Below are 112,863 nucleotides of genomic sequence, written 5' to 3' on the forward strand. Positions count from 1 at the left end.
CCGGGCCCTGTTCGACGATGCGGCCGTGATCCATAAAGATAACCCGATCGGCCACGTCGCGAGCGAAGCTCATCTCATGGGTGACGATCACCATGGTGCGTTTCTCTTCCGCCAGTGAGCGCATGGTATTGAGCACTTCCCCCACCAGCTCGGGATCGAGCGCCGACGTCGGCTCGTCGAACAAAATCACCTCCGGCTGCATCGCCAGCGCGCGCGCGATAGCCACCCGCTGCTGCTGCCCGCCGGACAGCCGACGCGGATAAGCCGCCTCTTTGCCGCTCAGGCCCACTTTGGCCAGCAACGCGCGAGCACGCTGTTCGGCACTGGCTTTCGCCTCGCCTTTAACGATAACCGGCCCTTCAATGATGTTTTCCAGCACCGAACGGTGCGGAAACAGGTTGAAGTTCTGGAACACGAAACCGACCTGCTGACGCAGCGCGCGCACCTGATTTTTCTGTTTGCTCAGCGGCTTGCTGCCGTCGATCCGGATATCGCCGACGCGGATGGTGCCGGAATCCGGCTCTTCCAGCAGGTTGATGCAGCGCAACAAGGTGGTTTTCCCGGAACCGCTCGGCCCGATGATCGCCACCACTTCGCCGGCGTCCACCGCCAGATCGATCCCATGCAGCACCGTCTGACCCTTGAACTGCTTGGTCAATTGCTTAACTTCAATGGCACTCATGCACTACTCCTGATCCTGGCGATTAACGTGGGCTTCCAGACGGTTTTGCAGTGCGGAAAGCAGGGTCGCCATCACCCAGTAAATCAGCGATGCCGCCAGGTACATGGTGAACACTTCCAGCGTGCGCGAGGTGATCAGCTGCGCCTGGCGGAACAGTTCCGGCACCTGAATGGTGGCGGCCAGCGAAGTGTCTTTCACCAGGCCGATAAAACTGTTGCCCAGCGGCGGCAAGGCGGTGCGCGCCGCCTGCGGCAAGATCACCCGGCGCAGGGTTTGCCAACGGGTCATGCCGATGCTGGCGGCGGCTTCCCACTGCCCTTTATCGATCGACGAAATCGCCGCGCGCAGCGTTTCTGAGGTGTAAGCGGCGGTATTGAGCGACAGGCCAATCAGCGCCGCCGGGAAAGGATCGAATTCAACGCCGAACTGCGGCAGACCGTAATAGATCATAAACAGCTGGGCGATCAGCGGCGTGCCGCGGAACAGCGATACGTAAATGCGCGACAGCCACGACAGCGGCCAAAGCGGCGAAAGGCGCATCAGCGCCAGCAGAAAACCAAGCAACAGGCCGAACGCCATGCCGCCCAGGCTAAGCTGGAGCGTCAGTATGGCGCCCTTCAATAAAAATGGCGCTGAATCCAGCGCCAGTTGAATACTTTCGTGCATTATTTAGTTACGTCCGCGCCAAACCATTTCTCGGAGATCTTCGCCAGCGTGCCGTCTTTTTGCATCTCGGCGATCGCCTGGTCAATCGCGGCCAGCAGCTCTGGGTTATTCTTGCGCAGCGCCACGCCGGACTCCTGGCGGGAGAATGCCGGGCCGGCCACCGCCAGCGTATCGCCGGTTTTCTTCACCAGATCCAGCGCCGCCAGGCGGTCCACCAGAATGGCGTTGATACGGCCGACGCGCAGATCCTGATACTTGGTCGGATCATCGTCGTAAGTGCGCACGTCTACACCCTGCACGTTCGCACGCAGCCATTGCTCATAGTTGGTACCCAGGCCAACGCCGACCTTCTTGCCCTTCAGGTCTTCCGGCTTGGTGATCGTGCCTTCGTTGCCCTTTTTCACCAGCGCCTGAATGCCGGAAACGGTGTAAGGGGTGGAGAAGTCATATTTCTTCTTGCGCTCATCGGAGATTGTCACCTGGTTGATCACCACGTCGATGCGTTTTGACTCCAGCGACGCCAGCATGCCGTCCCACTTGGTCGGGTTCAGCTTGGCTTTCACGCCCAGATGTTGCGCCAGCGCGTTGGCGAAATCCACTTCGAAACCGGTCAATTTGCCGTCTTCACCCTGGAAGCTGAACGGCGGATAGGTGCCTTCCAGCCCAACGATCAGCGTGCCGCGCTGTTTCACCTGCTGCAGCAGGTTATCGGCGGCGTAGGTTTGCGTCGTCACACAGGCGGCCAACGCAATACCCACCACGCCCAACAACCATTGACGACGAACTTTCGCAAACATCATAAACACCCCTGTGTGTTATTTATCTTTTTTGATATCAGCACTTTAACAGTGCGACCGCCCGCATAAAGGAATATAACTTTATAAATATAGTTCAAAATGGAATAACAAGCGGCATTTACACCTGCGGATGGTAGGCGAACAGCGCCGGCGCACCGCCGGTGTGAACGAACAGGATGGGCCCTTCGTCGCGGAAACGCCGCTGGGCGATGCCGTCGATCAAACCGGCCATCGCTTTGCCGGTATATACCGGATCCAGCAATACCCCCTCTTGCTGCGCCAGCAGCTGCACCGCCGCCATGCCTTCTTCATTCGGCATGCCGTACTGCGGCGCGAAGTAATCGTCCCACAGCGCGATCGGCGCCAGTTCGTCGATATTCAGCGAACAGGCCAGGGCTTTCTGGATTTGTTCCACCTTCGGCAACTGATCGATCACGGTGCGCGAGACCGTCACGCCGATCAACTCGGTTTCGGGCAGCAGCTGTTGCAGCCCCACCGCCAGCCCGGCGTGGGTGCCTGCACTGCCGGACGCCACCACCACCGAACTGAACGCCACGTTGCTGCGTTGGCTCTGTTCGGTGATTTCCAATGCGCACTGCACGTATCCCAGCGCGCCCAGCGCATTGGAGCCGCCCACCGGCACCACGTAAGGCCGGAAGCCCTGCGCCTCGAGGCGCGTCGCCAGCTCCGCCAGTTGCTGCTGCGGATCGTGCAGCGCTTCGCACATCACCACTTCGGCGTTGAACAAGCCGAGCAACAGGCGGTTGCCGTTGGTCAGGTAGTTTTCCGCGCGGGTATCGATAGGGTTTTCCAGCAGCGCGACGCAGTGCAGGCCCAGTTTCGCCGCCACCGCCGCCGTCTGGCGCACGTGGTTGGATTGAATGGCGCCGGCGGTAACCAGCGTATCGGCGCCTTGCCTCAGCGCATCGGCAGCCAGAAACTCAAGCTTTCTCAGCTTGTTGCCGCCCATGGCCATAGGGGTGACATCGTCACGTTTAAGGTAGATTTCACGGCCGAGATAATCGGAGAGACGGGACAGTTTTTCCAGCGGCGTGGCGACGCCAACCAGATCCAGACGCGGAAATTGCGCCAGTTGTTGTTGCAGGTTCACTACTTCCCCCCAGGGAATCGAGTATCAACATCTGATAACCGATAGATTTAGCAGATGTGAACTGAATAATCATCCTTTATCACGGGGGGATCCGCAGACCCCGGCCCAGCGGCCGGGGAAAATCTCAGTAGCTGCGCTGCCAGGCGAGATACTGATCGTATTTGCGCAGCGCAATGCGGTAGTTGTTGTGCGCTGCGGTAGGCAGATCGTCGATAATGCGCTGATGGCTGGCGCAGTTGGCGAACTTGTCCGCCGGGTAATTACGCGCCACCAGCATTTCGTCCAGCCGGCGCAGCCGCACCACGTACTCGCGAATGGTGCTGTGGCTCATCTCGGTCTGTTCGAACAGATACTGCTTGAACGCCATGATGTCGAAATAGCTCGGGTGGCTGTTGCAGGAAATCTCGCTGCAAAAGCGGCACAGTGCGGTCAGCTCATGCTGCACGTTTTGCCAGACCGCATCGTCGATCGGCTGATCCATGCGCGCGATGGCTTCTTTATTGATTATCTTGCCGCGAAACACCAGCGCCATGCGGTCCAACAATTTACCGCACTGGGAGCAATGGGTCTGGCTGTGCTTGTAATCTTTCAGGTAACGGCTAAGCGGCCGTTTCTTCAACAGTATTCCTGGCATAAGGGGCAGTCCGATTGTCGCATGAGTCATCGAGTTGAGGGGGCGGCAGCCCGCCGTCAGGTATCGTTCGCCAGCCGCGCACGCAGCCGTTTGATCGCCTGACTGTGCAGTTGACTGACGCGGGATTCCCCGACGTCCAGCACGGCGCCGATCTCTTTGAGATTCAACTCTTCCTGGTAATACAGCGTCAGCACCATTTTTTCGCGCTCCGGCAACGCCTCGATGGCGTCGATCACTCGCTGGCGCAGGCTGCCTTCCAACAGGTGATGCAGCGGGTTGGCCTCTTCATGCCCTTCCAGCATCGGTTCCGCGTTTTCGCCATGCTCCTCGCGCCATTCGTCGTAAGAGAAAAGCTGGCTGTTATTGGTGTCCAACAGAATTTGACGGTACTCATCCAGCGAGATATTCAGCGTCTGCGCCACTTCCGTCTCGCTCGCCGGCCGGCCATAACGCTGTTCCAGTTGCCGCATCACCTGCGCGACCTCGCGCGCGTGGCGCCGCACGCTGCGCGGCACCCAGTCGCGGCTGCGTAGCTCGTCGAGCATCGCGCCGCGAATGCGCTGCACCGCATAGGTGGTAAAGGCGGTTCCCTGTAGGGCGTCATAACGCTCAACGGCGTTCAATAACCCGATTCCCCCGGCCTGCAGCAAGTCGTCAAGCTCCACGCTGGCGGGCAACCTGACCTGCAGGCGCAGCGCCTCGTGGCGCACTAACGGGACGTAGCGCAGCCAGAGAGAATTTTTGTCCATCACGCCTTCGGCGGTATACAGATCGCTCACTATGTCTTAAACCTGCGGATAAGAGAGTCAGCGCTATTATGCGTAGGGGGCGAAATGCCAATCGGCTGAACAGTCGCACAAAACGGGCTTTATTTGCGCCATGTAATAACCGCGCGGTGCGCGAGCATAAAAAAACCCCGCCGAAGCGGGGTTTCTTTGCGACAGTTAATCGGGAGAGACGATTAACGCAGCAGGGACAGAACGTTCTGAGTAGACTGGTTAGCCTGTGCCAGAACAGAGGTGCCAGCCTGTTGCAGGATGTTGGCACGGCTCATGTTGGACACTTCGGTCGCGTAGTCAGCATCCTGAATACGGGACTGAGAAGCGGACAGGTTGTTCACGGTGCTGTTCAGGTTGTTGATAACAGAATCGAAACGGTTCTGTACCGCACCCAGAGAAGAACGCAGGCCGTCAACCTGTGCCAGCGCTTTGTCCAGGGTATCCAGTGGGTTTTTGATGGTAACGTCAGCGCCTTCGGTCACTTTACCGTCATCAGCGATTTTTGCTTCTTTGTAGGTTTTAGCGCCGTCTGCAGCAGTAGTCTGCACGTAGTTTACGGCTTTACCGTCTTTATCTTTACCGGCAACCAGCTCTTTGCCTGCAGTCAGAGTGGATTTAGTTGGATCATAAGTCACGTCCGCGCCGCTGTCTGCTTTAACGACGGTGCCGTTAGTTACTGCTGCGCCAGCAGATGGACCTTTATCGGTCACGTTGAAGGTATCCAGACCCAGTTGCTTGGAGTCGATTTTTTTCAGGTCGATATCGATGGTTTCGCCGTCGTTAGCGCCAACCTGGATAGTCAGTTTCTGATCGCTGCTCAGCACTTTCACGCCGTTGAAATCGGTCTGCTCGGAGATACGGTTGATTTCAGACAGACGCTGAGTGATTTCGTCCTGGATGGATTTCAGGTCGCTGGTGGAGTTAGAACCGTTCTGCGCCTGTACGGTCAGACGACGGATGTTCTGCAGGTTGTCGTTAACTTCGTTCAGTGCGCCTTCAGTGGTCTGCGCCAGAGAGATACCGTCGTTGGCGTTACGGGAAGCCTGAGTCAGGCCTTTGATGTTAGCGGTGAAACGGTTGGAGATCGCCTGACCCGCAGCATCGTCTTTCGCGCTGTTGATACGCAGACCGGAAGACAGACGCTCAATCGCAGTGCCCAGAGAAGACTGAGATTTGTTCAGGTTGTTCTGCGCCATCAGAGACAGGCTGTTAGTGTTGATTACTTGTGCCATTGTTTGCTTTCCTTACGAGTCAGTTGCGTTCTTCGCAACACAGTTAAAAGGTTCGGGCTTGTTTGCCCACGGCGTCAACCACCGTCCCCTCAGGTATCGGCCCTCCCCTAACAACCTTTAGAATTTTTTTAATTTTTTTTGCGTCCGCCGCAATGGCGGAAATAACGCGGTTTTTCCCTCTTCTATTGCGCCATCGGTTTTTTGTTTTTTTCGGTAAACTTTTTCATCACTGGGCCGATAACGCGTAAAGCGAATAAAGTCATAATCAAGGAGAATTACCCATGGCAACGATCAGTTCATTAGGTCTCGGCTCAGGACTCGACCTCAATGGCCTGCTGGACAAGCTGACCAAAGCGGAACAACAGCGCCTGACCCCTTACACCACCAAACAATCCAGCTATAAAGCCCAGTTGACCGGTTACGGCACGCTGAAGGGCGCGTTGGAAAAATTCGACAACCTCAGCAAAGAGATGGCGAAAGAGGACTTCTTCAAGGCCACCACCGCCACCGAACATGACGCCTTCAAGATCACCACCAACGCCAAGGCGGTGCCGGGCAACTATGTGGTGGAAGTGAAGAACCTGGCGCAGGCGCAAACCCTGACCACTCAGGCGAAAGTCAGCGACCAGGGCGAAAAATTAGGTAAAGAAGGCATCACCAACCGCTCTCTGACCATCACCGCCGGCAACCCGCCGAAAGAAACCAAAATCCCGCTCAGCGACGATCAAACCTCGCTGGTTGAGATGCGCGACGCCATCAACGGCGCCAAGGCCGGCGTCACCGCCAGCATCATGCGCGTCGGCGACAACGACTACCAGCTGGCGATCAGCTCTTCCACCACCGGCGAAAACAACAAGATCTCCCTCCAGGTCGACAATGACGACAAACTGGGCGATATCCTGAACTACAACGCCACCCGCGGCACCACCACCGCCATGAAGCAGACGGTCGCGCCGCAGGACGCGGAGCTGATAGTGAACGGCACGGCCATCAAACGCAGCACCAACTCGATCAGCGATGCCCTGCAGGGCGTCACCATCGATCTGAAAACCAAAACCAAAACCGATGAACCGCAACACCTGGTGATCAGCACCAACACCGCCGGCACCACCGACAAGATCAAAGAGTGGGTCGACAGCTATAACTCGCTGCTGGACACCTTCAACTCGCTGTCCAAGTTCACCCCGGTGAAAACCGGCGAAGCGCCAAACCCAACCAACGGCCCGCTGCTGGGCGACAACACCCTGCGCGGCATTCAGTCGTCGATCAAAAGCGCGCTGAGCGCCGCCCAGGACAACCCGGAGTTGAAAGGCCTGGGCAACCTCGGCATTTCCACCAACACCAAAACCGGCAAGTTGGAAATCGACAGCGCCAAGCTGAAGAAAGCGATGGATGAGAAGCCGGATCAGGTCAGCAACTTCTTCGTCGGTAACGGCAAAGACACCGGCATGGCCACCGAGATCCACAACGAGATCCAGAACTACATCAAATCCGGCGGCATCATCGAGAACTCGACCAAAAGCATCAACACTAACCTCGATCGCCTGAACAGCCAGATCACCACGGTCACGGCCAGCATTCAAAACACCATCGATCGTTATAAACAACAGTTCGTTCAGCTGGATACCATGATGTCGAAAATGAACGGCACCAGTAACTATTTGGCTCAACAGTTCAAGTAACCCTTTAACAAGGCAAAGAAAACAGCATGTATAACCGTAGCGGCACTCAGGCCTATGCACAGGTCAGTCTGGAAAGCGGCGCCATGAGCGCCAGCCCGCACCAGTTAATCGTGATGTTGTTCGACGGGGCGCTCAGCGCCCTGCTTCGCGCACGCATCCTGATGAACCAGGGCGATATCGCCGGCAAAGGCATGGCGCTCTCCAAAGCCATCAACATCATCGACAACGGCCTGAAAAGCGGCCTCGATCCTCAGCAGGGCGGCGAGATCGCCGAAAACCTGGCGGCGTTATACGACTATATGAAGCGTCGCCTGATGCAGGCCAATCTGCACAACGACGAAGCGGCGATTGCCGAGGTGGTCAAACTGCTGGAAAACATCGCCGACGCCTGGCGCCAGATCGGCCCCAACTACCAACCTTCGCAGGACGCCGTGTAATGGAACGTCAACAGCAGCTGTTAGCCGCTTATCAACAAATTTACACCCTGAGCAGCCAGATGATCGCGCTGGCGCAAACCGGGCGCTGGGAAGAGCTCGTCGAGCTTGAATTCGCCTACGTGACGGCGGTGGAAAAAACCGCCGCCTTTACCGGGCAAGCCGGCCCGTCCATGGCGTTGCAGGAGATGTTGCGCAATAAGCTGCAACAGATCCTCGACAACGAAACCGAGCTCAAACGTCTGTTGCAGCAACGGATGGATGAGCTGAAAACGCTTATTGAACAGTCAACGCGCCAAAACGTGGTCAACAACACCTACGGCCAGTTTCATGACCGCGCGCTGCTGCTGGGAGAGCCACAGGTCCGATAAGATCGACAATACTGACGAAAATGGATTAAATAGCACTATGCGCTATTACCCTCGGGTTACGTTAGGATATTAATCTATGGCATTTGAATTATTCAGTTTATGGGTAATTGGTAAAATGCGCACTTCGAGCCTGGCTCTCACTTTAATGGATAAACATCATCCCGACACGGACGTTTTCTGTTCATCAGGAAATTGATTTTTGATAGATAAAACTCGCCGCTGTGTTTCACGGCCCATGGAAAAATGTTGCTCCAGCGCGGATCAAAGCGTAAAGATATTCCCAGATAATGGCTGCGAAATGAATATCGATGGAACGTACAATTAATCTCTGTCCTGGAATTGGCGCCTCAGCGCACATCATTCAGTATACTGAATTATTATTCCCTTCAGTCTATTTTGAGCAACCACATCTGTATCTGATACAACAAGGCCATAAGCGCGTACGCTGGCAACAACACGAAGTGGTCGCTCATCCCGGCGAGCTGTTGATTATCGACGGCGGGCAAACGGTGGACATTATTAACGGCCCGTCCGAAGACGGCGTATTCAGTTGCCAACTGCTGACCTGCGATCCCCTGTTGCTCACCGTCCAACCTCCGGCCGAGGAAACGCCGGCGGCGATGCCGTTCGATGCCGTCCTGGCGCTGCGCAATCTGCCCTGCGCCCTAAAGCACAGTTTTGAAACCACCGGCCTGGCGCTGACGCTGCGGCAACGCTTTCCCACCATCATCGTGCGGCACAAAATGCTGGAAATTCTGCTGTGGCTGGCCCAATTCGGCATTCGCTTTATTCACAACGAAGCCAAGGATCTGACGCAGCGGGTGCGTCGCTGCCTGGCGACCGATCCGCACAGCATTTGGACGGCGGCCAAAGTCGCGGAGAGCCTGTCGATGAGTGAAGTGATGTTGCGCCGCAAACTGTCGATGGAAAACACCGCGTTGCGCAACCTGATGATCGACGTCCGGATGAGCAGCGCGCTGGCCCTGCTGCAATCGACCGACTGGCCGATTTCCGCCATCGCGCAGCATGTGGGTTATGAAAGCGCGTCGCGTTTCGCCGAACGTTTTCGCAAACGCTTCGGTTTCGCGCCTACCGCCATTCGCGGCCACCAAAGGATTATGGAACCGGCCATCGAATAGACTTATGGGGCCGGTTAATCAATTATTGTCTCACCCAGATCAACCAGGAGAGGCAGGGGGGAACGGGAGAGTCTGTATAATTCCTTCTCACCGATAAATTCCCCCTCAGCGTCCCGACAGCGACGCGGGCACCTTTCCAGGATGTTCGGTTCCGCCGGAGCCTACTTATTGATGCCCCCAAACCACTGCTCAATTTACCATCACATTATTAAGGAATTTCTTATTTTAACGAGCCCCTAAAATGCGCCTGCTATACTGCCACTTCATACAAATGGGCAACATAAAAGCGAACCTAAAATGCGACGAAAAAGCACCTTCATCGAAAAATTAAAGTCTGTGGCAGAAACATTGATTCTCACAACATGCCTTATGTGGCTTCTTTATGAATCATTACAATGGTCACTTGCTCTTGGCGAACTTTAATTAGAAAATCTAATCAATCACTCATCAGTACTCTTTCTGCGCTCACATCATCAGAACACGCCTCCCTATTTTATGGTCTTTCTGGCGAGCCCCATCGGCCAAAATCATTAGCGAACCTATCCAATCATTCGCAGACTACTTAACATACTCTATAACCCTATGAATATGTTGTTATTAATGATGGATTTTTCCAGCCTGGTGAAGTAAGATATCGCGCGCCTCCCTGCTTTTTATAACTAATTAAATCTTAAGCCAGGTGATGGTACACAGGATAAGTAATTTAGGGAATATAATGTGAACATATTAAGTTTTGTTTGGCTGGCTCTTGCTTTCGCCACTTTTTTCCTACACCACAGAACTATTTTTGCCCTGCTGATACTGGCTTCAATATTTCAATCAAGCGCTATTATCAATACAGGGAATAATAGCCTGCCTGTATTTTATTTCATTGAACTAGTGTTGATTATAAGGTTTATTTTCACCTCCAAGGACAGTGAGTCCGTGTTGAACATCAAGCACAGGGTCTTTATTCAATCCTTGGCGTTGATTATACTATTTTGGTTCACTACTTATGCCTTCACCCATCTATTTGAGGGAATGAGAGTCTACTCCTCTGCTTATAGCTTTGAAGCTAACTATGCAAATAAAGGCTTCTCGCTTATATGGGGGAACAACAATGTTAAACAACTGGCGCTGATTACTCTAAACCTATTGACGTTGTATGTTATTTATGTAAAACGCCATGAAATAACGGCAGAGTATGCACTAAGAGTCATCATTTTCACTACGCTGGTCTTCTCCGCTTACTGCTTAGTCTGGCTTCTGGCCAGACCGGTCGCGCATGCTATACAGGTTATAATGTATAATAGTATGCATAATGCCAATGCTATTTTCGACTCCAGACTGAGCGGCACCTTTGGTGAGCCTTCATTCGCCGGTATTTTCATCGGCGCAACGATAGTCCCTCTCTTGATGGCCAAGGGATTCCGATTGAAACTGCTCTCTATCTTAATGATGCTTTTCCTGATTAAAAATGGCTCTACATCAGGTTATTTCACCCTACTTACATCACTGTGTGGCACATTCATTTTCAGCCCGCGTTTCAATCTGGTAAAGAAAGTTCTATTTTCAATTTCACTCATCATTGTTTCAAAGCTCACTTTTATTTTATTCCTGGATAAAATAACAGCGTATGCAGATAAAAAAGCGCAAACGGTCTCTAACCTCGTCCGTTCTGCCTCCAACTACAATGCTCTTGAAATTATGTACAATACATTTGGGCTGGGAGCTGGCATCGGCAGCGTGCGAATCTCATCTCTCGCGCTTTCTCTCATTGCTAACTTTGGGGTAATAGGGTCGTTCCTATTAGTCGGTTTTATCATATCCAAGATTATTCGCTCCCAAAGAAACATTATCGGCAGCGAGGCCCATTCAGTGCTTAAATTCATGCTTTTCTCGGCATTTTTAGGCTCTTGTGCTGCCAACCCCGACTACTCTTGCGGGTTCATCTGGGTGCTCATATTCTGTTGTTTATTAACGGGGAAAACACAGCCTGCGGCGCTGAGTTCGCCGCACAGCAAATAAATCCAACGTCCGCCTGTCGTTAACGTTTGCCGATACATGCAAATTTCAGGTTATCGAGGTTCGCGTCAGCCTGATCGGCAGCTCAGCCACCAGTTTGTCCACCGCCAGCCGCACCTTGAGCGGCTGGTAAGGCATATAGGGCCACACCACGTTGACCGGGAAACTGAGGTTGGACTCACCGCGCATGATCTCCACCAACGTCCCCGCCATCAGCCGCTCGCGCACCAGCCACTCCGGCAGCCAGGCAATGCCGGCACCGGCGGATATCGCATCGACGATCCCCTGCATATCATCCATCATCATCTTGGCCGGGGGGCTGAATGATTGCAGCTCACCGTTTTCGCCACGCAGCTGCCACGGCAGCACGGCGCCGGCGTGCAGATACCCCACCGCCTGATGCCGGCTTAACGCTTCCACCGTGCTCGGCTCGCCGCAGCGCCGCACGTAGTCGGGCGACGCGCACAGGAGCATGCCATGTTCGCCCAGACGTCGGGCAACCAAACTGCCGCTGTCCGCCAGTTCGCCGATGCGCACCGCCAGATCGAATCCCTCGTCGACGAGATCGATCCTGCGGTCGCTGAATGAGATTTCCAGCGTCAGTAACGGATGCTCATTCGCCAGCGCCGTCAACAAGGGCGCAATGCACAGGTGGCCGAACAGCACCGGCACCGAGACTCTGAGCCGGCCGCTGACCTGCATCTTGCCGCTGTCGAGCTGGTTTTCCGCCGCCTGAACGTTCGCCAATGCCTGGCGACAGTGTTCATAATACAGCGCGCCTTCGTCCGTCAGGCTCAGGCTGCGCGTCGTGCGCATAAACAGCATCACGCCCAGCCTTGCCTCCAGACGCGACACGATTTTGCTGACCGCAGAACGCGTCAGATGCAGTTTCTCTGCGGCGGCGGCGAAACTGCCGCCTTCCGCTACGGCAACAAAGGCCGGCAGCGCACTCAGATCGCTTTTCATCTTAATGTTGCCAATATGGAATCAATTAGGTGAAAACCTATCACCACTGGTGAACCTTAAGCAATGATAACCTGCAGTCATTCCGGAGTCCCCGGTGAAAACCACAGATTACCGTCAGAGGACAGCAGCATGAAAAAAATACTGGCTCTCAAATCCAGCATTATGGGAAATAACTCGCAGACCAATAACCTGATTGACCGCTATCTGGCGGCGCGCAAAGCGAAAGGATACGACGATCGGATCGTCGAACACGATCTGACGGCGCTGGATCTGCCGGTGTTGGACGGCGAGCTGTTCAGCGCGCTGCGCGGCGCGGAAAATGTCAGCCCGCGCGCCAAAGCCACGGTGGCGCTCTCCGATCAACTGATTGCCGAACTGAAAGAGAGCGACCTGTTGCTGATCGGGGCGCCGATGTACAACCTCAACGTGCCGACTCAGCTGAAAAACTGGTTCGATCTGGTGGCCCGCGCCCGGATGACCTTCAACTATACCGCCACCTACCCGGTGGGGCTGGTGGAAGGCGTCAATGCGGTGGTCTTCAGTTCACGCGGCGGCATGCACGCCGGGCATCCGACCGACGCCGTAACGCCCTACCTGCGCTCGGTGCTGGGGCTGATGGGGATCGGCGACGTGCAATTCATCTATGCCGAAGGGCTGGACATGAAACCGCACGGCCGCGACCAGGGGCTGGCAAGCGCCCACCAGCGCATCGTGGCGTTAGCAGGCTGAGGCAAACGCACGGCAGCATTGATTTGTTATAATATAACAAATATGATGTTCGCGTTGACGCACCTCGAACGTGCGTCGGCGCTCCTACATCACATAAATGTTTTATCGCACCTTCAGCCAGCTATTTCGATAGCTGGCTTTTTTTGTCCATCGACTGGCGTCACGGCTTCAGTATTGCCGGGCGGCGCGTTTCATTTCACGCTCGCCGGGCGACTGTGTCTTCACCGACAGCGGCGCGACAAACGCCTTCCACTCTTTGCCGGCATCCTGATGAGGCGCCGTTTTTTGCGCCGATGGATAGTCATCATTCTGGCCGGCGCATCCAGACAACGCCATCATGGCCAGAGCAAGGCACAGCGATTTACACATTATCCTATCCCTCCTATAACCATCGCCATAGGCTAACGGCGCCGAGCCAAATTTCACTGAAAAATGGACGGCACGTTCATCACACCGGCATATTCATGATGTCCTGGTAGGCCGCCACCAGCTTGTTGCGCACCTGGACGCCCAGTTGCAAAGACACCGACGATTTCTGCAGATCGACCATCACATCGTTCAGGCTGATGCCCGGCACGCCCAGCTCAAAGTCCTGCGCCTGTTTGCGCGCCGTCTGCTGGGTGTCGCTGATCTTGCCGAGCGCCGCGGTCAGTTCGCTGGCGAAGCTGACGCCCTGCGGCGCCGCATTTTGCCCCATCTTGCCGGCCTGAACCGCCATGGTCTGCATCTGCTGCAGTACCCCTTCAATGCCCTGAATCGCCATCTGGTCCTCAATCCTCTCGTCTCGCCGGGTGACGTTTTCACCCTGTACTTCTCCAATGATGCACACCCTAGCACAGCGTTTTCGGACCTAAAGCGGTTAATTAACTGCAAAAAACCCGGCTTATCGGGCAATCGGAATTGTCTGATAAGGCGAATAATGGCCTGCCCAGAAATGGGAGCGCCGCTATTTAGAAGATATGTGTATCAGGGAGTCTGTTTTGTCACACAACGCTAACCATACCGTTCATCAGCCTGGCAGGGAGCTGCTCAGCGGCCCGTACGGGATCGTGAGCGCCATTGAAGGACGAGACCTAAAATGAGTGCTTCGATAACCGCCGGCGAAAGCCGCGACAACGGCCTGCAGGCCATCTGGAACCGTCTGCGCGCCAACCCGAAAATTCCGTTGCTGGTCGCCGCTTCCGCCGCGATCGCGATCGTCGTCGCACTGCTGTTGTGGGTGAAAAGCCCCGACTACCGCGTGCTGTACAGCAATCTGAACGACCGCGACGGTGGCGCCATCGTCACCCAGCTGACGCAGATGAATATCCCTTATCGCTTCGCCGAGAATGGCGCAGCGCTGCTGATCCCGGCGGAAAAGGTGCATGAAACCCGTTTGCGCCTCGCGCAGCAGGGGCTGCCGAAAGGCGGCGCCGTCGGCTTCGAACTGTTGGATCAGGAAAAATTCGGCATCAGCCAGTTCAGCGAGCAGATTAACTATCAGCGCGCCCTCGAGGGCGAGCTGTCGCGCACTATCGAGTCGCTGGGGCCGGTGCAAAACGCCCGCGTTCACCTGGCGCTGCCTAAACCTTCGCTGTTCGTGCGCGAACAAAAATCCCCTTCCGCCTCGGTAACGCTGACCCTGCAACCCGGCCGTGCGCTGGACGACGGCCAGATCAACGCCATCGTTTATATGGTGTCGAGCAGCGTCGCCGGTCTGCCGCCGGGCAACGTGACCGTGGTCGATCAGGCCGGCCGCCTGCTGACCCAGTCCGACGGCACCGGGCGCGATCTCAATGCTTCGCAGCTGAAATACGCCAACGAAGTCGAAAACGGCTTCCAGCGCCGCATCGAAGCGATCCTCGCCCCGGTGGTCGGCAGCGCCAACGTGCGTGCGCAGGTCACGGCGCAGATCGACTTCGCCACGCGCGAACAAACCGATGAACAGTACCAACCTAACCAACAGCCGGATAAAGCCGCCATCCGCTCACAGCAAACCAGCCTGAGCGAGCAGATCGGCGGGCCGCAGGTCGGCGGTGTGCCGGGCGCACTGTCCAACCAACCGAGCGCTCCGCCTACGGCGCCGATTGAAACCGCCAAGCCGGCGGCGGGCAATAACGCCAACGCCACCGCGCAAAACGCCGCGACCACCCGCAGCGCGGCGGCCAGCGGCGTGCCGCAAAATACCCGTCGCGACGCGACCACCAACTACGAGCTCGATCGCACTATCCGCCATACCCAGCAAAAAGCCGGCACCGTGCAGCGTCTGTCGGTCGCCGTGGTGGTCAACTACCTCGGCGCGGATAAAGACGGCAAACCGCAGCCGATGAGCAAAGAACAGCTGGCGCAGATCGAAGCGCTGGTGCGTGAAGCGATGGGCTACTCCAGTAGCCGTGGCGATACCCTGAACGTGGTCAACACGCCGTTTACCGACGCTCAGGTGACCGGTGGCGAACTGCCGTTCTGGCAAAGCCAGTCGTTTATCGATCGCCTGATCGACGCGGGCCGCTATCTGCTGGTGCTGCTGGTTGCCTGGCTGCTGTGGCGCAAACTGGTGCGGCCGCAGCTGCAACAGCGCCAGGCGGCGCAACAGGCCGCCATCGCCGCCGCCAACGCGCCTGCCGCCAAAGCGGTCGATAGCAGCAAACCGAGCAACGAGGAGCTGGCGCAGCGTCGTAAATCGCAGCAGCGCGTCAGCGCAGAAGTCCAGAGCCAGCGGATCCGCGATCTGGCTGACAAAGACCCGCGCGTGGTCGCTCTGGTAATCCGCCAATGGATGAGTAACGAGATATGAGCCTGACCGGAACCGACAAAAGCGCCATCTTGCTGATGACGCTGGGTGAAGATCGCGCGGCGGAGGTGTTCAAGCACCTCTCCTCGCGCGAAGTACAGCTGCTGAGCGGCACCATGGCCGGCATGAGCCAGGTGTCGCACAAACAGCTCGGCGAAATACTGACCGAGTTTGAAGACGACGCCGAGCAATACGCGGCGCTGAGCGTCAACGCCAGCGACTATCTGCGTTCGGTGCTGGTCAAGGCGCTGGGCGAAGAGCGCGCCGCCAGCCTGTTGGAAGACATTCTCGAATCGCGCGAGACCACCACCGGCATGGAAACGCTCAACTTTATGGAGCCGCAGAGCGCCGCCGACCTGATCCGCGACGAACACCCGCAGATCATCGCCACCATTCTGGTGCACCTCAAACGCGGCCAGGCGGCGGATATTCTGGCCCTGTTCGACGAACGCCTGCGCAACGACGTGATGCTGCGTATCGCCACCTTCGGCGGCGTGCAGCCGGCGGCGTTGGCGGAGCTGACCGAGGTGCTGAACAACCTGCTCGACGGTCAGAACCTCAAACGCAGCAAAATGGGCGGGGTGCGCACCGCCGCCGAGATCATCAACCTGATGAAAACCCAGCAGGAAGAAGCGGTCATCGACGCGATGCGCGAATACGACGGCGAGCTGGCGCAGAAGATCATCGACGAGATGTTCCTGTTCGAAAACCTGGTGGAAGTCGACGATCGCAGCATCCAGCGCCTGCTGCAAGAAGTGGAAGGCGAGTCGCTGCTGATCGCGCTGAAAGGCGCCGAACAGCCGCTGCGCGAGAAGTTCCTCAAGAACATGTCGCAACGCGCCGCCGACATCCTGCGCGACGATCTGGCCAACCGTGGCCCGGTGCGCATGTCGCAGGTGGAGAACGAGCAGAAAGCCATCCTGTTGGTGGTGAGACGCCTGGCGGAAACCGGCGAAATGATCATCGGCGGCGGCGAGGACACCTATGTCTGATCGCATTAACACCCTGCCCTGGCAGCCCTGGTCGCTCAACGATTTGGGCGAACAGAAACCGGCGTTCGAACTGCCGCCGCTGCCGGATCTCGAACACAGCGATCCGTCGCCGGACGCGCAGGCCGAATTGCAACAGCAGTTGGCGACGCTGCGGCTGCAGGCCGAGCAACAGGGCCAGCAATTGGGCTATGCCGACGGCCAGCAAAAAGGCTATGAGGCCGGCTTTCAGTCCGGTCTGGAAGAAGGCCGTCAGCAAGGGCTGCTGGAAGCGCAGCAGCAGCAACAGCCGCTGACCGCCCACTGGCAGCAGTTGGTCACCGAATTCCAGCACACGTTGGACGCGCTCGACAGCGTGATCGCTTCCCGGTTGATGCAGCTGGCGTTGACCGCCGCCAAACAGGTGCTGGGCCAGCCGCCGGTGTGCGACGGCACCGCCCTGCTCGCGCAAATCCAACAGCTGATCCAGCAGGAGCCGATGTTCAACGGCAAACCGCAGCTGCGGGTCCACCCGGACGACTACCCCCGCGTCGAGCAGCAACTGGGGGTTACCCTCAGCCTGCACGGCTGGCGCCTGCTGGCGGACGGCGAACTGCACCCGGGCGGCTGCAAGGTCAGCGCCGAAGAAGGCGATCTCGACGCCAGCCTGGCGACGCGCTGGCATGAACTGTGTCGCCTGGCGGCACCGGGAGAAGTCTGATGACCGCGCGTCTCGGCCGCTGGCTGAGCTCTCTGGATACGTTGGAAAAACGTATCGCCCGCGCGCCGACGGTGCGCCGCTACGGCCGCCTGACCCGCGCCACCGGGCTGGTGCTGGAGGCCACCGGGCTGCAGCTGCCGCTCGGGGCGACCTGCCTCATCGAACGGCACGACGCCGGTGAAGTGCAGGAAGTGGAAAGCGAAGTGGTCGGCTTCAACGGCCAGCGGCTGTTCCTGATGCCGCTGGAAGAAGTGGAAGGCATCGTGCCGGGCGCGCGGGTTTACGCCCGCATCGCGCCGGAAGGCCAAAGCGCCGGCAAGCAGTTGCCGCTCGGCCCGGCGCTGCTGGGGCGCGTGCTGGACGGCAGCGCCAAACCGCTCGACGGTCTGCCGTCGCCGGAAACCGGTTACCGCGCGCCGCTGATCACCGCGCCGTTCAACCCGTTGCAGCGCACGCCGATCGAGCAGGTGCTGGACGTGGGAGTGCGCACCATCAACGGTCTGCTGACCGTCGGTCGCGGCCAGCGCATGGGCCTGTTCGCCGGTTCCGGCGTCGGCAAGAGCGTGCTGCTCGGCATGATGGCCCGTTATACCCAGGCGGATGTGATCGTCGTTGGCCTGATCGGCGAGCGTGGCCGCGAGGTCAAAGACTTTATCGAGAACATTCTCGGCGCCGAAGGCCGGGCGCGCTCGGTGGTGATCGCCGCGCCGGCGGACGTGTCGCCGCTGCTGCGCATGCAGGGGGCGGCCTACGCCACCCGCATCGCCGAGGATTTCCGCGATCGCGGGCAGCACGTGTTGCTGATCATGGATTCCCTCACCCGCTACGCCATGGCGCAGCGTGAGATAGCCCTGGCTATCGGCGAACCGCCGGCGACCAAAGGTTATCCGCCTTCGGTCTTCGCCAAGCTGCCTGCGCTGGTGGAACGCGCAGGCAACGGCATCAGCGGCGGCGGTTCCATCACCGCCTTCTACACCGTGTTGACCGAGGGGGACGATCAGCAAGACCCGATCGCCGACTCGGCGCGCGCCATCCTCGATGGCCACGTGGTGCTGTCCCGACGCCTGGCGGAGGCCGGCCACTACCCGGCTATCGACATCGAAGCGTCAATCAGCCGCGCCATGACGTCGCTGATCGACGAGGAGCATTATCGCCGGGTTCGCACCTTCAAACAGATGCTGGCCAGCTATCAGCGCAACCGCGATCTGATCAGCGTCGGCGCCTACGCGGCCGGCAGCGATCCGTTGCTGGACAAAGCGATGACGCTGTACCCGCAGATGGAGGCGTACCTGCAACAGGGCATCTTTGAACGCAGCGGCTATGATGAAGCCTGTCAACAGCTGCAGCAGTTGATTGTTTAACGTCACAGAGGCGCAGAGCGATGAAATCACAGTCACCCCTGATTACCCTGCGCGATCTGGCGCAGGACGCGGTGGAACAAGCCGCGCAACAGCTGGGCCAGGTTCGGCAGGCGCAGCAGGCGGCGGAGCAACAGCTGTCAATGCTGCTCAACTATCAGGACGAATACCGCCAGAAGCTGAATCATACGCTCTGCGACGGCATGGACAGCTCACGCTGGCAAAACTACCAGCAGTTTATCGGCACGCTGGAACAGGCCATCGACCAGCACCGCCAGCAGCTGCTGCAGTGGGGGCAGAAAGTGGATCATGCGGTGAAGCAATGGCAAGACAAACAACAGCGGTTGAACGCTTTCGAGACCCTGCATACCCGCGCCTTAAATGCGGAGCAGCAGCAGGAGAATAAACGGGATCAAAAACTGATGGATGAGTTCGCTCAACGCAGTGCACAAAGGAATATCAACCCATGAATCTGAACGCCCTGCCCGGCCTGGCCTTACCCGGCGATGCCGGCGGCCTGGCCGAACTGACGTCGGCGCTGGATGAGAGTCAACTGTCGACGGCATTCGCCCAGCTGCTCGGCGCGCGTTTCGCGCCCGCCGCCGATGGCAAACAGCCGCCGGTCGCGCTGAGCGCGGACGATGAACGCGCCCCGGCCCTGAGCCGCAACCAGCTCAATCAACTGCTGGCCGCCTTCGGCGAGCGCGGCGGCCTGCTGCAGAACCCGGCAATCTCAGCCGATGCGCTTTCATCTGAACGCCCCGAGGCCGATGCGCCCGTCGCCGGCGATAAACCGGCGCAGCCGCCGATCGCCGCGGCCAAAGAGCTGGATGCCGCGATGCTGCAGGCGCTGTACGCCATGCTGCCGGCCGCGATCGTCGCCCAGACTCAACCGGCCGACGGCCAGCGGCCGCTGCCTGTGGAAAACGCTGACGATGCGACTGCGCTGCAGCCCGGCAACGGCCTGCTGAACATCGCGGCGGCCGGTGATAACACCGTCGCGCGCTCGTCGGCGTCAGCCGCCACGACGGTGACAAACGCTAAAACCCCGGCCCCGGACGGCGATAGCGCCACGGCGGCGCTCCCGCAGCCGACCAGCGGCGAGCGCGCCAGTGCCGCTCAACCGCAGCCGGCGAGCGATACGCAGCAGCCGACGACGCTCAATCACGCCGTCGCCCTGGCCGCCGCCAGCCCAACGCAAACGGCCGCCCCGGCCGGCGCGCTGGTGACGGCGCCGCCCGCGCCGCAGTTAAACGCGCAGCTGGGCAGCCCGGAATGGCAGCAGGCGTTGAACCAACAGGTGCTGATGTTCCACCGCAACGGCCAGCAAAGCGCCGAGCTGCGCCTGCACCCGCAGGAGCTGGGCGCCTTGCAGATCACGTTGAAACTGGACGATCAGCAGGCGCAATTGCACATTGCCTCCGCCCACGGTCAGGTGCGCGCTGCGGTGGAAGCGGCGATGCCGCAGCTGCGTCACGCGCTGGCCGAGAGCGGCATCAACCTGGGGCAGAGCAGCGTGGGCGGCGAGTCCACCCCGCAATGGCAACAGGCGCAGCAGCAGGCTTCCAATGGCCAGGGGCGTTCCAGCTATGCTGATCACGCTGGCGGCGAGGCTGCGGCCGCGGACGGCGTCAGCGCGCCGGTGGCGTTGCAGCGCATGGCCAGCGCGGTCAACGGCGTCGATATTTTCGCCTGAGCCGCTGCAAACGCCCAAGCTGGCACCCATTTGCGCGTCTATTCAGGCTATTGCACGCCGCGATAGACGCGATAATACCTTTACATGTCATGCGTGCGGCTTTGCCGCGCGCTATGCCCGCCGCCACGCAGGCCGCGGGTGGAACAACAGGAATTAGATTTGGCTATGTCTCAGAACTCCCTTCCGGCAGCACCGAAACGCCCCCTTCTGGTCATCCTGCTGGTATTGATCAGCGTCGTCGCCTGTGGCGCCGCGGGCTACAGCTGGTGGCTGCTGCAACAGCATAAAAACGGCGCCGAACCGGCCGCCGTCAAACAGCAACCGCCGGCCGCGCCGGTGTTCATGCCGCTCGACACCTTTACCGTCAACCTGGTGACGCCGGACAACAACCCGGATCGCGTGCTGTATATCGGCCTCACGCTGCGCCTGCCGGACGAAAGTACCCGCCGTCAGCTGAACGATTTTCTGCCGGAGGTGCGCAGCCGCTTGCTGATGCTGCTTTCCCGTCAGGAAGCGAGTCAGTTGGCCAATGAACAAGGGAAGCAACAGCTGGTGGCGCAGATTAAGGACGTGCTCAGCCCGCCGCTGGTTAAGGGACAACCGAAGCAGGTGGTCAGCGACGTGCTGTTCACCGCCTTCATACTGCGGTAATCACTATGGGCGATAGCATTCTTTCACAGGCAGAGATCGACGCCTTGCTCAACGGCGACAGCGCGGGTGATGAACCCGAAGCGGTGGTCGGCAAAGAGAGCGAGGTCAAGCCTTACGATCCGAACACCCAGCGCCGCGTGGTGCGCGAGCGACTGCACGCGCTGGAAATCATCAACGAACGTTTTGCCCGGCAGTTCCGCATGGGGTTGTTCAACCTGCTGCGCCGCAGCCCGGACATTACCGTCGGCCCGATCAAAATCCAGCCGTATCACGAGTTCGCCCGCAACCTGCCGGTGCCGACCAACCTGAACCTGGTGCATCTGAATCCGCTGCGCGGCACTGCCCTGTTCGTGTTCGCGCCGAGCCTGGTGTTCATCGCCGTCGATAACCTGTTCGGCGGCGACGGCCGCTTCCCGACCAAGGTCGAAGGCCGCGAGTTCACCCCGACCGAACAGCGGGTGATCAAGCGCATGCTGCGCCTGGCGCTGGACGCCTACGGCGACGCCTGGAGCGCCATCTACAAGATCGACGTGGAGTACGTGCGCGCCGAAATGCAGGTGAAGTTCACCAACATCACCACCTCGCCGAACGACATCGTGGTCACCACGCCGTTCCAGGTGGAGATCGGCGCGCTGACCGGCGAGTTCAACATCTGCATTCCATTCGCGATGATCGAACCGCTGCGCGAACTGTTGACCAACCCGCCGCTGGAAAATTCGCGGCAGGAAGACAGCCACTGGCGCGAAACGCTGGTGAAGCAGGTGCAGCACTCCGAACTGGAGCTGATCGCCAACTTCGTCGATATCCCGATGCGGCTGTCGAAAGTCCTGAAGCTGCAACCGGGCGATGTATTACCGATAGACAAGCCGGAACGCCTGATCGCCCATGTGGACGGCGTACCGGTTCTGACCAGCCAATACGGCACGTTAAACGGGCAATACGCCCTGCGTGTTGAACATTTGATTAACCCTATTTTGAATGCTCTGAGTGAGGAACAGCCCAATGAGTGATCCTAAGCAACCGTCTGGCGAAGGAAAGGAATCCGTAGACGATCTGTGGGCTGATGCGTTTAACGAGCAGCAGTCTTCAGAGAAATCCGGCGCGAGCACCGAAGGGGTGTTCAAGTCGCTGGAAGCTCAGGATGCGCTCGGCAGCCTGCAGGATATCGACCTGATCCTGGATATTCCGGTCAAGCTGACCGTGGAACTGGGGCGCACCAAGATGACCATTAAAGAGCTGCTGCGCCTGTCGCAAGGCTCGGTGGTGGCGCTGGACGGCCTGGCCGGCGAACCGCTGGATATCCTGATCAACGGTTACCTGATCGCGCAAGGTGAAGTGGTGGTGGTGGCCGACAAGTTCGGCGTGCGCATCACCGACATCATCACCCCATCCGAACGCATGCGTCGACTGAGCCGCTGATGACCGCCGCGGCGCCCGTTACCGTCCAAAGCACCCAACCGCCCGCCGCGCCGGCCCTGCCGGCCGGTTCGGTGTTGATGCAGGTCAGCAGCGCGCTCGGCGGCATTCTGCTGCTGATCCTGCTGGCCGGTTGGCTGTTCCGTCGGCTGGGTTTCGCCCCGCAGGCGCGCAACAACAAACTGCTTAACCTGCGCGCCAGTTGCCAGGTCGGGCAGCGCGAGCGCGTGGTGGTGGTGGAAGTCGACGACACCTTGTTGGTATTGGGCGTCACCGCCCAGCAGATCACCCCGCTGCACACCCTGCCCGCTCCGCCGAAAGACGCAGGCGAGGCCGACGCGGCGACACCGGCGGACTTCCGCCAACTGATGCAAAAAGTTCTGAAACGCCCGGAAAAATCGGCATGACCTCGACTCTTCATACCCTCGTCCGCCGCCCGGCGGTTTGGCTCCCTGCCGCCCTGCTGTTCATCAGCCCGGCGGCTTTCGCGCAACTGCCGGGGCTGATCAGCCAGCCGCTGGCCAACGGCGGCCAGAGCTGGTCGCTGCCGGTGCAGACGCTGGTGCTGTTGACCTCGCTGACCTTCCTGCCGGCCATGCTGCTGATGATGACCAGCTTCACCCGCATCATCATCGTGCTCGGCCTGCTGCGCAACGCGCTGGGCACGCCGTCGGCGCCGCCGAACCAGGTGATGCTGGGGCTGGCGCTGTTCCTGACCTTCTTCATCATGTCGCCGGTGTTCGACAAGGTTTATCAGGATGCCTATCTGCCGTTCAGCCAGGACAAAATCGGGCTGGAAGTCGCGCTGGATAAAGGCGCGCAGCCGCTGCGCGAATTCATGCTGCGGCAAACGCGCGAAACCGATCTCGCGCTGTACGCCAGACTGGCCAATCAGCCGCCGCTGGCCGGCCCGGAAGCGGTGCCGATGCGCATCCTGCTGCCCGCCTACGTCACCAGCGAACTGAAAACCGCCTTCCAGATCGGCTTTACGGTGTTCATTCCGTTCCTGATCATCGACCTGGTGGTCGCCAGCGTGCTGATGGCGCTGGGGATGATGATGGTGCCGCCCGCCACCATCTCGCTGCCGTTCAAGCTGATGCTGTTCGTGCTGGTCGATGGCTGGCAGCTGCTGCTCGGCTCGCTGGCGCAGAGCTTCTATTCGTAACCCCTGACCGGAGAAAGCGAGATGACACCTGAATCGGTTATGGCGCTCGGCACCGAGGCGATGAAAGTCGCGCTGGCGCTGGCCGCCCCGCTGCTGCTGGCGGCGCTGATCAGCGGCCTGGTCGTCAGCCTGCTGCAGGCCGCCACCCAGATCAACGAAATGACGCTGTCGTTCATCCCTAAAATTCTGGCGGTGGTGGCCACCATCATCATCGCCGGTCCCTGGATGTTGAATCTGTTGCTGGACTACATGCGCACCCTGTTCAGCAACCTGCCTACCCTGATCGGCTGACCGTGCTCACCTTCGACAGCGCCCAGCTCACCGTCTGGCTCAGCCACTACTTTTGGCCGCTGCTGCGCATTCTGGCGCTGATAAGCACCGCGCCGATATTCAGCGAAAAGCAAATCAGCAAAAAGGTCAAAATCGGCCTTGGCGGGCTGATCGTCATCCTGATTGCGCCGACGCTGCCCGCCAGCAATATTCCCATCTTCTCCGCCGCCGGCCTGTGGCTGGCGATTCAGCAGATTCTGATCGGCGTGGCGCTGGGGTTGACCATGCAGTTCGCCTTCGCGGCGGTGCGCCTGGCGGGGGAAGTGATCGGCATGCAGATGGGACTGTCGTTCGCCACTTTCTTCGATCCCAGCGGCGGCCCGAACATGCCGGTGCTGGCGCGCCTGCTCAACCTGCTGGCGATGTTGTTGTTCCTCAGCTTTGACGGCCATCTGTGGCTGATTTCGCTGCTGGCGGACAGCTTCCATACCCTGCCGATCCAAACGCAGCCGCTGAACGGCAACGGCTTCCTGGTGTTGACTCAGGTCGGCTCGCTGATCTTCATCAACGGCATGATGCTGGCATTGCCGCTGATCTGCCTGCTGTTGACGCTCAACATGGCGCTCGGCCTGCTCAACCGCATGACGCCGCAGCTGTCGGTCTTCGTGATCGGTTTCCCGGTCACCATGACCTTCGGCATCATGACGCTGGGCATGATGATGCCGATGTTGGCGCCGTTCTGTGAGCACCTGTTCGGTGAAATCTTCGATCGACTGGCGGCGGTGATCGGCGGCATGACCTTCTGAGCCCCTGCGGCCCCTTCCTTTCCCCCTCTTCCGCCTGAGACAAAATGGCAATAAAAACGCTTTCTTGGGACAAAAGCCTGAGAAACGTCTTTTATCCGGATTAAGGTCCAAATGTCTCCGGCAGCTTGAATAAATAAAACCCCGACCTAAAATAGACCCGGTAGAAAAAATATCGCCCGCACCCCGTCAGTCGCCCGCGGCGATAATATAAACTTATTGGTTAGAGAAAAATAAAATAACGCAGCCGCGCAGAGTTAAATGCGCGGCAGATAACTTACACCCTGAATAAATGCGTCCGGCAGCCTGCCGGCTGCAGGGCGCAGCATCGACCTTTGCTAACTACAGGAGCGAGATCATGATTAAAGCGAAAAGCAACCGCAAAGCACGCCGGTTATTCGGTATGGCCCACTGGAAAAGCAACAAATTTAAAGTTGCCATCAGCGAAACGGCCGCCGGTGAAAAATGGAAAGTGGTGAAGAAAAAGAAATAGCACCGATATTTATCGTCAGGGAAATAATATCCATCGTGATTTTTCCACCGCTGATTTCAATAATGCCATTGCGCATTAAACAGGGGTGACAATCGTATTATTTCTTCCCTGATGAAAAAAAGGCGCGTCACTCAGTCAGTAGTGGGAGAACGAGCGACGCGCCAAACGAGTGCGCCCGGTTTCAAGAAGCCTCCCTCCCCGCGGGGCGGAGAAGGCGTTTTCTAAGCGCACTAAAGGGAAACCCGTCGCGGTCAGGCAACGGGGTATTGCTCTTAACGATTCATCTGGAACAACGACATGCCCTGCATATCGCTGAAGGTTTTGTACGACGCCTGCAGCGCCGCCTGCTGCATGAAGTAGGACGAGATAGACTCGGCCAGGTCGGCATCCGTCAGCGCGCTCATCTGGATCTGATTGGTCATGTCACGCTCTTTACCGATGCTGTCCAACTGATCCATCTCCTGCAGCTGGCTGCCCAGCTCGGCGCGCACGCTCAGCACGTTGTTGTAGGAGTTGTCCAGACCGCGGTTGGCTTTCGCCAGCGCATCGTTCACCTGCTGCTTGGTGGCCTCGTCGGCGCCCTGCAGCGGGGTTTTCAGCGCGTTCAGCGCAATATCGATGCTCTCGAATACGTTGCTGACCGGCGCGCTGCCGTCCGGCTCGGGCTTCGGATTGCTGGTCAACGACATGAACACCGCGTTGCCGGTATGGCCGATGGTCATGGTGCGGTTGGCGTCCACTTTCTGCTCAACCGTCTTGTCGCCGCCCTGGTAACTGACGGTGCCGCCGTTGTCGACGAACGGCGCCTTGTCGTTCACATACCCGCCGAACATATAGCGGCCGTTGCCGTCGGTGCTGTTGGCCTGGTTCAGCAGCTGATCTTTCAACCCCTGCAGCTGGGTGGCGAGCGACTGGCGATCGTTATCGCTTTCGGTGCCGCCGGCGTTGACGATCAACGCCTTCATGTCCGCGATGGTGGAGGTCGCGCCGGCCAATACCGTTTCTTCCATCGACACGTTCTGACGGGCGAAGGTGCGCGCCAGCGTGTATTGACTGTTTTCCGCCTGCGACTGCGACAGCATCACCGCGCGCGACGCCGCCAACGGATCGTCGGACGGGTTGATCACTCGCTTGCCGGAGGAAAGCTGCTCGGCGGCCTTCATGAACAGCGACTGGTTGCCCGTGATGCCGTTCATGTTTTGTTGGTACATCATGCCGGTACTCATGCGCATGCTGTGGGTTCCTTACTCTGAGCGACCGGCGCCGTTATCGGCGCCGATTAACAATGAAATCAACGAATGTTCAGCAGCGCGTCGAACAGCGAGCTGGCGGTCTGAATCACCTGCGCGTTGGCCATGTAGTACTGCTGGAAACGCAGCAGTTCACCGTACTCTTCGTCAAGGTTGACGCCGGACATCGACTGCTGTTGCGCGCCCAGCTGGGTGACGATTTTGGCCTGCGACGTGGCGATGGCCTTGGCGGCGGCGGTCTGGTTGCCGACGCCGCTGACGATGCCGGCGTAAGCGCCGCTCAGGGTCGCTTTGCCGTCCACCAGGTTTTTGGTTTGCAGATCCAGCAGTTTCTTGGCGTTCTCGTTATCGCCGCGGCCGCTGTCGTCTTTACCGGCGGCGGCGATCTTGGACGAATCGGTGATGGCCACTTTCAGGTTGCCCGCCACGTCGCTGACCGGTTTCACGGTGAAGCTGTCTTTGGCCTGAGCATTGCCGTCGATGCTCACTTCCAACCCGTCGAAGTTCAGCGTCGGTTTACCGTCGGCGCTGGTGCCCGGCGTCGCGTTAACTTTCACGTTGTCCGGCAGGCGGCTGACCTGCCAGTTGCTGCCGTCGAACTCGACGCGATAATCGTTGGCCTTCACCTTGCCGGTATCGGTGTAAGAGACCGACAGCGACGCGTCGCCGGTGTTGCGGGTGTTATCCACCACTCGGCCGCCGCTGAAGCTGAAGAAGTCGCCGCCCGCGTCACCGTTCAGATCGAAGCCGGCGCGATGCTGTTGGTTAAAGCTGTCCGCCATCGCCAGCGCCAACTGGCCCAGCTGATTGCGCACGCCGTCCAGCGTTTCGCTGCGGAATTTCAGCACGCCGCTCAGCGTGCCGCTGGTGATCTGGCCTTCCGGCACTTCGCTGGCGCCGTTGCCGCGGTTATAGCCGATGGTCAGACGGGAAGGATCGCTGCTGGAAGGCACGGCTTCCACCTGATACGTATTGCTGCCCTGCACCAGGGTCAAACCGTTGGCGAAGGAAACGGTATAGGCGTCGCCGTCCTGTTGCGTGACCTGTACGCCCACCAGCTGGTTCAATTCGGTGACCAGCTGATCGCGCTGATCCAGCAACGCATTCGGTTCGCCGCCGGCGCTGCCGCGCAAACGGGTGATCTCGTCGTTCAGCTTGGCGATCTGTTGGCCGTAGCTGTTGATCTGCTGCGCCGTATCGCTGATCTGCTGATTGACGCCGTTGTCCATGTCGCGCAGGAATTTGTCGGTGTTGTTGAACTGGTTCACCAGGCCGTTGGCCTTGCCCAGCACCGTCTGGCGCGCGGCGTCGTCACCGGCGTTGCTCACCAGGTTCTGCAGGTTGGTAAAGAAATCCTGCATGTTGGTCGACAGCGGGTTGGTCTTGCTCGCCAACAGGTTGTCGATCTGCGAAATCTTCTCGTAATAGGCGTTTTGCGCCCCGAACGCGCTTTGCGCGCCGCGCAGCTGGTTGGTGATGAACTGGTTGTACTCGCGGTTAACGCTGGTGACGGTCACGCCGTTGCCGATAAAGCCGCTCATGGTGGCCATGCCGCCGTTCTGCGCCAGGATCGCGGTCTGACGGTTGTAGCCCGCCACGTTGTAGTTGGAGATGTTGTTGCTGACGGTACTGAGCGCCACCTGAGCCGCATTCAGCCCGCTCATCGCGGTATTGATTAAGCTATTGGACATCGGAATTCCTTATGCTGCGGCGCCGGTGGCCCACAGGGTTCTTAATTGAGCTGCTGAGCCTGTTCGCTCAGCCTGTTTCGGTTATCGGCAAAAATGAGAAGAACTTGAGGAAAAAAAGCGGCAATGCGGTCAGCATCCAGCGAGCCTCCATTGCCGCCTACCCCCTAAATAATTGGCGCCGCAGCGGCGTCAAGAATGACGGGGATTTAGAACAAATCTTTCAGATCGTGGGTGTAAGCTTTCACCGCCTGTTCCCCCGCGCTCTTCATCTGCTGAATCACGCTGACCAACTTGCTGGCGTACTGGGGATCGGTGGCGTACCCGGCGCGCTGCAGCGCATGCGCCGCCTGCTCCGGGCTGCGCGCGGCGGCCACGTCGGCGTAGCGCGGGTTGTTGGTCAGCAGTTTGACGTAATCGGCGATCGCTTCGACGTACGACCCGTAAACGCGGAACTTCGCCTTCACCTTCTTCGCCGCGCCCTGTTCGAACTCGGTGGTGGTGATCTCCGTCACCGGCCCGCTCCAGCTGCCGCCGGCCTTGATGCCGAACAGGTTGTAGCTCGGCGTGCCGTCTGAGGTTGGGATCTCGCGCTGCCCCCAGCCGGATTCCAGCGCCGCCTGCGCGACGATCAGCTGATGCGGAATGCCGCTCTGCTGGCTGGCGACCTTCGCCGGTATCGACAGACGAGCGACGAAGTTGCCGTTGTTGAGCGACAGCGGCGCGGCGGCCGGCGGGGCTTTCGGCATCGCGCGGCGCACCATCTGCTCCAGCGCCTGGTTCGGCAGCGTTTGCAGCACCTCGTTGTCCAGCGCCATCGGCGACATGCCCGCGGTTTCGCTCGGCACCGCGTTGGCGTTGCTCATCTGCTTGACCATCATGTCGGCCAGCCCCAGCCCTTTTTGCGACATCTGCTGGGCGATTTGCTGATCGTACATCGAGGTATAGAGCCGCGTTTGATCGCTGCTCAACACCCCGTCCTGCGGCAAGGCGGAACGCATGCTTTTCAGCATCATCTGCACAAACATGCCTTCCACCTGCTGGGCCACCTGCTTGAGGTTGCCCTGCGGGTCGGCCGCCGCGTCTCGCTTCAGGCCGTTCAGCGCCTGGGCGTCATAGGCCGCGCCCGACATCGCCATCAGATCGCCCGCCATCAGATGATTTCCAGCTTGGCGCGCAGGCAGCCGGCGCTCTGCATCGCCTGCAGGATCGACATCAGATCGATCGGCGTGGCGCCCAGCGCGTTCAGCGCGCGAATGACGTTGTTCAGGTTGGCGCTGGCGTTCACCTTCTGCAGCGACCCGCCCTGCTGTTGCACCGAAATCTGGGTGTTTGGCGTCACCACCGTTTGGCCGCCGCCGAACGGCGTCGTCGGTTGGCTGACGGTGTTCTGCCGATCGACCACCACCGACAGGTTGCCCTGGGCGACGGCGCAGGAATCGAGGATCACATCGCGGTTCATCACCACCGACCCGGTGCGCGAGTTGATGATCACTTTGGCGTCCATCGCGCCGACGTTGACGGTGATGTTTTGAATCTCCGCCAGGAAGCGCACCTGAGAGCTGTTGCCCTGCGGCACCAGCACCTGGATCGTGCGGGCGTCGAGCGGCGTCGCGGTGCCGCCGCCGCGTTGGCGGTTGATGGCGTCGCTGATCTGCTGCGCCAGCGTGAAGTCTTCGTCGTTCAGCTGCAGGTTGAGTACGCCGCCGCTGCCGAAGGTGGTCGGCAGCTCGCGCTCGATGGTGGCGCCGTTGCTGATGCGCCCGCCTGCCAGCTGGTTGACCTGCACGCTGCTGCCGCCGGCCGCCGCGCCCGCGCCGCCGACCAGCACGTTGCCCTGCGCCAGCGCATAGACCTGGTTATCCACGCCTTTCAGCGGCGTCATCAGCAGGGTGCCGCCGCGCAGGCTCTTGGCGTTGCCCATTGATGAGACCACCACGTCGATGTTCTGCCCGGCGCGCGAGAACGGTGGCAGTTTGGCGGTCACCATCACCGCCGCCACGTTTTTCAGCTGCATGTTGGTGCCCGGCGGCACGGTGATGCCCAGCTGCGACAGCATGTTGCTCAGGCTTTGGGTGGTGAACGGCGTCTGCATGGTCTGGTCGCCGGAGCCGTCCAGCCCCACCACCAGGCCGTAGCCGATCAGGGCGTTGTCTCGCACGCCCTGCACCGTCACCAGATCGCGGATGCGCTCCGCCGCCGCCGGCAAGCACACCAGCCCGACGCACAGCGCGATAAACCATTTTTTCAGCATCAGTCAATCCTTAGAACGGTGAAACATTTAAGAAGAAGCGCTGCAGCCAGCCCATGGTCTGCGCTTCGTTGATATAGCCATTGCCGACGTATTCGATCCGCGCGTCCGCCACCTGCGTCGAGGTGACCGAGTTGTTGCCGCTGATGGTGCGCGGGTTGACGACGCCGGAGAAACGAATGAATTCGGTGCCCTGGTTGATGGCGATCTGCTTTTCCCCCACCACGTGCAGGTTGCCGTTGGCCAGCACCTGGTTGACCGTCACCGTAATGGTGCCGTTGAAGGTGTTGTTGGCGTTGGCGCCGCCCTTGCCGCCGAAGGTGCTGTCGCCGGAAATGTCCATATCGGCGCGCGCATTGCCCAACAGGCCGTCAAGGTAACGCGGCGAGGTGGCGACGCCGAACTTGCTGGCGCCGTTGCGGCTGGCATTGGCGGAGGAGCTCTTGCTGGCGCTGACGTTTTCCTGCAGCACGATGGTCAGGGTGTCGCCGACGTTGCGCGGACGGCGGTCTTCGAACAGCGGCTGATAGCCGTAGTTCATCGGCTGCACCGTCTGGAAGATCGAGCCGTTCGGCATCGGCGCGCTGGCCGGCGCGGGCTGCGCCGTGGTCGCACCGTCCACCAGCGGTTTATGCGGAATATAAGCGCAGCCGCTCAGCGTCAGCATCACCATTCCCGCCAGCCAGCGTTGTCCCTGCCGCGGCAGGATTGCCATCGAATATGTGGTTACCACGGGTATCGCCTTTGTTTCACGAAAGAGAATGACGGGCGCGGCAAGCCGGGCCCGTCAATGACAGATTACAGTTGCGTCAGCTTTTGCAGCATCTGATCGGAAGTCGATACCGCTTTGCTGTTGATCTCGTAAGCGCGCTGAGTCTGGATCATGTTGACCAGCTCTTCCGCCACGTTAACGTTGGAGGTCTCCACGTAGCCCTGATACAGCAGACCGGCGCCGTTCAGCCCCGGCGTGCTCTCGTTCGGCGCGCCCGAGCTTTCGGTTTCCTGATACAGGTTCTCGCCCACGCTCTCCAGACCGCTGTCGTTGACAAAGGTCGTCAGCGTCAGTTGACCCACCTGCTGGGCGGCGGTTTGCCCCTGCTGGGTGACGCTGACGATGCCGTCGCGGCCGACGGTGATGGACAGCGCGTTAGCCGGAATGGTGATCGCCGGCTGCACCTGGAAACCGCTGGAAGTGACCAACTGGCCGTTCTGATCGATCTGGAACGAGCCGTCGCGCGTGTAGGCCTGGGTGCCGTCCGGCAACATCACCTGGAAGAACCCCTGCCCCTTGATGGCGACGTCTTTGCTGTTATTGGTCTGCGACAGGTTGCCCTGGCTGTGCAGCCGCTCGGTCGCCACCGGACGCACGCCGGTGCCGATCTGCAGACCGGAAGGCAGCGTGGTCTGCTCGGAGGACTGCGCCCCCGGCTGGCGCATGGTCTGGTACAGCAGATCTTCAAATACCGCACGCTGGCGTTTGAAGCCGTTGGTGCTGACGTTCGCCAGGTTGTTGGCGATCACGTCCATGTTGGTCTGCTGCGCGTCCAGACCGGTTTTGGCAATCCATAAGGATGGAATCATCGGTTATTTCCTTGCTGCTTAGCTCACTGAGAGCAGTGAGTTGGCACGCTGTTCGTTTTCATCCACGCTGTGGATGACCTTCATTTGCATTTCAAAACGGCGGGCGTTGGCGATCATGTCGACCATGGTCTCCATCGGCTTGACGTTGCTGCCTTCCAGCACCCCGGGCATCACCCGCACCTGCGGATCGTTTTGCAACTGATTGCCGCGCAGCTGTTGGGTTTCCGGCGTCAGGCGGAACAGCCCGTCGTCACCGCGCATCACTTCACGCGCGTCGGCTTTCACCAGCTTCAGGCGGCCGATCTGCGCGATGGTGTTCGGCGGATCGCCGGCGTTCAGCGCCGAAATGGTGCCGTCGGCGGCGATGGTGATCTCCGCCGACGGCGGCACCTCGATCGGCCCCCCGTCGCCCATCACCGGCAGCCCCTGCACCGTCAACTGCCCGTTGGAGGAGATCTGGATGTTGCCGTTGCGGGTATAGGCTTCACCGCCGCCCGGCAGGCTCACCGCCAGGAAACCGTCCTGCTGCAGCGCCACATCCAGCGGGCGCGCCGTATAGTTCAGCGCCCCCTGGCTCATGTCGGCGCCCGGCGTCGACGCGGCCACCAATGTGCGCGTCGCCAGGCTCGGCCCGTCAACCGGCACAGCGCGCAGCGCGGCGAGCTGGGCGCGAAAGCCCGGCGTCGACGCGTTGGCCAGGTTGTTGGCGGTAATGGACTGCTGCTCCAGCGTTTGGCGAGCCGCGCCCATCGCGGTATAAATCGCGTGATCCATAACTCGACCCTATTAGCGCAGGCTAACCAACGTCTGCAGAATGGAGTCCTGCGTCTTGATGGTCTGGGCGTTGGACTGATAGTTACGCTGTGCGACGATCATGTTCACCAGCTCCTGGCTCAGATCGACGTTGGAAGACTCCAGCGCGCCGCTGGTCAGCTTGCCTAAGCCGCCGCCGCCCGCAAGACCGACGCGCGGCTGGCCGGACGCGCCGGTTTCCTGCCAAACGTTATCGCCCTGCGACGCCAGTCCTTCCGGGTTGGAGAAGTTAGCCATGACGATCTGGCCCAACAGCTGGGTTTGCTGGTTGGAGTAGACGCCCACGATGGTGCCGTCGTTGTTGATCTGATAGCCCGTGTATTCACCGGCGGCATAACCGTCCTGCGATACCTTGCTCACCGAGTCGCTGCTCACGTTCTGCTGCATGCTGCCGGCGAAGCTCAGGGTGAAGTTTTGCGCCGGCGCGCCGTCTTTGGCGGTCATCGGGATCACCATGCTGAACTCGCCCGGCGCGCCGTTGGTGCTGGTGGTTTTCACCAGGGTACCGCTGGTGCTGAACTCCATGGTGCCGGCGTTCACTGGCGCTGCGCTGCCGTCCTGGGTGTAGACCTGCCATTTATTGTCTTCGGTCTTCACGAAGTAAGCGTTGATGTTGTGCGCGTTACCCAGCGAGTCGTAGGCGGTGATGGTATTGGTATAGTTGTAGCTGTCCTGTTTGGTCGGATCGAAGGTCTTGTTTTCCGGCACCTTATGGGTCGACATCAGGTTGGCGACCATCTGGCCGGAAGTGGACGCTTTCGCGTTCATCATGCCTTCAGGAATGCTCAGCGGCACCGGGTTGGCGCCCTGCTGAATGGTCGGCGGGGAGCCGGCCGCCGGATAGCCGGTCAGCTGCAGACCCTGCATGTTGGTCAGATTGCGGTTCTCGTCCAGCTTGAACTGGCCGTTGCGGGTATAGAAGATGCCGCCGTCTTTATCCTGCATGCGGAAAAAGCCGTTGCCGTTGATGGCCACATCCAATGAACGGCTGGTGCCGGTGGTGGTGCCGCCCTTGAAGTTCTGGGTGATGCCGGACACTTTGACGCCCAGACCGACCTGTGAACCGGCGAACATGTCGGCAAAGGAGACGCTGCCGGATTTGAAGCCCGCCGTCGCGGAGTTGGCGATGTTGTTACCGATCACGTCCAGGTTGGTTGCTGCCGCGTTCAAGCCGCTGACTGCCTGAGAAAAAGCCATGTTATTCTCCGAATAGTGGTCAGGCTATCGTCCGATTGAGCCTGATGCTTAGGGTTATAAGATCTGTCGCACGTCTTCCAGGGTGGCGTTGCCCGCCAGACCGAGATCCAGCTTGGCGCCGTTGCCGTCGCGGATCACGCCGTTCACCAGGCCGAAGTGCAGGCTGCGCGCCACCAACTGCTCGCCGTTGCCTTTGGCGTTAATCGCCACTTTGTAGGCGCCGTCGGGCGCGGTGGAGCCGTCATCCAGCGAACCGTCCCAGGTGAAGGCATGCACGCCGGCGGTCAGACCGCCGATTTCGATGGTGCGCACCACCTGCCCGCTGGCGTTGGTGATGGTGGCGGTTACCTGATCGGCGGCGCGCTCCAGTTCCACGCCGAACGGCGTGGTGCTGACTTTGCCGTCCTTGCTGCCGACCAGAATGTTGCTGCCCGGCACCATCACGCCGTGGCCGATCAGCGCGGTGGCCTGCAGCGACTGATTGCTGTTGATCTGACCGGAGATCGACCCCAGCGTGGTGTTGAGTTTTTCGATGCCCTGAACGGTGTTGATCTGCGCCAGCTGCGAGGTCAGTTCGTTGTTCTGCATCGGATTGGTCGGGTCCTGGTTTTTCAACTGCGCCACCAGCAGCGTCAGGAAGCTGTTGTGCAGATCCTGACTGTTGGTATTTTTGCTGTTGTTACCGATGACGGTATTGTCCAACGACTCGTTCGTGGTTGCGGCGATAGCCATGGGAACCTCCGGTTACTGACCCAGCGTCAGGGTTTTCATCATCATCGACTTGGTGGTGTTGAGCACCTCGACGTTGGCCTGATAGCTGCGGGAAGCGGAGATGGTGTTGACCATTTCCCCCACTACGTCGACGTTCGGCATGCGCACATACCCCTTGGCGTCCGCCAGCGGGTTGCCCGGCTGATACACCAGACGCTCGGGCGCCGGATCGTCCACCACCTGGGCAACGCGCACGCCGCCGGTCGGCTGTCCCGGCGCCGCTGCGACCTGGAACACCACCTGCTTGGCGCGGTAAGGTTCGCCGTCCGGGCCGGTCACACTGTCGGCGTTGGCCATGTTGCTGGCGCTGACGTTCATGCGCTGGGATTGCGCCGATAACGCCGAGCCGGAGATATCAAAAATATTCAGTAAAGACATGCGCCTTATCCTTGTTGCAGTACGGACATCATCCCTTTGATCTGACCGTTGAGCAGCGTCAGGTCGGTCTGATATTTCAGGCTGTTATCGGCAAAGTTGGTGCGTTCGCGATCCATGTCCACCGTGTTGCCGTCCATCGACGGCTGATCCGGCACCCGGAACAGCAGATCGAGCTGCGGCGGCTGCAGGGTCTGCGCCGGGATATGGCGCGCCGCCGTCAGGTTGAGCGCCATGCCGTTGCCGCTGACGCGCCCCTGCTCCATCACTTTGTTCAATTGGCTGGCGAAATCGATATCCCGCGCCTGATAACCCGGTGTGTCTGCGTTGGCGATGTTGGCGGCCAGAATTTCCTGCCGCTGGGCGCGCAAGTTCAGCGCCTCTTGGCCAAAGCGCAGAGCCGCGTCCAGTTTGTCGAGCATGCTCCCTCCGCGAGGTTAGAATTTGGAGTCGACAGCATAAACGCCCCCCGCGCTACCCTATCGCGGGAATAAACGCAAAATGGGGCGCTATTTATCTGCTTAGCCTGCGCGCGCTGCGGGTACACTTACGCGTATCCCGATGAAGCTTGAGAAGATGACGATGAAAGGTAAAATGCTGCTGCTTATCGGCCTGCTGTGCAGTCTGAACGCGCGTGCCGACGATCTGGCGACGCAAATCGAAAGCTTCATCCAAGGCAAGTTCAGCGGCGAACCGGTGCAGGTAAAAGTGCGGGTGCGCACGCCGCCGAACCAATGGCCCGCTTGCGAACTGCCGCAGCTATCGCTGCCGCCCAACGCGCGGATCGGCGGCAACGTCAGCATTTCGGCGCGCTGTGGCCAAGAGCGGCGTTTTATCCAGACGCAGGTGCAGGTGTTCGGCCGCTATCTCGTTTCGGCGCGCGGCATCACCGCCGGCAGCCGGTTGACGGCGGCGGACCTGACGTTGAAAGAAGGTCGGCTCGATACCCTGCCGCCGCGCGCGCTGACCGAAGCGGGCAAAGCATTAGGCGCCGTCAGCCTGCGCAACATCAGCCCCGGCCAGCCGCTGACCCTCGCCATGCTGCGCCGGGCCTGGATTATCAAGGCCGGGCAACCGGTGCAGGTCAATGCACAGGGCGAAGGATTCAGCATTAGCGGCGCGGGCAAGGCGATGAACAACGCCGCGGCCGAAGACAGCGTGCGCGTGCGCATGGCGTCCGGGCAAATCGTCAGCGGCGTGGTCGGGGACGACGGCGCGATTCGCATTACGTTATAAAAAAGTAAAGGTTCCGCAAACCTTGCCGATAAGACAAATCAAGCAGCATTTTATTGGCCATCAGGGCCGCAACACTTTCATTGCAGCGTCGTCGCCCGAGTGCGGTCACGGCGTAAACGGAGATGGACCATGAGTATCGATCGCACCCAGCGGTTACAGCCGGTTTCCACTGTGCAACCGCGTGAAACCCCGGCCGACAACCCGCTCCAGCCGCGTAAGGCCGCCGTGGCCGAAACCGCCGTCAGCGCTACGCAGGTCAAACTGAGCGAGGCGCAGGCGCGCCTGATGCAGCCGGGCACCCAGGATATCGATATGGGCCGGGTCGAGGCCATCAAGCAGGCGATCCGCAACGGTGAACTGAAGATGGACGCCGGCAAAATCGCCGACGCACTGCTGCAAGACGCGCAGAGCGATGTTCAATGGATCGCCGGACGCGACTGACAACGCGGCGGCGGGTAGCGGTAAAGGATAAGTCATCACTATGGAAAAGCTGGCACAACTGCTGGACAAACTGTTGGAAACGCTGCAGGCGCTCAATGGCGTGCTGGAAGAAGAGCACGATCTGTTATGCTCCGGCCAGCTGCCGGGCGTGGCCTTGCAGCGCGTAACCGATGCCAAAAGCCAACTGCTGGCGACGGTCGCCTACCTCGAGCAACAGCGCCTGGGGCAGGAAAAAACCTGCGGGCAACGCGCGCCCTATGCCAGCCACGCCCCCCTGGCCGACCGTTGGCAGCGCGTTCAATTGCTCAGCCAAACGCTGCGCGAAAAGAACCAGCACAACGGCCTGCTGCTCAATCAGCAGATCGACCATAACGCTCAGGCGCTGGCCATCCTCAGCAAAAACAACAAATCGCTGTATGGCCCGGACGGCCAGTCGCACGCCGGCAGCCTGCTCGGCAGAAAAATCGGCGTCTGACCTGACTCATTTCGCCCGGTGAGCCTATCACCGGGCATGCGTTAACCGGCTTCTGTGCATCCCGTCGCATTTTCTCCCTATCACTCTTTGAATTCACTTAAGACTTTGCGCCAGGCTGCGCATGGCGTGAATTTGGCTGTTTCTTTCCCTTTGGCCGCTTGTCACCCTGTGGTTATTTTTAAACCACTTGAAATATACCCTTGACGGGTATAGATTCGCAGGGAGAGCGAATGGCCGACATTTATCTCACCAAAACCTTTCAGGGTTTTGCCGCACGCGAGCGCATCAGTGATGCCACGATAGTGAAAGCGGCGCGAGAGATGCAACATCAGCTGTACGACGCCAATCTTGGCGGTTGCGTATACAAAAAGCGCATCGCTCGGGCTGGTGCGGGCAAACGTGGCGGCTATCGGGTACTGATCGTTTTTCGCGATGAAGACCGCCTGTTTTTTATGCGCGGCTTTGCCAAAAGCGAGAGAGAAAACATCAGTACGGATGAGTTACAGGGATTGAAACATCTGGCTGCGCTGTATCTGGATTATTCGCCATTCAGACTCTACCAGCTGGTCAACAACAGGGAGTTACGGAGGCTAAGCGATGAGTAAAATTCTTGCCGAGATCCACCAGGAAGTTCAGGGCCTGCACCGCGCCGGTTTCGTCGACGACGTGACCATGCGCACTTTCGACATGCTGTGCCTGCGGCCGGTGAAGCAGTTCGGGCCGGCCGAGATCCGCGCGTTGCGCGAACGGGAAAACGTCAGTCAGCCGGTGTTTGCGCTGTATCTCAACGTCAGCAAAAAGGCGGTGCAGAAATGGGAGCGCGGCGAAGCGCAACCGAACTCCGCCGCGATGAAACTGCTGACGCTGGTGGAACGCAACGGCCTGCAAATTCTGGCCTGATCTTACTGATAATTGACGATCACCTGATTGCCAATCACTCGCAGCGGCGGATTCAGCCCGCCTTGCGACTGCACGTAATAGACAAAACGCAATTCCGCATTGGCCGGCTCGCCCTGCAGACCGATGCTGCTGCCGCTGCCGCCGCCGAGCGGAATGCAGCGGTTTACCGTGCAAAGCTGGGCCTGCAGCCCCACGGGCTCTGGCCCCAGCAAACGGTAGCGCCAGCTGACGCTGGTGATGCGCGCATTGGCATCCGGCAGCGCGTTCGGCGGCCGCAAACCGGCGGATTCATCGCGCATCCCGCCCTGTTCCAGCGTGACCCCCGCCCCTTCAGCCACCCAGGAGCCGGACACCGCGCCGGCGGCTAGCGGCGCCAGCAAACACAACAAGGACAGACAGCGTTTCATCAGGCGGCTCCAATGGTCGAGGTCATGCGAATCTGGCGATCGTCGTTGATCTCCAGGTTGGACAGCACCACGAGCTGCGGCAGGCTGCGACGCAGGAAGCGCGCCAGTAAAGGACGCAGCGCATGGTTAACCAACAGCACCGGCGGCGCGCTGAGCATCTCTTGCCGTTGCAGCGCCTGACGCGCCTGCTCCAGCAGACGGTCAGCCAGCCCCGGCTCCAGACCGCCGCCGCCCTGCAACGCCTGCAGCAACAGGCGCTCCAGCTGGGTATCCAAGCCGATAACCTGAATCTCGCCGTTGCCCGGGAACCACTGCTGCGTGATCGCCCGGCCCAGCGCCACCCGCACCACGGTGGTCAATTCGTAAGGATCGCTCTGCGCCGGGGCATGTTCCGCCAGCGTTTCGACGATGGTGCGCATATCGCGGATGGACACGCGCTCGGCGAGCAGATTTTGCAGCACCTTGTGCAGCGTCGTCAGTGACACCACGCCCGGCACGAAGTCTTCGGTCAGCTTCGGCATCTCCTGCGACACGCGATCCAACAGCTGTTGGGTCTCCTGGCGGCCGAACAGCTCGCTGGCGAACTGGCCAATCAGGTGATTGAGGTGCGTCGCCACCACGGTGCTGGCTTCCACCACGGTAAAGCCCTGGATTTGCGCCTGTTCGCGCAAGGCGCTGTCTATCCACACCGCTTCCAGCCCGAAGGCAGGATCGACGGTTTTGTCTCCCGCCAGCTCGCCCACGGCATTGCCGGGGTTGATCGCCAGCCAGCGGCCCGGCTGCGCTTCACCGCTGCCGATCTCGACGCCTTTCATCAGGATGCGATAGCTGGCTGGCGGCAGTTCCAGGTTGTCGCGAATGTGCACCACCGGCGGCAGATAACCCATGTCCTGGGCGAATTTCTTGCGGATCCCGCGGATACGCCCAAGCAGCTCGCCGTTCTGTTGAAAGTCGACCATCGGAATCAACCGGTAGCCCACTTCCATCCCCAGCGGATCTTCCAACTGCACGTCGGCCCAGCTGGCCTCGGCGGCCTGCGGATTCTCCGGCATCACCGGATCTTCCACCGTTTTCGGCGCCTGTTGTTCACGGCCGCGCAGCCACCAGGCGAGGCCCAGCAGAGCCGCGGTAAACAGCAGGAACACCAGGTTCGGCATGCCCGGCACCAGGCCCAGTAGGCCCAGCACCCCGGCACTCAGCAGCATCACGCGCGGATTGTTGAACAGCTGGCCCACCATCTGCTCGCCGACATCCTGATCGGTCGCGACGCGGGTGACGATGACACCGGCGGCGGTGGAGATCACCAATGCCGGGATCTGCGCCACCAGGCCGTCACCGATGGTCAGCAGCGTATAGCTTTCCGCCGCCGCCCCCAGTTCCATGCCGTGTTGCACCACGCCGACCAACAGGCCGCCGACCACGTTCAGCACCATGATCATCAGGCCGGCGATGGCGTCGCCGCGCACGAATTTACTGGCGCCGTCCATCGAGCCGTAAAAATCGGCCTCCTGGGTCACTTCGGCGCGGCGTTTCTTCGCTTCGTCTTCGCCAATCAATCCGGCGTTCAAATCGGCGTCGATCGCCATCTGTTTGCCCGGCATGCCGTCCAGCACGAAGCGCGCGCCCACTTCGGCGATACGCCCTGCACCTTTGGTAATTACCATAAAGTTGATCAGCACCAGGATGATGAACACCACGATGCCGATGGCGAAGTTGCCGCCCACCAGGAAGTGGCCGAAGGCTTCCACCACGCGCCCGGCGGCGGCGGAACCGGTGTGGCCTTCCAGCAAGATGATGCGCGTCGAGGCGACGTTGAGCGACAAACGCAGCAATGTGGAGAACAGCAGGATGGTCGGGAAAGCGGCGAACTCGAGCGTACGCTGGGTGAACATCGCCACCAGCAGCACCATGATCGACAGCGCGATGTTGAAGGTAAACAGCAGGTCGAGGATAAACGCCGGCAGCGGCAACACCATCATCGACAAAATCAGCAGGATCAGCACCGGGCCGGCCAGCACCTGCCACTGCGTATCTTTAAAATTGCCCGGCAAACGAAGCAGGGAGGCCAAATTAGCCATCAGAGTCACTCTCTCTCGCAAAATCCAGTGCTTCCGGCACCGGTAAACGTTCAGGTTTTTTCGGGATCAGGCCGCCCTCGCGCCGCCAGCGGCGCAGTTGGTACACCCAGGCCAGCACTTCGGCGACCGCGGCATACAGGGTGGCCGGAATGTGTTGTCCAATCTCGCTGTGCCGATACAGCGCGCGCGCCAGCGGCGGCGCCTCCAGCATCGGAATGCGGTGCTCCGCGCCGAGCTCGCGAATGCGCAAGGCGATTTCGCCGGCCCCCTTGGCCAGCACCTTCGGCGCACTCATTTTCTTGTCGTTGTACTGCAACGCGACGGCGTAGTGCGTCGGGTTGGTGACGATCACGTCCGCCTTAGGCACATCGGCCATCATGCGGCGCCGGGCGATCGCCCGCTGCTGCTGGCGAATGCGCCCCTTGACGTGCGGGTCCCCTTCCTGGTCTTTGAATTCGTCGCGAATATCCTGCTTGGTCATCTTCAGCTTTTTGAAGTGGCTCCACAGCTGATAGAACACGTCGAACGCCACCATCGGCGTCAGCCCCAGCACCACCAGAAAACCGCAGAACAGGATCATCTGCAGCGCATTGCCCAGCGCATCGAGCGGCTGCTGGGTCATCAGATGCAGCATCGCCGCCCAGTTGTGCCACAGATAAAGACCGGTGACCCAGCCGACCAACGTCGCTTTCAGGATCCCTTTCAGCAGCTCGGCCAACACCTGGCTGGAAAAGATGCGTTTCAACCCGGACAGGGGGTTTAGCCGCTTCATATCGAACTTGATCGACTTGCCGCTGAACAAGATGCCCCCCAACAGCATTGGCGCGGCGAGCGCTACCAGCACCAGCCCCGCCATGATCGGCAGCAGCGCCAGCACCGCCTGACGCAGCAACATGCCCAACTGGCGAAGCATCTGCTTGTCGTTACTGACCATGCCGTGGTCAAAGTTCAGCCCTTGCGTGAGCATCGCCGCCAGCTGTTGCGCCATGTTGCTGCCGGACATCAGGATAATCGCCAGGCCCGAGAGCAACATCAGCACCGAGGTCAGCTCGCGGGAGCGCGGGATCTGGCCGTCTTCACGCGCCTTCTCCAGCCTGTGGGGCGTGGGGGCCTCGCTTTTTTCCAGATCGCTGTCTTCAGCCACGAAACGCCGTTCCTGTGTCGGGAGGGTAAAGAATGGCGGTCAGCATGCCAAAAAATTGGCGATGTCATTGGCGGAACAACGGGGAAAAAGGCGGGTTATTTAGGGGATGAGACGAAAACTGCGTGGCTTGTTGTCGGGGCGCGCCGTCGCGCGCCCCGAAAGGCCTCAGAAACCGAGGCTGTCGAGCAGATCGTCGACCTGCGCCTGGTTGGCGATCACGCCGACGCCGTTCTGGTCGAGCTGCGGACCGTTCAGCAGGCTGTCGTTCGGCCGTTTTTCCTTCACCGGCTGCTCCGGCATGTTTTCCATCAGCACCATCAGCAGCTGCTTTTCGATCTCCTGCACCACGTCCATCATGCGCTTGATCACCTGACCGGTCAGATCCTGGAAGTCCTGCGCCATCATGATTTCCAGCAGCTGAGCGTTGGTGAAGGCCGTATGGCCCGGCACCTGATCCAGATACTGACGCGTGTCGTTGACCAGAGAACGCGCGTCGTCCAGTTCGATGGGATTGGCGAACCACTCGTCCCAGCGTCCTTTCAACGCGTTGGCGCCGGACTCCAGCTCCGCCTGGCGCGGTTGCGCCGCCTCCACGCAGTTCAACGCCCGTTCCGCCGCCTGCGCCGTCATGGTTACGACATAGTCAAGACGGTCGCGCGCATCCGGGATCGCCTCTGCCGCTTGGGCAATCGCCTGATCGAGCCCCAGTTCACGCATGCTGTCGCGCAGCATTCGGGTCAGTTGGCCGATGCGGGAGATGATCTCTCCCGCGGTCGCTGCATCGCTGGCAGGCATTGGAATGTCTCTCATCGCCCTCTCCTTACATGCCCAATTTTTCAAAAATCTTGTTGAGCTTTTCTTCCAGCGTCGCCGCCGTAAAAGGTTTCACTACATAACCGCTGGCGCCGGCCTGCGCCGCCGCGATGATATTTTCTTTCTTGGCTTCCGCCGTCACCATCAGCACCGGCATCGCGGCCAGCGCGCTATCGGCGCGGATGGTCTGCAACAGTTCGAGCCCGTCCATGTTCGGCATGTTCCAGTCGGACACCACGAAGTCGAAACCGCCGGCGCGCAGCTTGTTCAGCGCATCCGCGCCGTCTTCAGCTTCTTCGACGTTGTTGAAGCCCAGCTCTTTCAGCAAATTTCTGACGATGCGGCGCATGGTGGAGAAGTCGTCCACAACCAGAAATCTGAGGTTCTTGTCTGCCATTGTTACTCCTGAAATAGTTAACCGTTTAATGATGCAAAACCGCAGGCCGCCGCGCGGCGACCGTAGGTCATATCGCCGCCGGGCAAACCCTGCGGACTGAAATCAAATGCGCAATGCCTGGCCGCCGGAAATCTGCGCCAGCATGCGCTGGCTCATCCTGTCCAACTCGACCACTTCGCTGACGCCGCCGCCGGCGATCGCCTCGCGCGGCATGCCGAACACCACACAGCTCGCCTCGTTCTGCGCCAGGGTATAGGCCCCGGCGCGGTGCATCTCCATCATCCCCGCCGCCCCGTCGTTCCCCATGCCGGTGAGGATCACCCCCACCGCATTGCGGCCGGCATATTGCGCTACCGAGCGGAACAGCACGTCGACCGACGGACGATGGCGGTTGACCGCCGGGCCGTCATGCAGCTTCACCTGATAGTTGGCGCCGCTGCGCGCCAGCTCCAGGTGGCGATCCCCCGGGGCGATGTAAGCGTGGCCCGGCAGTACGCGCTCGCCGTCCTCCGCTTCTTTCACCGTGATCTGGCACAGCTTGTTCAGCCGTTCGGCGAACGAACGGGTGAACCCCGGCGGCATGTGCTGGGTGATCAGCAGCGCCGGACTGGTGGCCGGCAGCGGCTGCAACACCTGGCGGATCGCTTCGGTGCCGCCGGTGGAAGCGCCGATGGCGATCAATTTTTCACTGCTCAGCAGCGGCGCATGGCTGAGGATCGCCGGCGCCGGGCTGCTGGAACGCTGCGGCAGGCGCGCTCTGGCGGCGGTGCGGATCTTCTCGGCGATCAGTTCGCTGTAGGCCAACATGCCCTCGCGAATGCCGAGCTGCGGTTTGGTGACGAAATCCACCGCGCCCAGCTCCAGCGCTCGCAGCGTGATCTCCGAGCCTTTACCGGTCAGCGACGAAACCATCACTACCGGCATCGGCCGCAGGCGCATCAGCTTCTCGAGGAAATCCAGCCCGTCCATGCGTGGCATCTCGACGTCCAGCGTCAGCACCTGAGGATTAAATTTTTTGATCAGATCGCGCGCCACCAGCGGATCCGGAGCGGTCGCCACCATTTCCATGTCGGGGTGGCCGTTCACGATTTCCGTCATCAGCTGACGCATCAGTGCCGAATCGTCTACGCATAACACTCTGATTTTACTCATTACCTCTCCTTGGTCAGCCCATACACGGTCTGCCCACGCAAGTAGAAATCCCGGCTGATCTGGCTGAAGTTCTCGGAGTGGCCGGCGAACATCAGCCCCCCCGGCTTAAGCAAGGGAACGAAGCGGCGCAGGATGCGCTCCTGCGTCGCCTTATCGAAATAGATCATGACGTTGCGGCAAAAAATGGCGTCAAATTGCCCCGGCAGCGCCCATTCCGGCGCCAGCAGGTTCAACGGCTGGAAGTTCACCCGCGCCGCCAGTTCCGGCCGCACGCGCACCAGCCCCTGATGCGGCCCGGTGCCGCGCAAAAAATAGCGCTGCATTTGGGTCGGCGTCAGGGTGCGCAGATCTTCCTGGCGGTAAACGCCCGCTTCCGCTTTTTCCAACACCTGCGTGTCGATGTCGCTGGCCCAGACCTGGCAACTGCCGGCCCGCTGCCCCAGGGCATCGCTCAGCGTGATGGCGATCGAATACGGCTCTTCGCCGGTCGAGGCCGCAGTGCTCCAGACGCTGTAGCCGTTCGGCCGCGAACGCGCATGCTCCGCCAGGATCGGGAAGTGATGCGCCTCGCGGAAAAATGCCGTCAGGTTGGTGGTCAATGCGTTGATGAACGCCTGCCACTCCGCGCTGTTCGGATCGCTTTCCAACAGCGCCAAATAGTCGCCGAAATCGTGCAATCCCAGCAGCCGCAACCGGCGCACCAGGCGGTTGTAAACCATCTCGCGCTTATGCTCCGCCAGCACGATGCCGGCGCGTTGATAAATCAACTGGCTGATACGGCGAAAATGCACGTCCGACAGCGGCAGGCGCTGCACCATTTGCGTCAACATCGACGCAGTATCCCGGTTAGAAGTAGACGGCGCCTGTTTCATGCCGCCTCACCGGAGAAAAACGTGCTGTTTATGCGGTTTAACAATCTTGGGCTTCCTTTACCACGGGTGAAACTGCGTTGTTGCTGTTACCTGGCGCGACGACGTTATCGTCCGCCAGACGGAATACCGCGACCGCGTCGGCCAGGGTAATGGCCTGCTCTTCCAGCGCGGTGGCGGCAGAAGCGGACTCTTCCACCAGCGCGGCGTTCTGCTGGGTAACCTGGTCCATCTGGGTCACCGCCTGCGTCACCTGTTCGATGCCGCGGCTTTGTTCATCCGAAGCCGACGCGATCTCGCCCATGATGTCGGTCACGCGAGTCACCGAACGCACAATGTCCTGCATGGTGGCGCCGGAGTTTTCCACCAGCACCGAGCCGTGTTTGACGCGGCTGACCGATTCGTCGATCAGCACCTTGATCTCTTTCGCCGCCTGCGCGCTGCGGCTCGCCAGGTTGCGCACTTCACCGGCGACCACCGCGAAACCCCGCCCCTGTTCGCCGGCGCGCGCCGCTTCCACCGCCGCATTGAGCGCCAGAATGTTGGTCTGGAAGGCGATGCCGTCGATCACGCTGGTGATGGCGCCGATTTTCTGCGAACTGTTGGCGATATCGTGCATGGTGGTGACCACGTCACCGGCCAGTTCGCCGCCCTTGGCCGCGGTGGCCGAGGCGTCACGCGCCAGCTGAGACGCCTGCCGCGCATTGTCGGCGTTCTGTTTCACCGTCGCGGTCAGCTGTTCCATGCTGGCGGCGGTTTCTTCCAGCGACGCGGCCTGCTGCTCGGTGCGGGAAGAGAGATCGTTGTTGCCTTCGGCGATCTCCTGTAGGCCGATCAGAATCGACTCCGTCCCGTCGCGCACCGCGCCGACGGTGCCGATCAGCGACTGCTGCGTGCGTTGCAGGCTGGCGAACAGCATGCTGATTTCATTGCGGCCGTACACCTGAATCGGCGTCGCCAGATCGCCGGCGGCGATGCGTTCAAAGTGGCTGCGGATTTGGTTCAGCGGCTGTATCAGCATGGTGCGCAACCACCACATGGCGCTGCCGGTCACCACGATCAGCATCAATACCGCCCCCGCCAGCATCAGGCCCGCCAGCGTGAAGGAGAACTGATTAGCGTCTCTGGCCTCGCTGATGTCACCGTTCACCAACTGCAGGTACTGCACGAAGTCGGCCTCGAACAGGTCCTGGGTTTTCTGCGTCGGCTGATCCATAAACGCCTGCAGCTCGCCCTTTTCCAGGAAGCCGATCAGCTCGCGCAGCGCGCCGCGCAGCCGCTCGTAGCTGGCCTTGGTGGTGGCCGTCTGCTGGTTCTGCTGTTCACTGCTGCGTTCAACCGCCATAAACTGATTGAAATAGAGATCGGCCTTCTGCAGCGAACTGCGGGCGTTGCTCATCAGCTCGTTCACCTGCTCCTGCGGCAGTTTCAGCGCCGCGCGGGTGCCGGCGCGGTTCAGCGTATTGCGCGCCTGCAACAGCGACACCCAGCTCAGGCTAAGCGAATCGCGCTGCTGGCTGCCGAGGGTGATGATGTCGAGGTTGTGGTTATCGGAGCGAAACGCGGAATACGACAGGCCGCTGCTGGCCAACTGCAGAACGCAGAAGGTCATCAACAACAGGAATAAGCTGGTAGAGATACGGATTCGGTTAAACACTTGAACCTCCTTGCAGCCGGCCGGCGACCGGCCTACGTAGGGAAAAGGGCCTCTGCGAGAGAGGCCCGATACCGGTCAGAACGTTTCCCAGTTATCCTGCAGATCGCTGGCGTTCATTTTCTTATGATTGATTACCGGTGTTACCGTCGCCTTACTGGTGACAGGCGCTTTAAATTCTTCCTGGCCTTCCTGCCTCAGACGGAATACCGCTACCGACTGGGTCAGCATGCTGGCCTGTTCTTCCAGCGCCGCCGCCGCCGAGGCGGATTCTTCCACCAACGAGGCGTTCTGCTGGGTGACGCGGTCCATTTCCGCCACCGCCTGGCCAACCTGATCGATGCCGCGGCTCTGCTCGTCCGACGCCGAGGCGATTTCGCCCATGATGTCGGTCACGCGGGTGACGGCGTTGACGATGTCGCCCATGGTTTCCCCGGCGCTCTCGACCAGCACGGAACCCATATCGACGCGGCTGACCGAATCTTCGATCAGGCCTTTGATCTCTTTCGCCGCCTGTGCGCTGCGCTGCGCCAGGTTACGCACTTCACCGGCCACCACCGCGAAGCCACGGCCCTGTTCGCCGGCGCGCGCCGCTTCCACCGCGGCGTTCAGCGCCAGGATGTTGGTCTGGAAGGCAATGCCGTCGATCACGCCGGTGATATCGGCGATCTTCTGCGAGCTGCCGGCGATGTCATGCATGGTCTGCACTACGTTAGCCACGACCTTGCCGCCTTTCTGCGCGGTTTCAGAGGCGCTCAGCGCCAGTTGCGAAGCCTGACGCGCGTTTTCGGCGTTCTGTTTCACCGTCGCGGTCAGTTGTTCCATGCTGGCGGCGGTCTCTTCCAGCGACGCGGCCTGCTGCTCGGTGCGGGAAGAGAGATCGTTGTTGCCCGCGGCGATTTCGGACGCGCCGCTGTAGATGGCGTCTGCGCCCTGGCGCACGCCGCTGACGGTTTCAATCAGTTCGCCTTGCATGTGTTTCAGGCTGGCCGCCAGCACGCCCATTTCGTTGCGGCTGTTGACGACGATCTGCTGAGTCAGGTCGCCGGCGGCGATCTGTTTGATGTGCTCGATCATGCGGTTCAGCGGACGCACCAGGATGTGATGGATACCGGTCCAGACCAGTACGATCACCGCCAGCACCACCACCAGGATCACGATCAGCGTCCAGATGGCCGAGTTGTATGAGCTGTTGCTGCCGTCGACCGCGATTTGGTACAGCTTGCCGTTTTGCTCCAGGTAAACGTTGTAGCTCTGCTCAAAGTTATCCTGGTAACTCTGCGTAGGTTGATCGAAGAACGCGTTGATTTTGCCTTCGCCCAGCAGTTGGATCAGCTCGGAGAGCGCGCCGTACAGCACATCGTACTGATGCTTGAGACGTTCCGCCGCCTGAGGATCCTGACGCGGGTCCTGAGGGATTTTCTCGTACGCGGCGTAGTGTCTTTCCGCTTCGCCCAGCTCTTCCTTCGCCTTGGCCAGCAGTTCATCAATGGTGGCGCCGCTGCCGATCTTGTTGGTATCCATCATGTAGCGAATACCGGCACGGTTCAGTGAGTTGCGCGCCTGCAGCAGGTCAACGCGGCTTTCGCTCAGCTGCAGCTGCTGCTGACGAATAGTTTGCAGGACGGTAAAGTTTTCCTTATCGCTTTTCAGCGAGGAGAAAAAGAGTCCGCCCGAAATCAACTGCAAGGCGCCAAACAGCACCAACACCAGCAACAGGCTGGTGACCACCTTCATACGATTTAACATGATTTCCCTTGTTGAAGCCCGCGCAGACAGGCTCTGATGACGTTGAATGTGAGAGTTATCGGCGCAGCGCGGCAAAACTTTATGCGGGAAAGTAACTATTTTTAGTGGGGGTTCCGGGCGCGGCGGGCGGCATCGCGACAGGTCAGGGAACGTGAAGGTTGAAGGGGGCAGCGCCCTGCCCCCTTGAGTCTTGGATCAGACGCTTTTCGCCACGCTGTCGACCAGCGACATCTCTTCGCTGCTCAGCAGCTTTTCGATATCCACCAGGATCAACATGCGCTCGCCCAGCGAACCGAGGCCGGTGAGGTATTCGGTCGCCAGGGTCACCGCGAACTCCGGCGCCGGACGGATCTGCTCGGCGGTCAATGACAGCACGTCGGAGACGCCGTCAACCACGATGCCCACCACGCGCTGGCCAAAGTTCAACACGATCACCACGGTGTTCTCATCATAGGAAACGCTCTGCTGGGAGAATTTCACCCGCAGATCGATGATGGGAACAATCACGCCGCGCAGGTTGGTGACGCCCTTGATGAACGCCGGGGTGTTGGCGATGCGGGTCACCTGATCGTAGCCGCGAATTTCCTGCACCTTGAGGATGTCGATGCCGTACTCCTCGTTGCCCAGGGTAAAAATCAGAAACTCTTGCCCTACCGTTTCGCCAGCCAATTTGCTGACGGCTGCCAATCCTGCCATATCATTCACCTTTTAAATCAATAAACTCATTATTATGCGGCGGCGTCCGTCAGACGCTTTTCACGGTTCAAGGTTTGCAACGCCGAGACATCGACGATCAAGGCCACGCTGCCGTCGCCCAAAATGGTCGCGGCGGAAATGCCCGGCACTTTGCGGTAGTTGCTTTCCAGATTCTTCACCACCACCTGATGCTGGCCAATCAGCTGATCCACCAGCAACGCATAGCGGCGGCCGGCGCTTTGCAGGATAACGACGATGCCCTGCGTGGCGTCGGTTTTGGCGCCTTCCACTTCGAATACCCGATACAGTTCCACCAGCGGCAGGTATTCGCCGCGCACCTGCAGCACGCGCTCGCCGCCGGCCAACGGATGCAAATCCTCCGCCTGCGGCTGCAGCGATTCCATCACCGCGTTCAGCGGCAGAATAAAGACTTCGTCGTTCACTTTGACCGACATGCCGTCGAGGATCGCCAGCGTCAACGGCAGCAGAATGCGGATGGTGGTGCCTTTACCGGCCTGCGAACGGATCTCGACGTGGCCGCCCATCTCCTGAATATTTCTTTTCACCACGTCCATGCCGACGCCGCGGCCGGAAACGTCGGTCACCTGCTCGGCGGTGGAGAAGCCCGGCGCGAAGATCAGCATGCCGACCTCTTCGTCGCTCATGCTGTCGCTCACCGCCAGCCCTTGCGAAGCGGCCTTGGCGAGAATTTTTTCGCGGTTCAGACCGGCGCCGTCGTCGATGACCTCAATACAGATGTTGCCACCCTGGTGTTCGGCCGACAGCACCAGATTGCCCACCGCCGATTTACCGGCGGCGATGCGGGTAGCCGGCTCTTCGATACCGTGATCGAGGCTGTTGCGCACCAGGTGCGTCAACGGGTCGATAATCCGTTCGATCAGGCTCTTATCCAGTTCGGTCGAGCTGCCCTGCAGCGTCAGCTCCACCTGTTTGTTCAGCTTGCCGGCCAGATCGCGCACCAGACGCGGGTAGCGGCTGAAGACGTATTCCATCGGCATCATGCGGATCGACATCACCGATTCCTGCAGATCGCGTGCGTTACGCTCCAGCTGGCTCATGCTGTTCAGCAGATCGCCGTGGTTCACCGGATCCAGCGTGCCGGAGCGTTGCGCCAGCATCGACTGGGTGATCACCAGCTCGCCCACCAGGTTGATCAGTTGATCCACCTTTTCCACCGCTACGCGAATGCTGGTGGATTCGCTCGCCTTGGCGCGCGCTTTCGGCGCTTCCGCCGCTGCGGCCGCCGGTTTGGCGGCAGGCGGCGCAGCGCTGGCGATCGGCGCTGGCGCCGGTTCCGGCGCAGCGACCGTCTCCGGCAAGTTCGCCTCCGCGACGGCCGGCGCGCTTTGCGTCGGCGTCGAGAAGCTGATTTGTTCCGGTTCCAGCACGAAGCACAGCACGGCGCTGATGTCGTCTTCGCTGGCGGAGGTGAGCAACGTCACGTCGAGGCTGTGTTCCGTCTGATGCGGGTCTTTAACTTCGCCGAGGTTGCCCAGCTCTTCCAACATCAAGGGGATTTCACTGGCTTTCAGCCCGTTCAGGCTGATGCGCATGCCGCCTTCGATCGCCGCCGGCGCGGCCGATGGCTGAGCGACCGGCTGCTGAACGGCGGGTTGAGCCGCAGGCGCCTCCTGCTGCTGTTGCGCTTCCAACGCCAGCTGACGCAGCGCCTGGCAAATGTATTCAAAGCTTTCAGCGTCAGGCTGTTGCGAGGTTTTATAGGCGTCCAGTTGCTCCTGCATAATGTCTTTGGTTTCCAGAAACAGGTTGATAATCTCGGTGCTCAGGCTCATTTCCTGGCGTCTTGCACCGTCCAGCAGGTTCTCCAGCAGGTGGGTGGTTTCCTGCAGCACCGAAAAACCAAAGGTCGCCGCGCCGCCCTTGATCGAATGCGCCGCGCGGAAGATGGCGTTCAACGGCTCGATATCGGGGGCCAACGGATCCAGCTCCAGCAGGTGTTGCTCCATGTCGGCCAGCAACTCGTCCGCCTCATCAAAGAAGGTCTGATAAAAATCGCTAATGTCCATGCTCACGGGGTCACCTCTGGCTGTGAGTCGCGGTTAGTCGGTGCGGGTGCGGCCGCCGGTGGTTCCGGCGCCTGGTCGGCCGGGGCTATCGCCGGGGACGCCTGCGGTGGAGCGTTCGGCGTTGGCGCCGCGGGTTCCGGGGCTGTCGTCGAGGATTCCGGCGTTTGGCTGGCCGGCGCGGTCGCCGACGGCGCCAGCTGCTTCAGGCTGTCCGGCTGGGCAATATCCAGCGCGTTGCTTTCGGCATTTTCGTGCTCGATGCCCTCTTGCGTTTGCTTGTTCAACACCAGCACGGTGATGCGGCGGTTAATCGCATCATCGGCGCCATGCTGTTTCAGGCTCATGGTGGCCGCCATGCCTACCACCCGCAGCACTTTGCCTTCCGCCAGGCCGCCGGCGATCAGCTCGCGACGCGACGCGTTGGCGCGATCGGCCGACAGTTCCCAGTTGCTGTAGCCGCGTTCGCCGGTGGCGTAAGGGATGTCATCGGTGTGGCCGGACAGGCTGATTTTGTTCGGCAAGTCGTTAAGGATCGGCGCTATCGCGCGCAGAATATCGCGCATGTAGCTCTCGACCTGCGCGCTGCCGGTTTTGAACATCGGCCGGTTCTGGCTATCGATAATCTGGATGCGCAGCCCTTCGTCCATCATGTTGATCAACAGATGTGGACGCAGCGCCTTCAGGCGCGGATCGGACTCAATCAACTCATCCAGCTTTTCGCGCAGCTTGTTCAGGCGCAGCTCTTCGGCGCGCGAGTCCGGCGAATCGACCTGTTTTTTCACCAGGCCATGCTGTTGCGTTGGATCGTCGCCGCCGCCAGGAATGGGGCTGCTTTCGGAACTGCTCTTGTCGCCGCTGGTCAGGGCAACCTTGAGCGGCGTGCGGAAGTATTCGGCGATTTGCGTCAGCTCCTGCGGGCTGGCGATCGCCAGCAGCCACATCACCAGGAAGAACGCCATCATCGCCGTCATAAAGTCGGCATAAGCGATCTTCCAGGAGCCGCCGTGATGGGCGGCATGATGCGACTTGCGCTTTCTGACCAAAACGACCGGATGATTCTGTTTCATGCTTCTTCTTCTTCCGTCACCTGCTGCGCCGGCGCTTTCACGCGGCGCACGTGTTCTTCCAGCTCAACGAAAGAAGGACGTTCGGTGGTATACAGCGTTTTACGGCCGAACTCGACCGCGATCTGCGGCGCGTAACCGTTCAGGCTCGACAACAGCGTGACTTTGATGCACTGCATCATCTTGACGTTTTCGGCGCTCTTCTGACGCAGCAACGTCGCCAGCGGCGAGATGAACCCGTAGGCCAACAAAATGCCGAGGAAAGTACCGACCATGGCGTTAGCGATCAGCGCGCCCAGTTCAGCGGCCGGACGGTCAGCCGAAGCCAGGGCGTGCACCACCCCCATCACCGCCGCGACGATGCCGAACGCCGGCAAGGAGTCGCCCACCATCGCCAGACTGCCGGCGGGCACTTCGCTTTCCTGCTCGTAGGTTTCGATCTCTTCGTCCATCAGCGCTTCGATCTCGAACGCATTCATATTGCCGCTCACCATCAGCCGTAAATAGTCGGTAATGAACTCCACCAGGGTGTTATCGGCAAGGATGCGCGGATAATTAGAGAAAATTTCACTTTCTTGCGGATTATCGATATCGAACTCGAGCGACAGCATGCCCTGCTGACGCGATTTGGCCAGCAGACGGAACAGCAACGCCATCAGATCCATATACAGATCTTTGTTGTATTTGGAACGGCGCATCAGGCGCGGCAGGGCGCGCAGCGTCGCTTTGATCGCCTTGCCGTTGTTGCCGACGATGAAAGCGCCGACCCCCGCCCCGCCGATAATCAGAAACTCCGCCGGCTGATAGAGCGCACCGAGATGACCGCCCACGATCAGGTAGCCGCCAAACACCGCACCCAATACCACGAGATAACCCAAAATAACTAGCACACGCATTCCTTAAATTAACAATGTGGATGGAAGGTGGGGCAAACGCGCCCTGGCGCGACAGACCAGGCTGCATGTCTGGGGGCGGCATGCCGCCCCTGCGTATCACACGTCGGTATTCATTGCCGAGAGCCGGCAACGTGGCGGCTCAAATGGCGCGTTTGACCTGCTCGTCCAGCAGTTGAGGAATAATATCGGCCAGTTGCGGCGAAAGTTTACGTCTTTTTACGGCGCGGGATGGGGGTTGGCATAAACTGCAGATGAAACCGTTCAGCGGCTGGTGCGCGTGGGTGATAAATGCGCCGCCGCAGCAGCTGCAGGCGGAGAGCTGCAACATGCCGCTGTCGACGAAGCGCACCAGCGTCCAGGCGCGGGTCAACGCCAGCAACGGCGCCTCGCCGGCCTGCTGCGGGCACTGCTCCAGGTAGAGGCGATAGGCTTTGATCACCGCTTCCACCCCGCTGCACTGTCCGCTTTTCATCAGAAACAGGTAGGCGTTATAAAACATCGAGGAATGAATATTCTGTTCCCAGGTCATAAACCAGTCGGTTGAGAACGGCAACATTCCTTTTGGCGGCGGGCTGCCGCGCAACTCCTTGTAAAGTTTAATCAAGCGCCCGCGGCTGAGCTGGGTTTCACTCTCCAGCATCTGCAAACGGGCCCCCAGCGAAATCAGCTCCATGGCGAGCTGAATGTCCTTGGCTTCTTGAACAATGCTTTTCTCAACCATCATCAGGCTCTTTTCTTCGTCGGGCTAGCGTCTTTACTCGATAGCTCTTGCAGTAAATGGCTTGATAGCAAAATGCCGGTATGGATTTGTTGCAGATCGTCGACGCGCGACTCTTTAGTCAGGCGTTCGATGGTCTGGTGATCGTTAAAGCGGAAGTGGCAAACCAGCTGGTTGGTCTCGGCCAGTTTGACCATTTGCGGCAAAGTCAGCTGCGCCAACGCATCGGCCATGGTCTCATCAATACCAAGGCGGAACATCGCGGACGCTTTTTCATCGTTGATCAAACGCTGTGCTAAAAGTAAATATGACAAATTGATGTCATAAATATGCTTAAGTAATTCAGACGTACCCATATTCCCCATCCCGACAGACTATGTTTAAAAACATACGCTGGGTGATAAATTTTATCGCCCGTGACCTGGGTTGTTTCCCAAAGTTGGCAAATTAATCTCTCAAAAACGACTGCTATAATTTTCGCCAATCGCTAAATTCGACCACTGTTCAGTATTTGCTACGAGCGTAAACCAACGTGTATGGATGTACAGCATTCTGCTTCGATAGTGTTTAGTCACCATGAAACTATTTTTACAAATTTAATAAGATTATTCCTAAAGCAGCGCAACTCTACCCCCGAACCATTAGCACACACAATGTAAGTGAGAGGCAATTTTAAATACAATGTGACATAGATCACAAAAATAAAAAATAATTAAGCCAAATACCCCTAAATTCGCACATTTTATGACCCGCATTTTGCTCACAAAATCGCCTTAGGTAAAAAAACGTCTTAAAAACAATGTTTATCAGCCAAAAAATTATCTTTTTTAGATCAATTCGAACAAAACCATCACCAAACCAAAATAACAGAACAAAAATCTGCATATAGGCAACAATCTTAGTATAAATAACCATTTGAGCCGCTAAAAAATATCCGAGGTGAAAAATAACCAATGTAAACTATAAGGTTATTAGCTATCGGATTTGACTTAAACCCTCCGCAGAGAGTTGTTCTAATTTTCAACATCAGGTGATTATGGCTTATCAATGATTCGCTGGCGTAGTGAACAAGCCAATAGACGTAACGATATGTTTCCGTATTAGCGCGGCGCAAGAATGGTTTTTTAACATTAAATTGCCCCAAAACGACATATCGGCAGCACATCCTAAAGCTTTAGCGTTTTTTTATTTCTTTTTTGCCGGCGCATTAATTACCACGCCGTTCCAGACGTTATTAAAATTCCCGCGCCCCATCGTTTCATTGCAATAAAATAAAACGCAGTTTTGTTTTACTTGCCATAATCGCGCAGGCCAAACAGGCGTAGTTTCAATGCCGACAGCGGCAACATACATCGCCTCGTGCTGCGACCGCCCTCCGGACAGGTGAAAAAAACGCCGCCAAAGGAGAGCGAGCACGGCTTCGCGCGCTTGCACGCAGCGGTAACGTCGACGCTTAAGCTTCTCGTTCGTGACGCATCGCCCTGAGACTTTCCCTATTTCTTCATTTATCAGCAGGATGAGATTGCTGATGGCGCACTTGCATATTATGATTTATCCCAGCGCCGCCACGGGCGGCGTCACATTATTACCCAGTGCAATTTATTCACTTGAAATGATTTTTGTCAGGTCGTACATCGCTGCCTCGACGGCGTCGCCGTGAGCCGCTATGTGTTATTCACCCGGCTTTAACTATTAACAGGCTATATTTTAATCATGACCGATACGCTCGAATATCTGCTGACATTCCGTAAATGCTCCTCTTTGGACAGCCTGGAGAAGGTGTACGACAAACTGAACTATTCCATTGAAAACGATACAGAAATGAGCAATATGTACCGCGCTGCCGACCACCGTCGCGCCGAGCTGGTTGCCGGTAAATTGTTCGATCTGGGCAAGGTGCCGAAAACGCTGTGGGCGCAGGTGCTTTAATTCAGTGAAATTACGTGCGGCAACGGTTTTATCTTTTATTGCTATATAACCGGAGCAAACTCAGCTTTTATTGCCGCGCGTGATGCGAAACACATTTATTCCCCCCGCCAGGTTCTACCCTTTATCCGAGCGCAGCATTTCATCCAAGGCCCCGACGCGGCAGCCTGAAACACGACGGATGCAACAAGGAGTGGAATATGGGGTATCAAAACGTTCTGGTTACCGTCGCCGTCGCGCCTGACAGCCATCGTCTGGTGGAAAAGGCCGTATCTATCGTCCGCCCCTACGGCGGCAACATCACCCTGTTAAGCACCCTCGCCAATCCGGAAATGTACAATAATTTCGCCGGGCCGATGCTGGCCGATTTGCGCACGCTGATGGAAGAGGAAACCCGGCTGTTTATGGAGGAACTGCGCCAACGCGCCGGCTACCCGATCGCCGATACCCTTATCGTGCATGGCGAGCTTGGCGACAGCCTGGAATTCGCCAGCCGCCGTCAGCCGTTCGACCTGCTGCTCTGCGGCAATCACCGCGACAGCATGATGAACAAAGTCTCCTGTTCCGCCGCCCGCTTCATCAACATCAGCCATATCGACGTGCTGATCGTTCCGCTCTGAGGCTAAGCACATTCGGTAACGTTGCCTTGGCGCCCCTGGACTAGGCTTAACGAACCTTGTTTGTCGCAACACAAAGGAGCTTTCGATGTCCCCTTCTCAACAGAACCGCCGCTTTCTGCTGGCCTCGCGTCCGCACGGCGAACCGACGGCGGCGAATTTCCGCCTCGACACGGTCGCCGTGCCGCAACCCGAGGCCGGCCAGCTGCTGCTGCGTACCGTATATCTGTCGTTGGATCCTTATATGCGCGGACGCATGAGCGATGCTCCCTCCTACGCGCCGCCGGTGGAGATCGGTCAGGTCATGGTGGGCGGAACGGTCTCTCGCGTGGCGGCCTCACAGCATCCCGATTTCAACGTCGGCGATTGGGTGTTGGGCTATGACGGTTGGCAGGATTACGCGCTGTCCGACGGCAGCGGCCTGCGCAATCTCGGCCCACACTTGCCGCACCCTTCCCGCCTGCTCGGCGTGCTGGGCATGCCCGGTTTTACCGCTTACATGGGGTTGCTCGATATCGGCCAACCGCAGGCGGGTGAAACGCTGGTGGTCGCCGCCGCCAGCGGCGCGGTCGGTTCAGTGGTCGGCCAAATCGGCAAACTGAAAGGCTGCCGCGTCGTCGGCGTTGCCGGCGGTGCGGACAAATGCCGCTATGTGGTGGAAGAGTTGGGTTTCGACGCCTGTATCGATCACCGCGCCCCCGACTTTGCCGAACAGCTGGCCGCCGCCTGTCCGCAGGGCATCGACATCTATTATGAGAACGTCGGCGGCGCCGTATTCGACGCCGTGTTGCCGCTGTTGAACGCCAAAGCGCGCATTCCGGTCTGCGGCATCATCGCCCATTACAATGCCACCGGGTTACCCGCCGGGCCGGACCGCTTACCGTTGCTGGAAGGGCTGATCTTGCGTAAACGTATCCGCATGCAGGGCTTTATCATCTTCGACGATTACGGTTCACGCTTTGATGAATTCCTGCAACAGATGAGCAGCTGGGTCGAGCAAGGAAAGATCAAGTTCCGCGAGGACATCGTCGATGGGCTGGAGCAGGCGCCGCAGGCCTTTATCGGCCTGCTGCAGGGCAAAAACTTCGGCAAACTGGTGATCCGCGTCGCTGACGAATAACGCGCATCAGGGCGTGGCGTGCCACGCCCTGCTTGTCAATGCACGGCACCGTCGCCGAATTGCACATCTTCCTCTACCGTGAGCGTCACCTGCACGAGAGTGCGCACCGCTTCCACCATCGTCGCCAGCGCCATACTCGGCTTGCCCGGATGCGCCGCCGCCAGTTCATGGCTGTACGGAATGTGCACGAATCCGCCCCTGGCCCGCGAATGCTGCGTCTCCAGATAGTGACGCAGACCATAAAAAATATGGTTGCAGTTATAGGTGCCCGCCGTGTAAGAAACGCCCGCCGGGATCCCCTGCCGGCGCAGTTGCTGCACCGCGGCCTTGACGGGCAGCGTACTGAAATAGCCCACCGGCCCGCCGGCAACCACCGGCACGTCAATCGGCTGTTTACCGGCATTGTCGGGAATGCGGGCATCGATCAAATTGATGGCTACCCGTTCCAGGGATATTTCGGCTCGGCCGCCGGCCAGCCCCAGACAGATCACCGCCAGCGGCTGCAATGCCTCAATCGCCGCGATCAGCTGCTGGTTGGCCACGCCCAATACGCACGGCAACTCGAGCACCGCGATCTCCGCGCCGGCGATACGCTCTCCGGCCAATGCCTGCGCGACCTGCCAGGAAGGGTTCACCGCGTCACCGTCGAACGGCTCAATGCCGGTGATTAACACTTTGTTCATCATTTCCCCTGATTGAAAGCTAAATACGTGTGCTACCAGCCTAGGGAACGCTGTAAGATTCTGGAAATGGATTATCTGTATATAGAGTATTCATAAAATGAATTTAGCCAACGTCGATCTCAATTTGCTGGTAGTGTTTGAAGCGCTGTATCAGACTCGTAACGTCACCGCCGCAGGCCGGCGTCTTAACCGCGCGCAACCTTCCGTCAGCAATGCATTGGCGCGACTGCGCATTCTGCTCAACGATCCGCTGTTTGTCCGCAGCGGCGGCGGCATGGCGCCCACGCCGCGCGCCCACCAGCTTATGCCGCAGATACAGCGGGTGCTTGAGCAAATCCATCTCGCGCTGGCGCCCCCTGCCCGTTTCGATCCGGCCACCGCCGGGCAACGGCGTTTTACGCTGGCCGCCGGCGACTATGCCGATATCTTGCTGCTGCCCGCCATCATCAGCCGTTTGCGTCAGGCGGCCCCCGGCATCGATATTCGCGTTTCGCGTCTGGATCGCCGCAATATTTACCGTCAGTTGGATAGCGGGGAGGTGGATGTCGCGCTGGGAGGGCATCTTTCCGGGGCAGAAAGTCACTATGTGCGCACGTTGTTTGAAGAGCATCTGGTCTGTATCGCCAGCCGTTCACACCCGCAATTGGCAGATGGCCGCTGGGATCTGGCCCGCTACCTCAGCCTGCCGCACGGGCTGTACGCGCCGGCTGACGACGGCTCTGCCAGAGGCTTGGTCGACCGCCGCCTGGCGGAAATCGGCGGCCAGCGGCGCGTCGCCGTGACCTTTTCACACATTGTCGCCCTGCCGGCGGTGGTCGCCGACAGCGATCTGATCGCCACCCTGGCCGCCAGCGTGGCCCGGCGTTTTTCCGATCCTCAACGCGTACGCATTCTCCCGCTGCCTGAGGAGTTGGCCATCGCGCCTTTCCCCATTGAGCTGATCGCCGGCCGACAGGCGCAACGCGACCCGGCCTTAATCTGGCTCTGTGACCTGATAAGCCGACTTTCCCTCGATCCCCTTCCGCGCTAACCGCATCAATTGCTGCTTTATCAACCATTCAGACTCACCATCGGAGGCCCGCACCGCGGGCTTTTCACGCAGGCCAAATAGGAATCATCCGAATTAACATTCGGTAAATTTATATATTTGATCATCTTTAACTAACGAATGGTAAGGATAAAAAATACTCAGTGACTTTTTTCACGGAAAAAAAGAGTTGTTTTATAAACACGTTGACTTAAGTGTTACAGATTTATTATTTGGTATTACCATTTTCCCAATAATTTTGGATAAAAAAAGATCTTCTCGTATCCATATGTTTTAGATAATAAAAAACCAGATCGTGAGCGAGTTAACGAATTGAGCATTGATCCACAAGGCTATTTTGCAAATGCAGAGCTCTATTGTAGACTGCACAAATCGTGCCTTTGTGTAAACTTTGTTAAATCTTTCGTCAGCCCCTGTCTCAATTCGTGACAGATACGCCATCGGGATCGCGCGTCAAATCTCGTGCGGTAGCTATGCCTAAACCGGGGATATAGTATGGATCGCCTTATCATTGCGCACACACCTTTGCCCGCCCATCAGCTGTTGTTCAGAAGCCTTTCCGGTGAGGAAAGATTGGCCGGGCTGTTCGAGTTCGACGTCGAGCTGCTCAGCCCTGACAATCGCCTCGATCTGAAAGCGCTGCTGGGACAAAAAATCACGCTGGAGCTGCGGGGCAACCCGATGGCCCCGCGTTATCTCAACGGCAATATCACGCGTATGACCCTCTCCGGACGAGAAGCCGGCGGCAACCGCTACTATATCTACCGCGCCGTGCTGCGCCCCACGCTGTGGTACCTGACGCAAAACCGCGATTTTCGCATCTATCAGGAAAAGACCGTTCCCGACATCCTGACCCAGGTGCTGGGGCAGTATCAGGTGAAGATCGATAACCGTCTGAGTTACGACTACCGCATCTGGGGGTACTGCGTGCAGTACCAGGAGAGCGATTTCGATTTCATCAGTCGTCTGATGGAACATGAAGGCATCTATTACTATTTCACGCACCAGCAGGACGGCCATACGCTGGTGCTGGCCGACGCGCCGGCGGCGCATCAGGAACTCGCCGGCTATGCCAGCATCCCCTATCAGCTGGCGGAAGGCGGTCTGGTGGAAAACAAGGACAGCATCAACAGCTGGAGCGTCTCGGACGCCATCACGCCCAGCCTGTATAGCCTGGATGACTACGATTTTCGTAAACCGCGCGCACGGTTGCTGGAGGCCCGGCAGAATCCCGCCTCGTTCGCACAGGACAAAGCCGAGGTGTTCGACTGGCCCGGGCGTTATACCGATCACGCCCACGGCCAGTTTTACGTCAAGGTGCGCCAACAGGAGTTCGAAGCGCAGCATGAGCAGATGAGCGGCGAAGGCAGTTCGCAGGGCATTGCGCCCGGCTACCGTTTTCAGCTGATCCAGGCGCCGCGCATGGAAGACAACCGCGCCTATCTGGTGGTCAGCGCGCGTTACTTCATGCAGGAAAACAGCTACGCCAGCAACGATAACGACGTTGGCGAGCAACATACCGAATTTCAGGTGGTGCCGGCGGACATCAACTGGCGCCCGGCGCGCACCACACCCTGGCCGAAAACCCATGGCCCGCAAACCGCCGAAGTGGTTGGCCCGGAAGGCGAAAGCATCTGGACCGATAAATATGGCCGGGTGAAACTCAAGTTCCGTTGGGATCGCCACGGCAGCGGCAATGAAACCAGCTCCTGCTGGGTGCGCGTCTCCAGCGCCTGGGCCGGCTGGAAATACGGCGGGATCCAAATCCCGCGCGTGGGTGAGGAAGTGGTGGTCGACTTTATCAACGGCGATCCGGATCGCCCCATCATCACCGGCCGCGTTTACAACGAAGACAGCATGCCGCCCTGGGATCTGCCCGGCGACGCCACCAAAATGGGCTTTATGAGCCGCAGCAAAGGCGGCGGCGTCGACAACGCCAGCTTCCTGTTCCTGGAAGACTCGCCCGGCAACGAATCTTTCGACATGCACGCCGAACGCAACATGAACATGACGGTGGAAAACGACAAGAACGTCAATATTGACGGCAGTCGTTTCACCCGCATCGGCAAGACCCAAGACCATCAGGTTATCGGCAATGCAACTTTCCTCTTCGGATCAATGCGTAATACCACCGTGACAGGACCTGAAACCGCCACTTTTAACAGTGGGCAACAGGTGGGGATCAAAGCCGGGCGTAAATTCACCATTCACGACGGCGGCGATAACGTCAACATCACCGGCGATCAAACCATTCTGCTGAAGGGCAATCGCCACCATACGATTGAAAACAAGCAGACCCAACTGATTAAGCAAGGCCAAGACACCACCATCGAGCAATATGGCCAGTCCACGAAAATCGAAACCGGCGATAAGAAGCTGGAGATTACCAGCGGAAACCAGAGCACCAAATTGGCGGGCGGCAACAAGAGCCTCGATATCACCGGCAACCTGACCTCCACCGTCAGCGGCGAAGAAACACGCTCTCAGAATAAATTAACCGTCACCACCGCCACAGACTACGTGCAGAAAGCATCGAAGATTAAGATCGCCACTGTCGATGGCGAAGGCCCCAGTGGATCGGATATTTACATCCACGGCAACAAGGTGACGGTAAAAAGCGACAGCGAGCACATTATCATCCGCCCCAAGAACATGACCTGGACCAAGTGGTTGGATGTCGGCATCAAGACTGGCGCGGCATTCTCCATTACCGGCGGGCTGACCGTCGATGTTAAAACCGCAGCAGTAGTGAAGTTCGAACCTCAGTTCATCTTGTATAAGAAAGGTCCGGAAGCCGATTTCAACGATCTGAAAATGACTTATTGTTCCATTAGGCTCGCGATTGCGATCCTGACATCTATTTCATAAGGAAAGCGTCACGATGGGTTCGTTTATTGACTTTGCGACACAGGACAGTCTCTGGGGTAAAATCGTCTTTACCCTGTTCGGCATTTTGGTGGGTGGCGTGCTGATCGCCGCGATTTGCAAAAATATTTTGCCGGCAAATAAACCTCTGTCTTTCCCTGCACGTCTGCTCATCTTTGTCGTGCTGATGCTAGCGCTCCTTAAATACAACCAGTACGTGATGTCGGCGGTGAATTACCCTGCAGAGTTGATCGGTTTCCTAATCCTTCCCGGTTTCCTGATGGTGTACTTGGGCGTCACCACTCCCGGCGGCGCGCTGTCCCTGATGGGAGAGCTTGGATGCTTCGCTTTGCTCGCCGCGTTGCTGGTGTTGGCATCCGCCGCAGTAGGTTTCTTCGCCCCCTATCACCTGGAGAGCGCGGTGCAATTTGCAGCCAAGGCAATCGCTGCCGCGCTGTCCGTAGCGACAGTCCTGCTGGTTCGCAAAGGGCTATCTATATAACTATTTATAATCACTTGCATTTTTATCTTACTCGTCGTTTTTATTTGGGGAGCGTTACCTTCCCCTGAATCCAACCGCGGGTGAATATTTTCATCTGATGTGACTTTGCCTGATATCCAATAAAGCGAAAAACGGGATTGTTTTTGTGCGGCGCAACATGTTGCCCGCAGGTATCTACCGGAAGCCTTGCACACACAATGAAAGTCGTAAAACCTTTGCGTCTGAGCACGCTTCATCGCCCCTACCGTTGGCAGGGGGAAAATTATCTGGGCGTTTCCGTTTTGGCGTTAGCCGACATGGGGGCGTCCCCACGTCTGCGCCCCGAGCCTGAACTATGGCAACTCGCCAGCGAAGAGCTGACCTTGAGCGGCGGCGTGCTCGATCTCGCCTTTCCTAAAGCCTGTGCAGAATTTCTTGCCACCGGCTACGCCTATACCCATCATCAAGCTGATAAAACCGCTTGTGCGGTTAAAATCCAGTTGGATACGCTGGAGAAAACGCTGGTGGTCTTCGGCGATCGTCACTGGATCAATGATCGCCCCTCATCCCCACTCCCCTTTGATGAAATGCGTCTGGATTGGAGCCGCGCTTTCGGCGGCCCGCAATGGGTTGAAAACCCGCACGGCCTTGGCGCTAACCCAGAAACACTTCCACGGGGTTCTCGCTGTCCCCTCCCCAATATCGAACCGCTGCACAATCGACTGAGCTCGCCGCGCCAGACTGCGCTCCCCGTCAGCTTTGACGCGTTGGACATCAATTGGCCACGCCGTTTCAGCCGCATCGGCAAAAAATACGACGCCAACTGGCTGCAAAATGAGTTCCCAGGGCTGGCCAGCGATACTGATTGGCGCCTGTTTAATATGGCGGATCACGATCAGCAATGGCCGCAGCGTGATGCACTTCCGAGCGGCGCCACCTATCGTATTTGGAACATGCATCCGCAGATCCCCTGCCAACAAGGACAGCTACCAACGTGGATAGCCCGCTGCTTTATCAACCGGCTGCGACACGGCGAACCCGAGATCGAAGAAATCGCCATGCGGCACACGACAGTCTGGTTCTTTCCGCATCGCCAACAGATGTTGTTGATTTATCACGGCAGCGTACGTATTGACGAAGACGACGCCGCTGACGTTCTGCACCTTATGCCGGCGTTAGAACTGTCCGGTGCCGCTCGCTCAGCCAATCATTATCGCAAGGTATTGCGCCAACGCAGCGATACCGAGAAAGGCGGTTTATTCGCCTTTCGCGAAAAAGAGCTGGTGCCTGAATCGGCCATCGGCCCCTGGTTGGATACGAAGCAAACGACAGAAGAAAGCCCGGCGGTGCGCAACCTCACTCGTTATCAGCAACACCTGCAACAACACTATCGCGATCGCCGACTCTCGGAAGGTCAGGACATCGATGAAGCACTTCCCCCGACGGAACGCCCCGCATTGGATGAGTTGCCCGACTATGTCGAGCGTCTTGAACAGGAGGCTGAGCAAAGACAACAGGCTCTGTATGACGAACTGCGGGCCCAGGGGGTTGATCCTCAAAGCGTCGTCGAGGCGCCGCCGTCAAGCAGCGGGCATGAAAATTTCCAGCAGATGCGGGATCTGCTCTACCAACATAGCGATCCCGCCGATCGTCGCCGCCTGGAAGAACAGGAACAAGCGCTGTATCAGGCCTACCTGATGACCGCACAATCACAAGGCCCTGCGCTGCGGCTGAGTGGCGACTTAGCGACGATCATACGTAACCGCGCGATGGCCACCCAACGCGGCGATAAAAACTTTAGCGGTATCGATCTGACCGGCGCCGATCTTTCCGGTTTGGATCTCACCGGTGCAGACTTCAGCCGTTGTCTGCTGGAAAACGCCAATTTCAGCGGTTGCCGTCTCGACCATGCTAATTTTGAACAAGCGATGTTGGCGCGTGCAGACTTCACCGGCGCCCGCCTGCAAGGGGCTAACCTGAATCACGCCTCCCTGGCGTTGGCTCACTGTGAGAACGCTGACTTTTCTCATGCAACCCTGGTGGAAACCAATATTCAGGAAACGCTGTTCAAAAACTGCAATTTCACGGGAAGCAGACTGGAGCAGTTGGCGGGATACCGCACTTTTATGACGCAATGCAATTTCTCCCAGGCCACGCTCTGCGTCATCACGATGATGGCTTTGACATTGAGCCAGCTGAAATTTCATCAAGCCAAGCTGGAGAAAGTGACGTTCATTCGCTGCCAACTCGAAGGGTTCGACTTCAGTCATGCTCGGCTTGATACCTGTTCGTTGGTCGAAACCCGTGCGGAAGGCTGCTCATTTCAGGGGGCCAGACTGCAAACATGCTCTTTTGTCGCACAAAGCGCGATGCCCAGAGCGAACTTCAGCGAAGCGACGCTCAAGCAATGCAATTTGCGTCAGTTACCGCTGCATCAGGCCTGTTTTCGTCTTGCACGGATTGATAACAGCGACTTCTCCGAGGCCCAGCTCACTGCCGCCAACCTGCAGAAAGCGAACGGCAATGGCAGCTTGTTCATCCGCTGCGACTTCAGCAACGCCGATCTGACTAACGCCAGTTTTGTCAGTGCAGTGATGCAAAAAAGCCTGTTCAGCGGCGCCGATTTACGCGGCGCTAATTTGTTCCGCGCCGACCTGTCGCAATCGCGGATTGACGGCTCAACAAAAATTGATGGTGCTTATACCCGACAAACAAAAACGCTGCCTCGCACCGTTCAGGAGAAATTATGACGCTTGAAGCAGAAAGCGTTCGGCAGCAAATAGAGCGCGGTGAACCTCTGCAGGAATGTGACATCAGCCATTTGGATCTGCGCGGTTGGGACCTGTCCGGCGTAATTTTTTCACGAGTCAATCTGCAAGGTATAGATTTCAGCGGATGCAATCTGCAGGAGACCACCTTCAGTGAATGCTGTCTGGATCGGTGCTGTTTCGCCCGGCAAACCTTGCATCAGACCACCTTCAATCAGTGCGCCCTGGCGGGGGCCGACTTCACAGAGTGCCGGCTGGAACAAAGCATTTTCAATGAATGTCGGCTTAACGATGCCAGTTTCAAGCAGGCCGTGCTCGACCAAACGCAATTTATGCGCTGCCCACTCGAATGCGGTGATTTTGGCGCGTCAATCCAGGATCGCGTGACCTTTTACGAAACGGCATTACAGCAGGTTAACCTGGCTCAAAGTCAGTTGTCACTTGTCACCTTCTTTCGTCTTGACCTTCGTAGTACTGATTTAAAAGGCTGTTCGTTCGACCGCGTCACGTTTTTCGAATGCGACCACCGCGGCAAAAGTTACGCCGGGCAGCGCCTGATCGCCTGCCAGTTTACCGATAACCAATTGGACGACGTCGACTTCAGCCAGGCGACGCTGCGCCAAAGCAACTTCAAGGGCGCTTCGCTGCGGCGCGCCAACCTGACGGGCGTGCAGGCGCAGCAGTCGCTGTGGCTGGAGGCCAACCTGACTCAGGCGCAGTGCCGCAGCGGGCAGTTCGATCAGGCGATTTTCAGCGAAGCGACGCTGGACGCCGCCAACTTCAACCAGGCGCGTCTGTATCAGGGCGTGTTCCAGCACAGCCGCGCGGCGCGCTGTGATTTCAGCGACAGCGACCTGACCTACGCCGATTTTTGTTATGCCGACATCGGCGCCGCCGATTTCCGGCGTGCGCGCTTCATGCGCACCCGCATGCACCGCGCCCACCAGCAGCAAACGCGCTGGGGCGACCGCAGCGGCATTCTCGAGCGCGACGAAGAGCTGTACGCCGCCGAAATCTGGAGCGCACAGCGCCAAAGCCGCATTTGAACGTATTGACCACTTCACGAGGGGATCACCATGAGCGTTGTCAACACTACTCGCGCCGTCAACATCGCGCCGCCCCAGCAGGCCGCCGGCCAGGTCGTCAACCTGTTGCCGGACGGCAGCCTGGTGGTGGAATGTGAAGGCCGCGGCTGGCATTGCCGCCGTGCGGCCAGCTGCCTGCTGACGCCGGCCCTCGGCGATAGCGTGCTGGTCGCCGGTTGCGGCCACCAGCTGTGGGCGATCGCCGTCCTCGAGCGCGCGGAACCGCAAAACGCGGCGCGGCTGAGCGTCGAAGGCGATCTGCACATTGAAACGCTGCACGGCTCGCTGTCGCTGCACGGCGCGCAGGCGCTGAACCTGAGCGGCGACGCCATGACCCTGCAAGCGAACAGCGGCGACTGCCACGTCGACAAGATGAAATACAGCGGCGAAGAGCTCTCGGCTTTCGTCAGCATCAGCCGCCTGGTCGGCAAACGCTGCGAGTCACTGTGGCATTCGGTCAGCCAGATCAGCCACTCGCTGTTTCGCAAAGTGCGTCAGACCGAGCACGTGCGCGCCGGGCAGCTGGATTATCAGGCGGAAGATTACGCCCGCATTCATGCTCGCAACACGCTGATTACCTCGAAAGACATCACCAAGCTGGATTCGGAACAGATCCACGTCGGATAACCTTGCGGAGGCCTTTTATGTTTGCCAACAGCCAAATGATCGGCGTGGACCTGGCGTTTCCCGACGTCTGTCTGACGCCAAGCCCGGCGCCGGTGCCCATTCCCTACCCGGATATCGCCCTGGCGCCGACCGCCATCCCGAACGCGTTCAACATTCTGTTCGTCGGCACCCCGGCGCACAACATGGCGACGGTGACGCCACTGACCAACGGCGACAACCCCGGCGTGGCCACCGGCGTCGCTTCCGGCACGGTGATGGGGCCGTCCCGCCACCTGACCGGCGCCTTTACCGTGCTGCTCAAAGGCACCCCGGCCACCCGGCTGACCAGCCTCAGCCTGCAGAACTCCACCAACGCGCTCGGCATGCGCATCGTGCCGAGCCAATTAAAAGTGTTGCTGCTTGCGCCCTGATGACGGCGCTTTATTACACAGCCATTCAATCAAGAAAAAGAGGACATTGTGAAAACACGGATTACCCTGACGTTGTTGACCGCCCTGACGCTTGCCGGTTGCTCCACCCCACCGCCACCGCCGCCGGCGCTCAATAACGACGCCATCGTCAGCAGTGAAGTCAACGGCGTCACGCTAAAGCACCGCGCCGCGGTGAGCGCGCCGAAACAGTTCAAACCGATCGGTGAGGAGTACCGCAGCCTGTACGCCGCCAGCATCATGAGCAGCCCGAATTATACCGGCACCGCCGTCGGCAGCCTGGACAATGCCGCCGCGTTCTACGCGCTGGGCGAAGTGGAAAACAACTGGCTGGCGATCTCCGCCATCCGTGGCGGCGATCTGGTGGGGTATATCCAGGCCAACGCCGGCGTGCCGGAAGCGCGCTACAAAGCGACGCTGCGCAAAGATCTGCCGCGCCGCGCGCGCGCCGCCAAGCAGGACTGCGTTAAAGTCGGCGGCGACAGCAAGGCGTGCAAAAACGCCGGCTCAGCCACCTGGATCCTCCAGTAGTCAGCACGCCTGCGGGCGACGAGATTCCCATGACGACGACCCCTATCGCTTCCCGCTGGTGCGGGATGCTGTTTCTGCTGCTGGGCGCGCTGGCGCTCGGCGGCTGCATGTCTTCCGCGAAAAGCGTGCCGGCGCGTTACAGCCTGGTCTTCGACGCTGACCGCCAGGTCAACGCCGCCGCCGGCGCGCAACCGGCGCCGATCAAAATTCGCGTGCTGCTGCTGCGCTCGGATGCGGAATTCATGGAAGCCGACTTTTTCAGTCTGCAAAACGACGCCAAAAGCGTGCTCGGCAACAGCCTGCTGGACAGCGATCAGTTCTTCCTGACGCCGGGCCAGACCGGCAAAAAGCTCGGTGGGCAAAGCACATTGGACGCACGTTACATCGGCGTGATCGCCGAATATCAAAATCTGGACGGCAAGACCTGGCGCATTTCACTGCCGCTGCCGGAACCCACCGAAACCAATTTCTACAAGGTATGGCAATTCTCGCCGGATGAGCTGGAAGCGCATATCGTCGCGGGCGTGAGTGGCCTGCGCCCCGTAAAAAAGGTCGACTGACCTACCGCTGCGCTGAAGCGAAGTAACTATAGGTGTGATGATGAAAGATGCTCATAAGGTTGTCTGGACTGAGGGGATGTTTTTGCGCCCTCACCATTTCCAGCAGGCGGAAAACTATCTCGAAGGCTATATGCGCAACTGGGGCCAGGCCCACAGCGGCTGTTTCTGGGGATTTCTCACCCTGGATCTGGACCAAACGCTGCTGCGCCAGGGCAAGATCGCGCTCAACGCCGCCAGCGGCATCATGCCCGACGGCACGCCGTTTCGCTTCTCCGGCGCCCAGCAGGCGCCCGCGCCGCTGGCCATCGCCGACAACAAGACCGGTGAAAACGTGGTGCTGGCTCTGCCGACCTATCGCGCGGGGCGTGAAGACGTGATCTTTCAGGAAAGCCCGGAAGCGCTGGCGCGCTATCTGGCTTACGAGACCGAAGTCGACGATCTCAACGCCGTCTCGGTGGGCAGCGCGGCCTTGCAATTCGGTCGCCTGCGCCTGCGGCTGATGCTGGAGAGCGAGCTGAACGCCGAATGGACGGCGCTCAGCGTCACCCGCGTGCTGGAAAAGCGCAGCGACAACAGCCTGCGTCTCGATACGGCACAAATCCCGCCGATGCTGAACTGTCAGGGCAACCCGGTACTGAAGACCTTCATCAACGATCTGCAGGGGCTGCTGCAACAGCGCAGCCAGCAGATGAGTCAACGCCTGCTGCAACCGGGCCGCGGCGGCAGTTCCGAAATGGTCGATTTCATGCTGCTGCAGCTGATCAACCGCCATCTCGGTCAGGTGAGCCATGCCTACCACCTCGACCATCTGCACCCGGAGCGCCTGTTCGCCGATTGGCTGCAGTTCGCCACCGAACTCGCCAGCTTCTCGGCGCAGCGCACCCCGGAAGGCCGCCTGCCGGTGTATGACCACGACAACCTGGCGCTGTGCTTCGGCAAGCTGATGCTGTTGCTGCGTCAGGGCCTGTCGGTGGTGCTGGAGGACAACGCCATTCAGCTGACGCTGGTCGAGCGCTCCCACGGCCTGAACGTCGCCACCGTGCAAGACGCCAAAATGATGCGCGACTTCGGCTTCGTGCTGGCGGTGCGCGCCGACGTGGCCGCCGAGGTGTTGCTGACCCACTTCCCAGCGCAGATGAAGATCGCCCCGGTCACGCGCATCCGCGATCTGGTGCAGCTGCAGCTGCCGGGCATCGGTCTGCGCACCATGCCCGTCGCGCCGCGCCAGATCCCTTATCACGCCGGCTACACCTATTTCGAGCTGGAAAAAGGCGGCGACCTTTGGAAACAGATGGAAAAATCCAGCGCCTTCGCCCTGCACCTGGCCGGCGAATTCCCGGGGCTGGACATGGAATTTTGGGCGATTCGCAGCCATACGGACCGGTAACCTATGACTCAGGAAAATAGCATGGCGCCGGCGGCCAACCCGCTGGTGGACGCCGCCAACCCGCTGCTGAACGCCATTTCGCAGATCCGCCAATCGGCCACGCACGCCAACCCGGCGCAGCTGCGCCAACAGCTGATCGACGAAATGCGCCGCTTCGAGATCCGCGGCCAACGCGCCAACCTGCCGTACGAAGTGATCATCGGCGCGCGTTATTGTCTGTGCACCGCGCTGGATGAAGCGGCGGCGCTGACCCCGTGGGGCAGCAACAGCGTGTGGTCCGGCAGCGGGCTGCTGGTGACCTTCCATAACGAAACCTGGGGCGGCGAGAAGTTCTTCCAGCTGCTGGCCAAGCTGTCGCAGAGCCCGCGCGAGCACATCAATCTGCTGGAGCTGATCAATTATTGCCTGCTGCTGGGCTTTGAAGGCCGCTACCGGGTGATGGAAAACGGCCGTTCGCAGTTGGAAACCATGAAGCAGCGCCTGCTGCAGCTGATTCGGTCGGTGCGCGGCGGCTACGCCCCGCCCCTGTCGCCTCATGCGTTGGATCTGCCGGTACAACAGAAACTGTGGCGTCCGCTGGTGCCGCTGTGGGCCTGCGTGGCGCTGACCGGCTTCCTGGCTTCGCTGCTGTTTATCGCCCTCAACTGGCGGCTGGGCGACAACACCAGCCCGGTGCTGGCGGCGATTTACCAAACCAACCTGCCGCAGGTCGCGATCGGTAATCCGGCGCCGGCCGCGCCGCCGACGCTGAGCCTGAAAAGTTTCCTGCGCAAAGAGATCGCCGAAGGATTGGTGGTGGTGCGCGACGAAGCGCAGCAAAGCGTGGTGATCCTCAAAGGCGACGGGCTGTTCGACTCCGCCGCCACCACGGTGCGTGCCAACTATATTCCGGTCATCGACCGCATCGCCGCCGCCATGAACGGCGTCAGCGGCAAAATCCTGGTCACCGGCTACAGCGACAACGTGCCGATCCGCAGCGCCCGCTTCGCCTCCAACTGGGAGCTGTCGCTGGCGCGCGCCGAAGCGGTCAGCGCCCGCTTGCAAAAACACCTCGCCAACCCGCAGCGGGTCAAGGCCGAGGGCCGCGGCGAGAGCAACCCCGTCGCGCCGAACGATAACAAAGTGAACCGCGCGTTGAACCGCCGGGTAGAAATTACGCTGTTGGTCGCCCCGGAAAACACCCAGGCGGAAATCAACGGCTTGCCGCAAGGAACCGGAAAGTAATGCTCAGTACGTTATTCTCCATCATCACCAGTCGCCTGCTGTGGGGCTTTGTCGGCATCACCGCGCTGGCGTTCATCATCTGGACGATCGGCCCGCTGGTCGCCATCGGTGACTATCGCCCGCTGGAGCCGGAACTCAACCGCCAGATCGCCATCGGCGCTATCTACCTGATTTGGTTCCTGTGCCGCCTGATCCCGCGCCTCTACAGCGCCTGGTTCAACAGCCGTCTGCTGAGCAACCTGCGCGCCGCCGAAGCGGTGCCGGCGGAAGACGGCAAGCCCGAGATCAAACCAGACGATCCGCTGGCCCAGCGTTTCGACGAAGCGGCGCAGCTGTTGAAAAAGGCGCGCTTCGCCCCGGGCCAGGGCGACGGCAAACATCGCTGGATGACCCGCTTCAGCCGCCAATATCTGTATCAGCTGCCGTGGTATGTGATCATCGGCGCGCCCGGCGCCGGTAAAACTACCGCGCTGGTCAACTCCGGCCTGCATTTTCCGCTGGCGGATCGCTTCGGCAAGTCCGCGCTGCGCGGCGTGGGCGGCACCCGCAACTGCGACTGGTGGTTTACCAACGACGCGGTGCTGCTCGACACCGCCGGCCGCTACACCACCCAGGAAAGCCAGCGCGAAGAAGACGCCGGCGAATGGCAAAGCTTCGTCGCGCTGCTGAAAAAATATCGCACCCGCCAGCCGATCAACGGCGTGATGGTCACCATCAGCGTCGCCGATCTGCTGAGCGACAGCGCGGAAGCGCGCGCCGCGCAGGCCAGCGCGCTGCGCAAACGCCTGATAGAACTGCACGAACAGCTGGGCATTCACTTCCCGGTCTATGTGCTGGTAACCAAAACCGACCTGCTCAACGGCTTTATGGCCTATTTCGGCAGCTTCGACAAAGCGCAGCGCGACCAGATCTGGGGATTCACCTTCCCTTACGAGCGCTCGCGGCAGCCAGACTTCAACCTGAACGCCGCCTTCGAACAACAATACGCCCTGCTGCAACAACGGCTGGATGCGGCGCTACCGGATACGCTGCTGATGGAGCACGACGCGCGCCAACGCGCCGAAAGCTACCTGTTCCCGCAGGAATTCGCCGCGCTGCGCCCGCTGCTCGGCCAATATCTGGAACAGGTGTTCGCCACCTCCAGTTTTGAAACCCGCTTTACCCCGCGCGGCATCTACTTCACCAGCGGCACTCAGGAAGGTCTGCCGTTTGACCGGGTGATGGGCGAACTGAACCGCTACCTGCAGCTGCCGCCGGCCAACTCAGGGACGCAGGCCAACGCGGCCTGGGACAGCGTGGGCCAGGAAACGCCGATCCCGGCAGCCAAAGGCCAGAGCTTCTTCCTGAAAGAGACGCTGGAATCGGTGGTCTTCCAGGAGTCCGGGCTGGCGGGCAGCAACCGCTGGTGGGAATACCGCAACCGCGCCCTGCACTGGGCGGGGTACATCGCGCTGGCGGTGATCCTGGCGGTGCTGGCGATGTTGTGGTTCACCAGCTACGGCAACAACAAGGCCTATCTGGCGGAAGTGGCCGCCAAGGTGCCCGGCGTCGAGCGCCAGGGGCAAAGCCTGACCCAGTTGGGCAACGGCGATATGTTCTCGCTGCTGCCGTTCCTCAACAGCCTGCTGCATCTGCCGGACAGCCAGAACTTTTCGCTGGACGATCCGCCGTTCACCTATCGCATGGGATTGTTCCGCGGCGATCAGGTCGGCGACGCCGGCAATGCCCTGTACCAAAAAGCGCTGAAAGAACTGCTGCTGCCGCAGGTGGCGCAACAGATCGCCGCCACGCTGCGCAACGATAACCACGGCGACGCGGACTTCAGCTATGAAGCGCTGAAGGCCTACCAGATGCTGTATCTGCCGAAGCAGTACGACGGCAAATTCCTGCGCGCCTGGGTGATGCTCAACCTGCAGCGCAACCTGCCGCAGGGCAGCACCCAAAAACAGCTGCAGCAGATCGAATGGCACCTGAGCCAACTGCTGGATACGCAGATCCAGGCCTCGCCTTACGCCAAAGACGAGCCGTTGGTGGCGCAGGCGCAGGCCGCGCTCAATCGGGCGCCGCTGTCGCAACGCGTCTACGGCCGCCTTAAGCGTCTGCTGCTGAAACAGACCGACATCAAGCCGGTCAGCCTGGTCGATTTGGCCGGTCCGCAGACCGAACTGGCATTCAGCCGCAAAAGCGGCAAACCGGTGACCGACGGCGTGCCGGGCCTGTTCACCTCGCAGGGGTATTGGAAAGCGTTCAACGACAACATCGATCCGGTGACCGATACCCTGCGCAAGGAAGACGTCTGGGTGTTGAACAGCCAGACGCCGGAGCAGAAAAGCGCCGATCTGACCAAGACCATCCGCCAGCTGTACATGCAGGACTTTATCAGCGCCTGGGATGAGCTGCTGGGCGATATCCAACTGGCCAACATCGGCAACCTGACCCAGCGCATCAGCAGCGCGCGCCTGCTGTCCGGCAATCCGTCGCCGATGCGCAATCTGCTGGTTAACGTCAGCAAAAACGTCACCCTGCGCGACGAGAAAAGCGACGCCGATTCCCGCTCGCTGCTGGCCAAAACCGAAGACAAACTGAATCAAAACGCCAACCGCACGCTGGAGGCGCTGTTCACCAACCGGCCGGCCAACGCCGACGGCGACGTGTCGGCCCAACCGGAACAGCTGGTGATGGCGCACTTCGCGCCGCTGCTTGAACTGGCGCAAAGCCAGGGCGAAGGCAATAAGGCGATCCCTTTCGACAGCGTGCTGAAACAGGTCGATGAGCTGTACAGCTACCTGACGGCGGTGCAAGGCGCGGCCAACAGCGGCATGTCGGCGCCGCCGAGCGACATCATCCCGCGCCTGCAGGCCGAATCCGGCCGCTTGCCGGTGCCGTTCAAACAGATGCTGCTGTCGCTGGCGATCGGCGCCAGCAGCGACACCCAGCGCAAAGAGATGGAAAACGTGAAAAAGCGCATCAGCTTCGAGGTCGGCAGCTTCTGCCGCCAGGCGATCGCCGGGCGTTATCCGTTGGTGGCCCGGGCGCGCCAGGAAGTGACGCCGGACGATTTGGCGCGCATGTTCGCGCCGAACAGCGGGCTGATGGACAGCTTCTTCCGCGACAACCTGCAGGGCAAGGTCGATACCACCCGCGCCAACTGGCGTTTCACGCCCGGCGTGGACGGCAAGACGCTGCCCGGCGGCGAAGGCATCCTGCGGTCGTTCCAGCAGGCGCAGCGCATCCGCGACGCCTTTTTCGCCAACGGCACGGCGACGCCCTCTTACCGCGTGACCGTGCGGCCGGTGCGGATGGATAACGACATCCTCAACCTGACGCTGGATATCGACGGGCAACTGTTCAAATACAGCCACGGCCCGCAGGTGCCGCTGGTGGTCAGCTGGCCGGGCACCCGCAATACCAACCAGGTGCATCTGCAGCTGGCGCTGGCCAACGGCACCACCGCCAGTCTGGTGACCAGCGGGCCGTGGGCGCTGAACCGCCTGGTGGATATGGCGCAGTCTTCGGGCACCGGCGGCCTCGGCCGTCAGGCGACGTTCAATCTCGACGGCCACCGCGTCACGTTGGAGTTCACGCCCAACAGCATTCGCAATCCGTTCCAACTGCCGGCCTTCTCGTGCCCGTAGCCCCGAAAGGACATGACCATGAGCACTGATTCAAGCGCCCCGACGAGCATCGGCTGGTACGGCAAACTTCCTTCCGCCGGTGACTTCCTGCAACGCCGTTTGCCTGACCCGGTGGTCAACAACTGGGCCCACTGGTTCCATAACGGGCTGGTGAATTTGCAGCGCGATGCGCAGGGGCCAAACGATCACCCGTTCAGCAACGCGCCGGTGTGGAACTTCGTGATCCCCGCCACGCTCGGTAGCCAGTACGTGCAGATGGGCTGCCTGTTGCCGGCGCGCGACCGCGTCGGGCGGCGTTACCCCATCTGCGCGCTGCGCCTGTTCAGCCAACAGGATTGGCGCCCACAACAGCTGAACATGGCGGCGAGCTGGTACCAACAGCTCGGCCATACCCTGCTGAACGGCGTGCGCAACGGCTTCTCCGCCGAACAGATCGACCGCACGCTGCAGGCGATCCCGGCGCTGCCCAGCCCGCCGGCGGAAGCGGACTCCGAGATCTTGTCGATTATCGGTTTCCAGCATCCGGACGTACCGGGCCTCGGCTGGCAGCAGGCCGCCGACTGTTTCGATCCGGCGCAGTACACCAGCTTTTGGTGGACCAATCAGGCCGACGGGCACCCGCTCTACACCCACGTGCACAGCGGCAACCTCACCGTGCAGCTGTTTTCATTGCTGTTCGAACCCAACGGCTGGGCGCGCCCAGGCCGCGGCGGCCAGTACCCGCAAATGTTTGATTAACATCGCTCGTTGAAGGAAATCTTATGGCTATCGACACCGATACCCTGCTGGCCCCGGTTGACGCGGACACGCCCTGCGGCGACAACCTGGAATACGACGCCGACTTTCTGGCCATGGCGCGCGCCGCCACCGGCAAAGCCGAACAGCAATTCGGCAACACCATCATTCCGGAAGAGGCGCCGGATTGGGTGCAGGTCGAGCGTCTCGCAAGCTCGCTGCTGGCGCGCACCAAAGACCTGCGCGTCATGCTGTATCTCACCCGCGCCTGGACCCAGCTGCGCGGATTGCCGGGCTATGCCGACGGACTGACGCTGATCCACCAGGCGATACTCCGCTACTGGGATGCCCTGCAGCCGCCGCTGGAGTTCGACGGTGAGGCCGACCCGCTGTTTCGCATCAACGCGCTGGCCGACCTTGGCGACAAGGCCGCGCTGGCCGCCAGCGTGCGCGCCGCGCCGCTGCTGAAAAGCGCCGCCGGTGAAATCTCGCTGCGCGATGCCGGCGCCCTGCTCGACGGCAGCAAGCAAGAGTGCCCCAACTTTCCCGGCGGCCGCGCACGGCTGCAGGATGAGCTGGCGCAACAGGATCGCCCCGAAGGCGCGCTGGTGATGCATATCGCCAACACCCTGGCCGCCATTCGCAGCGAAGTCACCCGCCATCTGGGTGAAAGCGCGCTGCCGGAAATGAGCGCGCTGACCAAGGTCTTTTCGCTGGTGGCGCTTGCCGGCCAGAGCGAGGCCCCGGCCGCCACCGAAGCGGACACCACACAGGAAACCGCCGCTGAGCAGCCACCGGCCGCCGTGCAGAGCACCTCTGCCTCACTCAACTGGCGCAGCGCGCAGATCCAGTCGCGCGATGACGCCCAGCTGATGCTGGACAAGGTGAAAAACTATTTTCGTCTTCATGAGCCAAGCCACCCGGCGCCGCTGATGATCGATCGGGTACAGCGACTGATTACGCTGGACTTTATGCAAATCGTCCGCGATTTGGCGCCCGATGGGCTTAACCAACTGGAGACCATTCTCGGTCGCCCCGACAACGAGGAGAACAGCTAGCCGCCGACTTTTGTTCTCTTGACGACACCCGATACCGTCTGCCCCTGCGCAGACCCGAATCAGAACCTGACTCTCCCAGCCGGACGAGGCGCGTTCCCAATCGCCATTAGATGGAGTAAATCATGTCAAACTCGAAATCCCGCAGCGGGCAGAAATTCATCGCCCGCAACCGCGCGCCGCGCGTACAGATTGAATACGATGTCGAAATTTATGGCGCAGAGCGCAAAATCCAGCTGCCGTTCGTGATGGGCGTGATGGCGGATCTGGTGGGGAAAGCGGTCGATCCGCAAGCCAGCGTGGAGGAGCGCAAGTTCATGGAAATCGACGTCGACAACTTCGACGAGCGCATGAAATCGCTGAAGCCGCGCGTCGCTTATCAGGTTGACAATACCCTGACCGGCGAAGGCAAGCTGAACATCGATCTGACCTTCGAAAGCATGGAAGACTTCTCCCCCGCCGCTATCGCCCGCAAGGTCGACGCGCTGGACAATCTGCTGGACGCCCGCACCCAGCTTTCCAACCTGCTGTCCTACATGGACGGTAAAAACGGCGCCGAGGAGCTGATCTCCAAGATCCTGCAAAACCCGGCGCTGCTGAAATCCCTGACCGACGCGCCGAAGCCGGCGGTTAACGATGACAACAACGAGCGTGAGGATTAATCGATGAGCAACTCGCCTCAGCAACAAAATGCGTTGCAAACCACCGAGACTTTTTCCAGCGATGAGTTCAGCGCGCTGTTGAACAAAGAGTTCCGGCCGAAGACCGATCAGGCCAAAGAAGCGGTCGAGAACGCGGTGAAAACTCTGGCGCAGCAGGCGCTGGAAAATACCGTCACCGTTTCTTCCGACGCCTACCGCACCATCCAGGCGCTGATCGCGGAAATCGACGAAAAGCTGTCGCAGCAGATCAACCAGATCATTCACCACGACGATTTCCAGAAGCTGGAAGGCGCGTGGCACGGCCTGCACTACCTGGTCAACAACTCTGAAACCGACGAGATGCTGAAGATCCGTTTCATGAGCATTTCCAAGCAGGAGCTGGGCCGCACGCTGAAGCGTTATAAAGGCGTGGGCTGGGATCAGAGCCCGATCTTCAAGAAAATCTACGAAGAAGAGTATGGCCAGTTCGGCGGCGAGCCCTTCGGCTGCCTGGTGGGCGACTACTACTTCGATCACAGCCCGCAGGACGTGGAGCTGCTGGGTGAAATGGCCAAGATCGGCGCCGCCTCGCACTGCCCGTTCATCGCCGGCACCGCGCCAAGCGTGATGCAAATGGAGTCCTGGCAGGAGCTCTCCAACCCGCGCGATCTGACCAAGATTTTCCAGAACACCGAATACGCCGCCTGGCGCAGCCTGCGTGAATCAGAAGATGCGCGCTACCTGGGCCTGGTGATGCCGCGCTTCCTGGCGCGCCTGCCGTATGGCATCCGCACCAATCCGGTGGACGAGTTTGACTTCGAAGAAGATACCGACGGCGCGACCCACGGCAACTACACCTGGACCAACGCCGCCTACGCCATGGCCGCCAACATCAACCGTTCGTTCAAAGAGTTCGGTTGGTGCACCGCCATTCGCGGGGTGGAATCCGGCGGCGCGGTGGAGAACCTGCCGTGCCATACCTTCCCGAGCGACGACGGCGGCGTGGACATGAAGTGCCCGACCGAGATCGCCATCAGCGATCGTCGCGAAGCCGAGCTGGCCAAAAACGGCTTTATGCCGCTGGTGCACCGCAAAAACTCTGACTTCGCCGCCTTTATCGGCGCGCAGTCGCTGCAGAAGCCGGCGGAATACTACGACGCCGATGCCTCAGCCAACGCCCAGCTTTCCGCGCGCCTGCCATACCTGTTCGCCTGCTGCCGCTTCGCGCACTATCTGAAGTGCATCGTGCGCGACAAAATTGGCTCCTTCCGCGAGCGCGACGATATGGAGCGCTGGCTGAATGACTGGATCATGAACTACGTGGACGGCGATCCGGCGAACTCATCGCAGGAAACCAAGTCGCGCAAACCGCTGGCCGCGGCGGAAGTGCAGGTGGAAGAGATCGAAGACAACCCGGGCTACTACAGCGCCAAGTTCTTCCTGCGCCCGCACTACCAGCTGGAAGGCCTGACCGTCTCCCTGCGCCTGGTGTCGAAGCTGCCTTCGCTGAAGCAAAACGACGCGTCCTGATGGACTGGAGTCAGGCCGCGGTAGTGCGGCCTGACTAATGCAGCAACCTCATCGTCAGCCTATCGCAGAAAACCCGGATCGCATGTGGAACCAAGATAACGCGAAATAATTAAGCATTGAGCCATTAGCACTTAATAGTGGCTCGGTAACCCGTACCGATAGTTTTCGGTATTTAAGAAGGTGCATGGCACAAGGATATAAATTGGTAATGCATTACCACACTTGCAATTCCTGCTGCTATTACCTGAGTTTTTCAACGTAACGTTAATACTACTGTTAACCCTTAATAAAGAGTGAAGAAACTATGGCTATTGATATGTTCCTGAAAGTTGAAGGTGCCAGCGGCGAATCCAAAGATTCGAATCACAAAGGCTGGACCGACATTACTTCTTTCTCCTGGGGCGCTTCTCAACCGGGCAATATGGGCGTTGGCGGCGGCGGTGGCGCCGGCAAAGTGTGCTTCAACGATCTGCACGTCAACGCGCTGATCGACAAGTCAACCCCGGCCTTGCTGAAGCACTGCTCAAGCGGCAAACACCTGACCAAGATTGAGCTGTCGGTTTGCAAGGCGGGCGGCACCCAGGTTGAATACGCAAAAATCACCCTGGAAGACGTGCTGGTCACCGCCGTGCAGTACACCGGTGCAGGCGGCGAAGACACCGTGGGCGTCACCTACTCCTTCCAGGCGGCGAAAGTGAAACAGCAGTACTGGGAGCAGAGCGACAAAGGCGGCAAAGGCGCCGAAAGCAGCGCAGGTTGGAACATCAAGGAAAACCGCGAAGCTTAATTGTTATACAACCTCCCCGTTATGGGGAGGTTGGTTTGGCAAGCGATGTATTTTAGATAAGGAAATCATGATGAAAGCGATTAGAAAAGGTGACAGAGGAAATCACGTAAAATCATTGCAAGAATTGCTTAATAAACAGGGGGCTATTCTTAACTCTGATGGCATATTCGGTCTAAAGACTGAATTAGCAGTAAAAAAAGTGCAACGTAAAAAAGGTCTGCATGTTGACGGCATCGCTGGTCGAAAAACATTCTTAGCCCTGGGTTCACACGTCGAAACTCGAGCACCACAACCTCCTATCGGTGGTAGTGCAGGTCGTCAAGGTCCCGGAGCTATGGGCATTTCACAAAGCGGTTTAAGGTTTATCTTTAATATTGAAGCATGGCGCGGAGTAAGTAACCACCTACATTGGCCTGGCGGTGCAAGCGGGGTCACTCTGGGGCCGGGTTATGATATGAAAGCTCGCTCTATAGAATCAATAAAAAATACCATGATCGCGATTGGATTAGACAGCGCAACTGCAGATAAAATCAGTGCAGCCGCCGGGCTACATCATCAGCAAGCTAAAGACTTCGCGAAAGAAAATCACAATTTAGTGGTTTTAACCGACACACAGGAAACGGAACTACTTAAATTTATAGTACCTGCCTATGAAAGAGCTGTTAGGAATAAAATTCTTGTTCCACTCACACAACAAGAGTTTGATGCGTTAGTCTCCTTTGCTTATAATCCAGGTGGTCGACTCAACAACGTCGCAGCATTCATTAATCAGAGCAAAATATCTGATGCAATGACAGAAATAAAACGTGCCATTACCTCAGGTGGAAAAGTGATGAAAGGGCTGATAAACAGAAGAAATTACGAAGTCGAGCTCTATTTAAATGGAAACTATCGCTAAGGAATTCGCCACAATGAAATTATCTGCATTTTTAATTAGTAGCGTATTTTTCTCACTTACTGCATGTGCAGCAGAAAAAAACGTTAATGCCCCAACATCATCAACTATTGATGGCTTATGGCAAGTGACTCAGGTCAACATAGACAATGAGACTACCCGCACGCTTAGCTATCAACTTAACGACCCTCGATTACTAGGAAGGGTAATCAATATTTCCACTAAATCAATAGAAAACAATCTGCCGGAAAAAGACGTCTGCACAGCGCCAACCTTAAGTATTGAGAGAAGCACGCTAAATCAATTCATCGGTAAGTCGATGGGCGGAGATAAAAGCATCTCGGCTAAAAACTATGCATTGAAAGAAAACGGCCAAGCAGAAGTCTCTCTTTTCAAGATCGCTTGTCACTCCGGATCATTCGGCCCATCCGATAATGGTGCAGGCTCCAGCTTTGCCGCTCTCAATCCAAAAAAAATGCTGGTTAATTGGTACGATGGTTCGCTACTGCAATTAGAACGGTTACCGAAAGATCCTAAACCTGCAGCGTCTTTCGACTGTGCCAAATCTACAAGCGTTGTTGAAAAAACTATCTGCTCAGACTTCAATTTATCCGCCTATGACAAAAGCGTTTCCCAAGCTTGGCTGTTGGCAAAAAAGCAGGCGACCGATGTAGGGGATAAAAAACTGGCGGCTTCTTTAAACAGCACGCAAAGATCTTGGTTACTGCAAAGGGATAAATGCCGAGATGACAAAGATTGCCTGGCCGATACGATGCAAAAACGAATCGATGCACTTACGTCACACGATTAAAACTGCGTTCCTACTCATGTTGGCGGTATTGAATACTGAAGCTTCCGCCAACGAAAAGTACTCCTCTGCCGAGTACCTCAAAAACTACGCGCTTAGCGTTTGTATCGCCGAGGGGTACTCAGCAAAAGAAGTCAAAAACGATGCCGCCGCCGCTGCTCGGGGTTATATGGAGTTCGGCGATTATTCTCTGGAGGCGCATACCGCCGTCAGGGCGCTGGCAAAAGAATTTCTGGCAAAGCCCTATGACAGTATGTCAGGGGAGCCGATGACGATGGCAAAGTGCATCGATCTTGTACATAGCCAAGCGTTGCAAGCCATCATCAAGAAGTACCAAGGGAAAGACGACAACTGATATCAGAGTTGCTCAAACGACGGCTCATATCAAAGGTTATCTCGGATGAGAAGATACACGTACTTTTTAATGTCTCTGCTGCTCGGAAGCCATGTAGCCCTTGCTGAAAACTCACTCAATATTTTATCGCAAGAGGCACTATATAAAAATTGGTTAGTCAGCCGCTGCATTGGGAAGTCCACTGACTCAGAAAAAACCAAGCAAGACGCCTTCCGTTCCGCTTCCGCCTATTTAGAATTGAGTAAACTGCCGATGGATGCATTCGAACAAGGCGAAAAGCTGGCTGAACAGTACGCCAATAAAAATAGCCAAGGCTCAGTTAAAGGAAGTTATCATATTTTAGATTGCCTTTCACTGCAGAACGCCAGTGAAGCTGAAGCCATTTTTAAACGTTACTCAAAGTAATAGCCGCTGTGATAGAATTCATTTTTTGCAGCCATCAGCCTCAAATTAATTACATTTTTATCACTTATAATTTATTACTTGAAAATATACCAGCACCATTAATCATCAGTCATTGGGAAAATATTCCTTGACTTTCTATTACTCAGTACAAACCATATGGAATTTTAGAGCATTGGGATAAGGAAAAAACAGTGATCGATGACGTCACGCTTTCCACCTACTCTTACTCATTTGTGTTTTTATACTTTTTCCTGTCAGTCTTAGTATTTGTCGGGCTTTATCACCTAAAACAAAAAACCAACAATAGAAAATCCTATTCCCTTTTTGTGATAGCTACCACAGTAAATTTATTTGCAAGCATCATCCAAGGTTTAGTATTTAACTATGGTTCTGAGATACTGGATCCAATGCTCAATATAAAATTTCAAGATTATGACGATGTCTGGTACGCCAGTATTATATTCGCCCTTACTTACCTATCTCAACTACCGACTAATCTCTATTACAAAAGAAAGGGTAAGAACAATGAGAGTAATAGCAAAGACATCACCTGACATATACAGGCTCACGTTACTAAATTGAAGCTTGCGAACATATAATGCGTTAACCAAAGAATTTAGTCACTCAAATTCAAAGCTCTCTCTTAGGAAAGAAATCAAGTCGAACTCATCCAGTTATCGAGTTCCACTGTCTGGCCATAAGATCTAATCAGCAGGAATGCCTTATGCGATTTTCCATTGTAAAAAATAAAAGCGGCCAGGTTCCGCCGCAGAGCAGTTGCGATTTTCTGCCGCCGGGCGGCACCATCGGCCGCAGCGTGGACAACAACCTGGTGCTGCCGGACGAAGAGCGCGCCATTTCCCGTCTGCAGGCGATCGTGCACATTTCCTCTGACGGCGAATGCCGCATCACCAATCGCGGCAACGTCACCCGCGTGCTGCTGAACGATATTCCGCTGGAGCGTGGCCGCCAGGTTGAACTGCAGGATGGCGACGTGCTCGGCATCGACGATTACCAGATTGAAGTCAGCGCGCTGCAACAGCACGCCGCGCCGCAGGCTCAACCGGTGGCCAAGGCCGTTGCCGCTGCTGCGGCCCCTGCAGCCGCCGCCAAAGAAAAATCCGCCGCGCCGATCCCCAACGAAATCTGGGACAGCCTGGTGGAAGAATTTACGCCGAATGCGCCGGCTGCCGTCACCCCGCCGCCGGTAGCCAATCCAGACAGCCATCCGCTGCTGGACACCCCCACTCGCGAGCTGAATCCGGCCGATCCGCTGGCGCAGCTGGCGGGCGATGTCGATCTGCGCCAATTGCAGCAACAGCAAACCGATCCGGCCGCCTTGTTCAACACCGACTCCACTTTTGAGCGTGAGCATATCCTGGCCGACACCACCCCCAGCGCGCTGCTGGCGGAGCAGGCTGCGCCACCGCGCCCGGCTCCCCCCGTCCAGAATGCGCAGCAACCGGAACAAGAGCTGGATCCGCTGGCGCTGTTCGGCGGTTCATCCGCGCCCGCTTCGCCAGAGACGTTAAACAGCAACGACCCGCTGGGGCTGTTGATGGGCGGCGCCGTGCCGCTGGCTCAGCCGGAGGAACCGGCACAACCGCCGTCCCCACCACCGGCGCCGATCGCCGCACAACCGCAAGCGCCGCGCCCTCAACCGACGCCGCCGCCCGTGCAGAGACCCGAGCCGCAGCCCCAACCCGCACCGCAGTTCAGCCAGCAGGAACCGCCTGCGCAACCTCCGCGCCCGCGCCAGGGCAACCGCCTGGGCATCGATCCGGTCGCCTACCAGTCCGCCCAGCGGCAGCACGCCGCCGCGCCGAATGGCGACACCTTGGAGGGGCCGCTGCTGACGGCGCTGTTGCAAGGCCTCGGTCTCGACGATCTGCAGCCGCAGCCGCATTTCGACGAACAACAGATCCGCCAGGCCGGCCGCCTGCTGAGCCTGTTCTCGCAAGGCACCGTCGCCCTGCTCTCATCCCGCTCGATCCTCAAGCGCGGCGTGAAGGCTGAGATGACCATGATCCTCGACGAGGCCAACAACCCGTTCAAACTGCTGCCTTCGGGGAAAACGGTGCTGATGCAGATGTTCGGCAGCCAGATGCCGGGCTTTATGCCGCCGGAACAGGCGGTGCGCGATGCGCTGATCGACCTGCAGGCGCACCAGCTGGGGATGATCGCCGGCATTCGCGCCATCATCGCCGCCATGCTGCAGTCCTTCAACCCGGAGCGCCTCGAAGAGGAAGCGCGCAAGGAAGGCGTGGCGCCGCGTCTGTCGCTGCCCGCCAACCGCAAGGCCGCGCTGTGGGACTACTTTGTGAAGAACTATCAGCAAACCTCCGGCGAGATCGAGGACGATTTCCACACCCTGTTCGGCGAAGCCTTCCTGCACGCCTATGACGTTGAAGTGAATCAATACAAAGACTCACAGACCAAACCGGACGCGTAATGAATATCACCATAGCCTCTACCTCCAATCAGGGCGGCCGCGCCTCCAACCAGGATCAGACCGGCGAGGTGCTCGGCAACCGCGCCGCCTGCTTCGTGGTGTGCGACGGCATCGCCGGTTTTCCGGGCGGTGATATCGCCGCCAAACTGGCGCGCGACACCATTTTGCAAAACTTCGACGGCGAAAAGCACCTGAACGCCCAGAGCATTCGTCAGCACATTACGCGCGCCAATGCCGCCATCCACCAGCAGCAGCGGCAATCGGACGAATACAGCAAGATGGGCACCACGCTGGTCAGTCTGTTTATCGATCGCGATTACCAGCTGGCCTACTGGGCGCACGCCGGCGACAGCCGCCTGTACCTGTTCCGCCGCGGCTACCTGCATGCCGTCACCACCGACCACAGCCTGATCCAACAGATGCAGGACGCCGGTTATCAGACCAACGGCATCAACAGCAACCTGCTGTATTTCGCGCTGGGGCTCAACGAAGAGCGCGACGCCACCTACAGCGACGTGCTGCAGCTGGAAGACGGCGACGTTTTCCTGCTGTGCACCGACGGCTTCTGGCACAGCTTCAGCCAGGCCGAACTGGAACAGTCGCTGCACATGGTCAACTCCCCCAGCGAGTGGATCGCCCTGATGCAGCAGGCATGGAAGAAAAACAATAACAGCGATAACTACAGCGCTATCGCCGTCTGGATTGGCTCACCGCAGGAAACCACCCTGCTGCATTCGCTGGCGGATGCGGAACGGTTTCTCATTCGCGACTGAGTCGGCGCACATTCACAGCAAGGTTCACTATGAAATACTGGATGCCGGGGCTCGCCGCCCTGATGGCGGTACCGACCGCGCAGGCGATGAACTATCGCCTGGTTTACTCCCCCAGCCAGAAGCTGGAAGTGTTTATCGATGACGTCAAGAACAGCAATCCGGAAAGCTGGTGCGGCAAAAGCATCCCGCTGCGCATCGTCTCGGCGCAAGGCAAAGATCCGGCCGTGTTGAACGACTTTCTGCCCCGCGTCGGCAATCTGCTGGAAAAGCAGTGCCCAAAAGCCGGTCATCTGCCCTGGACGCTGACCGACAAGCGCGGTGAGAAGCTGGCGACCGGCGAAGCCGCCAAAGCGCGCGGCTGGAAACCGGTGGTCAAACAAGAGACCGCCGAGCAGCCGCAAACCCCGCCGCCGCCGACCATTCCTGCGGCGGTGGCCGTCACCTCTGCGCAGGCGGACACCGCGCCGCCACAGCGTTTCAGCCTGCCGCAGGGCTGCCACTTCCGCACCTTCTGGGGTGACGAAGCCACCGGCGGCGCGCTGTTCATTCCCGCCGGCGACGCGCTGCGCTGCGGCGAGGACGGCTGGCTGCAAGGCAGCGGCGCGGTCACGCTGCAACACGGCGGGCAAACCCTCTCGCCGACGCTGTGGTTCCTGCAAGGTTACCCGCTGGCGAAGATCAACGGCGGCGATCGTGCGCTGACCGTCGTCAGCGCCAACGCCCAACGGCTCATTTTGGGCGGCAACCCGCAGGCGCCGGGCAGCTTCCTGCTGCTGACCTTCGAACCGCAGTTGCATGCCTGGGCGTTCAACGGTGAAGCGATCGTTGAAATGCCGCGTGTCGACGCCGCCGACGAGACCAAGATCACACAGCGCGTGCAGCAGGCGCAAACCGCCTGGCAGCCGCTGCTGAGCGCCGCCGCCCCGCTGACCTTCAAGCTGGTGGAACAGCTGGCCGCAGACCGGGTCGATCCCGCCAGCGGCAGCTACCTGTCGGTTAACGGCGCCACTCACTGATTATAAGGAAAGCCTGTGAAATCATTAGCAAGCATGCTGCAAGGCCAGTCGATCGCCGCGGCCATCACCGCCGTCGAGAACGATATCAAGGCAAAACCGGCGGATGCCGACCTGCGCGCCGCGCTGGTGCAACTGCTGTGTCTGAGCGGCAACTGGACGCGCGCCAACGCGCAGTTGAAATCCTGGCAGGCGCTGAAACCGATCGCCCAACCAACCACACTGCTGCTGATGCAGTCGGTCAACGCCGAGCTGCAACGCCAGGCGGTATTCGCCGGCACGGCCGCGCCGACGCTGCTGCGGCAGGCGCATCCCTGGCTGAAACTGATGGTGCAGGCGCTGCATCAGGATGCACAAGGGGCGGCCGAGCAGGCCCAGACGCTGCGCGATGAGGCGCTGGAGGCCGCCCCGGCCGGCGCCGGGCGGTTAATGTTGGCCGAAGGCGACCAAGAGCGGCAGCTGAGTTTCGACTGGCTGACCGACGGTGACGGCCGCCTCGGGCCGGTGTGCGAGCTGGCGCTCAACGGCGTTTACTACTGGGTGCCGTTTGCCGACATCGCCGCGATCCAGTTCCAGGCGCCACAGAGCGCCATCGATCTGGTGTGGAGCCATGCGCTGGTGCGCCTGACCGACGGCCGCGAACAGGTATGCCAACTGCCCGCCCGTTACCCGCTGCCCGAAGGCAGCGACGACGCGCTGCTGCTCGGCAAACGCACCGAATGGCAACCGCTGGGCGACGGCGCCCACTATGCGGGGCTGGGCCTGAAGACCTGGCTCAGCGAAAGCGACGAATTCCCGCTGCACAGCCTGCGGCAGTTGAGCTTCGACGCGAGCGCCTGACCATGAACGACAAGCGCCCACCCCACTATGACGGCGGCGATCTGCGCCGCCAGGGCTATCGCTCTCGTCAGGACAGCGAACGCCTGACTTCACGCGACAAAATGCAGCCGGTGCTGCTCGACATGCTGACCGACGACGAACCGCAGAAAAAGCAGGAGGCGCAGGTGCGCAACCTGGTGTCGCACAGCGAGCTGCGCCGCCGGGTATTGCGCGATTTGCAGTGGCTGTTCAACTGCGTCAACAGCGAATCCAATCTGGATCTCGGCGATTTTCCGCAGGTGCGGCGTTCCACCCTGAATTACGGCATCGCCTCGCTGGCGGGCAAGCGCATGTCGGACATCGAATGGCTCGACATTCAGCGCGCGCTGACCGATTCCATCCTCCATTTCGAGCCGCGCATTCTGCCCGACGGGTTGCAGGTGCGCTGCATTTCGGACACCGGCTCGCTGGAGCTGCACAACGTGCTGTCGATCGAAATCAAGGGCCGCCTGTGGTGCGTGCCCTATCCGCTGGAGTTTCTGTTCCGTACCGACGTGGATCTGGAAAACGGCCACTTCGATCTGAAAGACATAGGGTAAGGCGATGGACAGTAAACTGTTAGATTATTACAACCGCGAGCTGGCCTATCTGCGTGAGATGGGCGCCGAGTTCGCCGAACAGTACCCGAAGGTCGCGGGCCGTCTCGGCATGCGCGGCATCGACGTGGCGGACCCTTATATCGAGCGTCTGATGGAGGGCTTCGCCTTCCTCACCTCGCGCGTGCAGCTGAAAATGGACGCCGAGTTCCCGCGCTTTTCTCAGCGCTTGCTGGAGATCATCTACCCCAACTACCTGTCGCCGACGCCGTCGATGGCGATCGCCGAGCTGCAGCCGGACAGCAGTAAAGGCGATATCAGCAACGGCTTCGTGGTGCCGCGCGGCACCATGATGGACAGCCAGACGCTGAAGAAAAGCGGCATCACCTGCAGTTACACCACGGCGCATGACGTCACGCTGCAGCCGGTGCGCATCGCCGGCGTCGAGCTGGGCGGCATTCCGGCCGATATTCCGCTGGCCTCGCTGGGGCTGCAGCACAGCGGCTGCGTCAGCGCGCTGCGCATTCGGCTGGAGTGCTACGAAAGCGTGACGCTCAACAACCTGCAGCTGGACCAATTGATGTTTTACCTGGCCGGGCCGGACATGCAGGCGCAGCAGCTGCTGGAGTTGCTGATGCAGCACAGCGTCGGGCTTGTCTGCCAAACGGTGGAGGCTCAGCCGCAACGGCGGGCGCTGGCGTTGGATGGGCTGCGACAGGAAGGCTTTGCCGCCGATCAGGCGCTGCTGCCCAACGATCTGCGCAACTTCGAAGGCTACCGGCTGCTGCAAGAATATTTCGCCTTCCCGGCGCGCTTCCAGTTCTTCAGCGTCAACGGCCTGCGCCCGCTGTTGCAAAGCGTGCGCGAAGGGAAAAAGGCGCTGCGCCAGTTCGAAATCGTGGTGCTGCTCGATAGGCACGACGCCGCGCTGGAACGGGTGGTCGACGTTGCCCATTTGGCGCTGCACTGCACGCCGGTGATCAACCTGTTTCCGAAAGTGGCCGAACGCATCGCGATCAACGAAAAGAACCACGAATACCATCTGGTGGTCGACAATATCCGACCGCTGGATTACGAAGTGTTTTCGGTGCAGCGGCTCGGCGGCAGCGCCAGCGAAAAACGCTACGAGCAAGAGTTTCGGCCGTTTTACAGCACCCTGAGCGCGGACGATGGCAACTATGGCGCCTACTTCTCGCTGCGGCGCGAACAGCGCACGCTGTCGGAGCACGCCCGCCGCTACGGCACCCGCACCGGCTATGCCGGTTCGGAAGTGTTCGTATCGCTGGTGGACGAACGGCAGTCGCCGTGGCACAGCGATCTGAAATACCTCACCGCCGACGTGCTGTGCACCAGCCGCGACCTGCCGTTGATGCTGTTGCAGCAGGATCAGGGCAATTTCGTGATGCCCGATTCAATCCCGATCAAGCAGGTCTCGCTGCGCAAAGGCCCTACGCCGCCGCGTCCGGCGCTGGCCGAAGGGATGATCACCTGGCGGTTGATCAGTCAGCTGCAGCTGAATTACCTCAGCATGATGGACGGCGATCCGGAACAGGGCGCCGCCAGCCTGCGCCAGCTGCTGGGGCTGTACGGCAACCTGAGCGAGCCGGCGATCGCCAAACAGATCCAGGGCGTGCGCCACTGCAACCTGCGGCCGGTCTATCGGCGAGTGCCTGAACCCGGCCCCATCGTGTTCGCGCGCGGCATCGCCATCGATCTGACGGTCGATGAGCAGGCGTTCTCCGGCAACAGTCCTTACCTGCTCGGCAGCGTGCTGGAGCGCCTGTTCTCGCGCCTGGTGGCGATGAACACCTTCACCGAGATGACGCTCTCCAGCCAGCAGCGCGGCGAGATCGCCCACTGGCAGGCGCGCATGGGCAAAAGGACGCTGATATGAGCGCGGAGATGATCGCCACCGAACTGGCGCCGCCGCAGATCAACGCGCTGTATCGCCTGCCGGACGACTTCTGGCCGCGGCTGCGCAGCGCGCCTTACAAGCACGATCTGTTTCAACTGCTGCGCCGCATCGACGCCCAGGGCGGCCAGCCCTACCTGCTGGGGCGCGCGCCGCTGCCGCGCCACGAGATGCTGCGCCTGGGCCAGGAACCTTCGCTGTCGTTCGCGCCCTCCACGCTGGCGCAGGTGACGCCGCGCGCCAACAGCCCACTGCACGACGTTTCGATCTTCAGTTTCGGCCTGTTCGGCCCCAACGGGCCGCTGCCGCTGCACCTGACCGAATACGTGCGCGAACGGGTGTACCACCACCAGGACACTACCCTGCTGGCGTTCACCAATCTGTTCCATCACCGGCTGACGCTGCTGTTTTACCGCGCCTGGGCCGACGCGCAACCGACGGTATCGCTGGATCGCCCGGACAACCGGCGCTTCGACGAGTACCTGTCGAGCCTGATCGGCATCGGCCAGCAGGCGCAGCAAGAGCGCGACAGCATCAACGCCCACGCTAAACATTTTATGGCCGGTCATCTGATTCGCCACAGCCGCGATCCGGAAGGCCTGAGCAAAATTTTGCAGCAGTATTTCAAGGTGCCGGTGCGCATCGTCGAAAACGTGCCGCACTGGCTGCGGGTGGAGCCGCGCGAGCAGGCGCGGCTCAAGGCCGGACGCGGCGCGCCGCGGCTCGGCGAATCGGCCTTTCTCGGCATCGCGGTGCGGGATATCCAGCACAAGTTCCGCATCGAGCTGGGGCCGATGCCGCAGCAGGACTATGACCGCTTTCTGCCCGGCGCCGATCTGTGCCGGCAACTGCGCGACTGGGTGCGCCAATACCTGGGCATCGAGTTCGTCTGGGAAGTCCGCCTGATCCTGGCGAAGGAACAGGCGCACGGCATCCAGCTCGGCGGCGCGCAGCGATTGGGCCTGAGCAGTTGGCTGGCCGACCATCGGCGACAGCGCGATCTCGACGATCTGATCTTCAGCCCTGAACCGCTGGAAAACCCGTTCTGACCCTATTTCGGCCGACGCCCGGCGGCGTCAGGCCACTCTGAGACCTGAGGAAAACCATGTCTGAAATCAGCCGCTCGGTATTATTCGGCAAACTGGATAGCCTGTTATTCACCTCTCTGGAAAGTGCGACGGCGTTTTGCAAGCTGCGCGGTAACCCCTACGTCGAATTGGCGCACTGGCTGCATCAGCTGATGCAATCGCCGGACGGCGATCTGCAGCAGATCGTTCGCCACTTCGCGCTGGACGAGGCGCAGCTGGCGCGCGACATCGTCGAGGCGCTCGATCGCCTGCCGCGCGGCGCCAGCGCCATCTCCGATCTGTCCGAGCACATCGACAGCGCGGTAGAACGCGCCTGGGTCTATGGCTCATTGAAGTTCGGCGCAGCGCGCATCCGTGGCGGCCACCTGCTGCTCGGCATTCTGAAAACCTACAGCCTGCGCCACCTGCTGAAGGCCATTTCCCCGCAGTTCGAGCGCATCAACGCCGATCTGCTGATGGAACAGTTCGCCGCCATTACCGCTCACTCGGCGGAAAACGCCCAGGATGCGGCGGCGCAAAGCGGCGCCGAGCCCCTGCCCGGCGCGGCGCGCAGCGGTGAAAGCGTGCTGGCGCAGTATGCCCAGGATCTGACTGCCAGAGCGCGCAACGGCGAGATCGACCCGGTGGCCGGCCGCGATGAAGAGATCCGGCAAATCGTCGATATTCTGATGCGCCGCCGCCAGAACAACCCGCTGCTGACCGGCGAGGCCGGCGTCGGCAAAACCGCCGTGGTGGAAGGCCTGGCGCTGCGCATCGTGGCCGGCGACGTGCCGCCGCAGCTGCGCGACGTGAAGCTGTGCCTGCTGGACATCGGCATGCTGCAGGCCGGCGCCGGCGTCAAGGGCGAGTTTGAAAAACGGCTGCAGGCGGTGATCGACGAAGTGCAATCCAGCCCGACGCCGATCATCCTGTTTATCGACGAAATTCACACCCTGATCGGCGCCGGCGGCGCCCAGGGCACCGGCGACGCCGCCAACCTGCTGAAACCGGCATTGGCGCGCGGCCAACTACGCACCATCGGCGCCACCACCTGGTCGGAATACAAGAAATACATCGAGAAGGATCCCGCGCTCACCCGCCGTTTCCAGGTGGTGCAGGTGCACGAACCGAGCGAAGACAAAGCGCTGCTGATGCTGCGCAGCACCGTCAGCCCGCTGGAGCAACACCACCGCGTGCTGCTGCTGGATGAAGCGGTGGACGCCGCGGTGCGGCTGTCCCATCGCTATATTCCGGCCCGCCAGTTGCCGGACAAGGCGGTGGCGCTGCTGGATACCGCCTGCGCGCGCGTGGCGGTCAGCCAACATGCCGAACCCGCCCAGGTCGAAGACTGCCGCCACCGCATCGATGCGCTGCAGATAGAGTTGGATATCGCCCGCCGCGAGGCCAAGGTCGGCATCGGCGATCCCCTGCGCCCGCAGGAGATTGAAGCCCAATTGACCGCGCTGCGCCAGGAACTCGAACAGTTGACCGAGCGTTGGCAGCAGGAGCTGGCGCTGATCCAGCAGATCATCACGCTGCGCGCCCAACTGCACGCCCAAGAAGAGGCGAGCACCGACGAAGAGACGCAAACGCGCCCTGATGCCGACGCGCTGCGCGCCCAATTGGGCGAACTGCAGCAGCAGCTGAGCGCGCTGCAGGGCGAAGCGCCGCTGATCTTCGCCGCCGTCGACGCCAACATCGTGGCGGCGGTGGTGGCCGACTGGACCGGCATCCCGCTGGGCCGCATGGTGAAAAACGAGATTGAAGCGGTGCTGCAGCTCTCCGACACCCTGAATCAGCGCGTCATCGGCCAACGCCATGCGCTGGATCTGATCGCCCGCCGGGTGCGCACTTCGCGGGCGCGGCTGGACGATCCGAACAAGCCGGTCGGGGTGTTCCTGCTGGCCGGGCCATCCGGCGTCGGCAAGACCGAAACCGCGCTGGCGCTGGCGGAAACCCTGTACGGCGGCGAGCAGAACGTCATCACCATCAACATGAGCGAATTCCAGGAGTCGCACACCGTTTCGACGCTGAAAGGCGCGCCGCCCGGCTATGTCGGCTACGGCGAGGGCGGCGTGTTGACCGAGGCGGTTCGCCGCCGTCCTTACAGCGTGGTGCTGTTGGACGAGATCGAAAAGGCGCACCCGGACGTACATGAAATCTTCTTCCAGGTGTTCGACAAGGGCTGGATGGAGGACGGCGAAGGCCGTCATATCGATTTCCGCAACACCATCATCATCCTGACCTCCAACGTCGGCACCGATCTGATCGCCGGGTTGTGCAGCGATCCGGAGCTGCTGCCGGAGCCGGAGGCGCTGAGCGGCGCGCTGCGCCAACCGCTGCTGTCGGTGTTCCCGGCCGCCTTGCTCGGCCGCCTGCTGGTGGTGCCGTATTACCCGCTGACCGACGCCACGCTGGGCAACATCGTGCGCCTGCAATTGGGCCGCATTCAGCGTCGCCTGGCGGAGAATCACGACATCGTCTGCACCTTCGACGATGCGGTCATCGAGCAGATCGTCAGCCGCTGCACCGAGGTGGAGTCCGGCGGCCGCATGGTCGACGCCATCCTGACCAACACCCTGCTGCCGCAGATCAGCCACACCCTGCTGACCGGCAGCGCCAACGACCAGCGCTATCGCCAGCTGCATATCGCGCTGCAGAACAACGAATTCATTTGTCAATTTCAGGCATAACGCCGCGGCCGCCGAGACGGCGGCCCTTTGAACACAGAGAGTCATCACTATGTCGGGAACCGGGATAACCAAACCGAATTCGAACAGCCTGCCGAGCGGCTATCGATTCAATGAATTCGAGATCCAGGAAGCGATCGGCGAAGGCGGCTTCGGCATCGTCTACCGCGCCTACGATCACCAACTGGAACGCACCATCGCCATCAAGGAGTACATGCCAACCTCGCTGGCGAAACGCAACGACGATCTCAGCATCGGGCTGCGCGGCGAACGCTTCGGCAAAACTTTCCAGGCCGGGCTGAACAGCTTTATTCAGGAGGCGCGTCTGCTGGCGCGCTTCTCGCATCCCGGTCTGCTGCACGTGTTGCGCTTCTGGGAAGAGAACGGCACCGCCTATATGGGCACCCAGTTTTACAGCGGCACCACGCTGAAAAACCTGCAGGCGCAGCAGCCGGAGAAAATCGACGAGGCGTGGATCCGTCGGCTGCTGCCGCCGCTGTTCAGCGCCATCAACACCATCCATCAGGAAGGCTATCTGCACCGCGACATTTCGCTGGATAACATCCAGATCCAGGAGAGCCAGCTGCCGGTGCTGCTGGACTTCGGGTCGGCGCGCAAAGAGATCGGCAACCTGTCGGACGAAACGGAGATCATGCTCAAGCCGGGCTTCGCGCCGATCGAGCAGTACACCGAGAACAGCGACGGCGAACAAGGGCCGTGGACCGATATCTACGCGCTCGGCGCCGTGCTGCACACGCTGATCGTCGGTTCGCCGCCGCCGGTCAGCGTGGTGCGCAGCATCGAAGACAGCTACCAGCCGCTGACCGAGCGCCGCCCCGCCGGCTACTCGCCGGAGCTGCTGCGCACCGTCGATCGCGCGCTGGCGCTGAAGCCGGAAGACCGCCCGCAGACCATCGACGAAATGGCCGAGCTGTTGCATCTGCCGATCGCCGATGAAAACGAAATCATCAGCACCCCGGCCGCCGCGCCGGAGAACTTGCTGGTCGCCGCCAACCCGGCCGCCGCTGCGGCCGCAGCCGGCACCGTTACCGCGCGCGGCACCCAATTCTCGCGCCCGATGATGGCCGGCGCCGGCGTCGCCGCGCTGCTGGTGATCGGCGCGATCGCCTGGCTGAGCGGCGGCAAGGACGATGCCCAGGCCGTCGCTCAAAACAGCGAGGCGTCACCGGCGCAGAAAACCCTGACGCAGCAGCCGAGCGCGCCGCAAACCGCGCAGCCTGCGGCGGCGGAACCTGAAAAAGCGGCGCCGCCGGCGCAACCGGTGGCGTTGGTGTACTTCAAACTGCAACCGGGTGAGCAGGTCAGCCTCGACGGCAAGCCGCAGCAGGTGACGCCGGGCGAAAACGGCTTCGCCAGCCTGAACCTGGCGCCGGGCCGCTATCAGCTGGAGATCCGTCACAACGATCGGCTCCGCCGCCAGCAGCTCAGCATCGACACCGCCGGCACCTGGCTGGTCAACCCGGCCACTGCCGGCTAATCCCGTTCTGAAACTCCGCCTCGGCGGGGTTTCCCCTATTTCATGAGACTGACGAGCAACTGCCCCCTCATTGGCCGCGCGGCAAGGCCGCTGCAACGCCGGAGTATGCAGGGCATGACGTCAATCACAGAGGACGTTCTCATGTTGGATCGCATTATTGCGCACACGCCACTGGGCCAGGAGCAACTGCTGTTTCGCTCGCTGGACGGTATCGAAGCGCTTTCCACTCCTTTCGACTTCTCTATTGAATTGCTGAGCACCGACGCGCGCCTCGATCGCAAAGCGCTGCTCGGCCAACCGCTGACGCTGGAAATTCCGACCCAGGGCTTTCTCAGCGCCCCGCGTTACCTGAACGGTAAGATCACCGCCATCGCCGTCAGCAGCGAAGAGATCGGCGGCACGCGCTACGCGGTGTACAACCTGCACGTGCAGCCGGATCTGTGGCCGATGACCAAAGACCGCAATTTCCGCATCTTCCAGGAACAGACGGTGCCGCAGATCGTCAAGACCCTGCTGGCGGAGCACAACGTGCAGTTGGAAGATCAGCTGACCGGCGACTATCGCCTGTGGGGCTACTGCGTGCAGTACAACGAAAGCAGCTTCAACTTCATCAGCCGCCTGATGGAGCAGGAGGGCATCTATTACTATTTCAAACATGAAATGGGCAAACACACGCTGGTGCTCGGGGACGCCCCCCACCATCACCAGCCCTATCCCGGCTATGAGATGATCCCCTACCACCTGACGCCGTCGGGCGGCAGCACCAGCGAGGAAGGTATCAGCCAGTGGACGTTGTCCGATCGCGTCACGCCGGGCATCTACAGCCTGGACGACTACGATTTCCGCAAACCGAACGCCTGGCTGTTCCAGGCGCGGCAAAATCCGGTCTCGCCGACGCCGGGGCAAATCGACGTTTACGACTGGCCGGGCCGCTATACCGAGCATCAGCAGGGGGAGTTCTACGCCCGCGTGCGCCAGGAAGCCTGGCAGGCCGAACATCAGCAGATCCGAGGCACCGCCACCGCCATGGGCATCGCCCCCGGCAGTACCTTCACGCTGTATAACGCCCCGCATGCCGACGACAATCGCGAATATCTGACGCTGCAGGCCAGCTACCATCTGAAAGAGAATCGCTACGCCAGCGGCGACGATCAGAGCAGCGAACACCGCATCGACTTCATCGTCCTGCCGGCGGACGTGCCCTGGCACCCGCCGCAGCAGGCTACCTGGCCGAAAACCCACGGACCGCAGACCGCCCGGGTGGTCGGCCCGGCCGGCGAATCGATTTGGACCGACAAATACGGCCGTATCAAGGTGAAGTTCCACTGGGATCGCTTCGGGCCGAAAGACGACGGCAGCTCCTGCTGGGTGCGCGTCTCCAGCGCCTGGGCCGGCCAAGGCTACGGCGGCGTGCAGATCCCGCGCGTGAACGACGAAGTGGTGGTGGACTTTATCAACGGCGATCCGGATCGGCCGATCGTCACCGGGCGCGTCTATAACGAAGCCAGCATGCCGCCGTGGGCGCTGCCGGCCGCCGCCACCCAGATGGGCTTTATGAGCCGCACCAAGGACGGCACCGCCGACAACGCCAACGCCCTGCGTTTCGAAGACAAGGCCGGCGCCGAACAGGTGTGGATCCAGGCGGAGCGCAACATGGACACCCAGGTGAAAAACGATGAAAGCCACACCATCGCTAACGACCACACGCATCTGGTGGGCGGTAACCAGATCAAACGGGTGGTGCTCAATCAGGCAACCGGCGTCAAAGGCGAATCCTCCGCGCTGACCGGCAAAACGCGCAGCGACGCAGTGGTCAATGCCTTTACCCTCGGCTCCGGCGAATCGCTGCGGCTCGAGTGCGGCGAAAGCGTGATCGAACTGCTGGCGGACGGCCAAATCAACATCACCGGCACCAGTTTCAATATCACGGTAAAAGAGGATGGCGCGATCAACACCGGCGGCCAGCTGGATCTCAACCAGCCTGGTGGCGCCGCACGCACCGCCGCACCGGGCGGTGGCCATCAGGCGGCAATCCAGAGCGCCGTCGATCAGCTGTTCCCTAAAGAGTAGGTAATTGGTTCGCCGGGAAAGCCGGTTAACGCCGCCCCTCGGGCGGCAGTACCGGCAAAAACGCCGTCCGCTGTAACCCCTTTTGGCAAGGAGATGAATAGGCTGGCGGCAAAATCACTGACGTTAAGCCAACACAACGGGCTGAATCTGTACCGCCCATCGATTCAGCCTTCTTTATCATTTCCCCTTCACCACATTTTCACCGTCTGGTAAATATCGAGGTCGAAATAGCCGTCGGCTTCGCAGTCGTTGAGATAGTGTTCGTAGCTCACCCCCTCAACCGGCTGATAGCCGCTGGCCGGCAGCTGCTTCTGATAGAACTCGCCCCACACCCGCTCGAAGTCGCCATCGCTGATGCGCACGTGGTAAACCGCGTACTGCCCGGCGGGCAGTGTCTGCACGGTCATACCCTCGCTGCCCGTCGGCAGCGCGAAATCGTCCGCCACGCTCATCACCACGTCGGCGCGCAGCTTTTCCGGTGCCACTTCTGCCGGATCGTCCCAGTACAACACCAGCCATTTGCCGAACGGCACGTCGTGACGCTGCCGCCATGCTAGCAGTTGCTGCGAACCCTGCGGGATGGTCTGCGGATACGGCCCCACCACTCTTACCCCCACCACCTTCTCCGCCGCCTTATCGATAATCCTCACGCTCATCGCCCTTCCCCCTCTCAGTGTCTCAGGCACCGATTTCGGTACGCACGTCCAGCAGTTCGGGGAAAAAGGTCAGGTCCAACGCCTTTTTCAGGAAGCTGACGCCGCTGGAACCGCCGGTGCCCGACTTAAAGCCGATGATCCGCTCCACCGTTTTCATATGGCGGAAACGCCACAGATGGAAACTCTCTTCGATATCCACCAACTTCTCCGCCATTTCATACGCTTCCCAATAGGTCTGCGGGTTGTCGTAGATCACTTTGAACGCCGGCAGCAGATCCGGGTTGCGCTGATAGGGCTGCGTCCAGTCGCGCTTGAGGCACTCCTGCGGGATCGGCAAACCGTGGCGCGCCAGGTACAGCAAGTATTCGTCGTACAGGCTCGGCGCTTCGAGGATCGCCTTCAGCGCCGCGTGTTTTTCCGCATCGCTGCTGAACACCGCCAGCATGGCGGCGTTCTTGTTGCCGAGCAGAAACTCGATCGACCGGTATTGATGCGACTGGAAGCCCGAGGAACTGCCCAACACATCGCGAAACTCGACGTATTCCGACGGCGTCAGCGTTTCCAGCACCGCCCACTGTTCGAACAGCAGCCGCTGGATCTGTTTAACGCGCGCGAGAATTTTAAAACAGTGGCTGAGTTTGTCCTGCTGCACCAGCCGCAGCGCCGCCTGTAGCTCGTGCAGCATCAGCTTCATCCACAGTTCGGAGGTTTGGTGCTGTATCACGAACAGCATTTCATCATGATGCGGCGGATTGGAGAGCGGGTGCTGGCAGTCCAGCAGTTGGTCCAGGCACAGGTAGTCGCCATAGCTCATGCGTTTGGAAAAATCGGTGACAATCGCGCTTTCTAATTCCCGTTTGTTCATCTGTGATCTCCGTTGCGCCCAGCGCCCCATCGGCCTGGAACGTGCCGCAAAGAGAAAACAATAGTACAGAACCCGCCGCCCCGAAGGGCGATAAACGAGAGATGCTTCGCAGATCTCACTCATCCGCGTCACCCCATGGCCGCCGTCCTTAGCTGTTTAGTAAACAACCGGCCCTGCGCCTGACGACTCTCACAAATGCGCGATCCCGTGCGGGTTTCGCCCCGGTTGCGGCTTGCCTGCGCCCGCCTTCCCTTATAGATTGCAGGCTAACGGCAGGCAGCAAGGGATCGGCAAATGGCAAATATTCGTGATGTCGCGCGGTTGGCCGGCGTGTCCATCAGCAGCGTGTCGAACCTGCTGAATAATCGCAGCCACCAGATGAGTGCACAGACCCGTCAGCGGATCGAACAGGCGATGGACACCCTGGGCTATCGTCCGGCGCGCACCGCAGTGAACCTCGCGCCACAGGCGAAGATCATCGGCCTGCTGCTGCCGTCGATCGTTAACCCGAGTTTTTCGGCGCTGGCGCACGCCGTCGACAGCGCGGCGCGCGCTCACCGCTACCGCGTCTTGCTCGGCAACGCCTACCGGCAGGAACAGGAGGAAGCCGCGTTTATCGACGATATGTTTCTGCATGGCGTGCGCGGCATCATCGTGGCGGCGAGCGACATCCGCCAGACCCATTTTGTCCGAGCGGCCGAGCGGGGCATGAAGATCGTCAGCTATGACAGCCCGTTCGCCGAGCCGATGGCCGCCGACAGCCGATTGTTCGACAGCGTGTCGATGGACAATCTCGCCGCCGGGCGTCTGGCCGCGCAGCACCTGCTCGAACGCGGCTGCCGACATATCGTGTTCGCCACCGAAGCGGCGCTGACCGTGGGGCGCAGCCACAAGATCGACGGTTTTCTGAGTGCGCAGGGGCACAACTTGAGTGAACGCCAACGGGTGATCGAAGGCAAAGCCACCAGCGCTTACGGCGACACGGAGATGTTCGAATTGGGGCTGACGCTGGCATCCCGCATCCTCGCGCTGACGCCGCGCCCGGACGGCATCGTGGCGATTAACGATGCGCTGGGCATCGGGCTGATGGTGGGGCTGCGCGCCGCCGGCGTCCAGGTGCCAGCAGAGATTTCGGTGGTCGGCATCGACAATATCGCGCTTGCCGGCCTGGCCGAACCGGGGTTGACGTCGATCGGCCCGCCGCTGGCCGAGATGGCGCAGCTGATGGTCGAACGCCTGATCGGCCGCATCAACAATGATTCACAACCGCCCGGCGAGTTTCTCTTCCCGCCGACGGTCATCAGCCGGCGTTCCGTCAAAACCGCCGGTTAATTCGGTAAAAACGGCTTACCCAGGCGATGCGCAGATAGCATCGTCCGGCTCGCCGCAGCCAAAATCAGAAAAAACAGCGTCGTCGCACTAAATAAACGGCGCGACGCTTTATGCACGCAACGTCGTTATTCAGCACGCCGCTCATGACTTTGGGCCGGGCCGCTATTATTCCGATTAACCACATGGGAAAAACCATGATGAAAAAAACAATGCCAAAGGATATTGAACGCAGCGCCATCAGGAAATTGACGCTGCATATTGTCCCCCTCATGATCTTGTTGTATTTCCTGGCCTTTCTCGACCGCAACAATATGGCCTACGCCGCCAAAGCGTTGGAAGATAATCTGGGATTGACCGCCTCGGCTTTCGGCTTCGCTTCCGGAATTTTCTTTATCGGCTATTTCCTGTTTGAAATACCCAGCAACGCCGGCACCATTAAATTCGGCCCGCGCATCTGGTTCGCCAGAATATTAATTTCCTGGGGCATCTTCGCAACCCTGCTCGGTTTTGTGCGCACGCCGCTGGAGCTGTATATTTGCCGTTTTATGCTGGGCGTGTGCGAAGCCGGTTTCTTTCCCTCGGTGGTGTATTATTTCACGGTCTTCTTCCCGGAAAAATACCGCACCAAAATTCTCGGCATGTTCATCATCGTCCAGCCGCTGTCCAACGCGGTCGGCTCGCCGATTTCCGGCTTTATTCTCAATATTCAGCATGACTGGTTCGGCTTCGCCCCCTGGCAGCTGCTGTTCATCCTCGAAGGGCTGCCGCCGATCGTCATCGGCCTGCTGATCCCCTTCCTGATCAAGAATTCGCCCAAGGACGTCGGTTATCTGAACGTGGAGGAAAAAGCCTGGCTGATGAGCAACGCCGGCCGCTCCAAATCCGGCTCAAAAATCACGCTGGGCGACTTCCTCAAGGGCATTAAAAACAGAAAGTACCTGCTCTACGCGCTGCTCAACTTCGGCATGGTATGCGGCATTTACGGCTTCGGCACCTGGCTGCCGTCGATCATCAGCGCCATTTCCGGCAGCGATATCTTTCGCGTCAGCCTGCTGGCGCTCATTCCCTACGGCCTGGCCGCGCTGCTGGTGTATCCGTGGAGCCTGTGGGCCAGCAAAACCAAAAAGCTCGGCGTGTTCGCCGGCCTCAGCATGGTGATCGCCGCCATCGGCCTGATGGGCGCGGTGACATTTTTTAAATACGACCCGTTCGTCGCGCTGTCATTCCTGTGCATCGCCGCCATCGGCATCTATACCGCCGTGCCGCCGTTCTTATCCATGCCCGCCAATATCTCCACCGGCGCGGCCGCGGCCGCCGGGCTGGCGGTGGTGAGCTGCATCGGCAATATCGGCGGTTTTGTCGCCCCCTATGCGGTGGGCGTGCTGAACGATCTGACCGGCAGCAGCGCGCCGGGGCTGTTTTTCCTGGCCTCGTGCCTGCTGGCCACCGGCCTGATCTGCATTTTCTACTGCGCCAAACAGCGTGAAGGCGCCATCAATTCTTAACGAACCAATAAGGAGTCAATCATGGGCGATCTTGCGGGCAAAAAGGTCTTTATCACCGGGGCGGAACAGGGCATCGGCCGCGCCACCGCAGAGCGGCTGATCAAGGCCGGGTGCGACATCTATTTTCACTACCACAGCGACGAAAGCGGCCCCAAGGCGCTGGTGGCGCTGGCCCATTCACTCGGACAAAAGGCCGCCTACGGCTACGCCGATCTCATCGACACCGACGAAACGCTGCGCTGCGTCTCGGCCGGCGCCGAGTTTCTCGGCGGCATCGATATTCTGATCAATAACGTCGGCGGCATCGTCGGGCGCAAATGGCTGGGCGAGATCGATCGCGCCTTCTGGCAAACCGTGATCGACGTAAACATGACCACCATGTTGAACGTGACCCAGAGCGCGCTGCCGCACCTGAAGGCGGCGCCGAACGGCGCCAGCATCATCAATCTGGCCTCGCTGGCCGGCCGCGCCGGCGGGCACGCCGGCTCGCTGGTCTATTCCGCCACCAAGGGCGCGGTGCTCACCTGGACGCGCTCGCTGGCGGCGGAGCTGGGCGAGCACGGCATCCGGGTGAACGCGGTGGCGCCCGGCCTGATCCTCGGCACCCGCTTTCATAATCGCCACACCACCCAGGCATCGGCGGAGGAAACCGTTCGCGCCATCCCGCTGGGCCGCGCAGGCACGCCGGACGACGTGGCCCGCGCCATCGCCTTCCTGGCGGCGGAATACGACGGCTTCATCTCCGGCGCCACTCTCGACATCAACGGCGGCATCTTCCGCATGTAGTTCAGCTGCGGGCGGCACGGCCGCCCCCCTATTCAGGAATCGCTTTATGATCAAATCCGCCATCACTCACCCACCGCTGCTCGCCGCGCTGGCGCAATGCGGGCATAAAACCCAGGTGCTGATCGCCGACGGCAATTACGCCTGCGTGACGCACGCGCCGAAAGACGCCACCGTGGTCTATCTGAACCTGGCGCCCGGCACGCTCGCCGCCCCGCCAATCCTGGAAAAACTGCTGGCCTGCATCAACGTGGAAAGCGCGGCGCTGATGGCCTGCCCGCCGGACTTCACCAACACTATCGAAGCCGAATACCGGCAACTGCTGCCAGAACATTGCCCGATCGAGCACCTGCCGCGCGAGGCGTTTTACGCTGCGGTCAAATCGGATCGGACGTTGCTGGTGATCGCCTCCGGCGAACGGCGCCGCTTCGCTAACCTGCTGTTGACGGTGGCGCCGGTGGTGTGAAAGAGGTAGAGGGTGTGAGGGGTAAAATGAGGGGGCCAGCCCCCTCATGCCGTTACAGGTCAGCGACCCACTTCTCCAGCTCCCCCGCACGTTCCGCATCGATATAGCTGGTGGCCCAGCCAAACAGGTAAGCAAAGGCGAAAATGCCCACCGTCGACGACACCAGCGTCGGCGCGAAAAACGCAGCGATAGCGGAGAGCGTATACCCTGCGCCGATCGACAACCCGAGCGCTTCGAGCTGGTTGCGGAACGCTTTCCAGTTGCCGGTAGAGAAACCTTCAATCGCGGCGTTTACCAGATCCGCGCCCTTGAGCGCCCAGTCCACCCCGGTGAAGACCTTGCCCAATACCCGCGCATTGCGGGCATACTGTTCCGCATCGATCATTTTCAGCCAGGCGACAATCGCCGCTTTGTCCTGCGCCTTGAGCTTTTTATTCAGGCCCTTCGTCAATTGCTCGTAGGTTTTCTCCGCATCTTGCACGTTGCGGATATATTTTCCTTGAATTCCCGCCTCCAAATCCTTGGCGAGTTTGGCGTATTTCGCGCCGATCTTTTCCGCGATATCTTTATTGATACCTGCGGCCAGGCTGACGCCATCCTTGATGGCTTTTAATTCCGCATTTTGATATTCGACGAATTCCTTAACGATCGTTTTTACCGAGCCGGGCGATTTTACCGGCTTGCCGTTGGCATATTTCACCTCCATGGCATTCAGGTTATCCCCTCTCACCACGGCGATAAACGCGGGCCGGTTCTTATTGGCCTTATAGTAGAGGTTGTAGGTCGCCACTCCGTCTTGCTTTTCCACCTTCAAATGATGAAAACCGTAGTAACTCCCGGTCGTGCGGGTCGTCGAGAATTCACCGGTTTTGCCGTTGCCATGCCAGCCGCTGACGGGCCGATCGCGATGCGAGTCTGTCACGAAACTGCCTAACGAAGAGGCGCCGATCTGCCCGGCATTCAGGCCATTGTTGCCGCCTTTGCCAGGGGGTGAGGGTTTGCGCGCATGGCCGGTTTCGATATCCCCGATCGCCACTGTCACCCCCTTGGCGTTGACCCCCATCACCAGCCCCCCCAGGCCAATGTGCTTCGCCTGATCGGCCGTCAAACCGGTGGCGGAAAGGCTCAGCGTGCCGGATGGGCTGACGCTTTCAATATGCAATTTCGCATCCGGGTTAATTCTGCGCGCCGCCTTAATCACCGCCTCCAGCTTCATGCGCAGCGCCGGATCGTTTTGGATCGCCGCTATCTGTTGCTGTTCCGGGCTGTTGCCAACGCCGGCGCCGCCGCGATCGCGATCGCCGGAATGGCCTTTATCGCCGCCCCCCGGCTCAGGGCCCGTACCGCGTTCAGAACTCCAGTTAGTCCCATCTCCTTTACCACCATAATTAAATCCAGGCATATGCTTTCATCCTTATTTCGTTTTATTTTTAAGATGCCGATATTCTCGTTTAACGCGGATTGACACGCGCATTATCCCTATCGGCAAACCGTTTTTAGCTGCCCGTCATTTATAAAAAACCGCAGAAATAAGGACAACGGATGGCGGCTGTCTGGTCGGTGAAACAAATAGGATCGCGTCTGCATAACCTGAATATATCGCCGCGGGTCACGCCTGGATGGCTGCGACCTGTTCAGAAGTCATTGGCATACGCCATGAATTGCAATTACAATCATCGCACCTGCAACTAAAAGGGAATGCTCCGCATGTCGCCTCAACGTATAACAATGCCTGCCGCCTCCGCCAGGACCAGAACCCTGGCCGAAGCCTGTATCCGCAAGATGGCCTCCGTCAGCCAGAACGCCGGCGCGTCGCTTCCCTCTTCCACCGCCTGGACGGCGGAAGCCTTGAGCGAACTAAACGCCAGTGGCAACATCTGGCTCATCGACGGCAGAAGGCGCGCCGAACCGCCGAGCTCCTGCTACGCCACCGCCTGGCCGCTCTGGTTTGGCCATCAATCAGAACGTTATGAGAAACCGTTGTTTTACGTCGTCAACACCCCTTCGGTGGACATGCTCCGCGGGCTTGAGCCGGAAACCAATCGCAAGGGGATTTTCATCAGCGATGCGGATACCGGCAGTACCGACTTGCCGAAAGGCGTGCAGGCCTGGTTCCCGCTCCAGCTCACCGCCATGCCGGACTGGCTGCCTTTCGATCCGGCCAATGCCCGGGAAACCGGCGCGATACTCCATCACGCCCTGCACGCGCTCTATCTGGAGGGAACGAGAAAGATGGTGTATCTCGCGACCAACGCAGACAATGATGCCCCCGCTTCCGGTGAGCCGTTTGTCGCAGAGCAGGCGTTCAAGGGGATGTATCGTGTCGCGGCGGCGGCGGACTCGCCGTTGCAGGTTCGCCTGTGCGGCGCAGGCAGAACGCTCGCCCGCGTTCAGCAGGCGGCTGAGGTGTTGAAAAATTGGGGCATCGCGGCCGAAATCTGGAGCTGCCCCAGCTACACGCGGTTGGCGCAGGATGCTGAACTCGCCGACATGCAGCGCCAGGACAGCGGCGGCGAATGCCATCTGAAAACGTGTCTGGGCGCCGGGAATGCCCCCGTCGTCGCCGTTACCGACTACTCGCACCTGATTGCCAACCAGCTCAAGCGGTTCATTCCCGCACGCTTTGCCGCGGTGGGTTCGGATTCTCGCACCCGGGGCGAAATTCACTATCCGCAGGCGGAATGGATTGCGCTATGCGCCCTCAAACTGCTGGCCGACGAGCAGAAAATTCCCTCGACGCTGATCGCCGATGCGCTGCGCGTTCTGCACATCACGCCCGATGCCTGATCACGCTCTGGCCAGCTGCATCGCGTTGTCCAACGCGTCGGAGAAGCGTGCGATCTCTTCTTCGCTGAACTGATTGAGAAAGTGGGTTTTGACCACCGCACGGTAGATCTCCCACATTTTTTTCCGCAGGGCCTTACCTTCCTCGGTGATGGTGGCGAAGGAGGCCCGACGGTCGTCATCCGAACGAAAACGCGTGACCAGCCGCTCTTTTTCCAGGCGATCCATCAGGCGGGTCAGGTTATAACGCTCAATCACCAACACGTCCGCCAGTTCATGCATGCGACGCGTGCCGTTTTCCCCGCTTTCCAATCCCCATAACACGTCATACCAGGCGTACGCCGGCAGCCCCGCCTCCGACAATTGCGTTTCTATCTTTTTGATGATTGCCCGGTGCGCGCGCACGAAGGAGAACCACAGGTCGGGTTGTTTATCTGTCATGTCAGTTTTCTCGTCAAAAGCGGTGAGTTGCAATTGCAATTGTAAAGGGATAGAGTGGCTTTCGCCATTATTGCATTTGCAACTCTTGCATATGCAATTCAATAAATTCCTGTATCGCTCAGCGCCTTATCAGGTAAGTACATTTGGAGCTTTTATGAACCAACCCGCGGTAAAAGCAGATCTTGACCCACAAGAGACGGCTGAATGGCTTGAGGCATTTGAAGGTGTCACCGACATCGACGGCCGTGAACGCGCGCATTTTTTGTTGGAAAGAATGGCCGAAGCCGATCAGCGAAAACACGGCGATTTCTTCAGCATGGTCACCACGCCGTACGTGAATACGATCCCGGTCTATAAGCAGCCGACGTATCCCGGCGATCTGGCCGCGGAAGCGCGCATCAATGCGTTTATTCGCTGGAACGCCATGGCGATGGTGCTGCGCGCCGGCAAACATTCCAACGTCGGCGGACACATCGCCACCTACCAGTCGGCCGCGGTGCTTTACGACGTGGGATTCACGCACTTTTTCCGCGGACGCACCGATGAGTTTGCCGGTGACATGGTGTATATCCAGGGTCACTCCGCCCCCGGCATTTACGGCCGCGCCTATCTCGAAGGCCGCATCGACGAGGAGCAGCTCGACAACTTTCGCCGCGAATCCGCGCGCCGCGGCCTCTCCTCCTACCCGCACCCGCGGCTGATGCCGGATTTCTGGCAATATCCCACCGTATCAATGGGGCTGGGGCCGCTGACCGCCGCCTACCAGGCGCGCTACATGCGTTATCTGGAATACCGCGAACTGAAACCGCACCAGGGAAGAAAGGTGTGGGCGTTTCTCGGCGACGGCGAGATGGATCAGCCGGAATCGCTGGCGGCGATTGCGCTGGGCGGGCGAGAAAAACTCGATAACCTGATCTTCGTCGTGAATTGCAACCTGCAACGGCTGGATGGCCCCGTGCGCGGCAACGGCAAGATTATTCAGGAGCTGGAAGGCACCTTCAAAGCCGCCGGCTGGCAGGTGATCAAGGTGATCTGGGGCAGCGGCTGGGACAAGCTGCTGCAAAAAGACCGCTCCGGGCTGCTGATGCAGCGCATGATGGAGTGCGTCGACGGCGATTACCAAACCTTCAAGTCGCAAAGCGGCGCCTATGTGCGGGAGCATTTCTTCGGCAAGTACCCGGAATTGCTCGAGCTGGTCGCCGACCTGAGCGACGATGAGATCTGGGCGCTGCACCGCGGCGGCCACGATCCGCAAAAGGTGTACGCCGCCTACCATCAGGCGGTGCATACCACGGGCAGGCCAACGGTGGTGCTGGCCAAAACCGTCAAAGGGTTTGGCATGGGGGAAGCCGGTGAAGGGCAGAACATCAACCACCAGCTGAAAAAAATGAGCCAGGATGCGGTGAAAGCCTTCCGCGACCGTTTAGGGCTGACAATCTCCGACGCCCAACTGGCAGAGATCCCTTACCTGAAGCCCGAACCCGACAGCGCGGCAGCGAAGTACATCACCGCGACGCGCACCGCGCTGGGCGGCTACATCCCTGCCCGCTTCGGCCAATCCACCCCGCTGGCGATACCGGAACTATCGCGCTTCGACGGCCTCCTGAAGGGCAGCGGCGAACGAAACATGTCGACCACCATGGCTTTCGTCAATATCCTCGGCGTGCTGCTCAAAGACGCCAACATCGGCAAACTGATTGTGCCCATCGTGCCGGACGAGTCGCGCACGTTCGGTATGGAAGGTCTGTTCCGCCAGATTGGCATCCATTCCTGGCTCGGCCAGCTTTATACCCCGCAAGACGCCGGGCAGCTCAGCTACTACAAAGAGGCCAAAGACGGCCAGATTTTGCAGGAAGGCATCAACGAATCCGGTGCGATATCGACCTGGATCGCCGCCGGCACCGCCTACAGCAACCACGATGTCGCGACGATCCCGTTCTATATCTTCTACTCCATGTTCGGGCTGCAGCGGGTGGGCGATCTCGCCTGGGCGGCGGCCGACGCGCGCACCAAGGGCTTCCTGCTCGGCGCCACCTCCGGTAGAACCACCCTGATGGGCGAAGGCTTGCAGCATGACGACGGCCACAGCCACGTGCTGTCTTCCGTCATCCCCAGCTGCGTCTCCTACGATCCGACCTATGCCTATGAACTCGCGGTGATCGTCCAGAGCGGCATGCGCAGGATGTTCGTTGAACAAGAGGATATTTACTACTACATCACCTTGCTCAACGAAGGCTACCCGCAGCCGCCGATGCCGGCGGACGTTGAAGACGGGATTATCCAGGGGGCGTATTTGCTCAAGCAGAGCGAAACGGCAAGCAAAGAGAGCCCGCGTGCTCAGCTGGTCGCCAGCGGCGCCATCATGCGCGAGGCGCTGGCGGCGGCAGAGCTGTTGGCGGCGGACTTTGGCGTCGCCAGCGATATCTGGAGCGCCACCAGCCTGAGCGAGCTGCGCCGCAACGGCATGGCGGCCGAACGCTGGAACCTGTTGCATCCGGAAGATCCGCCGAAAGTTCCTTATATCCAGAGCCTGCTGGCGGCGCATCCCGGCCCGGTGGTGGTGGTGACGGACTATATGAAGATCGTCGGCGATCAGATCAAGCCGTTCCTGCCCGACCGTACTTTTATCGCCTTGGGCACCGACGGCTTTGGCCGCTCGGACACCCGCGAGGCGCTGCGTGAGTTCTTCGAGGTCAACCGCCATTTCATCGCGCTCGCCGCGTTGAAACTGCTGGCAGACGAAGGCCGTATCGCCCGCAGCGAGGTCAACCGCGCCATGGCGCTGTACGGCATCGCCCCCGATAAGCCGGATCCGGCGGCGGCGAAGTAACGCATAGCCTACCCACGCCGCCGGTTGTCACCCGCGGCGTTTTTCTTCCTTCGATTCGGCAGCGCGCGGCGCCCGCTCCCCCAACCGCACCAGCGGGATATCCGCCAGCCGGGTGGTGTAAGCCGGCGACAGCATGTCGCGCTTCATTTGCCACGGTTTGACGATCCCCTGCCCGGCGAACCATACGCGCCCGCGCCCTTCCTGATTCAGGCGATCGAGGGTCGCCATCAGGCGCTCGCTGTTGCGGCGCGGCGGGCAGTCGTCGAACAGGTCGATCTGTGCCATGGCGGCGGCGCTGAAATCCCCCAGCATCACGCCGCCCTTCAGATAACGCCGCCCCTCCTGCCAAATGCTCTCCAGCGCGCGCACCGCCATGGCGATGATGTCGCGGCTGTCGTTACTCGGGGTTTGCAGCCGGGCGGTGCCCATATTGCTGTAATACCCTTCACCCGCCGAATGCGGGCTGGTTTTGATAAACACCGACACGTTGCGGCAATAGCGCTTTTCCTGTCGCAGTTTTTCGGCGGCGCGTTCGGCATAGCTGCAGATCGCCTCGCGCATGTGCGGGTAGTGCGTCAACCGCTGGCCGAACGAACGGGAACAGATGATCTGCTCTTTGGCGGCCGCCTCATCTTCCCACTGCAGGCACGATTCGCCGCGCAGCTCACGTATCGTGCGCTCCAGCACCACGCTGAAGGTTTTACGCGCCAGCCGGGTATCGCAGTCCGCCAGCTGCAGCGCGGTGTGAATGCCCATCGCCTGCAGCTGGCGCGTCAGGCGGCGGCCCACGCCCCACACTTCTTCCACCGGAAGCAACGCCAGCAGTTTGCGCTGGCGCGCCGGATCGGATAAATCCACCACGCCGCCGGTGCCGCGCCATTTCTTGGCCGCGAAGTTGGCCAGCTTGGCCAGCGTTTTGCTCGGCGCAATGCCAACCCCGACCGTCAAATGCAGCTCGCGCCGGATGCGATCGCGCACCCGCTGGCCGAACGGCTCCAGCGCTTCGCAGTGCGCCACGCCGTCCAGCCGCAGAAAGGCTTCGTCCAGTGAATAGATCTCCACCGCCGGCGCCATCTCCTCCAGCGTGTCCATCACCCGGCGGGACATATCGGCGTACAGCGCGTAGTTGGAGGAGAACACCGCGACGTTGCGACGGCGCATCTCCTCTTTGATCTTGAAATAAGGCGCGCCCATCGGCACGCCCAGCGCCTTCGCCTCGGCGCTGCGGGCGATCACGCAGCCGTCGTTGTTGGACAACACAATCACCGGCCGCCCCCGCAGGTCGGGCCGGAAAATGGTCTCGCAGGAAGCGTAGAAGCTGTTGACGTCTACCAGGGCGAACATGGTTACAGCGCCGCGTAGACGATAAAGGTCACCACGCCGAAGATCTCCAGCTGCGCTTCGTCGTCGAACACGATCGGCGCGTAGGCGGGATTCATCGGCAACAGCCGCACGTCGGGGTGGCGCTGCAGCTTTTTGACGGTGAATTCACCGTCCACCGCAGCGATCACGATATTGCCATGCTCCGGCGTCAGGGCGCTGTCGACAATCAGCAGATCGCCGTCCCGAATATTGCCGTCGATCATCGATTCGCCGCTGGCGCGCACGAAATAGGTGGCGTTGGGGTGCCGCACCAGCAGCTTGCCTATGTCCAGCCGGCCTTCGACATAGTCCTGCGCCGGGGAAGGAAAGCCGCAGGCCACGCGATCGGCAAACAGCGGTAACGTTAGGGGTTCACCTGGTGAAAAAGAATACAACCTTGAATTGCTCAGCATAATCATAACCAAACTGTATATTTATACAGTTAAGCATAAACAAAACGCGAACGCGTGCAACCCCCAATCCCCTGCGGATCGCGCTTTCCCGCGTAATATAATAATTTTCTGAGCGATTTTTCCTGCAGCTTTTGGCGTTCTTCACGTGTGTTTGCACACATGATATCCACCAAAACTGTGGATAATGCGGCACTCAGACCGTTGGCGTATCGATGGGCAGGATGAGTGAGGGATTGTCATTGCGAACGGCGCCGACGGCGGGCGATACCGGTTGCCAGACGAAATCCTCTGCCTGCAGGCTGTACACGTCAGCCTGCATTTGACCAGAGGGCGGGACTAAGCGGGTGTCGAGCCAGTCGCGCGCGGCCGTCGGTCTCTGCTGCGTACAGCGCCGCAAAGAACAGCGGCAGGCCTTGCCTCAGCAAGAGCCCACGGGAGGAACGGCGGACGGTCTTACAAAATGACGCCAATAAAATTGCGACTGGCAATGGCATCAATGGGACGGCCAGAGACGAAAGTCAGTACGTTATGCCAGGAGCTTGGGATAACCCGACAAACGCTGTACCGCCACATTTCCCCTGATGGTCCACTGCGAGCTGACGGTATAAAGCTGCTCAACCGGGGATAATTTTAGCGGACGGAAAAATCTGGGGTTCCGGCATAGAACCCCGAATAAGGAATAATCCTTAATTCATTTCAGGATTATTAATTCCATCTAAAACCTCTCGGCAATATTCTTTTTTATAGGCTTCATCATTACTTAATGACTTAACCAAAAAATCAGCATTTTTCCAACCATTATCCCAATGCGTATCGAATCCTGACTGTTCATACTTTAATGTTCTAGTTAATGAGTCTTTTATTTGTTTTTTATATTTATCAATTTTCTCATTGGTTGCCCCACAAACATCATGTGCAACACGAGCATTTGAGCCAGAAAAACCTATTGCTGAAATTGCCATCGCTTCATTTGATTTGTCGAAATCATTCGCATATGCCACAGCATTAGATAAAGCGAATATGACAAGAGCAGGTATGATTTTTTTGTATGAAATCATCTTTCACCTCTAACTCATTGATTGTTCATGGGGTCAGTTTGGATATCGAAAATTATTGTACATTAAGGCTGCTTTTTAATCAGTCTCAACTTCTTTATAGAAGGCCTGAATACGACAAACTTGGGAAGTACTGTAGCCTGTCGCGTCTGCTGTTTCTCGGATGCTCAGTTTCTTAATCTGTCGGTATTACAGGACTTTCTGATGTCGTTCCTGATCTGCCTGCTTTCCCCGGTATCTACCCAACGTATGCGCCCGTTCAATTCCCTGCTTTTGCCGTTGGCGGCGACTTGATCGTTCCGTCCGCGCGCCACAGCAGCAGGCAGGGGGCCGCAGGTTCGGCCAGCACAATCAGCATCCGTCGCTACAGCGGCGACGGCCGGCGGACGTTAACCGTTGCCACGATGTCACTCCTCTCTCTTATAGATGAGGACATGCAGGTGCAGCCGGTCGGCATCAACACGTTCATCCATTATTTATTGTGCCCGGATAGCCCTGCAGCGCCAGACCGTACCAGAAACTCAGAATGACAGAAGCCTTACCCAACTCTAGGGTGTAACCCATCCCGCCCTGGTTCAGATTGCATTTTTTAATCGCATCTTCTGCTTCCCGGATCAGCTGCGCATAGCTGAGTGAAAAATTCAGTGCCTGATCCATCCTGCTCGCTCCATCTCACCGCTGGCGCGCACGAAGTAGGTGGCGTTGGGGTGCCGCACCAGCAGTTTGCCGATATCCAGCCGGCTCTCGACATAGTCCTGCGCCGGGGAGGGAAAACCGCAGGCCACGCGATCGGCAAACAGCGGTAATGTCAGGGGCTCGACTGGTGAAAAAGCATACAACCTTAAAGTACTCAGCATAATCATAACCAAACTGTATATTTATACAGTAATGCATAAACAAAACGCGAACGCGTGCAACCCCCTATCCCCCTGCGGATCGCGCTTTGCCGCGTAATATAATAATTTTCTGAGCGATTTTTTTTTACGCCTGCTAACGGTTTCACGCTGCCTTGCACACACGTTATCCACTAAAACTGTGGATAACCTGCAGGGCGTGATTCCCTACGCGAGCGGGATCAGAATCCT

110 protein-coding genes and 4 pseudogenes (1 of these 114 running past the window's edge) are annotated in these 112,863 nt (G+C 59.6%); 66 read left to right on the plus strand and 48 right to left on the minus strand.

What is annotated here, in order from left to right:
• The 7 genes from tcyN to ACMGG9_RS13805 form a co-directional block, all read right to left on the minus strand.
• Positions 1 to 682 carry the 5' portion of an L-cystine ABC transporter ATP-binding protein TcyN gene (tcyN, locus tag ACMGG9_RS13775; protein ID WP_033643496.1) on the minus strand. 71 nt of this gene lie to the left of the window's left edge, so only the first 682 of its 753 coding nucleotides appear in the window; the start codon lies at positions 680 to 682; the stop codon falls past the left edge of the window.
• A 3-nt stretch (positions 683 to 685) separates the two neighbouring features.
• Complete coding sequence (gene tcyL, locus ACMGG9_RS13780; protein WP_033643498.1) at positions 686 to 1,348, minus strand: cystine ABC transporter permease; 663 nt, start codon at positions 1,346 to 1,348, stop codon at positions 686 to 688.
• Positions 1,348 to 2,148, minus strand: a complete 801-nt coding sequence (gene tcyJ, locus ACMGG9_RS13785; RefSeq protein ID WP_414161491.1) for a cystine ABC transporter substrate-binding protein — start codon at positions 2,146 to 2,148, stop codon at positions 1,348 to 1,350. Before tcyJ ends, tcyL begins: the two co-directional genes overlap by 1 nt.
• Before the next feature lie 115 nt (positions 2,149 to 2,263).
• Positions 2,264 to 3,256, minus strand: coding sequence for a D-cysteine desulfhydrase (locus ACMGG9_RS13790; RefSeq protein ID WP_342192457.1), 993 nt, complete (start codon positions 3,254 to 3,256; stop codon positions 2,264 to 2,266).
• A 124-nt stretch (positions 3,257 to 3,380) separates the two neighbouring features.
• Complete coding sequence (fliZ, locus tag ACMGG9_RS13795; RefSeq protein WP_033643501.1) at positions 3,381 to 3,890, minus strand: flagella biosynthesis regulatory protein FliZ; 510 nt, start codon at positions 3,888 to 3,890, stop codon at positions 3,381 to 3,383.
• Positions 3,891 to 3,946: 56 nt separating this feature from the next.
• Entirely contained in the window at positions 3,947 to 4,669 is a 723-nt protein-coding gene (locus tag ACMGG9_RS13800) for an RNA polymerase sigma factor FliA (protein ID WP_004934752.1), read from the minus strand.
• Positions 4,670 to 4,851: 182 nt separating this feature from the next.
• Entirely contained in the window at positions 4,852 to 5,901 is a 1,050-nt protein-coding gene (locus ACMGG9_RS13805) for a flagellin (protein WP_089194885.1), read from the minus strand.
• A gap of 281 nt (positions 5,902 to 6,182) precedes the next feature.
• On the opposite strand from ACMGG9_RS13805, the gene fliD reads away from it, so the two are divergent.
• The 5 genes from fliD to ACMGG9_RS13830 all read left to right on the plus strand — a co-directional run bounded on the left by fliD (position 6,183) and on the right by ACMGG9_RS13830 (position 11,534).
• Positions 6,183 to 7,583, plus strand: coding sequence for a flagellar filament capping protein FliD (gene fliD, locus ACMGG9_RS13810; protein ID WP_033650876.1), 1,401 nt, complete (start codon positions 6,183 to 6,185; stop codon positions 7,581 to 7,583).
• A 26-nt stretch (positions 7,584 to 7,609) separates the two neighbouring features.
• Positions 7,610 to 8,020, plus strand: a complete 411-nt coding sequence (gene fliS / locus ACMGG9_RS13815) for a flagellar export chaperone FliS (protein WP_004934758.1) — start codon at positions 7,610 to 7,612, stop codon at positions 8,018 to 8,020.
• Positions 8,020 to 8,388 (plus strand): flagella biosynthesis regulatory protein FliT, encoded by a 369-nt coding sequence (gene fliT, locus ACMGG9_RS13820; RefSeq protein ID WP_033643504.1) that lies wholly within the window; start codon positions 8,020 to 8,022, stop codon positions 8,386 to 8,388. Before fliS ends, fliT begins: the two co-directional genes overlap by 1 nt.
• Positions 8,389 to 8,696: 308 nt before the next feature.
• On the plus strand, positions 8,697 to 9,527 hold the full coding sequence (locus tag ACMGG9_RS13825; protein ID WP_033650875.1) for a helix-turn-helix transcriptional regulator: 831 nt from the start codon (positions 8,697 to 8,699) through the stop codon (positions 9,525 to 9,527).
• 717 nt (positions 9,528 to 10,244) lie between these two features.
• Complete coding sequence (locus ACMGG9_RS13830) at positions 10,245 to 11,534, plus strand: hypothetical protein (protein ID WP_042784808.1); 1,290 nt, start codon at positions 10,245 to 10,247, stop codon at positions 11,532 to 11,534.
• 45 nt (positions 11,535 to 11,579) lie between these two features.
• Here ACMGG9_RS13830 and ACMGG9_RS13835 read toward each other — a convergent pair whose 3' ends face one another.
• Complete coding sequence (locus ACMGG9_RS13835) at positions 11,580 to 12,497, minus strand: LysR family transcriptional regulator (protein ID WP_147880013.1); 918 nt, start codon at positions 12,495 to 12,497, stop codon at positions 11,580 to 11,582.
• Positions 12,498 to 12,626: 129 nt separating this feature from the next.
• Between ACMGG9_RS13835 and ACMGG9_RS13840 the strand changes: the two genes are divergently transcribed.
• On the plus strand, positions 12,627 to 13,226 hold the full coding sequence (locus tag ACMGG9_RS13840; RefSeq protein ID WP_129992981.1) for an FMN-dependent NADH-azoreductase: 600 nt from the start codon (positions 12,627 to 12,629) through the stop codon (positions 13,224 to 13,226).
• 168 nt (positions 13,227 to 13,394) lie between these two features.
• On the opposite strand, the gene ACMGG9_RS13845 is transcribed toward ACMGG9_RS13840, so the two are convergent.
• Both ACMGG9_RS13845 and fliE read right to left on the minus strand, forming a co-directional pair.
• Positions 13,395 to 13,595: a hypothetical protein gene (locus ACMGG9_RS13845; protein ID WP_046687331.1), complete on the minus strand. Its 201-nt coding sequence runs from the start codon at positions 13,593 to 13,595 to the stop codon at positions 13,395 to 13,397.
• A 79-nt stretch (positions 13,596 to 13,674) separates the two neighbouring features.
• Entirely contained in the window at positions 13,675 to 13,989 is a 315-nt protein-coding gene (gene fliE / locus ACMGG9_RS13850; protein WP_033643509.1) for a flagellar hook-basal body complex protein FliE, read from the minus strand.
• Between the two features lie 315 nt (positions 13,990 to 14,304).
• On the opposite strand from fliE, the gene fliF reads away from it, so the two are divergent.
• From fliF to sra, 14 genes are all read left to right on the plus strand, one after another.
• Positions 14,305 to 15,999, plus strand: coding sequence for a flagellar basal-body MS-ring/collar protein FliF (fliF, locus tag ACMGG9_RS13855; protein WP_033650870.1), 1,695 nt, complete (start codon positions 14,305 to 14,307; stop codon positions 15,997 to 15,999).
• Positions 15,996 to 16,988 (plus strand): flagellar motor switch protein FliG, encoded by a 993-nt coding sequence (fliG, locus tag ACMGG9_RS13860; protein ID WP_004934775.1) that lies wholly within the window; start codon positions 15,996 to 15,998, stop codon positions 16,986 to 16,988. Before fliF ends, fliG begins: the two co-directional genes overlap by 4 nt.
• Positions 16,981 to 17,685, plus strand: coding sequence for a flagellar assembly protein FliH (gene fliH / locus ACMGG9_RS13865; protein WP_033643511.1), 705 nt, complete (start codon positions 16,981 to 16,983; stop codon positions 17,683 to 17,685). Before fliG ends, fliH begins: the two co-directional genes overlap by 8 nt.
• Positions 17,685 to 19,046 (plus strand): flagellar protein export ATPase FliI, encoded by a 1,362-nt coding sequence (fliI, locus tag ACMGG9_RS13870; RefSeq protein ID WP_004934781.1) that lies wholly within the window; start codon positions 17,685 to 17,687, stop codon positions 19,044 to 19,046. Before fliH ends, fliI begins: the two co-directional genes overlap by 1 nt.
• Positions 19,047 to 19,066: 20 nt before the next feature.
• Positions 19,067 to 19,513, plus strand: coding sequence for a flagellar export protein FliJ (gene fliJ, locus ACMGG9_RS13875; protein ID WP_033643513.1), 447 nt, complete (start codon positions 19,067 to 19,069; stop codon positions 19,511 to 19,513).
• A complete protein-coding gene (locus ACMGG9_RS13880; RefSeq protein WP_414161492.1) occupies positions 19,510 to 20,739 on the plus strand; it encodes a flagellar hook-length control protein FliK in 1,230 nt (409 codons plus the stop codon). The genes fliJ and ACMGG9_RS13880 overlap by 4 nt, the downstream gene beginning before the upstream one ends.
• A 165-nt stretch (positions 20,740 to 20,904) precedes the next feature.
• Entirely contained in the window at positions 20,905 to 21,390 is a 486-nt protein-coding gene (gene fliL / locus ACMGG9_RS13885) for a flagellar basal body-associated protein FliL (RefSeq protein ID WP_033643515.1), read from the plus strand.
• A 5-nt stretch (positions 21,391 to 21,395) separates the two neighbouring features.
• The gene (fliM, locus tag ACMGG9_RS13890) at positions 21,396 to 22,400 is read left to right on the plus strand and encodes a flagellar motor switch protein FliM (RefSeq protein ID WP_004934798.1); all 1,005 of its coding nucleotides are present in this window, start codon (positions 21,396 to 21,398) and stop codon (positions 22,398 to 22,400) included.
• Positions 22,393 to 22,809, plus strand: a complete 417-nt coding sequence (fliN, locus tag ACMGG9_RS13895) for a flagellar motor switch protein FliN (RefSeq protein ID WP_004934799.1) — start codon at positions 22,393 to 22,395, stop codon at positions 22,807 to 22,809. Before fliM ends, fliN begins: the two co-directional genes overlap by 8 nt.
• Positions 22,809 to 23,213, plus strand: coding sequence for a flagellar biosynthetic protein FliO (fliO, locus tag ACMGG9_RS13900; RefSeq protein ID WP_033650868.1), 405 nt, complete (start codon positions 22,809 to 22,811; stop codon positions 23,211 to 23,213). The genes fliN and fliO overlap by 1 nt, the downstream gene beginning before the upstream one ends.
• Positions 23,210 to 23,971 carry a flagellar type III secretion system pore protein FliP gene (fliP, locus tag ACMGG9_RS13905; RefSeq protein ID WP_033632755.1) on the plus strand — a complete coding sequence of 254 codons (762 nt, stop codon included), beginning with the start codon at positions 23,210 to 23,212 and terminating at the stop codon, positions 23,969 to 23,971. The genes fliO and fliP overlap by 4 nt, the downstream gene beginning before the upstream one ends.
• A gap of 21 nt (positions 23,972 to 23,992) precedes the next feature.
• Positions 23,993 to 24,262 carry a flagellar biosynthesis protein FliQ gene (gene fliQ, locus ACMGG9_RS13910; protein WP_004934803.1) on the plus strand — a complete coding sequence of 90 codons (270 nt, stop codon included), beginning with the start codon at positions 23,993 to 23,995 and terminating at the stop codon, positions 24,260 to 24,262.
• Positions 24,263 to 24,264: 2 nt separating this feature from the next.
• Positions 24,265 to 25,047, plus strand: coding sequence for a flagellar biosynthetic protein FliR (gene fliR, locus ACMGG9_RS13915; RefSeq protein WP_033632754.1), 783 nt, complete (start codon positions 24,265 to 24,267; stop codon positions 25,045 to 25,047).
• Between the two features lie 355 nt (positions 25,048 to 25,402).
• The gene (sra, locus tag ACMGG9_RS13920) at positions 25,403 to 25,537 is read left to right on the plus strand and encodes a stationary-phase-induced ribosome-associated protein (protein WP_004934807.1); all 135 of its coding nucleotides are present in this window, start codon (positions 25,403 to 25,405) and stop codon (positions 25,535 to 25,537) included.
• Positions 25,538 to 25,809: 272 nt separating this feature from the next.
• On the opposite strand, the gene flgL is transcribed toward sra, so the two are convergent.
• From flgL to flgB, 11 genes are all read right to left on the minus strand, one after another.
• A complete protein-coding gene (gene flgL / locus ACMGG9_RS13925) occupies positions 25,810 to 26,769 on the minus strand; it encodes a flagellar hook-associated protein FlgL (RefSeq protein WP_033643518.1) in 960 nt (319 codons plus the stop codon).
• Between the two features lie 59 nt (positions 26,770 to 26,828).
• Positions 26,829 to 28,478, minus strand: a complete 1,650-nt coding sequence (gene flgK, locus ACMGG9_RS13930) for a flagellar hook-associated protein FlgK (RefSeq protein WP_033643519.1) — start codon at positions 28,476 to 28,478, stop codon at positions 26,829 to 26,831.
• 206 nt (positions 28,479 to 28,684) lie between these two features.
• Positions 28,685 to 29,629 carry a flagellar assembly peptidoglycan hydrolase FlgJ gene (flgJ, locus tag ACMGG9_RS13935; protein WP_033643520.1) on the minus strand — a complete coding sequence of 315 codons (945 nt, stop codon included), beginning with the start codon at positions 29,627 to 29,629 and terminating at the stop codon, positions 28,685 to 28,687.
• The gene (locus tag ACMGG9_RS13940; RefSeq protein WP_004934816.1) at positions 29,629 to 30,729 is read right to left on the minus strand and encodes a flagellar basal body P-ring protein FlgI; all 1,101 of its coding nucleotides are present in this window, start codon (positions 30,727 to 30,729) and stop codon (positions 29,629 to 29,631) included. Before ACMGG9_RS13940 ends, flgJ begins: the two co-directional genes overlap by 1 nt.
• 10 nt (positions 30,730 to 30,739) lie before the next feature.
• Complete coding sequence (gene flgH, locus ACMGG9_RS13945) at positions 30,740 to 31,441, minus strand: flagellar basal body L-ring protein FlgH (protein WP_004934817.1); 702 nt, start codon at positions 31,439 to 31,441, stop codon at positions 30,740 to 30,742.
• A gap of 83 nt (positions 31,442 to 31,524) precedes the next feature.
• The gene (flgG, locus tag ACMGG9_RS13950) at positions 31,525 to 32,307 is read right to left on the minus strand and encodes a flagellar basal-body rod protein FlgG (RefSeq protein WP_004934819.1); all 783 of its coding nucleotides are present in this window, start codon (positions 32,305 to 32,307) and stop codon (positions 31,525 to 31,527) included.
• 18 nt (positions 32,308 to 32,325) lie between these two features.
• Positions 32,326 to 33,081 (minus strand): flagellar basal body rod protein FlgF, encoded by a 756-nt coding sequence (locus ACMGG9_RS13955; protein WP_108680981.1) that lies wholly within the window; start codon positions 33,079 to 33,081, stop codon positions 32,326 to 32,328.
• Positions 33,082 to 33,093: 12 nt separating this feature from the next.
• Positions 33,094 to 34,317, minus strand: a complete 1,224-nt coding sequence (gene flgE / locus ACMGG9_RS13960; RefSeq protein WP_033643522.1) for a flagellar hook protein FlgE — start codon at positions 34,315 to 34,317, stop codon at positions 33,094 to 33,096.
• A gap of 54 nt (positions 34,318 to 34,371) precedes the next feature.
• Positions 34,372 to 35,049 (minus strand): flagellar hook assembly protein FlgD, encoded by a 678-nt coding sequence (gene flgD, locus ACMGG9_RS13965; protein ID WP_046896594.1) that lies wholly within the window; start codon positions 35,047 to 35,049, stop codon positions 34,372 to 34,374.
• Between the two features lie 12 nt (positions 35,050 to 35,061).
• Entirely contained in the window at positions 35,062 to 35,466 is a 405-nt protein-coding gene (gene flgC, locus ACMGG9_RS13970) for a flagellar basal body rod protein FlgC (RefSeq protein WP_004934826.1), read from the minus strand.
• A gap of 5 nt (positions 35,467 to 35,471) precedes the next feature.
• Complete coding sequence (flgB, locus tag ACMGG9_RS13975; protein ID WP_033643526.1) at positions 35,472 to 35,885, minus strand: flagellar basal body rod protein FlgB; 414 nt, start codon at positions 35,883 to 35,885, stop codon at positions 35,472 to 35,474.
• 160 nt (positions 35,886 to 36,045) lie between these two features.
• On the opposite strand from flgB, the gene flgA reads away from it, so the two are divergent.
• The 5 genes from flgA to ACMGG9_RS14000 all read left to right on the plus strand — a co-directional run bounded on the left by flgA (position 36,046) and on the right by ACMGG9_RS14000 (position 38,515).
• Positions 36,046 to 36,699, plus strand: a complete 654-nt coding sequence (gene flgA, locus ACMGG9_RS13980; RefSeq protein ID WP_033650864.1) for a flagellar basal body P-ring formation chaperone FlgA — start codon at positions 36,046 to 36,048, stop codon at positions 36,697 to 36,699.
• Positions 36,700 to 36,828: 129 nt separating this feature from the next.
• Complete coding sequence (gene flgM, locus ACMGG9_RS13985) at positions 36,829 to 37,140, plus strand: flagellar biosynthesis anti-sigma factor FlgM (RefSeq protein WP_197849936.1); 312 nt, start codon at positions 36,829 to 36,831, stop codon at positions 37,138 to 37,140.
• A gap of 40 nt (positions 37,141 to 37,180) precedes the next feature.
• Entirely contained in the window at positions 37,181 to 37,615 is a 435-nt protein-coding gene (locus ACMGG9_RS13990; RefSeq protein WP_033650863.1) for a flagella synthesis protein FlgN, read from the plus strand.
• Positions 37,616 to 37,845: 230 nt separating this feature from the next.
• Positions 37,846 to 38,220 carry a type II toxin-antitoxin system RelE/ParE family toxin gene (locus tag ACMGG9_RS13995; protein ID WP_042784868.1) on the plus strand — a complete coding sequence of 125 codons (375 nt, stop codon included), beginning with the start codon at positions 37,846 to 37,848 and terminating at the stop codon, positions 38,218 to 38,220.
• Positions 38,213 to 38,515: a helix-turn-helix domain-containing protein gene (locus ACMGG9_RS14000; RefSeq protein ID WP_015378258.1), complete on the plus strand. Its 303-nt coding sequence runs from the start codon at positions 38,213 to 38,215 to the stop codon at positions 38,513 to 38,515. Before ACMGG9_RS13995 ends, ACMGG9_RS14000 begins: the two co-directional genes overlap by 8 nt.
• Positions 38,516 to 38,517: 2 nt before the next feature.
• On the opposite strand, the gene ACMGG9_RS14005 is transcribed toward ACMGG9_RS14000, so the two are convergent.
• The 15 genes from ACMGG9_RS14005 to flhD form a co-directional block, all read right to left on the minus strand.
• On the minus strand, positions 38,518 to 38,922 hold the full coding sequence (locus ACMGG9_RS14005; RefSeq protein WP_033643530.1) for a flagellar protein FlhE: 405 nt from the start codon (positions 38,920 to 38,922) through the stop codon (positions 38,518 to 38,520).
• A complete protein-coding gene (flhA, locus tag ACMGG9_RS14010; protein ID WP_033643531.1) occupies positions 38,922 to 41,000 on the minus strand; it encodes a flagellar biosynthesis protein FlhA in 2,079 nt (692 codons plus the stop codon). Before flhA ends, ACMGG9_RS14005 begins: the two co-directional genes overlap by 1 nt.
• Positions 40,993 to 42,144 carry a flagellar biosynthesis protein FlhB gene (gene flhB, locus ACMGG9_RS14015; protein ID WP_033640021.1) on the minus strand — a complete coding sequence of 384 codons (1,152 nt, stop codon included), beginning with the start codon at positions 42,142 to 42,144 and terminating at the stop codon, positions 40,993 to 40,995. Before flhB ends, flhA begins: the two co-directional genes overlap by 8 nt.
• A 165-nt stretch (positions 42,145 to 42,309) precedes the next feature.
• Entirely contained in the window at positions 42,310 to 42,954 is a 645-nt protein-coding gene (gene cheZ, locus ACMGG9_RS14020; protein WP_004934858.1) for a protein phosphatase CheZ, read from the minus strand.
• A 10-nt stretch (positions 42,955 to 42,964) separates the two neighbouring features.
• Complete coding sequence (cheY, locus tag ACMGG9_RS14025; protein ID WP_004934862.1) at positions 42,965 to 43,354, minus strand: chemotaxis response regulator CheY; 390 nt, start codon at positions 43,352 to 43,354, stop codon at positions 42,965 to 42,967.
• 102 nt (positions 43,355 to 43,456) lie between these two features.
• Positions 43,457 to 44,506: a protein-glutamate methylesterase/protein-glutamine glutaminase gene (locus ACMGG9_RS14030; protein WP_042784870.1), complete on the minus strand. Its 1,050-nt coding sequence runs from the start codon at positions 44,504 to 44,506 to the stop codon at positions 43,457 to 43,459.
• Entirely contained in the window at positions 44,506 to 45,378 is an 873-nt protein-coding gene (cheR, locus tag ACMGG9_RS14035) for a protein-glutamate O-methyltransferase CheR (RefSeq protein ID WP_025159837.1), read from the minus strand. The genes ACMGG9_RS14030 and cheR overlap by 1 nt, the downstream gene beginning before the upstream one ends.
• A gap of 37 nt (positions 45,379 to 45,415) precedes the next feature.
• The gene (locus ACMGG9_RS14040) at positions 45,416 to 47,032 is read right to left on the minus strand and encodes a methyl-accepting chemotaxis protein (RefSeq protein ID WP_103101032.1); all 1,617 of its coding nucleotides are present in this window, start codon (positions 47,030 to 47,032) and stop codon (positions 45,416 to 45,418) included.
• 75 nt (positions 47,033 to 47,107) lie between these two features.
• Positions 47,108 to 48,778: a methyl-accepting chemotaxis protein gene (tsr, locus tag ACMGG9_RS14045; protein ID WP_033643534.1), complete on the minus strand. Its 1,671-nt coding sequence runs from the start codon at positions 48,776 to 48,778 to the stop codon at positions 47,108 to 47,110.
• A 195-nt stretch (positions 48,779 to 48,973) separates the two neighbouring features.
• Positions 48,974 to 49,474 carry a chemotaxis protein CheW gene (gene cheW, locus ACMGG9_RS14050; protein WP_025303271.1) on the minus strand — a complete coding sequence of 167 codons (501 nt, stop codon included), beginning with the start codon at positions 49,472 to 49,474 and terminating at the stop codon, positions 48,974 to 48,976.
• A 32-nt stretch (positions 49,475 to 49,506) separates the two neighbouring features.
• A complete protein-coding gene (cheA, locus tag ACMGG9_RS14055; RefSeq protein ID WP_046896583.1) occupies positions 49,507 to 51,528 on the minus strand; it encodes a chemotaxis protein CheA in 2,022 nt (673 codons plus the stop codon).
• Positions 51,525 to 52,589 (minus strand): flagellar motor protein MotB, encoded by a 1,065-nt coding sequence (gene motB / locus ACMGG9_RS14060; RefSeq protein WP_033643536.1) that lies wholly within the window; start codon positions 52,587 to 52,589, stop codon positions 51,525 to 51,527. The genes cheA and motB overlap by 4 nt, the downstream gene beginning before the upstream one ends.
• Entirely contained in the window at positions 52,586 to 53,476 is an 891-nt protein-coding gene (gene motA, locus ACMGG9_RS14065; RefSeq protein ID WP_047025446.1) for a flagellar motor stator protein MotA, read from the minus strand. The genes motB and motA overlap by 4 nt, the downstream gene beginning before the upstream one ends.
• 145 nt (positions 53,477 to 53,621) lie before the next feature.
• Positions 53,622 to 54,206 carry a flagellar transcriptional regulator FlhC gene (gene flhC, locus ACMGG9_RS14070; protein WP_016927281.1) on the minus strand — a complete coding sequence of 195 codons (585 nt, stop codon included), beginning with the start codon at positions 54,204 to 54,206 and terminating at the stop codon, positions 53,622 to 53,624.
• Complete coding sequence (gene flhD / locus ACMGG9_RS14075) at positions 54,206 to 54,556, minus strand: flagellar transcriptional regulator FlhD (protein WP_033643537.1); 351 nt, start codon at positions 54,554 to 54,556, stop codon at positions 54,206 to 54,208. The genes flhC and flhD overlap by 1 nt, the downstream gene beginning before the upstream one ends.
• A gap of 1,357 nt (positions 54,557 to 55,913) precedes the next feature.
• Here flhD and ydgT point away from each other — a divergent pair.
• The 3 genes from ydgT (at position 55,914) to ACMGG9_RS14090 (ending at position 57,863) form a co-directional block, all read left to right on the plus strand.
• A complete protein-coding gene (gene ydgT, locus ACMGG9_RS14080; protein ID WP_004934895.1) occupies positions 55,914 to 56,129 on the plus strand; it encodes a transcription modulator YdgT in 216 nt (71 codons plus the stop codon).
• A 197-nt stretch (positions 56,130 to 56,326) separates the two neighbouring features.
• The gene (gene uspC, locus ACMGG9_RS14085) at positions 56,327 to 56,746 is read left to right on the plus strand and encodes a universal stress protein UspC (RefSeq protein ID WP_033650858.1); all 420 of its coding nucleotides are present in this window, start codon (positions 56,327 to 56,329) and stop codon (positions 56,744 to 56,746) included.
• A gap of 85 nt (positions 56,747 to 56,831) precedes the next feature.
• On the plus strand, positions 56,832 to 57,863 hold the full coding sequence (locus ACMGG9_RS14090; RefSeq protein ID WP_033650857.1) for an NADP-dependent oxidoreductase: 1,032 nt from the start codon (positions 56,832 to 56,834) through the stop codon (positions 57,861 to 57,863).
• 35 nt (positions 57,864 to 57,898) lie between these two features.
• Here the strand turns inward: ACMGG9_RS14090 and pcp are convergent, their stop codons facing one another.
• Positions 57,899 to 58,546, minus strand: a complete 648-nt coding sequence (gene pcp, locus ACMGG9_RS14095) for a pyroglutamyl-peptidase I (protein WP_033650977.1) — start codon at positions 58,544 to 58,546, stop codon at positions 57,899 to 57,901.
• 97 nt (positions 58,547 to 58,643) lie between these two features.
• Here pcp and ACMGG9_RS14100 point away from each other — a divergent pair, with 97 nt between their 5' ends.
• The 31 genes from ACMGG9_RS14100 (at position 58,644) to ACMGG9_RS14250 (ending at position 97,286) form a co-directional block, all read left to right on the plus strand.
• On the plus strand, positions 58,644 to 59,576 hold the full coding sequence (locus tag ACMGG9_RS14100; protein ID WP_033643541.1) for a LysR family transcriptional regulator: 933 nt from the start codon (positions 58,644 to 58,646) through the stop codon (positions 59,574 to 59,576).
• A 513-nt stretch (positions 59,577 to 60,089) separates the two neighbouring features.
• Entirely contained in the window at positions 60,090 to 62,462 is a 2,373-nt protein-coding gene (locus ACMGG9_RS14105; RefSeq protein WP_232097549.1) for a type VI secretion system Vgr family protein, read from the plus strand.
• Positions 62,463 to 62,475: 13 nt separating this feature from the next.
• Complete coding sequence (locus ACMGG9_RS14110) at positions 62,476 to 62,961, plus strand: hypothetical protein (RefSeq protein ID WP_033650855.1); 486 nt, start codon at positions 62,476 to 62,478, stop codon at positions 62,959 to 62,961.
• Between the two features lie 197 nt (positions 62,962 to 63,158).
• A complete protein-coding gene (locus ACMGG9_RS14115; RefSeq protein ID WP_047025443.1) occupies positions 63,159 to 65,690 on the plus strand; it encodes a DUF2169 domain-containing protein in 2,532 nt (843 codons plus the stop codon).
• A complete protein-coding gene (locus ACMGG9_RS14120) occupies positions 65,687 to 66,754 on the plus strand; it encodes a pentapeptide repeat-containing protein (protein WP_033650853.1) in 1,068 nt (355 codons plus the stop codon). Before ACMGG9_RS14115 ends, ACMGG9_RS14120 begins: the two co-directional genes overlap by 4 nt.
• Before the next feature lie 30 nt (positions 66,755 to 66,784).
• Positions 66,785 to 67,420 (plus strand): DUF3540 domain-containing protein, encoded by a 636-nt coding sequence (locus ACMGG9_RS14125; protein WP_033650852.1) that lies wholly within the window; start codon positions 66,785 to 66,787, stop codon positions 67,418 to 67,420.
• Between the two features lie 17 nt (positions 67,421 to 67,437).
• A complete protein-coding gene (locus tag ACMGG9_RS14130; RefSeq protein WP_033643549.1) occupies positions 67,438 to 67,830 on the plus strand; it encodes a DUF4150 domain-containing protein in 393 nt (130 codons plus the stop codon).
• Between the two features lie 48 nt (positions 67,831 to 67,878).
• A complete protein-coding gene (gene tagV / locus ACMGG9_RS14135; protein ID WP_033643550.1) occupies positions 67,879 to 68,379 on the plus strand; it encodes a type VI secretion system accessory protein TagV in 501 nt (166 codons plus the stop codon).
• 29 nt (positions 68,380 to 68,408) lie between these two features.
• A complete protein-coding gene (tssJ, locus tag ACMGG9_RS14140) occupies positions 68,409 to 68,939 on the plus strand; it encodes a type VI secretion system lipoprotein TssJ (RefSeq protein ID WP_033643551.1) in 531 nt (176 codons plus the stop codon).
• 40 nt (positions 68,940 to 68,979) lie between these two features.
• Positions 68,980 to 70,326, plus strand: a complete 1,347-nt coding sequence (gene tssK, locus ACMGG9_RS14145) for a type VI secretion system baseplate subunit TssK (RefSeq protein WP_042785741.1) — start codon at positions 68,980 to 68,982, stop codon at positions 70,324 to 70,326.
• A gap of 21 nt (positions 70,327 to 70,347) precedes the next feature.
• Entirely contained in the window at positions 70,348 to 71,550 is a 1,203-nt protein-coding gene (locus tag ACMGG9_RS14150; RefSeq protein ID WP_049272050.1) for a DotU family type VI secretion system protein, read from the plus strand.
• Positions 71,550 to 75,185 (plus strand): type VI secretion system membrane subunit TssM, encoded by a 3,636-nt coding sequence (gene tssM / locus ACMGG9_RS14155; protein WP_182073747.1) that lies wholly within the window; start codon positions 71,550 to 71,552, stop codon positions 75,183 to 75,185. The genes ACMGG9_RS14150 and tssM overlap by 1 nt, the downstream gene beginning before the upstream one ends.
• A gap of 18 nt (positions 75,186 to 75,203) precedes the next feature.
• Positions 75,204 to 75,923: a type VI secretion system-associated protein TagF gene (gene tagF, locus ACMGG9_RS14160; RefSeq protein ID WP_033643553.1), complete on the plus strand. Its 720-nt coding sequence runs from the start codon at positions 75,204 to 75,206 to the stop codon at positions 75,921 to 75,923.
• A 23-nt stretch (positions 75,924 to 75,946) separates the two neighbouring features.
• Positions 75,947 to 76,978, plus strand: a complete 1,032-nt coding sequence (gene tssA / locus ACMGG9_RS14165; RefSeq protein WP_033650848.1) for a type VI secretion system protein TssA — start codon at positions 75,947 to 75,949, stop codon at positions 76,976 to 76,978.
• A gap of 122 nt (positions 76,979 to 77,100) precedes the next feature.
• Entirely contained in the window at positions 77,101 to 77,637 is a 537-nt protein-coding gene (tssB, locus tag ACMGG9_RS14170; RefSeq protein ID WP_015378282.1) for a type VI secretion system contractile sheath small subunit, read from the plus strand.
• 3 nt (positions 77,638 to 77,640) lie between these two features.
• Positions 77,641 to 79,146, plus strand: coding sequence for a type VI secretion system contractile sheath large subunit (tssC, locus tag ACMGG9_RS14175; protein ID WP_004934958.1), 1,506 nt, complete (start codon positions 77,641 to 77,643; stop codon positions 79,144 to 79,146).
• Between the two features lie 304 nt (positions 79,147 to 79,450).
• The gene (locus ACMGG9_RS14180; protein ID WP_004934962.1) at positions 79,451 to 79,933 is read left to right on the plus strand and encodes an Hcp family type VI secretion system effector; all 483 of its coding nucleotides are present in this window, start codon (positions 79,451 to 79,453) and stop codon (positions 79,931 to 79,933) included.
• A 67-nt stretch (positions 79,934 to 80,000) separates the two neighbouring features.
• A complete protein-coding gene (locus ACMGG9_RS14185; RefSeq protein ID WP_227818391.1) occupies positions 80,001 to 80,831 on the plus strand; it encodes a pesticin C-terminus-like muramidase in 831 nt (276 codons plus the stop codon).
• Between the two features lie 13 nt (positions 80,832 to 80,844).
• A complete protein-coding gene (locus ACMGG9_RS14190; protein WP_042784884.1) occupies positions 80,845 to 81,639 on the plus strand; it encodes a lysozyme inhibitor LprI family protein in 795 nt (264 codons plus the stop codon).
• A 16-nt stretch (positions 81,640 to 81,655) separates the two neighbouring features.
• Positions 81,656 to 81,991, plus strand: coding sequence for a T6SS amidase immunity protein Tai4 family protein (locus ACMGG9_RS14195; RefSeq protein ID WP_046687348.1), 336 nt, complete (start codon positions 81,656 to 81,658; stop codon positions 81,989 to 81,991).
• 69 nt (positions 81,992 to 82,060) lie between these two features.
• Positions 82,061 to 82,396 (plus strand): T6SS amidase immunity protein Tai4 family protein, encoded by a 336-nt coding sequence (locus ACMGG9_RS14200; RefSeq protein WP_227711491.1) that lies wholly within the window; start codon positions 82,061 to 82,063, stop codon positions 82,394 to 82,396.
• Positions 82,397 to 83,120: 724 nt separating this feature from the next.
• Positions 83,121 to 84,848: a type VI secretion system-associated FHA domain protein TagH gene (gene tagH / locus ACMGG9_RS14205; protein ID WP_342185331.1), complete on the plus strand. Its 1,728-nt coding sequence runs from the start codon at positions 83,121 to 83,123 to the stop codon at positions 84,846 to 84,848.
• Entirely contained in the window at positions 84,848 to 85,621 is a 774-nt protein-coding gene (locus ACMGG9_RS14210) for a PP2C family protein-serine/threonine phosphatase (protein WP_033643559.1), read from the plus strand. Before tagH ends, ACMGG9_RS14210 begins: the two co-directional genes overlap by 1 nt.
• Before the next feature lie 29 nt (positions 85,622 to 85,650).
• Positions 85,651 to 86,637, plus strand: a complete 987-nt coding sequence (locus ACMGG9_RS14215) for a type VI secretion system-associated protein (RefSeq protein WP_089191949.1) — start codon at positions 85,651 to 85,653, stop codon at positions 86,635 to 86,637.
• Between the two features lie 15 nt (positions 86,638 to 86,652).
• Complete coding sequence (locus ACMGG9_RS14220; RefSeq protein ID WP_033643561.1) at positions 86,653 to 87,474, plus strand: type VI secretion system accessory protein TagJ; 822 nt, start codon at positions 86,653 to 86,655, stop codon at positions 87,472 to 87,474.
• 2 nt (positions 87,475 to 87,476) lie between these two features.
• Positions 87,477 to 88,052 (plus strand): type VI secretion system baseplate subunit TssE, encoded by a 576-nt coding sequence (locus tag ACMGG9_RS14225; protein ID WP_033643562.1) that lies wholly within the window; start codon positions 87,477 to 87,479, stop codon positions 88,050 to 88,052.
• 4 nt (positions 88,053 to 88,056) lie between these two features.
• On the plus strand, positions 88,057 to 89,943 hold the full coding sequence (tssF, locus tag ACMGG9_RS14230; RefSeq protein ID WP_033643563.1) for a type VI secretion system baseplate subunit TssF: 1,887 nt from the start codon (positions 88,057 to 88,059) through the stop codon (positions 89,941 to 89,943).
• Positions 89,940 to 91,010 carry a type VI secretion system baseplate subunit TssG gene (gene tssG / locus ACMGG9_RS14235; RefSeq protein WP_414161493.1) on the plus strand — a complete coding sequence of 357 codons (1,071 nt, stop codon included), beginning with the start codon at positions 89,940 to 89,942 and terminating at the stop codon, positions 91,008 to 91,010. The genes tssF and tssG overlap by 4 nt, the downstream gene beginning before the upstream one ends.
• A gap of 56 nt (positions 91,011 to 91,066) precedes the next feature.
• On the plus strand, positions 91,067 to 93,721 hold the full coding sequence (gene tssH, locus ACMGG9_RS14240; RefSeq protein WP_033643564.1) for a type VI secretion system ATPase TssH: 2,655 nt from the start codon (positions 91,067 to 91,069) through the stop codon (positions 93,719 to 93,721).
• A 49-nt stretch (positions 93,722 to 93,770) separates the two neighbouring features.
• The gene (locus ACMGG9_RS14245) at positions 93,771 to 95,216 is read left to right on the plus strand and encodes a serine/threonine protein kinase (RefSeq protein WP_033643565.1); all 1,446 of its coding nucleotides are present in this window, start codon (positions 93,771 to 93,773) and stop codon (positions 95,214 to 95,216) included.
• 141 nt (positions 95,217 to 95,357) lie between these two features.
• Complete coding sequence (locus ACMGG9_RS14250) at positions 95,358 to 97,286, plus strand: type VI secretion system Vgr family protein (protein ID WP_042784895.1); 1,929 nt, start codon at positions 95,358 to 95,360, stop codon at positions 97,284 to 97,286.
• Positions 97,287 to 97,474: 188 nt separating this feature from the next.
• Here the strand turns inward: ACMGG9_RS14250 and sbmC are convergent, their stop codons facing one another.
• On the minus strand, positions 97,475 to 97,942 hold the full coding sequence (gene sbmC / locus ACMGG9_RS14255; RefSeq protein ID WP_414161494.1) for a DNA gyrase inhibitor SbmC: 468 nt from the start codon (positions 97,940 to 97,942) through the stop codon (positions 97,475 to 97,477).
• A gap of 22 nt (positions 97,943 to 97,964) precedes the next feature.
• Positions 97,965 to 98,807 (minus strand): tryptophan 2,3-dioxygenase, encoded by an 843-nt coding sequence (gene kynA, locus ACMGG9_RS14260; RefSeq protein ID WP_033643569.1) that lies wholly within the window; start codon positions 98,805 to 98,807, stop codon positions 97,965 to 97,967.
• Positions 98,808 to 99,101: 294 nt separating this feature from the next.
• On the opposite strand from kynA, the gene ACMGG9_RS14265 reads away from it, so the two are divergent.
• From ACMGG9_RS14265 to ACMGG9_RS14280, 4 genes are all read left to right on the plus strand, one after another.
• Positions 99,102 to 100,139 (plus strand): LacI family DNA-binding transcriptional regulator, encoded by a 1,038-nt coding sequence (locus tag ACMGG9_RS14265; protein ID WP_164106729.1) that lies wholly within the window; start codon positions 99,102 to 99,104, stop codon positions 100,137 to 100,139.
• A gap of 269 nt (positions 100,140 to 100,408) precedes the next feature.
• Positions 100,409 to 101,644 (plus strand): MFS transporter, encoded by a 1,236-nt coding sequence (locus ACMGG9_RS14270; protein ID WP_414162275.1) that lies wholly within the window; start codon positions 100,409 to 100,411, stop codon positions 101,642 to 101,644.
• Between the two features lie 21 nt (positions 101,645 to 101,665).
• Positions 101,666 to 102,430, plus strand: a complete 765-nt coding sequence (locus tag ACMGG9_RS14275; RefSeq protein WP_042784898.1) for an SDR family NAD(P)-dependent oxidoreductase — start codon at positions 101,666 to 101,668, stop codon at positions 102,428 to 102,430.
• A 46-nt stretch (positions 102,431 to 102,476) separates the two neighbouring features.
• Complete coding sequence (locus ACMGG9_RS14280) at positions 102,477 to 102,893, plus strand: RbsD/FucU domain-containing protein (protein ID WP_033643572.1); 417 nt, start codon at positions 102,477 to 102,479, stop codon at positions 102,891 to 102,893.
• 52 nt (positions 102,894 to 102,945) lie between these two features.
• On the opposite strand, the gene ACMGG9_RS14285 is transcribed toward ACMGG9_RS14280, so the two are convergent.
• Positions 102,946 to 104,295, minus strand: coding sequence for a colicin-like pore-forming protein (locus tag ACMGG9_RS14285; RefSeq protein WP_060660564.1), 1,350 nt, complete (start codon positions 104,293 to 104,295; stop codon positions 102,946 to 102,948).
• Between the two features lie 305 nt (positions 104,296 to 104,600).
• Here ACMGG9_RS14285 and ACMGG9_RS14290 point away from each other — a divergent pair, with 305 nt between their 5' ends.
• Entirely contained in the window at positions 104,601 to 105,680 is a 1,080-nt protein-coding gene (locus tag ACMGG9_RS14290; RefSeq protein ID WP_414161495.1) for a transketolase-like TK C-terminal-containing protein, read from the plus strand.
• On the opposite strand, the gene ACMGG9_RS14295 is transcribed toward ACMGG9_RS14290, so the two are convergent.
• On the minus strand, positions 105,681 to 106,118 hold the full coding sequence (locus tag ACMGG9_RS14295) for a MarR family winged helix-turn-helix transcriptional regulator (protein WP_033643576.1): 438 nt from the start codon (positions 106,116 to 106,118) through the stop codon (positions 105,681 to 105,683).
• A gap of 154 nt (positions 106,119 to 106,272) precedes the next feature.
• On the opposite strand from ACMGG9_RS14295, the gene aceE reads away from it, so the two are divergent.
• On the plus strand, positions 106,273 to 108,948 hold the full coding sequence (gene aceE, locus ACMGG9_RS14300) for a pyruvate dehydrogenase (acetyl-transferring), homodimeric type (RefSeq protein WP_414161496.1): 2,676 nt from the start codon (positions 106,273 to 106,275) through the stop codon (positions 108,946 to 108,948).
• A 27-nt stretch (positions 108,949 to 108,975) separates the two neighbouring features.
• Here the strand turns inward: aceE and umuC are convergent, their stop codons facing one another.
• From umuC to ACMGG9_RS14315, 3 genes and pseudogenes are all read right to left on the minus strand, one after another.
• Complete coding sequence (umuC, locus tag ACMGG9_RS14305; RefSeq protein ID WP_414161497.1) at positions 108,976 to 110,292, minus strand: translesion error-prone DNA polymerase V subunit UmuC; 1,317 nt, start codon at positions 110,290 to 110,292, stop codon at positions 108,976 to 108,978.
• 2 nt (positions 110,293 to 110,294) lie between these two features.
• Positions 110,295 to 110,729, minus strand: coding sequence for a translesion error-prone DNA polymerase V autoproteolytic subunit (gene umuD, locus ACMGG9_RS14310; protein ID WP_414161498.1), 435 nt, complete (start codon positions 110,727 to 110,729; stop codon positions 110,295 to 110,297).
• A 187-nt stretch (positions 110,730 to 110,916) separates the two neighbouring features.
• Positions 110,917 to 111,096: pseudogene (locus ACMGG9_RS14315) on the minus strand (hypothetical protein); the annotation flags it as partial.
• Between the two features lie 21 nt (positions 111,097 to 111,117).
• On the opposite strand from ACMGG9_RS14315, the pseudogene ACMGG9_RS14320 reads away from it, so the two are divergent.
• Positions 111,118 to 111,351 (plus strand): annotated as a pseudogene (locus ACMGG9_RS14320) (resolvase); the annotation flags it as partial.
• Positions 111,352 to 111,409: 58 nt separating this feature from the next.
• Here the strand turns inward: ACMGG9_RS14320 and ACMGG9_RS14325 are convergent.
• The 4 genes and pseudogenes from ACMGG9_RS14325 to ACMGG9_RS14340 form a co-directional block, all read right to left on the minus strand.
• Positions 111,410 to 111,781 carry a hypothetical protein gene (locus ACMGG9_RS14325; RefSeq protein ID WP_126502249.1) on the minus strand — a complete coding sequence of 124 codons (372 nt, stop codon included), beginning with the start codon at positions 111,779 to 111,781 and terminating at the stop codon, positions 111,410 to 111,412.
• Positions 111,782 to 111,856: 75 nt separating this feature from the next.
• Positions 111,857 to 112,069: pseudogene (locus ACMGG9_RS14330) on the minus strand (resolvase); the annotation flags it as partial.
• A gap of 174 nt (positions 112,070 to 112,243) precedes the next feature.
• Positions 112,244 to 112,435, minus strand: coding sequence for a hypothetical protein (locus tag ACMGG9_RS14335; protein WP_261799280.1), 192 nt, complete (start codon positions 112,433 to 112,435; stop codon positions 112,244 to 112,246).
• Positions 112,436 to 112,449: 14 nt separating this feature from the next.
• Positions 112,450 to 112,641, minus strand: a pseudogene (locus ACMGG9_RS14340) (DNA polymerase V); the annotation flags it as partial.
• Positions 112,642 to 112,863: the final 222 nt, after the last annotated feature.

Source organism: Serratia sp. BNK-10 (genome assembly GCF_047456065.1).
GTDB classification, from domain to species: domain Bacteria; phylum Pseudomonadota; class Gammaproteobacteria; order Enterobacterales; family Enterobacteriaceae; genus Serratia; species Serratia ureilytica.

What these genes read in the sequence shown, in the direction of transcription:
- tcyL (WP_033643498.1), bottom strand. Translation starts at nt 1,348, where the DNA reads ATGCACGAAAGTATTCAACTGGCGCTGGATTCAGCGCCATTTTTATTG.
- tcyJ (WP_414161491.1), bottom strand. Translation starts at nt 2,148, where the DNA reads ATGATGTTTGCGAAAGTTCGTCGTCAATGGTTGTTGGGCGTGGTGGGT.
- fliZ (WP_033643501.1), bottom strand. Translation starts at nt 3,890, where the DNA reads ATGCCAGGAATACTGTTGAAGAAACGGCCGCTTAGCCGTTACCTGAAA.
- ACMGG9_RS13805 (WP_089194885.1), bottom strand. Translation starts at nt 5,901, where the DNA reads ATGGCACAAGTAATCAACACTAACAGCCTGTCTCTGATGGCGCAGAAC.
- fliD (WP_033650876.1), top strand. Translation starts at nt 6,183, where the DNA reads ATGGCAACGATCAGTTCATTAGGTCTCGGCTCAGGACTCGACCTCAAT.
- fliS (WP_004934758.1), top strand. Translation starts at nt 7,610, where the DNA reads ATGTATAACCGTAGCGGCACTCAGGCCTATGCACAGGTCAGTCTGGAA.
- fliT (WP_033643504.1), top strand. Translation starts at nt 8,020, where the DNA reads ATGGAACGTCAACAGCAGCTGTTAGCCGCTTATCAACAAATTTACACC.
- ACMGG9_RS13825 (WP_033650875.1), top strand. Translation starts at nt 8,697, where the DNA reads ATGGAACGTACAATTAATCTCTGTCCTGGAATTGGCGCCTCAGCGCAC.
- ACMGG9_RS13835 (WP_147880013.1), bottom strand. Translation starts at nt 12,497, where the DNA reads ATGAAAAGCGATCTGAGTGCGCTGCCGGCCTTTGTTGCCGTAGCGGAA.
- ACMGG9_RS13840 (WP_129992981.1), top strand. Translation starts at nt 12,627, where the DNA reads ATGAAAAAAATACTGGCTCTCAAATCCAGCATTATGGGAAATAACTCG.
- ACMGG9_RS13845 (WP_046687331.1), bottom strand. Translation starts at nt 13,595, where the DNA reads ATGTGTAAATCGCTGTGCCTTGCTCTGGCCATGATGGCGTTGTCTGGA.
- fliE (WP_033643509.1), bottom strand. Translation starts at nt 13,989, where the DNA reads ATGGCGATTCAGGGCATTGAAGGGGTACTGCAGCAGATGCAGACCATG.
- fliF (WP_033650870.1), top strand. Translation starts at nt 14,305, where the DNA reads ATGAGTGCTTCGATAACCGCCGGCGAAAGCCGCGACAACGGCCTGCAG.
- fliG (WP_004934775.1), top strand. Translation starts at nt 15,996, where the DNA reads ATGAGCCTGACCGGAACCGACAAAAGCGCCATCTTGCTGATGACGCTG.
- fliH (WP_033643511.1), top strand. Translation starts at nt 16,981, where the DNA reads ATGTCTGATCGCATTAACACCCTGCCCTGGCAGCCCTGGTCGCTCAAC.
- fliI (WP_004934781.1), top strand. Translation starts at nt 17,685, where the DNA reads ATGACCGCGCGTCTCGGCCGCTGGCTGAGCTCTCTGGATACGTTGGAA.
- fliJ (WP_033643513.1), top strand. Translation starts at nt 19,067, where the DNA reads ATGAAATCACAGTCACCCCTGATTACCCTGCGCGATCTGGCGCAGGAC.
- ACMGG9_RS13880 (WP_414161492.1), top strand. Translation starts at nt 19,510, where the DNA reads ATGAATCTGAACGCCCTGCCCGGCCTGGCCTTACCCGGCGATGCCGGC.
- fliL (WP_033643515.1), top strand. Translation starts at nt 20,905, where the DNA reads ATGTCTCAGAACTCCCTTCCGGCAGCACCGAAACGCCCCCTTCTGGTC.
- fliM (WP_004934798.1), top strand. Translation starts at nt 21,396, where the DNA reads ATGGGCGATAGCATTCTTTCACAGGCAGAGATCGACGCCTTGCTCAAC.
- fliN (WP_004934799.1), top strand. Translation starts at nt 22,393, where the DNA reads ATGAGTGATCCTAAGCAACCGTCTGGCGAAGGAAAGGAATCCGTAGAC.
- fliO (WP_033650868.1), top strand. Translation starts at nt 22,809, where the DNA reads ATGACCGCCGCGGCGCCCGTTACCGTCCAAAGCACCCAACCGCCCGCC.
- fliP (WP_033632755.1), top strand. Translation starts at nt 23,210, where the DNA reads ATGACCTCGACTCTTCATACCCTCGTCCGCCGCCCGGCGGTTTGGCTC.
- fliQ (WP_004934803.1), top strand. Translation starts at nt 23,993, where the DNA reads ATGACACCTGAATCGGTTATGGCGCTCGGCACCGAGGCGATGAAAGTC.
- sra (WP_004934807.1), top strand. Translation starts at nt 25,403, where the DNA reads ATGATTAAAGCGAAAAGCAACCGCAAAGCACGCCGGTTATTCGGTATG.
- flgL (WP_033643518.1), bottom strand. Translation starts at nt 26,769, where the DNA reads ATGCGCATGAGTACCGGCATGATGTACCAACAAAACATGAACGGCATC.
- flgK (WP_033643519.1), bottom strand. Translation starts at nt 28,478, where the DNA reads ATGTCCAATAGCTTAATCAATACCGCGATGAGCGGGCTGAATGCGGCT.
- flgJ (WP_033643520.1), bottom strand. Translation starts at nt 29,629, where the DNA reads ATGGCGGGCGATCTGATGGCGATGTCGGGCGCGGCCTATGACGCCCAG.
- ACMGG9_RS13940 (WP_004934816.1), bottom strand. Translation starts at nt 30,729, where the DNA reads ATGCTGAAAAAATGGTTTATCGCGCTGTGCGTCGGGCTGGTGTGCTTG.
- flgH (WP_004934817.1), bottom strand. Translation starts at nt 31,441, where the DNA reads ATGGCAATCCTGCCGCGGCAGGGACAACGCTGGCTGGCGGGAATGGTG.
- flgG (WP_004934819.1), bottom strand. Translation starts at nt 32,307, where the DNA reads ATGATTCCATCCTTATGGATTGCCAAAACCGGTCTGGACGCGCAGCAG.
- ACMGG9_RS13955 (WP_108680981.1), bottom strand. Translation starts at nt 33,081, where the DNA reads ATGGATCACGCGATTTATACCGCGATGGGCGCGGCTCGCCAAACGCTG.
- flgE (WP_033643522.1), bottom strand. Translation starts at nt 34,317, where the DNA reads ATGGCTTTTTCTCAGGCAGTCAGCGGCTTGAACGCGGCAGCAACCAAC.
- flgD (WP_046896594.1), bottom strand. Translation starts at nt 35,049, where the DNA reads ATGGCTATCGCCGCAACCACGAACGAGTCGTTGGACAATACCGTCATC.
- flgC (WP_004934826.1), bottom strand. Translation starts at nt 35,466, where the DNA reads ATGTCTTTACTGAATATTTTTGATATCTCCGGCTCGGCGTTATCGGCG.
- flgB (WP_033643526.1), bottom strand. Translation starts at nt 35,885, where the DNA reads ATGCTCGACAAACTGGACGCGGCTCTGCGCTTTGGCCAAGAGGCGCTG.
- flgA (WP_033650864.1), top strand. Translation starts at nt 36,046, where the DNA reads ATGAAAGGTAAAATGCTGCTGCTTATCGGCCTGCTGTGCAGTCTGAAC.
- flgM (WP_197849936.1), top strand. Translation starts at nt 36,829, where the DNA reads ATGAGTATCGATCGCACCCAGCGGTTACAGCCGGTTTCCACTGTGCAA.
- ACMGG9_RS13990 (WP_033650863.1), top strand. Translation starts at nt 37,181, where the DNA reads ATGGAAAAGCTGGCACAACTGCTGGACAAACTGTTGGAAACGCTGCAG.
- ACMGG9_RS13995 (WP_042784868.1), top strand. Translation starts at nt 37,846, where the DNA reads ATGGCCGACATTTATCTCACCAAAACCTTTCAGGGTTTTGCCGCACGC.
- ACMGG9_RS14000 (WP_015378258.1), top strand. Translation starts at nt 38,213, where the DNA reads ATGAGTAAAATTCTTGCCGAGATCCACCAGGAAGTTCAGGGCCTGCAC.
- ACMGG9_RS14005 (WP_033643530.1), bottom strand. Translation starts at nt 38,922, where the DNA reads ATGAAACGCTGTCTGTCCTTGTTGTGTTTGCTGGCGCCGCTAGCCGCC.
- flhA (WP_033643531.1), bottom strand. Translation starts at nt 41,000, where the DNA reads ATGGCTAATTTGGCCTCCCTGCTTCGTTTGCCGGGCAATTTTAAAGAT.
- cheZ (WP_004934858.1), bottom strand. Translation starts at nt 42,954, where the DNA reads ATGAGAGACATTCCAATGCCTGCCAGCGATGCAGCGACCGCGGGAGAG.
- cheY (WP_004934862.1), bottom strand. Translation starts at nt 43,354, where the DNA reads ATGGCAGACAAGAACCTCAGATTTCTGGTTGTGGACGACTTCTCCACC.
- ACMGG9_RS14030 (WP_042784870.1), bottom strand. Translation starts at nt 44,506, where the DNA reads ATGAGTAAAATCAGAGTGTTATGCGTAGACGATTCGGCACTGATGCGT.
- cheR (WP_025159837.1), bottom strand. Translation starts at nt 45,378, where the DNA reads ATGAAACAGGCGCCGTCTACTTCTAACCGGGATACTGCGTCGATGTTG.
- tsr (WP_033643534.1), bottom strand. Translation starts at nt 48,778, where the DNA reads ATGTTAAATCGTATGAAGGTGGTCACCAGCCTGTTGCTGGTGTTGGTG.
- cheW (WP_025303271.1), bottom strand. Translation starts at nt 49,474, where the DNA reads ATGGCAGGATTGGCAGCCGTCAGCAAATTGGCTGGCGAAACGGTAGGG.
- motB (WP_033643536.1), bottom strand. Translation starts at nt 52,589, where the DNA reads ATGAAACAGAATCATCCGGTCGTTTTGGTCAGAAAGCGCAAGTCGCAT.
- flhC (WP_016927281.1), bottom strand. Translation starts at nt 54,206, where the DNA reads ATGATGGTTGAGAAAAGCATTGTTCAAGAAGCCAAGGACATTCAGCTC.
- flhD (WP_033643537.1), bottom strand. Translation starts at nt 54,556, where the DNA reads ATGGGTACGTCTGAATTACTTAAGCATATTTATGACATCAATTTGTCA.
- ydgT (WP_004934895.1), top strand. Translation starts at nt 55,914, where the DNA reads ATGACCGATACGCTCGAATATCTGCTGACATTCCGTAAATGCTCCTCT.
- uspC (WP_033650858.1), top strand. Translation starts at nt 56,327, where the DNA reads ATGGGGTATCAAAACGTTCTGGTTACCGTCGCCGTCGCGCCTGACAGC.
- ACMGG9_RS14090 (WP_033650857.1), top strand. Translation starts at nt 56,832, where the DNA reads ATGTCCCCTTCTCAACAGAACCGCCGCTTTCTGCTGGCCTCGCGTCCG.
- pcp (WP_033650977.1), bottom strand. Translation starts at nt 58,546, where the DNA reads ATGAACAAAGTGTTAATCACCGGCATTGAGCCGTTCGACGGTGACGCG.
- ACMGG9_RS14100 (WP_033643541.1), top strand. Translation starts at nt 58,644, where the DNA reads ATGAATTTAGCCAACGTCGATCTCAATTTGCTGGTAGTGTTTGAAGCG.
- ACMGG9_RS14105 (WP_232097549.1), top strand. Translation starts at nt 60,090, where the DNA reads ATGGATCGCCTTATCATTGCGCACACACCTTTGCCCGCCCATCAGCTG.
- ACMGG9_RS14110 (WP_033650855.1), top strand. Translation starts at nt 62,476, where the DNA reads ATGGGTTCGTTTATTGACTTTGCGACACAGGACAGTCTCTGGGGTAAA.
- ACMGG9_RS14115 (WP_047025443.1), top strand. Translation starts at nt 63,159, where the DNA reads ATGAAAGTCGTAAAACCTTTGCGTCTGAGCACGCTTCATCGCCCCTAC.
- ACMGG9_RS14120 (WP_033650853.1), top strand. Translation starts at nt 65,687, where the DNA reads ATGACGCTTGAAGCAGAAAGCGTTCGGCAGCAAATAGAGCGCGGTGAA.
- ACMGG9_RS14125 (WP_033650852.1), top strand. Translation starts at nt 66,785, where the DNA reads ATGAGCGTTGTCAACACTACTCGCGCCGTCAACATCGCGCCGCCCCAG.
- ACMGG9_RS14130 (WP_033643549.1), top strand. Translation starts at nt 67,438, where the DNA reads ATGTTTGCCAACAGCCAAATGATCGGCGTGGACCTGGCGTTTCCCGAC.
- tssJ (WP_033643551.1), top strand. Translation starts at nt 68,409, where the DNA reads ATGACGACGACCCCTATCGCTTCCCGCTGGTGCGGGATGCTGTTTCTG.
- tssK (WP_042785741.1), top strand. Translation starts at nt 68,980, where the DNA reads ATGAAAGATGCTCATAAGGTTGTCTGGACTGAGGGGATGTTTTTGCGC.
- ACMGG9_RS14150 (WP_049272050.1), top strand. Translation starts at nt 70,348, where the DNA reads ATGGCGCCGGCGGCCAACCCGCTGGTGGACGCCGCCAACCCGCTGCTG.
- tssM (WP_182073747.1), top strand. Translation starts at nt 71,550, where the DNA reads ATGCTCAGTACGTTATTCTCCATCATCACCAGTCGCCTGCTGTGGGGC.
- tagF (WP_033643553.1), top strand. Translation starts at nt 75,204, where the DNA reads ATGAGCACTGATTCAAGCGCCCCGACGAGCATCGGCTGGTACGGCAAA.
- tssA (WP_033650848.1), top strand. Translation starts at nt 75,947, where the DNA reads ATGGCTATCGACACCGATACCCTGCTGGCCCCGGTTGACGCGGACACG.
- tssB (WP_015378282.1), top strand. Translation starts at nt 77,101, where the DNA reads ATGTCAAACTCGAAATCCCGCAGCGGGCAGAAATTCATCGCCCGCAAC.
- tssC (WP_004934958.1), top strand. Translation starts at nt 77,641, where the DNA reads ATGAGCAACTCGCCTCAGCAACAAAATGCGTTGCAAACCACCGAGACT.
- ACMGG9_RS14180 (WP_004934962.1), top strand. Translation starts at nt 79,451, where the DNA reads ATGGCTATTGATATGTTCCTGAAAGTTGAAGGTGCCAGCGGCGAATCC.
- ACMGG9_RS14185 (WP_227818391.1), top strand. Translation starts at nt 80,001, where the DNA reads ATGATGAAAGCGATTAGAAAAGGTGACAGAGGAAATCACGTAAAATCA.
- ACMGG9_RS14190 (WP_042784884.1), top strand. Translation starts at nt 80,845, where the DNA reads ATGAAATTATCTGCATTTTTAATTAGTAGCGTATTTTTCTCACTTACT.
- ACMGG9_RS14195 (WP_046687348.1), top strand. Translation starts at nt 81,656, where the DNA reads ATGTTGGCGGTATTGAATACTGAAGCTTCCGCCAACGAAAAGTACTCC.
- ACMGG9_RS14200 (WP_227711491.1), top strand. Translation starts at nt 82,061, where the DNA reads ATGTCTCTGCTGCTCGGAAGCCATGTAGCCCTTGCTGAAAACTCACTC.
- tagH (WP_342185331.1), top strand. Translation starts at nt 83,121, where the DNA reads ATGCGATTTTCCATTGTAAAAAATAAAAGCGGCCAGGTTCCGCCGCAG.
- ACMGG9_RS14210 (WP_033643559.1), top strand. Translation starts at nt 84,848, where the DNA reads ATGAATATCACCATAGCCTCTACCTCCAATCAGGGCGGCCGCGCCTCC.
- ACMGG9_RS14215 (WP_089191949.1), top strand. Translation starts at nt 85,651, where the DNA reads ATGAAATACTGGATGCCGGGGCTCGCCGCCCTGATGGCGGTACCGACC.
- ACMGG9_RS14225 (WP_033643562.1), top strand. Translation starts at nt 87,477, where the DNA reads ATGAACGACAAGCGCCCACCCCACTATGACGGCGGCGATCTGCGCCGC.
- tssF (WP_033643563.1), top strand. Translation starts at nt 88,057, where the DNA reads ATGGACAGTAAACTGTTAGATTATTACAACCGCGAGCTGGCCTATCTG.
- tssG (WP_414161493.1), top strand. Translation starts at nt 89,940, where the DNA reads ATGAGCGCGGAGATGATCGCCACCGAACTGGCGCCGCCGCAGATCAAC.
- tssH (WP_033643564.1), top strand. Translation starts at nt 91,067, where the DNA reads ATGTCTGAAATCAGCCGCTCGGTATTATTCGGCAAACTGGATAGCCTG.
- ACMGG9_RS14245 (WP_033643565.1), top strand. Translation starts at nt 93,771, where the DNA reads ATGTCGGGAACCGGGATAACCAAACCGAATTCGAACAGCCTGCCGAGC.
- ACMGG9_RS14250 (WP_042784895.1), top strand. Translation starts at nt 95,358, where the DNA reads ATGTTGGATCGCATTATTGCGCACACGCCACTGGGCCAGGAGCAACTG.
- sbmC (WP_414161494.1), bottom strand. Translation starts at nt 97,942, where the DNA reads ATGAGCGTGAGGATTATCGATAAGGCGGCGGAGAAGGTGGTGGGGGTA.
- kynA (WP_033643569.1), bottom strand. Translation starts at nt 98,807, where the DNA reads ATGAACAAACGGGAATTAGAAAGCGCGATTGTCACCGATTTTTCCAAA.
- ACMGG9_RS14265 (WP_164106729.1), top strand. Translation starts at nt 99,102, where the DNA reads ATGGCAAATATTCGTGATGTCGCGCGGTTGGCCGGCGTGTCCATCAGC.
- ACMGG9_RS14270 (WP_414162275.1), top strand. Translation starts at nt 100,409, where the DNA reads ATGATCTTGTTGTATTTCCTGGCCTTTCTCGACCGCAACAATATGGCC.
- ACMGG9_RS14275 (WP_042784898.1), top strand. Translation starts at nt 101,666, where the DNA reads ATGGGCGATCTTGCGGGCAAAAAGGTCTTTATCACCGGGGCGGAACAG.
- ACMGG9_RS14280 (WP_033643572.1), top strand. Translation starts at nt 102,477, where the DNA reads ATGATCAAATCCGCCATCACTCACCCACCGCTGCTCGCCGCGCTGGCG.
- ACMGG9_RS14285 (WP_060660564.1), bottom strand. Translation starts at nt 104,295, where the DNA reads ATGCCTGGATTTAATTATGGTGGTAAAGGAGATGGGACTAACTGGAGT.
- ACMGG9_RS14290 (WP_414161495.1), top strand. Translation starts at nt 104,601, where the DNA reads ATGTCGCCTCAACGTATAACAATGCCTGCCGCCTCCGCCAGGACCAGA.
- ACMGG9_RS14295 (WP_033643576.1), bottom strand. Translation starts at nt 106,118, where the DNA reads ATGACAGATAAACAACCCGACCTGTGGTTCTCCTTCGTGCGCGCGCAC.
- aceE (WP_414161496.1), top strand. Translation starts at nt 106,273, where the DNA reads ATGAACCAACCCGCGGTAAAAGCAGATCTTGACCCACAAGAGACGGCT.
- umuC (WP_414161497.1), bottom strand. Translation starts at nt 110,292, where the DNA reads ATGTTCGCCCTGGTAGACGTCAACAGCTTCTACGCTTCCTGCGAGACC.
- umuD (WP_414161498.1), bottom strand. Translation starts at nt 110,729, where the DNA reads ATGATTATGCTGAGCAATTCAAGGTTGTATTCTTTTTCACCAGGTGAA.
- ACMGG9_RS14325 (WP_126502249.1), bottom strand. Translation starts at nt 111,781, where the DNA reads ATGATTTCATACAAAAAAATCATACCTGCTCTTGTCATATTCGCTTTA.
- ACMGG9_RS14335 (WP_261799280.1), bottom strand. Translation starts at nt 112,435, where the DNA reads ATGGATCAGGCACTGAATTTTTCACTCAGCTATGCGCAGCTGATCCGG.